The organism is Deinococcus arboris (assembly GCF_009755355.1).
Taxonomy (GTDB): Bacteria; Deinococcota; Deinococci; order Deinococcales; family Deinococcaceae; genus Deinococcus; species Deinococcus betulae.
Window position 1 is genome coordinate 1 of record NZ_WQLB01000004.1, and the last position, 114,645, is coordinate 114,645.

A 114,645-nucleotide genomic window follows, 5' to 3' on the forward strand; every position below is an offset into this window, starting at 1 on the left:
TAAGCAACAGAAAAAGGCCGGGCTACGACGCGCCCGGCCTCTCTCGTTGTCAACCTTTACCGGTCGTTGCCCGTCCCAGTCGTCAGGGGCTGGCCGCGCTCGTCCACCAGCGTCACGCGGGTGTAGGTGCCCGGCACGCGAATGATGGTGTAGGGGCTCGTAATGACCTGCGTGGTCAGGCTGCCTTCGGCGGGTGCCCCCACACGCACGGTCACGGTCAGGGTGCCAGTGTTGGCGCTGACGCCCGTCACGCGAACGCTATAGCCGCCTGTGGCCCGCTGGCCCAGGAAGATGCCCACAACGGTGTTGCCACTCAGGGCGCTGGTGACGGCGGCCGGGACGCTGCTCAGCCCAGCCTGAGCATACAGAGAGGCGACCGCAGCGGCGCCGGAAGCCACCTGAGCCCCTGCAGTTGTGACGCGGGCCTGCGTACCACTGGTCAGTTCGGTAAAGGTCAAGCGGGTGCCTCCTGGGGTGGTGGGCGTTGGGGTAGACGGGGTGCCGCCCGTCGGCAGGGCCGTGACCGCGACGTTGGGCAGAATGTAGAGCCCAGTGCGCAGGTATTCCGAGGGCGCCGGCTCGACGGTCAGGGGCGCGTCGGGAAGGCTGGTGCTGCTCAGGACGGCCACCGCCAGATTGCCCTGGCCCAGCAATTCGCTTCCCAGCGCCCGCGCCTCCTCGGGGGTGAGCGAGCCGGCACCCGTCAGCCCTTCCACGGGCGTCCCTGAAACCGTACCCTGCACGCCACTGAGTTTCAGCCAGGTCCGGCCATCGGTGTAATACACCGCGCTCAGGCTGGCGCCAGGCTGAGGCGTGACCGAAAACAGGCCGCTGGGCGCGCGGGTCACGCTCAGCTTCTGGGCGGTCACTGTGGTGGGCAGGCGGTAGGTGGCCTGGCCATTGACACTGAGGGTGCCGGGCAGGGCCAGGCCGCCACTGGCCTGGGCGCGCAGGTCAGCGGTCACGCCGCCCAGTTTGACGCTGGTCTGGGCGCCGCCCTGCGGTGCACCGTAGACCCAGACGACCCGCTCCTGGGTGCCACCGTACAGCAGCGCCTCGTGAACCCGGAGATTGCTGGGGCCGGACATGGTGCAGGCGCTCAGGCCAGCGGTGAGCAGGAGGAAAGGCACAACCTTTGTCTTCATGGTGCCCAGCTTAAGAACTGCGCCTGATGAGGGCCTGAACCGCACCTTGACGAAATGCAGAGGCTAGGGCAAAAGAGGGATGGGAGACCTGTTTCGCCTAACTCTCACCGCGAATCCTAGAGCGACTGAGGGAAAGGCCGTCAATCACCTTGAGGCGAATGCAGTGAGTCTCTGCACCAGAGAGCAGCGGCAGTGGAACCCTCGGGCGCCTTTAGAGTGGAACTGGCCGCCACTTCAGAAAGAAATAGGCCTGGGAGCGGCACGACGATCAAGACGCCACTGCCTTTATTGATTCTTCCCCGCCGCTCTTACAGAGTCTCGACCTGTTGCGCGCCCAGAAACGTCCGGTAGCGTTCGAGTTCGCGGGTCAGGCCCCGGACAAACGTGGCGGTGCGGCGCACACCGGGGACCAGCCCCACCTCGGCCTGCAGGGTCTCGCCCTTGACCTGAAGATTGGCCCAGCCCACCGCCCGCTCGGCTTGAAAGACGGGCAAGGCGTAGTACCCCATGACCCGCTTGGGCGCGGGCGTGTATGCCTCGAAACGGTAGGTCCAGCCCTGCAGATGGGTAAAGCGCCGCCGGTCCCACACCAACGGGTCAAACGGGCCCACAATCCGCACGCCGCTGGGCGCCGGACCGTCCAGTGACAGGCCCGCAGGCCAGACATACCGCACGCCGTCTATCTGCCCGCGGCCCAGGTCTTCTTTCACAGCCTGACGAAAGGCCCCCTTAAGCGCACCGTGCAAGTGCGGGAAGCCGAAATGCGACAGGTTGACCAGATAGCTCAGGCTGGCTTCGGGCAGGGGACCATACAGGGCAGCCAGCAGCTGCACGGCCCCGTGCAGGCGCTCGGATTCTGGGAGGGGTGAATGCCGCAGAGCCGCCAGATGAGGCGCGGGACCGTACACCCGGACCCCACCGTCACGGCGCACCACCCGGACCTCACCCTGACGGTGCAGGGTCTCCAGGGCGCGGGTGGTCGCACTGGACTGGCCGCCCCAGGCATTCACCGTGGCCCCCTGGCCCAGGCGCGCGGCGACCTCGCGCGGGTGCCATTCGGTCTGTTCCTCACCAGCCAGCACCAGGGCCCGGACCTCTTCAACCAGCCCTGGGTGCGCCTGCATGACGCGGGTCACGACTTCACGCGGGTGCAACAGCGCCTGCAACCGCCGGGGCATGAACCCGTAGTTGGGCAGCATATCTTCTTCGATATCCAGGGTGGGATACAGCCGTTCCAGGTCACCCGCACGGTAGCCCGGCACACGCGCCATCAGCGTCAGGTCCTGGGCACGCGCGGGCGCCCGGATAGGGTCGGCCTGCACGAAGCCCATGTGGTTTAGCGCGGTCTGCACGTCCGGCTGCGGCGCCAGCGTGGCCAGCGCAGCGGCCCGCAGCGTGGCCAGGGTGGGGGTCATGCGGGGCAGCGTAGCAAACATAGAGGCGGTGGGCAGGACGTAGAAAAAAGAAGAGGCCGGGCACTTGGCCCAGCCTCCTTGTGTGGAGCGGTTTGCCCAGCAGGGGCGCCCGCCCACAGTGTGGGGGAGGTGTCACGCCTGGCCCTCCCCCAGCCCTTCTTACTTGATGGTCCCGTTCAGGCCATTGGGGTAGAAGCCGCCCTTGCTGGCGCCGGGGGCCAGGTAGACGATATTCAGGACCTCGCGGGTGGTACGGGGGTAAGCCACGCCGTTGCGGTCCGCCGGGGCGAACACAGCCATGCCAGCGGCGTCCGTCAGACCAGCGTCTTTCATGCCGCCCACCTTGCCGCGCAGGCTGCTGATGGCCTGCACGACCTGACCCACGTACAGCCCGGCCGCCGCCGTCACCTGACGCTGCTGATACAGCATGGTGCGGATGGCGCCGCCGTGGTAAGCCTCCACCGCCAGAATGCCGGCCGCCGCTTGCAGGTACGCCGGATTGGTGATCAGGGTGGCCGCGCCGTTGTAGGCCGTGACCCCCACATCCTCAAAAATAAAGGCGCCGTGCAGGAAGAACAGGTCGTTCAGGTAAGGGTTGAAGCCGGTGATCTTGCCGCCCGACGCTGCGTTTCCGGCGGCCCGGAAAGCCCCGTTGAGGTCCAGCACCGGGCGGGGGGCGGCTGCCTTGCCCAGCGCGCCGTGCAGGAACTTCACATGCTGCAACTCGTCCTCGGCAATGTCGCGGGCCAGCGCCTGCACATTGGCGTCCTTAAACTGCATGCCGCGGTCCTGATCCAGCCCTGTCGGGAGCAGGATGTTGGCGCCGCCGCCGATGGCGCGCAGTTCCTTGATCCGGCCCACAGCCGCCAGGTAGAAGGCCGCTTCCAGATATTCGAGGTTCAGGGCGAAGTTCAGCACGTCGGCGTCAATATTCTTGGCGGGCGCGGCGACGGCGGCCCCACCCAGCCCCAGCGCGGCGGTCCCCAGGCCCACTTTGCCCAGCAGGCCCAGCGCAGCGCGGCGGTTCAGAGCAGAATCGGGGACAGGCAGCATTTGGTCAGACATGAGAACTCCTTGAGACAGAGGCACCCCTGAACGCTGCCGGCGTGGCAGGTCCACTGTGGGGCCAAGAGGTCGGGAAACAGGGCCTCACCACGCCGGAGCGGGGTGGGCGGCTTGACATCAGGCTGTATGCAGCCGGGTGCCAAGTGGATTGCCGGTGATGCAATTCTAAAGTTCAGGTGAAGAGAAGCGGCCCACCCTTACCAGCCTGGGTAGAGTGAAGGGCATGACAGCCCCGACCCTCTTTGAGCGCATCATTGCCCGCGACTTGCCCAGCGAGATTGTCTACGAGGACGAGCGGTACATCGCCATCTGCGACATTGCCCCCAAGGCGCCCATTCATCTGCTGGTCATCCCGAAAAAGGTCACAGCCCGCCTGGACGACATCACCGACACGGCCGAACTGGGCGACCTGTGGCAAACCGCTATCAAGGTGGCGCGGCAACACGCGCAGGATTACCGCCTGGTCGTGAATTGCGGCGAGGGCGGCGGCCAGGTGGTCTTCCATACCCATATTCATGTGCTGGCCGGCTGGGACGGCGCCCCGGAGAGCGACACCTGATGACTCTGCCTTTTGACGCTGTGCTGTTTGACCTGGACGGTGTGCTGGTGGACACCGAGGCGCTGATTGGTACCCTGTGGGCCGATATTTTTGCTGGACAGGGCCTGAATCTCAGCGCCCCGGACATCACGCGCCTGACTTCTGGACAGCGCTTCGAGGGCGTTTTGAAAGCCCTGGAAGAGGGGCGGGGCTGGAAGGCCCCCGAAGATTTTCTGCCGCTGCTGAACAGCCGCTTTGACGCCGCCTTTGACCATGTGCCGCCGCTTGAGGGCGCCGCTGACACCTTGCAGGCACTGGAGGCGGCTGGCGTGCCCTTTGCCGTTGCCAGCAACAGCGAGCGCCACCGCCTGCAGCTGAAACTACGCGGCGCAGGACTGGACGAGGTGCTGGCCGGGCGGGCCTACGACCCCGCACATGTGGGCGGGCGGGGTAAACCGCAGCCAGAACTGTACCTGTACGCCGCCGGGCAACTGGGCGCCCACCCCAGCCGCTGCCTGGTCATTGAGGACAGCGTGCCAGGCGCGGCTGCGGGCCTGGCAGCGGGCATGACCGTCTGGGGTCTGCTGGCCGGCGGCCATATTCTGCCGGAGGACGAGGCGCGGCTGCGCGAGCTGGGCGTGGCACGCCTGCTGCATTCGCACCAGGACCTGCGTGCAGCATTGGGCCTGAGCCCGGTAGAAGCACAGAGGTAACCTGGCCGGCGGCCTCCCCTCTGGCCTGCCACTTGACTTCAAAGTCTACATATGTTGTTTATAGGACATGCCTCCTCGTCCTTACAGCAGTCCGCCCACGCGCGCCGTCCTGGCCGCCCTGCAAGCCCAGTATCCCGCCCACACCTACGGCTACGACCTGAGCAAGGCCACAGGGCTGAAAAGTGGCACCCTCTACCCCCTCCTCCAGCGCCTGCACGAGCAAGGTTATCTGGACGCCGAGTGGCAGGACTCGCCCCATCCGGGCAAGCCGCCGCGCCACATCTACCGCCTGACGGCGAGGGGGCTGGACCTGGCCCGCGAACGCCAGAACGAAGTCGCCCGACCGACCCGCGTTACTAAAGCCAAAGGAGCGCTGACATGACCCCTGAGGACTGGAAAGCTGGGATGACCAATGAGGCGGACAGTGTGAATGACGCCGCGTGGTCGCAGGACACCGTGCGGGCGGCGCGGCACCTGCGGCCCCGAACCCTGTGGCGGGATTTTGTGGCCACCAGCGGCGCCGTGATTGGCCTGGCTCTGCCACTGGCGGCGGGTCTGTGGTTCCTGCCGGGCCACCCCAGCAGTGAGCAAGTGGCCTGGTTCAACCTGAACGCCGTGGTGTTCACCCTGGTGGCCGGGGCCATTGTGGGGGCAGGCCAGGTCCGTTGGCGCATGGCTCTGGCTGCGTTCGCGCTGTTTCCGCTGTGGTTCTGGCTGCTGCTGGCCTGTGCCCAGACCTTCCTTAGCTGGACGGGCGCCGCCCTGAGCCTCAGCAGCACCCTGCTGCTTGGCCCTGGGGTGCCGCTGCTCGCCTGGCTGGGCGGCGCTTCCTGGCGCCTGGCCCGCCCTGCGCACCGGAGGCTTACATGACCCCCGACGAATGGACAGCCGGCATGGAGAACGAGGCGGCAAGTGTTGGGGACCCCAGGTGGTCGCAGGAAACACGGCAGGCCGCGCGGCTACGGCCACGACCACTGGTTCAGCAGGTGCTGGTCTACGGCAGCTTCCTTGTTGCCCTGGGCTTTCTCAACACGCTCCTGATGGACAGCGCCCTGCGGTTTTCCGTACTTCAGCAGCACAACACCCTGGGCAGATGGGCCATAAACACCCTGCATTACCCTGGCCTCATTGACCTGACGCATCTGCTGCTGCCAGCACTCTTCGTAGCGGCGCTGGCCACATTACGGTTTAGCCCCTTGACCCTGCTGACCATGAGCGCTTTGTCCTTCTTGCCCATGGAGGGCGGAGCCTGGCTGTATGCCCAGACACATGATCCTCTCTCCTACCAGACGCAAAGTGGAATAGAGCGGATCAATCTGGTGAGCTACACCGGGATAACAGCCCCCGCTTTCATCCTCTGGAACACGGCACTCATTGGCCTGGCCGCGTACTTGGGCCGGGGCTTTCGCCTGATGCTCACCCGGAGAGCACCGTGACTCACTACGACTGGAAGGCCGACATGAAGAACGAGGCCGCGAACGCAGTAAACCACGAACCACACGCCTGAATGCGCCTTTCGTGCACCACCGATCTCTTCTGCAAGCAGCGCCGGCCTTCGCCTTCCTGAGCAGTGGCCTGGCACAAGGACGGCAGTTAGTCTGGGCCACCCACGCGCCCGACCAGCTGTAGAGAGGAATGCTGAGCGGAGGACTGACTTTCGGAGGCGTCAACAGGGATATGGGTGAGGACACCTCTGCTTCAGACCCAGCAAGCTGTCACCTGGCTGGGGACCGACGACCTGAGGGCAATCACGATTCTGCCTGTGCTGGCAGTGTGACCACATCTTTGCGTTTTCTGCTGCGTGCGCCTTGACCGCACAAAATCCAAGGGCCGCCTGATGTTCCCAGGCGGCCCGCACTGCTGTCTTCAGCTTTACGCCAGCGGTAACTCAATCATGCCGCCGGGGCCTTCCTTGTCCTTGCCTTCCATACGGGCGGTCACGGCCAGGCCGGTAGGCGTCTGGGCCAGGCCACCGTCGGCCGTCTCACGCAGGGCGACAGGCATCATGCGGCCCACCGAGGCCATCGCGCCAATGACTTCATCAGGGGGAATAAAGGATTCCAGCTGCGCCAGAGCCAGTTGCGCGGCACTGACAGCATGCACAGCAAAAAAGGCGTTGCGGCTCACGCAGGGCACCTCCACGTACCCCCCCACGGGGTCGCACACCAGGCCAATGGTGTTCATCAGGGCCAGGCTGGCCGCGTGCACAGCCGCGCGGGGCGTGCCGCCCAGCAGCTCCACGACAGCGGCGGCGGCCATCGCAGCGCTGGAGCCGATTTCAGCCTGGCAGCCGCCCGCCGCGCCCGAAATAAACATGCGCTTGCTGATGGCCTTGCCAATTCCCGCCGCCAGAATCATGGGGTCTACCAGACGCTCATCGGGCAGCCCCAGATGGTCGGCCACGCCAATCAGGGCGCCGGGAATAGTGCCCGCGCTGCCCGCCGTGGGCGCGGCCACGATACGCCCCATGCGGGCGTTTTCTTCGTTCACGGCCATGGCATACGCCTGCACGCGCTTGAGTAGAGGCGCATTTAGGGCGTCAGGGGCGTCCCACAGGCCCTTGGCGTTCCAGCCTACCATGCCGGTGATGCTCTTGGCGTCGCTCTCAAGGCCGCGCTCGATGCTGGCGCGCATCTCGCGGATACGGCGCAGCATCTCGGCGCGGATGTCGTCGGGGTTCAGGCCGGTTTCTTGACAGTCCTGGGCCAGCACCCACGCAGAGGCGGGAGCGGGGGCGTTCATCAGGTCATTCAGGGTCGTCATGGAGGGGTCCTCGGGATAGAAAGGGCGTGAACAACGGGCCTTTCATGGTACGCGCCGCCCTCTGTGGCCGAATCAGGAACAGATGAAAACGTCCATACGCTTTGGACACTAGAGGCTGAAGGTCACCCGTCCTGGGCGGCCCGCAGCAACTCGCCGCCCCGCACCATCTCGACCAGTTTCAGGAGGTCGGGGCGGTAATAGCGGTCACTGGTCATGTTGGGAATCTGCGCGCGGATGTGTTCCCAGGCGGCCTGGACCCCACGCCCGGCACGCAACTGCTGGAAGTCCAGCGCCTGCGCCGCACACATCAGCTCGATGGCCACCACGTTCTGCACGTTTTCCAGAATCTGCCGCAGTTGCCGCGCGCCGTGGGCGCCCATCGACACGTGGTCTTCCTGGTTGGCACTGGTGGGAATGGTGTCCACGCTGGCGGGGTGGGCCAGCACCTTGTTCTCGCTGACCAGGGCGGCGGCCGTGTACTGGGCGATCATGAAGCCGCTGTTCAGCCCGCCCTGGGGCGTCAGGAAGCCCGGCAGCCCCGACAGCGCCGGATTGAGCAGCTGCTCGCAGCGCCGCTCGGAGATGCTGCCCAGTTCGGCCACCGCCACCTTCAGGGCGTCGGCGGTCACCGCCAGCGGCTGCCCATGGAAGTTGCCCCCTGAGACCACCTCGCCCGTGTCTGGGAAGATCAGCGGGTTGTCGGTGACTGACGCCAGTTCGGTGTCCAGCACGCGCCCAGCCTGCTCCAGAGCGTCCAGACTGGCCCCATGAACCTGCGGCGCGGCGCGCAGCGAGTAGGCGTCCTGCACCTTGCCGTCCCCCACCAGATGCGACGGCGCAATCTGCGAGTCGCGCAGGAAAGCACGCAGCTCAGCGGCCACCGCCACCGCGCCGGGGTGCGGGCGCAGGCCCACCACATCGGCCTGAAAGGGGCGGTGAGAACCGTACATGGCTTCCACCGTCATGGCGGCGGCCAGGTTGGCGGTGCCCAGCAGGGTGCGGGCATCCGCCAGGGCCAGCGCCAGCAGGCTGCCCATAAGTTGCGTGCCGTTAATCAGGGCCAGACCCTCTTTGGCCTGAAGCTGGAGGGGGCTCAGGTTCAGTTCGGCCAGCACCTCGCCACTCGGGCGCATCTGCCCCCTCAACTCCACCTCGCCCATCCCAATGAGCGCCAGCGCCAGGTGGGCCAGCGGCGCCAGGTCGCCCGACGCGCCCACGCTGCCCTGCGCGGGGATGACCGGGTGCGCCCCAGCATTCAAGAGGGCCAGCAGTAATTCGACGACCTCGGGCCGCACACCAGAGTGGCCCAGCGCCAGCGACTGCGCCCGCAGCAGGATCATGCCGCGCACGACCTCGGTGGGCAGCGAGTCACCCACGCCAATGGCGTGCGACATGATGAGGTTGTGCTGGAGCTGTTCGAGCCCCTCGCGCGGCACCTGCACGCTGGCAAACTTGCCAAAGCCGGTGTTGACACCATAGACCGGCTGGTCGCCGTCCACGATGCGCTCGATGACCGCGCGGGCACGCTGAATGCGCTCGCGAGCGGCGGGAGCGAGCTGCACCTGTTCGCCGCCACGGACGACAGCAAGAAAATGGTCGAGGGTCAGGTGTTGATCGAGAATCATGGGGAACCTCATCCTTCAGAGCGCCAACGAAACGTCTTTTGCAAGCGCTAGAGAGTTCTTCAGGAAATGAGCGGCTTCTCTACGCCAGTCATCAGGGAGTTCGGAGAGAGCCGCAGCGCCAGATAGCTTTTCCAAAGCCAGCTTCATTTCCGATTCGGTTAAATCGTGCTCAAAAGTCTGGAGAGCAGCCTGAGCGTTCAGATATTGGCGGCCATATCCCGCGCATCATCAGGTCGTTGATTGCCGCAGGGAGACAACCATTGCGTTCGTCATAACCATTGAAAGCCTCTACGTTCGAAGAAAGCTCACTCCAGTACAGAAGGCCGCCCTGTTCCATCAACTGACTTCCTCAGCGCCTTTGAGACCACTCTCAGACACGGCGCCCGCTCACCCACACATCCCGCACGGGATTCCCGCCCAGCACGTATGGCAGCTCGCGCCAGTCGGCGCTGTGCAGGGCCAGGAAGTTGGCGTCGTGTCCAGGGGCCAGGGCGCCCACGTCGTTCAAGCCCAGGGCGGCGGCGGCGTTGACGGTGCAGGCGGTCAGGGACTCAGCAGGGGTCAGGCGGCACAGGCGCACCGCCAGGGCCAGCGCAAATTGTGTGCTGAACAGGGGCGAAGACCCCGGATTCAGGTCAGTGCCGACTGCCACGGCGGCGCCTGCATCTATCAGGGCGCGGCCCGGCGCAGCGGGGAGGCCCAGGTGCAGCGTCACGCCGGGCAGGATGGTCGCCACGGTGGTTGACCCCGCCAGCGCCGCAATCTGCGCCGGGCCACTGGCCTCCAGGTGGTCCACGCTGAGCGCGCCCAGCTCGCAGGCCAGCTCGGTGCCGCCGATGGCGTGGAACTGGTCGGCGTGGAGTTTAATGTCCAGGCCGTGCGCTTTGGCGGCCATCAGGATGGCGCGCGTTTCCTGAATCGTAAAGGCTTCGCGCTCGCAAAAGACATCCACGGCGGAAGCGACTCCCTTTTTCGCAACCGCAGGAATGAGGTCGTGGCAAACGGCCTCAACGTATTCGGAACGGCCCTCGGTGGGCGGGACGTGGATAAGGAGGGTTGGTATCAGCCCAAATTCCGCCTGAAGCTGGTGAACAGCTTCCAGCATCCGAATCTCAGCGGCGAAATCCAGCCCATACCCGCTTTTGACCTCAATGGTCGTCGCGCCCGAAGCACGGAGCGCCTGAAGACGGGGGCGGGCCAGCCGCACCAGCTCCTCCACCGTGGCCGCCCCTGTGGCCCGCATGGAGCTGCGAATGCCGCCGCCCCTCGCCAGAATTTCCTCGTAGGGCACCCCTTGCACGCGCGCTTCAAAGTCGGCCAGGCGGTCACCGGCCCAGACCGCGTGGGTGTGGGGGTCCACTAGACCCGGCACGACGGCTACACCCCCCAGATCGTGTTCAGCCCCAGTGGCAGGCGCTTCAGAACGTGGCCCCACCCAGCGAATCACCCCACCCGAAACCAGCAGCGCGGCGTCAGGAATGACCGTCAGCTCGCGCATGGCCGCACCGCGCTGCACGCCAGGCAGGGGCGTCACCAGCTGCGAGATGTTGGTGAACAGCGTCCCCGTCACGCGAACACCTCGCACAGCGTTTCCATGAGCAGGCGGGCAGACAGCAGTTCGCTGCGGCCACTGGGGTCAAGGTTCGGGGCTAGTTCGACAAGGTCTAGCCCCACCACTGTGTTTTGCCGTGCGGTGGCCGCCAGCAGGCCCATCGCCTGCGTATAAGTGAGGCCGTCCGGCTCAGGGCTAGAGGTGCCGGGCAAGACAGCTGGGTCAAAGGCGTCGGCGTCCACGCTGATATACACGTTCTGCCCGGTCGGCAGGCGGTCCAGCACGCCCTGAAGATTCGCCTGAACCTCTGTCATGGGGATCAGGGTGTGGCCGCGTGCGCGCGCCGCCGCCACCGCCTCGGGGTCAAAGCGCAGGCCGCGCAGGCCGATGGTCGTGATGTGAACGAGGTTCGGCAGCACTTCGCACGCCCGGCGAAAAGGGCTGGAATTGCTAAAGCGGGTGTCGTTGCGGGTATCCGTGAAGTCCAGATGGGCGTCTAGTTGAACGACATGCAGGGCTTCCATGTCCTCAAAGGCCCGCAGCAGCGGAAAAGACACGCTGTGGTCGCCACCCAGAAAGACAGGCAGGCGGCAGCGGGCCCGCACCAGCCGCGCCGCTTCGGTGATGCGGTCGCGCGCCAGTTCGGGTTCCAGACTGGGCAGAATCACGTCGCCCGCATCGGCGAAGGTGACCCCGGCCAGACGGGTCACGCCGTCCAGGCCGGTCAACGGCGGCACCGACCTCAGGCTGGCTTCCCGCAGCGCACGCGGCGCAAAGCGCGCGCCGGGCCGGAACCCCAGGGCAATGTCAAAAGGAATCCCCAGGGCGGCCACGTCGGCGTGCCAGTCGCCCTGCGGCTCAACGAGGGGCGCCCGAGCAAAGGTGGGAATGCCGCCGTAAGGCAGGTGGGCAGGGGCGGTCATCGGCAAAACCTCTCGCCGTCTGTGGGCCGGTAATCCAGGACAAACGTGCCCGCTGGGCTGAGGGTGGGCAGCCGAAGCCGCGTGACCCGCACGCCATCTTCTTCAAAAAGAAACTCCGCGACGCAGGCGTACCGGGCGGTGGCGTCCAGCACGTCGCCGCGCGCGCCAGTCCATAGGCGAACCCCGCCCGCCGTGTTCCAGAGCCGCAGAGTTGTCGGGCCGGCCCCCAGCAGATAGCGGCTGTCCGGTGTCCACTTCAGGATGTTGACGTCACTTTTGGGAAGGTCCAGCACTGAGCCGTCTGGACGAACCAGTTGCGCCGCCGCCGTATGGTCCTTGGCAAAGACGGCGTCGCGGAGGAACAGCAGCGCGACAAAGCGGCCGTTGGGCGCGGCGCGCTTGAGGTCCAGCGACCAGGTAATCCACCCGGCATCGGGGTGAGGGGCAGCGGGCGGGGCCGCCACTTGAACGCGCACGCCAGTCGAGAGCACCACCGGATAGACCGGTGGCTGGGGCGCCGGCAGGTCGGTTTCGGTCTGCGCTTTCCCGCCGCTCAGCGTGAGCAGCAGGGCTGTGAGCAGAACCGGCCGAAACAGGCCTTTCATTCCGGGTTCCCAATCCCCAGGCTGGGCAGGTCCAGGCCGCGCTCGCGCGCCACATCCAGCGCCAAGTCATAACCCGCGTCGGCGTGGCGCAGCACCCCCATGCCGGGGTCATTGGTCAGGCAGCGCGAGAGGCGGCGCGCGGCGTCGTCGGTGCCGTCAGCCACCGCGACCAGACCGCTGTGCTGCGAGAAGCCCAGGCCCACGCCGCCGCCGTGGTGAAAGCTCATCCAGGCGGCGCCGGACGCAATGCCCACCCCGAAGTTCAGCAGCGGCCAGTCAGAAATCGCGTCGCTGCCGTCTTTCATGGCCTCGGTCTCGCGGTAGGGGCTGGCCACACTGCCGGCGTCCAGGTGGTCGCGGCCAATCACGACAGGGGCCTTGAGGCGGCCATCGGCCACCATCTCGTTGAACAGCAGCGCCGCCCGGTCACGCTCCTTGTATCCCAGCCAGCAGATGCGGGCCGGCAGGCCCTGGAAAGCAATCTGGTCGGCGGCGTAGGTCAGCCAGGCCTGCAGGCGCTCGTCTTTGGGGAACAGCTCCAGCAGGGCCCTATCCGTCGCGCGAATATCCTCGGGGTCGCCAGACAGCGCCACCCAGCGGAACGGCCCACGCCCCTCGCAGAACGAATCGCGGATAAAGGCAGGCACAAAGCCGGGATAGTCGAAGGCGTCCTCTACACCGGCTTCCAGCGCCCGCTGGCGCAGGTTGTTGCCGTAATCGAACGCCACCGCGCCCCGTCGCTGCAACTCCAGAATGGCGCGCACATGCGTGGCCATCGCCTCGTAGGCCCGGCGGCGGTACGCCTCAGGCTGCTCGGCGCGCAGGTGGCCCGCATCCTCGTCGGCGGCCACGGGCGGGAGGTAGCCCCACATGGGGTCGTGGGCGCTGGTCTGGTCGGTTACCAGATCGGGCGTCCAGTTCAGGGCCACAAGCTGCGGCACCAGTTCAGCGGCGTTGCCGAGCAGCCCAATCGAGCGGGCCACCCCCTCGGCCTTGTAGCGCCCGGCCTTCTCAATGGCGTCTTCCAGGCTGTCAGCCACCTCATCCAGATACCGGGTGTCCAGCCGCTTCTGGATGCGGGTGGGGTCCACTTCAATGGTGATGCTCACGCCGCCGGCCAGCTTGACCGCCAGCGGCTGCGCGCCGCCCATGCCGCCCAGGCCAGCCGTGAGGGTCACCGTGCCTTTCAGGCTGCCGCCGAAGTGCTTCCTGGCCGCCGACGCAAAGGTCTCGTAGGTGCCCTGCAAGATGCCCTGGGTGCCGATGTAAATCCAGCTGCCGGCCGTCATCTGGCCGTACATAGTCAGGCCCGCCTGGTCCAGCCGGTCAAACGTCTCCCAGTTGGCCCAGTGCGGCACAAGGTTGGAATTGGCCAGCAGCACGCGCGGCGCCCATTCATGGGTTTTCAGGACCGCCACCGGCTTGCCCGACTGAATCAGCAGGGTCTCGTCATTCTCCAGCCGGTCAAGGGTCTCGACAATCTTGTGAAACGCGGGCCAGTTGCGCGCCGCCTTGCCCCGGCCGCCGTACACCACCAGGGCGTCAGGGTGTTCGGCCACCTCGGGGTCAAGGTTGTTCATCAGCATGCGCTTGGCGGCTTCTTGCAGCCAGCCTTTGGCCGTTTTGTGTGAACCGCGCGGCGCGCGGATGACGGGGGCAGGGTCGGCGGTCTGGGTCATGGCAACTCCTGGGCACAGCAAGCTTGAGGTGGCTGCATCTTCTGCCTTTGGGGGGCGTGGAGCAAGCTCGTTTTCCGGATAAGGCGGAAATCCTAACGTCATTCAATCTGCTATCCTGAATGAGTGAGTGCTCATTCAGACAAAGAAAAGGGGAAACCTCGTGCTGCCCCTCGCCCACCAGCCGACCCAGAACGGCGCGCCGCCATCCTGACAGCGGCGCAGAACTCCTTTGCGCAGAAAGGCTTTCACCGCACCACCATGCGGGAGGTCGCGCGGCAGGCTGGGCTGGCCGAGGGCACCCTCTACAACCACTTTGAAAACAAGGACGCCCTGCTGCTGGGGCTGTTTCAGGCACTGGGCGAACAGACCCGCGCGGACCTGACCCTCCCCACAGACGCGCCGCCACGACAGGCCCTGAAAGCAGTGCTGGCCGCGCCACTGCGGGCGCTGGCCCAGGACAACTTTGCGCTGTTCCGGGTGGTGGTTTCAGAAGCGCTGGTGAGGCCTGAACTGGGCCAGCGGTTCGCGGCGCTGCTGTTCGAACAGGCACCGCCAGAATTGGGAGGCACCCCTCCCCTCCCGGCACTGCCGACCCTGCAAGCCTTGATGACTGGCCTGGCGCTGCACCAGGCCCTGCGGCACGCCGACCCCACACCTGACCCGGACGCCCTAGCCGATGCCTGGAGCGAACAGGTGCTGGCCTTGCTGCTCCCCGAACCGCAAGAGGCGTCCTGATACGGATTCCGTCTGTTTCGTTTACAAATCGGAACAGAACCGATTTGCAAACTCCACGCCTGGAACCCGTTTTGCTCCTTCTCGCTCCGCTCGGATTGAATCGTTTTTGCAAACGATTCAATCGGAGTCCGTATGAGATGTACCACCGAACCCTGACGCCGGGCGCCCCGAGTCCTGCCCTCACGCTGGCCGCCGCCCTGCCCGATTGGAGGAACAGCAGATGAAACTGACCATTTTTGCCCTGGGGTCTCAAGGGGACGTGCAGCCGTACCTGGCGCTGGGCGCGGGGCTTCAGCGGGCTGGTCACACCGTGCGCGTGGCCCTGCCCGAGAATTTTCAGGCTCAGGCCACCGCAGTCGGCCTGGACACCCTGCCCATGCACGGCAACGTGCAGGCCCTGATGGACCAGCCCGAATTGCGCGCCCTGCTGGCCAGGGGGGACATGCTGGCCATCAACCGCTACACCTCTGCGGCGGCGCGCGCCGCTGCGCCTCTGTGGGCCGAGCAGGGGCTTCAGGCAGCCCAGGGCGCTGACTTGCTGGTCACCGGCCTGGGCACCCTGGCCCACAGCGTGGGTGAGAAACTAGGCGTGCCTGTGCTAGAGGCGCCGGTGGTCCCGCTGACCCCCACCCGCGACTTTCCAGCAGTGCTGTTGCCGCCGGGAACACCCTGGCTGGGCCCCTGGGCCAACCGGCTCACGCACCGCCTGGTGCGCCAGATGATGACGCGGCAGGGCAGCCCCGCCCTGACCCGGCGCATCCTAGGACTGCCGCGCACGCCGCGCCGTTCAGGGCATTTTCTGGCGGCGCCCACCCTGTATGGCATTAGCCCGTCGGTCCTGCCGCGCCCGAGCGACTGGCCCCAGCGGGTTCAGCTGACCGGCTACTGGTTTCTGCCCGAGGGTGCCTGGGCGCCGCCGCCGGGGCTGGAGGCCTTTGTGCAGGCTGGCCCGCCACCCGTGTCTATCGGCTTTGGCAGCATGGGCCTGCGCGACCCCCATCAGACCACGCAGCTTGTGCTGGAGGCCCTGGACTGCAGCCAGCAGCGCGCGGTCCTGCTGAGCGGCTGGGGCGGCCTGGGGGACCAGACGCTCCCCGATCACGTGTTTGCCGCGCCGCCCCTGCCCCACAGCTGGCTGTTCCCGCGCGTGGCCGCCGCTGTACACCACGGGGGTGCGGGCACCACCGCCGCCAGCTTACGCGCAGGCGTGCCGACCCTGGTGGCGCCGTTTTTTGGCGACCAGCCGTTCTGGGGCCAGCGGGTGCAGGCCCTCGGCGCTGGCCCCGCCCCACTGCCCCAGCGCACCCTCAGCGCCGCAGGACTGGCGGCGGCCCTACGCGAGCTTGCGGGCAACCCTGGCTTCACAGCCCGCGCCGCCCAGCTAGGGCAGCAGATACGCCACGAAGATGGTGTGGGCGAAGCAACCCGCCAGATAGAGGCTTACGGCACCGAATTGGGCCGTGGCTAAGGATTGCCGGAGACTTCTGGCCAGGGGCAAGCGGCATAGACGGCTTCAATGCCTGACCCATGCTGCGACGAGCTTCCTGGGTAGAACGACCTCCGCTGCCCACCGCTCTGCTCTTGTATTGGCCGTGGAACAGCCTCACCAGGCTGCTTGAAGGCAACCGCACATCTCCACAAGCCGCTGGCATCAGCGCCGTCGGAGATCAAACCCAGAGGATCGCCGGAGCCTGGATGGGGTGCTTTGATGATGCCCTGACCGTCGGCCCACAGCGCTGCTCTGTTTGAGGCCAGCACCTAGCGCAATTTTCAATTCCCAGGACGCCGACACAGCTCCCCAGATCTTCAGAACCCACCACTAGCGCCTTAACCCAGTCTAAAGTTGCGCCTCAACTTATTTTTAGGTTAACCTAAAAATATGAAGCCTCCAGCCCATTTCCGTTCTCATTCTTGGCGGCTGGCGTGGCTGCCGCTGGCACTGGCGGCCTGCACCGCGCCGGCCCCTGAAACCCACGCGACCCTGGTGCGCGACCTGCAACCCGCTGCCCTGAACGGCCGCCCCCTGAAGGTCACGACCACCGCCAACATCGTGGGCGACCTGGCGCGCGTGATAGGCGCAGAGCGCGTGCAGGTGACCGACCTGATGGGCCCAGGCGTGGACCCTCACCTGTTTAAAGCCAGCGCCCGCGATGTCCGGACCTTGCAAGGCGCCGACCTCGTGCTGTACGGCGGCCTTCACCTAGAAGGCAAGATGGTCGAGCTGCTGGAAAAAAACCGCAAGGCCACAGCCGTGACCCAGAACGTCCCCAAAGAACGCCTGCTTTATCCGCAGGGCGGGTTTGGCGGGGTGGAGGGGCTGGCCGACCCGCATGTGTGGTTTGACGTGGACCTCTGGAAGACGGCTGCCGAGACGACCCGCGACGCCCTGAGCGCCGCCGACCCGGCGGGTCAGGAACGCTACGCCCAGAACGCCGCTGCCTACCTGACACAACTGGACGCCCTGGACCGCGAGGTGGCCGCCCTGATGAACCGGGTGCCCAAAGAGCAGCGGGTGCTGGTGACGGCCCACGACGCCTTCGGCTATTTCGGGAAGCGCTACGGCGTTGAAGTGCGGGGCGTGCAGGGGGTCTCGACGGCGTCCGAAGCTGGCACCCGCAACGTGCAGGAACTGGCGCAGTTTGTGGCCAGCCGCCGTATTCCCGCGCTGTTCGTGGAGAGCAGCGTGCCGCAGCGCACCGTGCAGGCCGTCATTTCGGCGGTTCGGGCCCAGGGCCAGACGGTGCAGATAGGCGGCCAGCTGTTCAGTGACGCCCTGGGCAGCGCAGGCACCCCCGAGGCCACCTATCTGGGCATGGTGCGCCACAACGTTCAGACCATCAGCAGCGCGCTGGCGCCACGCGCGCAGGAGCAAACCCCATGACGACCCCCGCAGAGCCTCTGTCCATCCGTGACCTGACCGTCGCCTATCACGAAAAACCCGTCCTGTGGGACGTCGACGTGACTTTTCCTGCCGCGCGGCTGTGCGCCATCGTGGGACCCAACGGAGCGGGCAAAAGCACCCTGCTCAAGTCGGCGCTGGGGCTGCTGCCCGCCGCATCTGGCACCGTGCGCTTTTTCGGGCAGCCGCTGGGAGCCGTGCGGCGGCGCGTGGCGTATGTGCCGCAGCGCACCAGCGTGGACTGGGACTTTCCCACTGACGCGCTGGACGTCGTGCAGATGGGCCTCTACGGCCGCCTGGGCTGGTTTCGCCGCCCCGGACGCCCGGAGCGCGAAGCGGCGCTGGCGGCCCTTGACCGCGTCGGTATGGCCGAGATGGCCGGGCGGCAGATTGCCCAGCTCTCGGGCGGGCAGCAGCAGCGGGTGTTTCTGGCGCGCGCCCTGGCCCAGGACGCCGACGTGTACCTGATGGACGAGCCGTTTGCCGGCGTGGACGCCACCACCGAGCGGGCCATTCTGGACGTGATGCAGTCTTTGCAAGACGCCGGGCGCACCGTGATCGTGGTTCACCACGACCTTGACACCGTGCGCGACTACTTTAACCACCTGACCCTGCTGAACGTGGAACTGGTGGCCAGCGGGCCCATGAGCGAGGTCTTTACCCCAGGCAACCTGCGGCGCACCTACGGCGCCAAGACCCAGTTTCTGCGGGAGGTCGGATGAATCTCCCGGACCTGCTGACCGACTACACCCTGCGCAACGTCGCGCTGGGCAGCGCCCTGCTGGGGGTGACGGGCGGCGTGATCGGCGCCTTTACCATGCTGCGCCGCCAGAGCCTCCTGGGGGATGCCCTGGCGCACGCCGCGCTGCCGGGGGTGTGCCTGGCCTTCCTGCTGACCGGCAGCAAGGCGCCGCTGTGGCTGCTGCTGGGCGGCGGCCTGAGCGGCTGGCTGGGCGCGCTGGCGGTGCTGGGCGTCCTGAAATACACCCGGCTGAGCGAGGACGCGGCGCTGGGCACGGTGCTGTCGGGCTTTTTCGGCTTTGGTATCACGCTGCTGACCCTGATTGCGGGCAGCGGCGACGCCAACCAGGCGGGCCTGGACAAGTTTCTGTTCGGGCAGGCGGCGACCATTGTGGCCGGGGACGTGGCGGTCATGGCGGTGATGGCGGCGCTGGGGCTGGGGCTGGTGGCGCTGCTGTTCAAGGAATTCAAGCTGCTGACCTTTGATCCCACCTACGCCCACACGCTGGGCTTTCCCACCGGGCGCCTGGGCACGCTGCTGACCTCGCTGGCGGTGGTGGCCGTCATGATTGGCCTGCAGACGGTGGGCGTGGTGCTGATGGCCGCCATGCTGATTGCCCCGGCGGCGGCGGCGCGGCAGTGGACCGACGACTTGCGGCGCCTGCTGCTCCTCAGCGGCGGGTTTGGCGCGCTCTCGGGCGTGCTGGGCGCCCTGATCTCGGCCACCCAGGCCAACCTCCCCACAGGGCCAGTCATCATTCTGGTCGCCAGTGGGGTGCTGCTGGTCTCAGTGTTCTTTGCGCCCCGGCGCGGGCTGCTGTGGGCCAAGTTCGCCTCGCGGCGGCGCGGCCGCGTGCTGCGTGAAGCAATGGTGCGTGGGGTGCGCCCATGATCGCCGCCGACCTGATTATTGTCCTGACTGCCGCACTGGTCGCCGTGGCCGGCAGTCTGCTGGGGGTCTTTCTGGTGCTGCGGCGCCAGAGCATGCTCAGTGACGCCATCAGCCACGCGGTGCTGCCCGGCATCGTGGGTGCGTTCTGGTTGTCGGGCGGCACGGCCACGGTGCCGGCCCTGCTGGGCGCCGCCGCGATGGGTCTGCTGACCGTGTTCAGCGTGGAACTGCTGGAACGCAGCGGCCGGGTCAAGGTGGACGCCGCCATCGGCGTGGTGTTTCCGCTGCTGTTCTCGGTGGGGGTCATCCTGGTTTCCCTGTTCTTCCGGGATGTGCACCTGGATATGGACGCCGTGCTGTACGGCGAGATTGCCTACGCGCCCCTGAACACGGTGCTGCTCGCCGGCCGCGAGGTGCCCGAGTCCCTGCTCCTCATGGGCACCCTGGCACTGCTGAATCTGGCGTTCGTGGCCCTGTTTTATAAGGAACTCAAGCTGAGTACCTTTGACGCCGGGCTGGCCGGCACCCTGGGCTTTCTGCCCGCCGCGCTGCACTACGGCCTGATGACCCTGCTGTCCTTTACCACGGTCGGCGCCTTTCAGTCGGTGGGCGCGGTGCTGATTGTGGCGTTCGTGATTATTCCGCCCGCCAGCGCGTACCTGTTGACCCGCCGCCTGAGCGTCATGCTGGGCCTGAGTCTGCTGCTGGGCGTTGGTGCCAGCGCCGCCGGCTACGGCCTGGCGCTATGGCTGGACACCTCGATTGCCGGGATGATTGCCACGGTGCTAGGGGCCGCCTTCGCCCTGTGCGTGGTGTTCTCGCCGATGGGCGGCGTGGTGCCCACCCTGACCCGCCGCGTTCGCCAGCGTCAGGCGTTTACCGCACGCCTGCTGCTGACCGCCCTGCACGGCTTTGACCAGGCCCCCACCCCCGGCGACCTGGCCACGCGCCTGGACTGGGACGCCGCGCGGGTGGATACGGCGCTGGCTTATGCCCAGGGTCAAGGCTGGGTGCAGGGACAGGGCAGCGGCTATGCCCTAACCCCCACCGGGCAGACCCTGACAGGCCGACCGGGGTAACAACGAACGCCATCACCCGCTGCCTGAAGGACTGACCCTCAGGCGGCGGGCTGCGTTTGGATGGCCAGGTAACCGTTCACCTTGGCCCTCATCACTGAGGCACCATCCTAGGCAATCTGGGAGAGGCCACTCCTGCCCCGGACCCTTCAAAAGCCAGATCGCAACTGGGACAACGCCGTCCCGTTGGCTGGCGACTCTTTTCCTGTTGAGAGGAGGCCGTTGGGGGTGTTGACCGAAGTTGTGGCGCCGAATGGTGGCGCCTGTTCGGCCCGGTGGCCAGGTGAGGTGGCACCGCCACGACGGCCCGAGACGCAACCAGATGCCAGCGGCCCAGACGCGGCCAATCACGGTGGCCGGGAGAGCCTGGGCGTCGCGCTACATCAGTCGGCACAAGGCACAACCAACAGACCGGAGTAGCACGCTCAGAGGGCAAAACATCCCATCATGCGCCCATCATCCCCGGCTCTTTACGCTCTGCCTATCAACGGACGCGCCGCCTTGCAGGTGACGCCGCCGAAGATGCCACCGCTGCCGCTGGCTTTGAACGGGGCCACGAGAAAGTCTGTCCAGCAAGAGGAACCAAGCTCGGGCCGGTGGCGAGCCAGAGCGGCTCAAAGCCCTGCGCCCTCACACCCCAGCCACACATCTCCAAGGAGACCCCACATGCCTACCCTGACCCGCTTGACCCTCGCCCTGTTGCTGCTTTCGCCCGTCATCCCCGCGTTGTCCACACATGCCACCGCCCAGAGCCAGGCCCGCTCGGCACCGGCCAAGGCGCGTCCTTTCCACATGACTGGCGTGGTCAAAAACTCGATGGGCGTGCCGCTCAAGGGCGTGCGGGTCGGCGCCGACAACACGGTCATTGGAGGCTCGGAGGTCTGGACCACCACCGACGCCCAGGGCCGCTACGACCTCGACCTGTCGAAAATGCCCATTCTGAACTCGTGGACGGCCGCCGCGCACCTTGTGGTGAACTACGGCGGCGGGCAACACACGCTCTATCCCGAGCCGGACAATTCGGCTGCTTTTCTGGGCCGGGACGGCGCCATTCGTAATTTCACGCTCAAGATTACGGGGCAGTCACCAGGCGGCGGCTATTACGGCGCGCGCTTCTACGCGCAACTTGGCCTGTCGGAGGCCGGAGAGATGCCCGAGTACGGCGACGTCGAGCTGACCTTGACGCCTGCAGGGCCGATGATTGACGGCTCCAAAGGCCAGACCATCAAGCTCCGTCAAAACCAGCTCCCCTTTGAAGTGCCGCAGGGCCGCTACCGGGTAACGGCGCGCTCCATCTCCGGCAAGGGCCCCATCTGGCTCAAGGCGCGGGGCGGCTCTTACGGACCCGAGGCGGTCGTCAACATGGAATACACGGCCGGCACGGGGATGACGCTCTCGGTTGATATGGTCCACCCCCGCCGTTAAGGTTGGGCCTCTAGTGAAAGGGGCTCCTCACGGGTTGCACCCTTGTAGAGTCCCACTCCAACGCCTTGGCTAAAAGAGAACTGTGCCAACGTGGCGTTCTGGGCACTGCTGATCTGTAACGTCCAGAAACTGGAAAAGCGCCTGCTTATTCTGGACCCAGACCGCCGTTCTCTTCAGACCTCACCGTTGTGGCTAACAGTTCCATCAGCGGCGGCTTCTGTTGTCTCCCGACCGAAACCGGACCCTGTCGGCCCCCCGCTGATCTGAAGACCAGTCAGCACTCTGCATCCGAGCAGGTCACGTCCTCCACAACATTGCGAGGAAACAGGCGAGACCCACATGAGGCTACGCATTACGCCCGAAGTCTCTACAGTTTCATCATGGCTCTGACGGTGCGTTCAGCTCGACCCACTGAGGCGTTGTCGTTACTTGCGCGTTTGTACGGCCTCAGCGACGAGGAAGTCCAGCCTGTCGTTGAGAGCCTGCTCTACCTCTGTGTCGCAGAAGACCACGGGGAAAGTCTGGGTGTCCTCGGCCTACGGCACCCGACAAATTGTGGCGCTGAAGTCATGGGGGGCAGTCTCCCAGGATCAGACCGGCACAGCGTCTCTCTGGCCTTGCTTCAGCATGCCCTGGAACGACAACCTCAGCTCGTGGCCTACGGTGAAGAGGACTTTTTCTCGGCCGATACGTTACACGCTGCTGGGTTCAGGGTTATCAGCGCCTATACAAAAGCGAGCGGTCCTCTGCCCACCAAGCAAGTGGCGGTTCCAGATGGCTACCGTCTCGTCCCTCTGTCTGAGGTCCACGACGGCCATGATCGTTACCGTGCCCAACAGGCATATATGGACCAGCCTGGGCACACGGTCACCACGACGGCCGATGTCGTTCCCAACGTTCATGGCTCTGATGACCGCCTTGGCTTTCTTGCTTACGACGCGGCGGGCCAACCGGCCGGTGTGGTGCGGGCCTGGTTGGACAAAGGCGAACTCTCGGTCGGGAACCCTGGGGTTCATCTCGCGCACCGAATGACAGGGCTGCGCCAGAGTCTCTTACTGGCCGCCTGCGGCGCAGCACGTCAACGAGGCGCGACACGACTGGTCATGGAGTCTTGGGGCGAGACAGCGGAAGACCGCACGGCCGATGAGCAGCTTGGCCTGCAGCTCGAAACCTCTACCCCCATCTATGGCTCTTTGCATGTGGACCGCATGGCCATGGCCCAACAGGAAGGTGGCCCGATCCTCAGTGACCACACGGCCTGACAGCGGCTACCAGTTCCATTGAGGGGCCAACAACGCCACTCAACTTGTGGCTTACGGACACCCACTGTGTTCGCCTCAGCGTGGTTGAGGCTCATCACTCTCAACTACGTTGAGTTCCGCTGTGAGGTAGTGCAGCAGTCACCAGGATGAGACCGACGGATGAAGCAACAGATCTTGAAGATCATCCAGTCACACTTGGAACACGGACACTTTTTCTTCCACTGTGCGGCGAGCACGTGGCCCGAAACGCAGGCCCGGATGACTACGGTGGGCACACCACACATGCCACCGCTGAGTATGGGCCAGGCCCATCTCTTCAAAGTTGAAGCCTGAGTTTTTAAGGTTGAGTGCAGGTGTTCAGGCGCTGTCCACCCTGACCCTCTAGAGTGAGGGCTGTGCCGCGAACCCTCCGCACCGTGGACAGCGCCGTGGCGCTGCTGGAGCTGTTTGACGCCGACCACACCGAATGGCGTCTGAGCGACCTGGCCCGGCATCTGGGCCAGCCTACCTCTACCGTTCACGAAGCGCTGGGCACCCTGGCCGCCAGCGGTCTGCTGACCCGCGTGGGGCGGGGGCGCTACCAGCTGGGGTGGCGGCTGCTCAAGCTGTCCAGCGCCCTGTACGGCAGCCTGCCCTGGTATGCACCGGCCCACGCCGCCATGGAGCGGGTGGCGCGGGCGACGCATCTGCTGGCCTTTTTATGCGTGCAAGACGGCAGCCGCGTGCTGTGCATCGCGCGCAGTGTGCAGGGCCGTGACGGCCCCCCCGTGGCCGGTGAACTGGACTTTGAACTCCCAGGCCACGCCACGGCCAGCGGCAAGCTCCTGCTGGCCCTCAGCCGCCAGCCTTTGCCGTCACCCGCCCTGCCTTTCACCCCTCAGACGGTCCAGACCCCGGCCACCTGGGCCGCGCAGGCCGCCGTCATCCGGGCGGCCGGGTACGCCCAGACCGCCGATGAGTGGGCGCCGGGCACCGCCAGTCTGGCCGTGCCCGTGCGCGGCGCAGACGGCGCGGTGCTGTGTGCGCTGGGCGTCAGCCTGCCCACCAGTCGGCTTCAGGGACGTGAAACCCTGCTGCGGACCCTGTGCGCCGCCGCCGAAGAAGTCAGCTGGGCACTGGGCTTTCGGCCCCGGCTGGCAGCAGGCTCTGGGCCTGGGCCGGGGGCAGCGGCCGGGCCAGCAGAAACCCCTGAACGTGGTCACACCCCAGACCCGTAAGCAGGCGGCGCTGGGTCTCGTCCTCGACTCCCTCAACGGTCACGGTCATCTCCAGACTGTGGGCCAGCTGAATCATGGCGGTCAGTAGGGCCGTGACGCGCTGGCTGGCCGAGGTGGTCAGGTGACTGGTAAACGAGCGGTCAATCTTGAGCTGGTCAAAGGGGAGCGCCTGCAACACGCTGAGGCTGGAATACCCGGTGCCAAAGTCGTCAATGGCAATCTGCACGCCCAGCGCCTTGAGGTCCTGAATATGGTTCTGGGCCAGCGTCAGGTCACGCATCACCAGGCTTTCGGTGAGTTCCAGCACCAGCGCCTCGGGCTGCAGGCCCGCCGCTTCCAGCGCGGCCTGCACGTCCTGCACAAAGGAAGGCTGCTCGAACTGCATGGGCGACACATTGACCGACATCGCCAGGCCCCGCTCGGCAAACTGCCAGCGGACCGCCTGGGTGCATGCCTCGCGCAGCACCCACGCCCCGATAGGCAGGATGGCGCGCGAGTCCTCGGCCATCGGAATAAAGACCACGGGGGGCACCAGGCCGCGCTCGGGGTGTTCCCAGCGGATCAGGGCCTCAAAGCCCACCAGGCCGGGGCCGCTGGGGGTCACGCCGTGCAGGGCAAAGCGGCCCTGGTAGTGCAGGCGCAGTTCGCCGCGCTCGTGGGCGCCGCGCAGGTCGCGCTCCAGCTGGCGGCGCTCGGCGGGTTCACCCATCTCGGCTTCAAAGTGCAGCACCTGATTGCCGCCCGTGTGCTTGACCCGGTACATGGCCAGGTCGGCGTGCTGCTGAAGGGCCTCAGCGTCCTGACCATCGGTGGGGGCCACCGCGCAGCCCACCGAGGCGGTGATTTGCACCATCTGGCCAGCAATCCGGAAGGGCTCGGCCAGCACCCCCAGCAGCTTGGCCGCCACCGCGCGGGCGTCGGGCACCGCCGAGACCCGGCGCAGCAGCACCGTGAACTCGTCGCCGCCGATACGCCCCACGAGGTCGGTGGCGCGCACCACGCTTCTTAAGCGCCGGGCCACCTCCTGCAGCAGCTGGTCGCCCGCGTGGTGGCCCAGCGTGTCGTTGACCTGCTTGAACTTATCCAGGTCAATAAAAATCAGGCCCAGATGTTCGCCGCCCTGCAGCGAATCGAGCGCCTGCTGGGTGCTGTGTCCAAAGTGGGCGCGGTTGGCCACGCCAGTCAGGGGGTCGTGGGTGGCGCGGTGCAGCAGCACCTGCTGGGTTTCTTGCAGGGCCGTATTGGCCTGGGCCAGTTCCACGTTGCGCAGCCGCTCGATTTCGGCTTCCCGCTGCAGCAGTTCCAGGCGAATCTGGGCGGTGAGCAGCTGAGAGCGGCTCTCGACCTCGCGCGCATGAATCTGACGTTCCAGGTCGAAGTGGGCCCGCGTGTACCCCAGGGCCACCTCATGGTCGCCCAGACGCTCGTGAAGTTCGGCCAGCAGGCGCAGGGCCTCGGTTTCCAGCGGGCGGCTGCCCTTGGCCCGGCTGAGGGTCAGGCCGCGTTCCAGCAGCGGCCGGGCCTCGGCCAGTTGCCCCAGGTGCAAGAAGGCGTTCCCCACCGCCAGCTTCATCTCGCAGATGTTCTCGTGATCCTGCTGGCGCCGGGCCTCTTCCAGGCCCACCTGCGCGGCCGCCAGCGCCTCATGGGGCCGGCCCAGGGCCAGCAGCGCCCGCACGACGTTGCGCTGAATCGTGCCCTGCCAGCGCGGCGGACAGTGGGCGCGAATGAGGGGCATATGTTCTTCGGCCAGCGCCAGTACCGTCTCGTATTCACCCAGCTGGGTGCGCACATCAATCATGTATGTCATGGCGGCCCCCAGAAAGGGCGGCGTCAGCTGCTGGGCAATGCCCAGGGCCTCTTCCAGAGATTCCAGCGCCTGCTGCAAGTTGCCGGTATCGGTGTACAGGCTGGCTAGGTTGTTCAGCGCCCGGAAACGGTTGGCGTCGTCGCCCATCTGCTGGGCCAGGCGCAGGGTCTGAAGAAAATAGTCAAACGCGCGGTCGTACTCGCCCAGCCGGTGATGCGCCAGCGCCAGGCCATTCATCAGGCGGCATTCGACCTCGGGGGCCTGGGCACTGCGCGCCCACATCAGGCCTTCTGAGGCCAGGCGGATGGTCTCGCGCGGTTCGCCCAGATAAAAGGCGCAGCCGCTGAGCAGCACCAGCGCAAACGCCTGCGCCCAGGGGTCACTGGCCTGCTGCGCCTCACCCAGCAGCCTGACCAGTTCGGCGCGGGCGGCTTCTGGCCGGCGGTACATGCCGTCTTCCATGGCCCGCAGCTGGTCGCGCAGGCTTGGGGCAGGCAGGACGTGGGCAGTTGAAGTCGGCATGGGGTCAGGGACGCGCCGCACACGACCACTGCTGTGTACAGAGCGTTGCCCGGCAGAATAGACAGCCCCCTACCACAGAAACGTCACACGCTGAAGGAGAAGCGGACCTGAAGAAACCTTGACCTTCGAACGTGAAAAAGAACTGCCTGAGCGGCAACAACGCCCGGGCAATAGAAAGAAAATGAAGTTACTTTTGTGCTTCAAGGAGAGTGGCCTTGCCGCTCTCCTCAGCGCAGTGGCCTGGCGAGAGGGATAAGGCCGAATCTCAAAAGCTCCTCAGGTGCCTCCCAACTCTGTCAGGCCGCCAGCTAAGGTGCCAGCACCTTCCAGCCTCAACAGACAGGCGGCCAGCCGAAAAGGCCAACCGCCTGAAACTGACAGAGGCCGCGTCCCCAACCTAGCCGTCCATCAGCTTGGGCAGCATCCGCACCCAGTTGACATCGGGCCAGCGGCCCAGAAAAGCCAGCGCCTCGGGACTTAGACCCTGATCCAGTTCAATGGCCAGCAGGGCCTGGCCGCCGCGGGTCTGGCGGGTGCAGGTCAGCGTGGCGATGTTCACGCCGTCAGCGGCGACTGTGCTGGCAATGCGGGCAATCATGCCCACCGCGTCGGTGTAGCGCAGGAGCACGGTGGGACTGGCGCCACTAAAATTGACACCCAGCCCCTGCACCTGCGTCACCTGAATCACGCCGCCGCCCGTCGAGCTGCCCTGCACGGTGACTTCCTGCGTATCGCCGCGCACGTCCAGCCGGGCCGTGTTGGGGTGAACGTCGCCCAGGTCGGTGTCCTGAAACTCGAAGGCGAAGCCCGCCGCCTGGGCGTCTTCAAAGGCGTGGGGCAGACGCTCGTCATCGGGCCGCTCACCTAGCAGCCCGGCAATCAGGGCCAGATGGGTGCCGTGACCGCGCCCGGTCTTGGCGAAGGAGGCATGCAGGCCAATCTGCGCCTGGCGGGGCGCCTCACCCAGCAGGTGGTGCGCGACCAGGCCCAGGCGGCAGGCGCCCGCCGTGTGGCTGCTGCTCGGCCCAATCATGACGGGGCCAATCATGTCAAGAAGGGACATGGCGCCATCATACGAAGTGGCGCGGGGTGGCCGCCGCCTCAGATTCGGCGGGCCAGGACAGCCCATGCGAAAGGACCTAGTCAAAGCGCAGAGCCGCCCAGCAAGTCTGCCCTGGCGGCTCTACACAGGCACCCGAACCTGCGGTCAATCTGAAGTGTTGGCGCCGCTAATGGGTGTCAGGTTCTCCCGCAGCTCCTCGAGTTTCTCGTCCAGATTGGCGTTGGGGTCCAGGCCGTTGGCGTCCGCGTTGCCAGTGGCGCCCTGCATGCCGTCCTCAATGACGTCCTGCTGGTCGGTGTCCTCGTGGGCGCGGATATCGTTGTCCGTCTTGTCGGTCATGCGCCCAGGGTGGCGCGGCGCCGGGGCTGCCGGATGGGACGGGTTGAAAGAGACCTTTATCGGGGATGGTCTGACGACACCTGATACGTACTTCTGTTTGGCACGCCACCACATCGAGATGACTACCCTGCAAAATGTAGTCAGAGTGCGCCAGGACCCATCAGATGAGTGGAGAAGTAGGTCCTAGAGGCTGCCAAGAACAGGTTTGAAGTTGGCGGTCGTGACTTCGCAACGAGCAGAATGGGTCGGTGACGCGCCGAGGGTACCCCAGTGACGTCGATGACGACACGTATTTCTTTCTGCTCCCGTATCTGCTGCTGAGTCCCGAGGACGCGAGGCGACGGAAATATCCCATTCGAGACGTGCTGAACGCCCTGCTCTGGGTCGCGCGCACTGGCGCGCAGTGGGCGTATTTGCCCCATGACTTCCCACCGGCGGAGACGGTGCGCCAACAGGCGCACCGCTGGTTTGAGGCCGCGTGCTTTCAGAGCGCGGCGCATGATCTGCGGATTCTGTCCCGCGTGGAGAAGGGACGGAACGGGGCGCCAAGCGCGATCATCATTGACAGTCGCACCTTGCACAGCACACCAGAGAGCGGCCACCGTGCCGGGTTTGATGGTGCGAAGAAACGCAAAGGCACCACAGTCCATCTGGCCGTCGACACCCTGGGGCATGTCCTCGCGGTGCTCACCACACCAGCCAATGAGCAAGACCGGGCACAGGTCTTTGACCTGTGCCTAGACGTGCAGGAAGCCACAGGTGTGACGGTCCAAATCGCCTTCGCCGATCAGGGCTACACCGGCACCCAGACCGCTTTGGACGCCACACAAGCGGGTGTTGAGTTGGTCGTGGTCAAACGACCCGAAGCGACCAAGGGGTTCATTCTGCTGCCGAAACGCTGGGTCGTTGAGCGCTCACTGGCCTGGTTGGCGCGCTTCAGACGCCTCGGACGTGACCTGGAACGCTTGCCCACCACCCTGGTCGGCTTCCACGTCCTCGCCGCCTGCATTCTGCTCTGCAACAACTTGAAGCCCCTTGTTGCATAACGTTCTTGGCACCCTCTAGAGAGGTTCTGGCAATTTAATGACTCGTGTTACTCTATTTTATACCCCTGTGACACAATAAAGTATATTTTCCAGTGGCATAATAAATCTGATAGTTAGGTAGTATCAAGCTTATAAATCTTTTTGCTTGCAAGGTTATAAGACTCTTATTTCAGATAACGCTGGATTAGATAATCAGAATTGTCTTAGGAGCGACAGACAGGGGGTGCTGCATTCCTTATGATGTCAATGAATGAAAGGAAGTCACCGATTCCTGCAGAGACCTGTAAGGCGCTCCCGCCAATAATTTCACAGTTCTGATAGCGATAAATCCGTTTAATCATAACCCACTTTCCTCAGATCTAAATTTCTTAGATGCTGTAAGCAATGCAAAAGGTATTCCCAAGATAGCTATACTTACACCAATATCTCCGAAAAAATAATACATAATATATGAAATTCCAATATAGGAAATAGTGAAAATTACTGTAAATATAGCTTTATTCATTAAATTTCCTTACTGTGCCTCACAGGCATCAACTGATAGTTGCCTGATCAACGGTTGTGGCAAGTGGTTCGGGTAGCGTGACACGATATTGAGCGGCCGGAAGCTTCCTGGTTATCGGTTCCCTGGCTACTCTTCAAAACGGGTAATAAGCAACAGAAAGTCGTCTCCTGTACGGTGTTTCCGCGATGAAACGTTCCGGAAGTCGACCTCCCCACAATACCTTGCAGACCGCGTTGCGGTTTACCTTTCTCTTAGATGCCCACCGCCTCGTCGTTTTTACGGCGCTGCTTCTGGCCGTCATTCAAGCTCGTATAGTCGTCTTGTACATCCTCAAAACGCATTTCGCCCTGCCAGGCACATTGACGACCCGTTACCAACGGCTCTGCCCTTTCGTGCAGTTTCCTGTTCCTGAGTGGACCGCCCTGGGGTCAGGCTGGGGTCACGCTGGGTTCTGCTTTCAGGGCGGCCGCCAGCGACTCTAGGCTGGTGGCCGGGTGGGCCAGCGCCGCGCGGGCCAGCGGCAGGCGCACAAGGTTGGGAAACTGGGCAAAGAGGCGCAGCATGGTGCGCGCCAGCGGCCCGGCTGGCGTGTGCGGGTCCAGAAAAGCCTGCCACTGCGCAGGCGGCAGAGCAAAAAAGGTCCCGAAAAAGGTGGGCAGCGCGCCGGGCGGCAGGTTCAGCAGCGCCTGCACCCCCAGCAGATGCGTGCTCCGCGCCGCGCGGCGTTCGGGGGGCCACAGGGCCGCCCAGCCGGCCGCCGCCGGGTCGGTGCCGGCCCGCAGCGCGCCCGCCACCGCCGCCGCGACCCCTGGCGCGTCCTGCAGCGCCCCGGCCACCTGAAAGCCGCTGATGGGATGTACCATGCCGGCCGCCGCGCCGTAGGCCAGCGGCCCCGCAGGCGGAGGCACGGCCGCATTCATGGGAAAGGCCACCCATTCCTCGGCCAGCACCTCGCGCGCGGGGGTGCCCTGCGCCGCCAGGCGGGCATGCAGCCGGCTGCGCAGCCAGGCGCGGGTGGGCGCCGGGCGGGCCACCAGACTGGTTTCCTCTACAAAGTAGCGGTCGCCCCCCAGGTGCATGGCGTACAGAAAGGTCGGCTCGGGGTGCTGGCCGTGGGGCGTGCGGTAGTCCATCCAGACCACCGCGCCGGGCGCACTGGGGGGACGGTCAAACCGGGCCGTGACCCCGTAGGCCGTTTGCAGCGCCGCCCCGCCGGGGTGCTGGGCGGGCCGCAGCGCCGGCTGGTGGCCACTGGCGTCAATCACCACCCGCGCCGTCCACGTCTCGCCGCCCTGGCCGGCCACCTGCCAGCCGGCTGGGGTCTGTTCGGCGGCGCGCACCTGGCCGGCCGTCCAGAGGAGCGCCCCGCCGCGCGCCTGCATGGCCCGCAGCAGCGCCGCATTGTCCAGCAGAGCGTAGGGCCGCAGCAGCGGCGTGGGCTGCGGGCCGGTGTACACGCGCACGTCGCTCCAGACCTGGGCAGCGCAGGCCTGTGCCCAGGGCGGCAGGTCAGCCCACCACGCGCCGTAGGTCGCCGGAAAGGCGCGCGGCGGGTGCGGGGCGACCACGCGCACCGTCAGGTCCTGCCGGCCCAGTTCGGCACCCAGGGCGAGGGCCGCCGGGCCACCGCCAATCACCAAGGCGTCGGTATGGGGGGAGGTGGGCACGGCTGGCAGGGTAGCGCGCCCGGCAGCGCGCAGAGTGTACCGGGTCATGCGGAGAGGCCGTCCGCCCGAACGTGGAGAAACCCTGAATGCCAAGTGTGCCGCCCGACCTGCACGGCGCCCTGGGCGCGCACTAGGCTGCCCTCCATGAGTCGCCCTTTGCTCCTTCGCATGTGGCCCGCCGCCCTGGTTGTGGCGGCCGGTCTGACCCTGGCCGCCTGTTCACCCCAGAACCTGCAAGGCACCCTGAACCGCTCGGTGTCGGTCGTGGGCCTGACCGTCACCCAGAATGTGCGCTACAGCGCCGATACACGCGGCGTCTTTGATGTTTATGCGCCCCAAGACGCTCAGAATGCGCCCGTCGTGCTGTTTATCCACGGCGGGTCGTGGGAAGGCGGCGACAAGGAAGGGCACAAGTTCGTGGGCGAGTCGCTGGCGCGCGCCGGCTATGTCACGGCCGTCATGAATTACCGCCTGGCGCCGAACAACCGCTATCCCACCTACATTCAGGACGCCGCCCAGGCACTGAAGGTGCTGCGTGACCAGGCCAAGACCTACGGCGGACACCCGGACAACCTGTTCGTGATGGGTCACTCGGCCGGGGGCTTTAATGCGGTGGAGGCCGTGGACAATGAACGCTGGCTGCGAGAGGTGGGCGTGCCGGTGTCGGCGGTGCGCGGCGTGATTGGCGTGGCGGGGCCGTACAGTTACGACTTCCGCCAGTTTGCCAGCGCCCGCGCCTTTCCTGAAGGCGCCCTGCCCGACGACGTGATGCCTGACCGCCATGTCCGCCCGGACGCCCCGCCTCACCTGCTGCTGGTGGCCGAAAACGATACGACCGTCTACCCACAAAACGCCGTGAACATGGAAGCGGCCCTCAAACGTGCGGGCGCCCAGGTCACGCGCACGGTGCTGCCGCGCGTCAACCACATCACGGTCATCGCGGCGATGGCCCGGCCCCTGACGTTTCTGGGCGGCACCCGCCAGGCCGTGCTGGACTTTATCGAGGCGCGGCGCCTGAAATAAACAGCGGCACCTGTCGAAAGTGCCGGCGCGAATCTCTCAGGAACGCCACTGAGCTTCAGACCAGCTTTTCCTCCCCGACACCCGGACAGCCGAGGGCTGGCTGTCCGGGTTTTGCGCTTCATCTCCGGGCGCTACAGTGCGGCCATGCGTGTTCCCGCCCTGTGTTTGCTGCTGCTGGCGCCTGCCCTGAGCGGGTGCCGGTACAACTTCGTGCCGCTGATTCCGGCGCAGATTGAAACAGAATTGCCTGCGCGGGTCACGGGCGCGGTGCTGGAACGGGACGGCGAGACCCTGCGCCTAACCGCACAGGTGGACGGCCGGTTTCAGCCGGGCTACCTGAGCGTGGCCTGGTTTAATAGCTCTGAGGCCCTGGGCACCGACAGCGTGTATCTGGACAGTACCCAGCACCGGGCCACCTTTAGCCTGCGCGCCCCGGACAAAGGTGCCTACCGCGCGGTGCTCTCGTTTGGCGGCACCGTGCTGCGGCAGGTCGAGCTGTACGAGGTGCAGCCGTGAAGGTGTGGCGCGGCGTGGTGGAGTGGACAGCGGGCACCCGCGAGCGCCTGGTCTGGCGCGGGGCCGGGCTGGAGCCGCTGCGCACCGAGGCGCGCCCTGCGCCAGTGAATTACGGCTGCCTACCCGGCACCTTCAACCCGGCTGATGGGGCCGAGGTGGACGCCGTGTGGCTGGGCGCGCCCCGGCCAGCCGGGCAGGAGGTCGTGGCGGCGCCTACAGGCCTCCTGCACCTGACCGACGGTGACCACAAGGTCATTTTTGGGGAGAGAGGCAGCGCCGCAGACCTTCAAACGCTGCTGGCCTGGTTCCCGCCAGACCGCGGCGCGCAGGTGCTGGATGCCGGCGAGGCGCAGACGTGGCTGGCGCAGGTGGCTGACCCGGCCGCCCTCACGGCGCGGTAGTCCAGCCCCGCGCCACTTCGGCCAGGCGGCCCGTCACCCACGTCAGGGCTTGACTGCCAGGCCGGGTCACGGCGCTGTGGTCCTCGCGGCTGGAGACAAACCGCTCCAGGCCCGTGCGGGTGCCGTCCAGGCGCACGTTGGGAGCCAGTTCAAACAGGTAATTCACGGGCAGCCCAGCGGTCCGGCTCAGGGTCGGCAGGCGCTTACTTTGCACCTCCAGATTCACGCGCACGTTGGGCCACACCACATCCTTACTGCTGGTGGGGCGCCCCACCACACGCAGGGTGTCGCAGGCTTCCAGGGGCGACACCTCCCCTGCGGCCAAGGTGCGACTCAGGGCGCCAAAGTCACCCGGCCATGCCAGGCAGATGCCGTCCAGGTCAATCTGCACGTCAAAGGGCACAGAGGGATTCACCCGCGTCAGGTGGTGCAGCCAGGCCGACCCCTGCGAGTGGCCCAGCAGCACCACGTGCGGGCGCCCCTCTCCCTTGAGCCAGGTGTTCGAGAGGCGCGTGACATCTGCCTGAAGGGCCGCAAAGCCGCGCTGGGGGGTTCCCACCAGCGATGACGTGAAGCTGGCCAGCGGGTGGCTGGCGTATCCGGCCACCTGCACCCGCAGCCCCTGGTCAGTCAGCGCCTGGGCCACGCGGTCCACTGTGCCGCGCGAGGTCAGGTAATCCCAGTTGTCGCGCGGTGCGGCGCACGGCACGCCGCAGCGCCCCGACACACTCAGCAGCACCACGTCGGGCGCGGAGCCGTCCAGATTGAGGGCCGGGGTCTGGGCCGGGCGCACCGTGAGGCTGGGCGCGCAGCCGGGCAGGACCAGCAAGGCGGCCAGCACCAGGGCAGGAAGACGCAAGGACCACATCTGCCCCAGAGTGTAGAGAACGGTGGTCAGGTGTATTAAGCACCAATTCGGCATTGCTGGCCATCCGACATGACTGCTGGGGTGAGTTTGGAGGCGGCGCAATGGCTCTTCAGACGGGCGCCGACCTACCGCGTGCAGCGACACTGTAAGCCGGGCGCATATAGAGAGCGGCGCCGTCTAGGTGCCGAGCACGGCGTGGGCCAACCGTTGAACTTCCGGCGTATCAACGAAACAAACGGCCTCCGTCTCACTCTGACTGGTGGGCCTCACCCGGTCCTGCCACGCGGTAGAGCTTCACCGGCCGTCCAGCGTGGCCGTACTGGTGTTCCAGCACCGCCTGCCCGCTGCGCACCAGATGTTCCAGGTAGCGCCAGGCGGTGACGCGACTGAGGCCCACCAGTTCGCCCACCTCTTCGGCCGTGACCGGGACAGGTGTGGCGTGAAGGGCGCCCGCGACGCGTTCCAGGGTATGGGGGTCAATGCCGCGCGGCAACGGCACCGGCGCGGGGTGGCCCACGCCCAGCAGGCGGTCCAGGCGCCCTTGATCCAGCCGGGCCCGGCCTGCCGCCGCTCCCAGACGGCGGGCGCGGTGCCGCGCCAGGAGGTCATTCAGGCGCGCGCCCGTAAACGGCTTGATCAGGTAATCAAACGCTCCGTGTGCCAGGGCCAGGCGCACGCTGGCTTCGTCGTCGGCGGCGGTGATCAGGGCCACATCGGTGGTGCGTCCCTGGGTGCGCCAGTGGCGCAGCAGCCCCAGCCCACTGCCGTCCGGCAGGTGCACGTCCAGCAGGATCAGGTCGGGTTGGAGGGCCTGGGCCAGCGCGTCGCCCTGGGCACAGGTGGCGGCGCTGCCCACCACATGCACGTCGGGGTCGCGTTCCAGCAGGTCGCGGTTGACGCGGGCCACGCGCAGGTCGTCCTCAACCAGCAGCACCCGCACTCGGCTCTGGGCCGGCGGATTCATGCGGGCCCCCGCAGCCGCCCGGCCGGAAACGGCAGGCTGAGTTGAAAGACGGTGCGCCCGCCCCGCCGCGTATGCCGCACCACGCCGCCCAGCGCCGCCACCCGCGTCATGACGCCGTGGAGGCCATAGCCGCGGCCCTCGCCCTTGCTGCTCACGCCCTGAGCGTACAGCGTGCCCATCAGGGCCGGGGCCACCCCAGGGCCACTGTCTTCCACCTCCAGCTGCATGCCGTCCGGGTCCTCACCAATCAGGACCGTGACCTGGCCCGGCTGCCCCCCCAAGGCCTCAAAGGCATTTTCGGTGAAGTTGCCCACCGCGCTGACCAGGGTGTCGGCGTGGCGCTCCCACACCGCGCTCAGGGCGCTGCCCTCGGCCACGGCGAAGTCAATGCCCAGTTCCTGCGCCCGCTCCCGCTTGCCCGCCAGCAGGGCCACCAGGCGCGGCACCTGCACGTCGCGCAGCAGCTGACGAAACTGGGCGTCGGCGTGAATTTCAGCGTTCAGGACGCGCAGGGCTTCCTCACCCCGGCCCAGTTGCAACAATCCTGAGAGCACATGCAGGCGGTTCTGGTACTCGTGAGTCTGGGCGCGCAGCACATCCACGAACCCGCGTGCGTGGGTCAGTTCTTCGGCCAGGGCCAGGGCCTCGGCGCGGTCCCGGAAGCCGGCCACAAAGCCGCCGCCCTCCAGCGGTTCCAGATTGACCAACACCGGCTGGCCGCGCAGAGTCAGCTCCAGGTTCTGGGCGCGTTCGGTGGGGCGCCCGGCCGTCACCTGCGCCAGTTCGGGCCACAGCGCCGCCAGCGGGGCGGGGGCGGCCTGACCGCCCAGCAGCACCGCCGCCCGCTCGCTGGTCAGCGTGACCTGGCCGCGCCCATCGGCCGCCAGCACGCCTTCGCGCAGCGCCGCCAGCACCGCGCGCTGCTGCTGGGCCAGCGCCGCGATCTGCTCGGGCTCCAGATTTAAAATCTCGGTGCGCAGCCGCCGCGCCGCCCACACCGCCCCCACCGTGCCTAGGGCCAGCGCCAGCACGAACCACGGCAGCAAGCTGACCAGCGCGTGGCCCACCAGATACCACACCTGCGGCAGTAGGTAGCCGGTGCTGACCACCCCGACTACCTCGCTCCTCGGCACGCCGCCGCGCCATACCGGCACCTTGCCGCGCACACTCAGGCCTAGACTGCCGCGCGCCACACTGACCACCTCGCGTCCGGCAAAGGGTTCGGCGTTGTCCCCGCCTTCCATCGGCTGACCCAATCGCTCGGGCAAAGGGTGGGCTAAGCGCAGACCCGCGCGGTTGCCCACCACGATAAAGTCGGCCCCGGCTTCGTCGCGCAGCACATTGATCTGGTTATTCAGAGCGGCGTTGGGCGTGCCCGCCGCCGCGCCCTGCACCACCAGCGGGAGCCGGGCCACCAAGCGGCTGGCCGTCAGGGCACGCTCGCCCAACCGCTCGCGGGCGGCGCTGTAGAGTTGCGCCGTCTGGATGACCACCAGCAGCGCCGTGAGCCCGCACAGCACCAGCAGGTGCAGCCGCACCAGGCGCCCTTGCAAGGTGGACCGGCGGGCCAGCGTGGACCAGAGGGAACGCGGCATATGTGTGCTCCCGATTGTAGGGCGGGCCCCGCAGCCTCCCCAGCTTTTGTGCATTGCGTTCAGGGGCGTGCATTGCGTGCCCAGCAGGCCGCGCAGCACGCGCAAAAAACCCCTTGAGGCCAGGCCAGAGGCGGCGTAGCGTAAACGTCAACCACAACCCTACGCTCCCCCGCCGCTCAGCAGTGAGCGGCCCTAGCCCCGGAGGCTTTTCATGTCTATCCACCGCACTGTCCTTGCCCTGTCGGCCCTGCTGACTGCCGCCGCTCCCGTGACCGCCCAGGGGGTCAGTAACCTCCGCATCATGGCCCCGGCCAGCCCCGGCGGCGGCTGGGACCAGACCAGCCGCGCCCTGCAAACCGTGATGCAAAACGAGGGCATCGCCAAGCCCGTGCAGGTGTTCAACGTGCCCGGCGCCGGCGGCACCATCGGCCTGGCGCAGCTGTACAACAGCAAGGGGGACGGCGGGCTCCTGATGACCATGGGCCTGGTGATGGTGGGCGCCATTCAGACCAACAGCTCGAAAGTGGACCTGAGCCGCGTGACCCCCATCGCCCGCCTGACCGGCGAATACGAGGTCATCGTGGTGCCGGCCAGCAGCCCCTACAAGACGCTGGGCGACCTGGCCAACGCCTGGAAAGCCACCCCCACCCTGGCCTTTGCGGGCGGCAGCGCGGGCGGCACCGACCACATGCTGGTGGGCCTGTTTGCCAAGGCAGCGGGCGTAGACACCAAGAAGATGAATTACGTGCCGTTTAGCGGCGGCGGCGAAACTCTGGCGGCGGTGCTGGGCAATCAGGTGGCGGCGGGCGTGGCCGGCTACGGCGAGTTCGAGGCGCAGATCAAGGCGGGCCGCCTGCGCGCCCTGGGCATCAGTGCCCCCAAGGCCCAGGCCGGCATTCCGGTGCCCACCATGAAGTCGCAGGGCTTCAACATTGACCTGGCCAACTGGCGCGGCATCGTGGCCCCCCCCGGCCTGACAGGCAGCGAGAAGGCGGCGCTGGTGTCGGCAATGGACAAGCTGCACGCCAGCAAGGAATGGAAAGACACCCTGAAAAGCCGCAACTGGACGGACCTGTACATGAGCGGCAGCAAGTTCGACGTGTTCCTGAAGCTGGAAGCCAGCCGCACCCGCGAGCTGCTCAAAGACATCGGCCTGGTCAAGTAATCCCCCACAGGCCAGCAGTGCCCAGGGCGGAGGCGCGAACGGTCGCCTTCGCCCTTCGCTTGGCTGGTGACCCGGCGACCGCGCCCACACAGCTTTCTTCTCCCCTCCCCGAGGTGCCCCGTATGACCGATCTGCCTCCGCCTTCTCCGGCCCGCGCGGCCCCCAGTGTGCCTGACCTGTTGGTGGCACTGGGCGTGCTGCTGCTCGGCGGGCTGCTCCTGTGGGGCACCCTCCAGATTCCGTTTGGCATCAATGCCGTCATTGGGCCGCGCGCCTTTCCTTTCATCGTCAGCGTGGGCCTGCTGGGCCTGGGCGCCGCCCTGCTGGCTGCCGTGCTGCGCGGCCACCGCGCCGAACCCGCCGCCGAGGAAGACACCGACCCGGACGCTCCGGTGGACCTGCGCCAGCCCGCCCTGATTCTGGGCGGCTTCGTGCTGGGGGCGCTGGTGCTGCAGCCCCTGGGCTTCGTACTGGGCACGGCGCTGATGTACGTCAGCGTGGGGGCCGCGTTCGGCGAGCGCCGCTGGCCGCTGCTGGTCGGCGTGGGGCTGGCCGTGGCGCTGGTGACCTACGTGGTCTTTACCCGGGGCCTGGGCCTGACCCTGCCGCCTGGGGTCCTGCGGGGGGTGCTGTAAATGGACGCCATTCAGTCGCTGCTGGCCGGCTTCGACACCGCCCTGACCCCCATGAATCTGCTGTGGGCGCTGATCGGCGTAACGCTGGGCACGCTGGTGGGGGTGCTGCCCGGCATCGGGCCCGCGCTGACCGTGGCGCTGCTGCTGCCGGTAACGGCCAAACTGCCGCCGGTCAGCGCTTTCATCATGTTTGCGGGCATCTACTACGGCGGCATGTTTGGGGGCAGCACCACCTCGATTTTGCTGAATACCCCTGGCGAAAGCAGTTCCATCATTACGGCGCTGGAAGGCAACAAAATGGCCCGCAAGGGCCGCGCCGCCGCCGCGCTGGCCACCGCCGCCATCGGCTCGTTTATTGCAGGCACGATTGGCACGGTGCTACTGACCTTCGCCGCGCCGGCTATTGCCGACATCGCAGTACAGATTCCGCCGGGCGCTAAATTTGCCCTGATTCTGCTGGCCTTCGTGACCATCAGTGCCACTTTTGGCGGCTCGCCCCTGCGAGGCCTGATCAGCCTGCTGTTCGGCCTGACCATTGGCCTTGTCGGCACCGACCTGCAAAGCGGTCAGGCCCGCTTCACCCTGGGCTTTCCCGAATTGCTGGACGGCATCGAATTCGTGACGGTGGTCATCGGCCTGTTCGCCGTGGGCGAAACGCTTTATGTGGCCAGCCGCCTGCGCAAAGGCGGGGCCAATGTCATCAAGCTGGCCGGCAACGCCCGCATGAACCGCGAGGACTGGCGCCGCTCCTGGAAACCCTGGCTGCGCGGCACGGCGCTGGGCTTTCCTTTCGGCGCGGTGCCCGCTGGCGGCGCCGAGATTCCCACCTTCCTGTCCTATACCTTGGAGAAGAAGCTCAGCAAACACCCCGAGGAATTTGGACAGGGCGCCATTGAGGGCGTGGCCGGTCCCGAAGCCGCCAACAACGCCGCCGCCGCCGGTGTGCTGGTGCCGCTGCTGACCCTGGGGCTGCCGACCAGCGCCACCGCCGCCATTCTGCTGGCCGCCTTTCAACAGTACGGGCTGCAGCCTGGGCCGCTGCTGTTCATCACGAACACCGACCTGGTCTGGGGCCTGATCGCCAGCCTGTATATCGGCAACGTGATGCTGCTGGCGCTGAACCTGCCGCTGGCGCCAGTCTGGGCGCGGCTGCTGCTCATTCCACGCCCGTTCCTGTACGCCGCCATTCTGGTGTTCTCGACGGTGGGCGTCTATTCGCTGAATAACTCGGTGTTTGACCTGTACCTGCTGGCCCTGTTCGGGGTCATCGGCTACGGCATGCGCCGCTTTGACTTTCCGGTCACGCCCGCCATCATCGGCGTCGTGTTGGGGCCAGCCGCCGAGAGCCTGTTCCGCACCGCCATGCAGCAGAGCAGCGGCGACGTGGGCGCGCTGCTACGCCAACCGCTGACGGCTTTCCTCCTGCTGGTGGTGCTGGCTGCGCTGGTGGTGCCGCAGGTCCTGAAGGTGCGCGCCCGTCGCCGAAGCGCCCAGCCCTGAGCCTCAACAGCACAGCGCCCCCGGCCTCTTCGCCGGGGGCGCGTCTTATTGAGGATTTACTGCTTAGCTTCCGTGTAGCGGCGGGCCACTTCGTCCCAGTTCACGACGCTCCAGAAGGCTTTCAGGTAGTCGGGGCGCTTGTTCTGGTAGTTGAGGTAGTAGGCGTGTTCCCACACATCCACGCCCAGGATCGGGGTGCCGCCTACACCGGCAACGGCCTCGCCCATCAAGGGATTGTCCTGGTTGGCAGTGGAGACAACAGCCAGCGAGCCGTTCTGCACGACCAGCCACGCCCAGCCTGAGCCGAAGCGGGTCTTGGCGGCGTCCTCAAACTTTTCCTTGAAGGCGTCGTAGGAGCCGAAAGCCGCGTTGATGGCTTCGAGCAGTTCGCCGCTCGGCTGGCCTGTGCCCTGCGGGCCCATGACCGTCCAGAACAGGCTGTGGTTGGCGTGGCCGCCCGCGTTGTTGCGCAGGACGGTCTTCTTGTCGGCGGGCACCTGATCCAGCTTCTGAATCAGGTCTTCGACGGGCAGGTCAGCCAAGTCGCTGCCTTCCAGCGCCTTGTTGGCGTTATCCACGTAGGTCTGGTGGTGCTTGGTGTGGTGAATCTCCATCGTGCGGGTGTCGATGTGAGGCTCCAGGGCGTCGTAGGCGTAGGGCAGCTTGGGCAGTTCGTAAGCCATGATGATGCTCCTTTCAGGCCAGGGGCACAGGCGCGGCAGGGTGCAGCGCGCCTTACCTTCAGGCGACCGGCCAGTATCTTACGCGCCTCAGCCCAGGGGCATACCGCTCCGCCCACTTAAGCTGAGCTTCATCTGGGCCTGGGCTGCCGGGGGAAATGCCGCTGGAAATCCACCGGTAGGCAACGCATGATCCCTGCTGCCAAGCGGCAAATGCTCTAGCATGGTGGCTGATGCGTTCTCCGCTGCCCCGCGCCGTTCTTAACCGCCTGGAAACCGGGCGGCTCGTGGTGCTGAGTGTGCTGCTGGGCGCACTGGTGGGCGGCCTGAGTATCGTGCTGCGCCTGCTGCTGGATTTTCTGGTGGGGTTGGGCACCCGCGTGACCGACTACGCGCCGCCGGGCACCACTGGCGAGGGCGGCCTGATGATGGCGTTTGGCACCGGCCACCCCTGGGGCCTGCTGGCCCTGCCGGTCCTGGGTGCGCTGTGTGCGTGGCTGATCCCTGCTCGCCACGGTGACCCCCTGACCCAGCTGGTGGGCGGTTACCACGCGCGCGGCCAGTGGCCCCCGCTGGGCATGCAGCTGCGCACCCTGGCCGGCACACTGCTGGGCTACGGCGGCGGGCTGATGGTGGGCCGCGACGCCGCCTACACCATGACCGGGCAGCTGGGCGCAGGGCTGATGGCGCGCGTAACCCGCCTGGACGCCGTGGAACTGCGGACCCTGACCCTGGCCGGCGGCGCGGCGGCGCTGGGCGCCGTGCTGCACGCGCCTCTGGCCGCAGCGGTGCTGGTCGCCGAGGTGCTGTACCGCCGCTTCGAATTCGAGTTTGAAGTGGTGATGCCCTGCGTGCTGGCGGCCGTGGCGGGCACAGCGGTGTATGGCCTGGCCTTTGGTTTTACCCCGCTGCTGAGCCTGCCCGACGTGCAGGTGCCCGCTGCGCCGCAGTTGCCGGCCTTCTTGTTGGTCGCGCTGGCGGCCACGGCGCTGGGGTGGGGGTCTCTGCTGGCCTGCCGCGTGCTGCCCGAGCGCTGGACCGACGGCCCCCTGCGCCCGGTGATAGGCGCCGCGTTTGGGGGCCTGACCGCCGCCATCGCCCTGTACAGCACGCCCGCCGTGCTGGGCGACGGCAGCGGCTGGATGCAGCTGGGCGCCGCTGGCTTTCTGGGCAGCGAGGCCGCCGGACACGGCGCCTGGCGCTGGCTGCTGCTCGCCCTGGGCGCGCGCATTGCGCTGGGGGGCGGTGTGCTGCCGTCAGTGGCGGTGGGCGGCCTGGTGGGCACGGGGTTGGGCAGCCTGCTGGGCATCGACACGGCCGTGGCCTGCCTGGTGGGCGCGGTGGCCTTCCTGACGGTCACGCTCAATGTGCCGCTGGCGGCCGGTCTGCTGGCCGTCACCTGGGGCGGCGAAACGCTCTTGCCGCTGGCCCTGGTCGCCAGTGGGCTGGCCCATACCCTCAGCGGCACCAGCGGACTGGTGCCCAGCCAGCTGAACGCCCGGCGCGACAGCCCGGTCCACTCGTCGGGCCCGGCCTGGCTGCCCGACACGGTGCGCTTCCGGGCGCGGCGGGCACCCGCTGCTGCCAGCCCCGCCGCCGTGCCCTACGACGCCCCCGAGGCCGCGCTGGAGGGGGCCGACGTGCTGCCCGCCCCCTCCAGCGAGCGAGAGCTGTACCGCCGCGCTGTGCCGGCCAGCTGGGGCGGCGCGCGGCTTCAGGTGGTCAGCCTGCCGCCCGGCGTCGAGATCGTGGGGGTGGTACGTGACGGCACCGTGCGCCTGCCCCGCCCCGCCCTGCGCCTGACCCCCACCGACGAACTGGTGTTCCTGGCCCGGCCCGACGCTTACGCTGCGCTGGAAGGCATCTTGCGGCTGCCGGGGGCGTAAGGGGAGTGGGTTGTGGGGAGGAGAGAGTGGGAAAAGCGGGAGGCTGGGTCAAGACAGGGCGCCCCAAGCACCAGACCAGAGGGCAAAGGGCGGCCTTCTATTCAGAGAACTCGGCAGCGGCGCTGGTGGCCCTCATGGGGTCTCATCTGTCTGCATGGTGCAGCCCCAGTGCGCCCTCCACTTACCACTGCCCACTCTCTTTTCCTACCGCTGGCGCAGTCCGCGCAGCAGAGTAAAACCCAGAACATCCAGCACCACCAGCATCAGCACCGACCCCAGGGCGTTCAGCCATTCACCGCGCCCCAGCTGCAAAATGGCGCTGCTCAGGCCGCCCAGGTTGACGCTGAGCAGCACCAGCACCACGAGGCCAATCAGCATGGCGGCAATTGAGAGATGGGCGGCTTCACAGCCTTTACTGTAAGCGCACAATAGGCAGCGTGCCGCGTTCCCTGCTGCTCCTCCTCGGCTGCGCCGCTCTGCTGACGGGATGCATGCCGGCCGTTCTTGGCCCCGACATGAACGCCTTGACCCTGCAGCCAGCCGGCGCCGCCTGGACTGCCCAGGATGTGCTGACCGACTCGGCGCTGCCGGCGGCGCAGGTGCTGCCGCTGCTAGAGGCCGCCCAGCGTGCCCCCGTGGGCAGCCTGATCGTGGCCTGTCAACGCAAGGGCAACGTGTACGGGCAGTGCACCCACATCACCCGCAAACTGAGCGAGCACGACTTGACCGAGGAAACCGGGCTGCTGGGGCTAGGGGCGACCCTGCGCCCGCTGGAGAGCCTGAGCCGGCGCGACCTGATTTTTGTGCTGGACAGCGGTGTGCGGGCCGCTCACCTGCCAGCCCTGCAGGCCGAAGTCCAGCGCCTGCGCGGCGCCCCCTACCAGTTGAACGGTCAGCTGGACGCCTTTGACTGCGCCACCTATCAGAACGCCTTGCAACGTGCCGCCGGCCTGCCTGACGCGGTGCCCCTGGACCCCCGCTGGCAGGCCCACCTGCCGCTGGGGGCGCTGACTGTTTCGACCAACACCCTGCTGTGGGTGGGCGTGCGGGAGGGCCTGCTGCCCCTGCCCTGACGCCGGGGGCCTTACTGGACACCGCGCCCCGCCCCCAAACAGGCGCGTGTTAGCCTCGGACCCGTGATTGACCGTTACCTGACCCCAGAAATGAAGGCGCTGTGGAGCGAAGCCAGCAAGTACCGCGCCTGGCTTCGCGTAGAACTGGCCGCCATGCAGGCGCAGGCCCGTCACGGCGAGGTGCCCCAGAGCGCCTATGACGCCCTCTCAGCCCAGAGTGAGGCCGACCCGCTGGACGAGGCCTTCGCGCAGAAGGTGGCCGAGATTGAGGCGGTGACCCGCCACGACATCGTGGCGTTCACCCGCGCCCTGACCGAGCGCTACGGCGAAGATGCACGTTTTATCCACCACGGCCTGACCAGCACCGATGTGGTGGACACCGCCCAGAACCTGCTGCTGGATGAGGCTCTGGGCCTGATCATCACAGACACCGAGGCGCTGCGCGAGGTCTGCCGGACCCAGGCTGTCGCCCACAAGCACACCCCCACCGTGGGCCGTACCCACGGCATTCACGCCGAGCCCATGACGTTTGGCCTGAAGTTCCTGAACTGGATGGCCACCCTGGACCGCGACCTGGAGCGGCTGCAGGCGGCGCGGGGACGCGTGCAGGTGGTCATGCTGTCGGGATCGGTGGGCACCTACGCCCACGTCTCGCCGCGCATTGAGGAAGAGGTGGCGCAGGGCTGGGGCTGGCAGGCCGCGCCCGTCACCAACCAGACCCTGGCCCGTGACCGCCACGCCGAGGTCCTGAGCGCCCTGGCGATTCTGGGCACCACGCTGGAACGGATTGCGGTGGAGGTGCGCCACCTGCAGCGCAGTGAAGTGCGCGAGGCGATGGAGCCGTTCGGCAAGGGCCAGACCGGCAGTTCCTCCATGCCGCACAAGAAAAACCCCATCCTGACCGAGAACGTCACCGGCTTTGCCCGCCTGCTGCGCGGCTTCCTGGCCACCGGGCTGGAAAACGTGGCCCTGTGGCACGAACGCGACATCAGCCACTCCAGCGCCGAGCGCGTCATTCTGCCCGACGCCACAGCGGCCGCCAGCTACGCCACACGCCGCCTGACGGGCGTGCTGCGTGACCTCGTGGTGTTCCCCGAGCGGATGCTGCGCAACCTGAATGACCTGGGCGGCCTGGTGTTCAGCCAGCGCGTGCTACACGCTCTGATTGACGACCAGGGCATGTCGCGTGAGGCGGCCTACAGCCTGGTGCAGCGGAATGCCCTGCACAGCTGGGAAACCGGCGAGGGTCTGCGCGACCTGCTGAAGGCCGACCCAGAAAATCCCCTGAGCGACGCTGACCTGGACGCTGCCTTTGACCTGCAGTGGTACTTGCGGCACGTGGACGACATTTACGCCCGTTTCGGGCTGTAAGCCAGACGCCACCTTCATCGCCAGCACCAATCATATAGGACCATTAACCGAGTGCCGGGCATAAAATGGGTCTCTTTTGGCTGGTGGGCGTGACAGCTGGCAGGTCATCACAGGGAGCCGTCAGACAGGGGCCGGAAGCATACGTCCGGCCCCTGCGGCTTTGGGCACCCCGAGCAAGAACCGGCGAACTGATACAGATTCTTCTGGGCTTCACCCCAGATGGACACCCCACCGCCAGATTTTGCACAACACCTGACGCAGACCCTCTCCTCTCATTGCCTGCTTGTGAGGCAACTCTCGGCCCAACGCCTTGACGCCAACAGGGTAGGCCAGGGCCGTGCCCTCACAGCACCCCCGTCCCTTATGCTGCCCGTATGGGATTCGTGGTTCGGCTGCTCGTCAATGCCCTCGCGCTGTACCTGCTGACACGGGTGTATAGCGGCGTCAGCTTTGCGCCCGGTGCAGACGCGGTCAGCGTGCTGATTGCCGCTGCCGTGATGGGCATTGTGAACGCGCTGGTGCGCCCGGTCCTGCTGCTGCTGTCGCTGCCCGTAAATGTCCTGACGCTGGGCCTGTTCACGCTGGTGGTCAACGGGATTGTGCTGTGGCTGGTGGCCGCCGCTACCGCCCTGAATGTGGCGGGGTTTGGCGCCGCAGTCGTGGGCGCCCTGATTCTCACGGTGATTGCCTGGGTACTGGACGCCATTCTGGGGGCCCTGGGCCTGGACGGCGGCCATGAGTAACGCGGTCAGCCCCTCGCCGCAGGTGGTGGCCACGGCCGCCGACCTGCGGGCTGCTCTGGGCGGCGGCCCGGTGGCCCTGGTGCCCACGATGGGCTACTTGCATGACGGCCACGCGGCCCTGATCCGTGAGGCCCGGCGCCTGGTCCCCGGCGGCCGGGTGGCTGTCAGCATCTTCGTCAACCCCATGCAGTTTGGGCCGGCCGAGGACCTGAGCCGGTATCCGCGTGATCTGGAGCGCGACCTGCGGGTGGCCGCAGAAGCTGGGGCTGACGTGATCTTTCACCCCACCCCCGAGACCATCTATCCAGCGGGCTTTGCCACGCAGGTCAGTGTGTCGGGGGTCAGTGGCGGCCTGGACGGCGCCGCGCGGCCGGGACACTTTACCGGGGTGGCCACGGTCGTCCTCAAGCTCCTGAATCTTGTGCGGCCAGAGCACGCCCTCTTCGGAGAAAAAGACTGGCAACAGCTGGCGGTCATCCGGCGCATGGTGACAGACCTGAACGTGCCCGTGCAGATTCATGGCGTCCCCACCGTCCGCGCCGAATCGGGCCTGGCCCTGAGCAGCCGCAACAGCTACCTCAGCGCCGAGCAGCAGGAACGGGCCGTCCTTCTGTCGCGGGCGCTGCGGGCGGTGCAGGCGGCCTATGACGGCGGCGAGCGGCGCACCGCCGCCCTGGAAGCCGCCGGACACGCCGTGCTGGCCCAGGATTCAGAGGCCGTGCCCGACTACCTGAGTGTCGTGGACGGTGACATGGCCGTCAGGGAAATCGTGGACAATAGTCCCATGAACCGCGTCCTCGTAGCGGCCCGGATGTTCGGGGTGCGCCTCATTGACAACATGCCCCTGAGCGCCCAGCCGCCGCTGGCACAGGCAGGGCGCGCGTGACCCTGGACGAACTCCTCCGCGAGATGGTGACGCGCCGGGCCTCGGACGTGCATTTGCAGGCGGGCAGTCCGCCGATGGGCCGGATTGACGGCCAGCTGGTGCCGTTTGGCACCCAGCCGCTGATGCCCCCCGACACGCAGCTGCTGGCCCAGGCCCTGATGACCCCCGACCAGTGGGACGACTTTACCTACCGCAACGAACTAGACCTGGCCTACAGCGTCTCGGGGCTGGGCCGCTTCCGCTGCAACGTGTTCCGGCAGCGCGGCGCGGTGGGCATGGTCATGCGCATTGTGTCCGACGCCATTCCGGGCTTCGAGGCGCTGGGCCTCCCCGCCGACGTGCTGCGCCGACTGGCCGACCACTCGCGCGGGCTGATTCTGGTTACTGGCCCCACCGGCAGCGGCAAGACCACCACCCTCTCCAGTCTGGTGGACCACGTCAACCGCACCTACGCCTACAACATCATTACCGTCGAAGACCCCATCGAGATTCTGCACAAGAACAAGAAAAGCATCGTGGTTCAGCGCGAGGTCGGCAGCGATACCCGCGACTTCCGCACCGCCCTGAAGTACGCCATGCGCCAGGACCCCGACGTGATCATGATCGGCGAGATGCGTGACAAGGAAACCGTGGAAGCAGCGCTCTCGGCGTCGCAGACTGGTCACTTGGTTCTGAGCACTCTGCACACTCAGGACGCCGTGCGCAGCGTCAACCGCATCATTGATTTCTTCCCGCCCTACGAGCGCGACCAGGTGCGCCTGCAACTGGCCGAGTCGTTGGTGGGCATCATCAGCCAGCGCCTCCTGCGCCGCGCCGACGGCGTGGGGCGCGTGCTGGGGCTGGAGATCATGCTCAATACCCCCCTGATTCAGGACTACATCAAGGACGAGGACAAGACGCCCCTGATCAAGGACGCCCTGATTGAAGACAACATCCGGGGCATGCACACCTTCGACCAGCATCTGGTGCAGCTCTACCGCAACACCCTGATCACGATGGACGAAGCGCTGGCCGCCGCGACCAGCCCGCACGAGGTCAAACTGATGGTCACGCGGGCGGGCACAGCGTACTGAGTGCCAGCTGACCTGAACTACACCTATAGCGGTCTGACAGAAGAGGAGAAACGCGCTTGCCGCGTATGTGGCCTGCTGGACCCCCCGCCCTACTTCCCCTATGGAGAGGACGGCTTCAGCTGGGATTTCGATATCTGTGACTGCTGCGGCGTCATGCATGGCTACGAGGACATCACGGTGGAAGGGGCCAGGGCCTACCGTCAGCAGTGGCTGGCAGCCGGCGGGGTGTGGCAACATCCCAGTTCTCAGCCCCCTCCTGAACAGTGGGACTTACAGCAGCAGCTGAGCCATATTCCAACGCCTTTCAAATAAAGATGCCGGGCGGGCCAGAGAACAGTCCAACTTGGCCTATGCTGGCCCGCCTCATTTCTACCTGCTGAAAGCGCGCCCGCATTCCCCTGCCTGTCTGTTTTCCCTCCATGATTGCGCTTTCAAGGCGTGGTAAGCTGCCGGTGTCAGCGCGGCGTCAGTGGAAGCAATTGGATTCTCGTTACCGTACCCCGGTTACCCGAAGTCCGTCCTCTCCTTCTTATTTAGGAGCAGGCCGCGTCCCCATTCACGGGTAAGAGCAGGGGCGTAGAAAGGTAGGCACCCACATGGCAGATGTTGTTCTGGAGCACATCAACAAGCGCTACGGCACCAAGCACCACGCGGTCAAGGACTTTAACCTGCATATTCAGGACCGCGAATTTATGGTGTTCGTGGGGCCGTCCGGCTGCGGCAAGTCCACCACCCTGCGCATGATCGCGGGCCTGGAGGACATCAGCGAGGGCGTGCTGAAAATCGGCGACCGCGTGGTCAACGACGTGCCGCCCAAGGACCGCGACATCGCCATGGTCTTTCAGAACTACGCGCTGTATCCGCACATGAACGTGTACGAGAACATGGCCTTTGGCCTGAAGCTGCGCAAGACCCCCAAAGCCGAAATTGACAAGCGTGTGCGCGAGGCCGCCCGCATTCTGCAAATTGAGCACCTGCTGGGCCGCAAGCCCAAGGAGCTGTCGGGTGGTCAGCGCCAGCGCGTGGCCATGGGCCGCGCCATCGTGCGTGAGCCGAAAGTGTTCCTGATGGACGAGCCGCTGTCCAACCTGGACGCCAAACTGCGCGTCGAGATGCGCTCGCAGATTTCGCAGCTGCACCGCCGCCTGGGCGCCACGATTGTGTACGTGACCCACGATCAGGTGGAGGCCATGACGCTGGGCAACCGCATTGTGGTCATGCGCGACGGCGTGATTATGCAGGTGGACACGCCCATGAACCTCTACGACTTCCCGCAGAACAAGTTCGTGGCCGGCTTTATCGGCAGCCCCTCCATGAACTTCCTGTCGGGCAAGGTGCAGAACGGCGAATTTGTGATTGGCGACAGCCGCGTGGCCTCCATGGGCCGCCTGGCCCAGAGCCTCAAGCCCTACGAGGGCAAAGACGTGATGATGGGCATTCGCCCGGAACACCTGGGCATGGTCGGCATGACCGACTTGCCGCGCGGCACCAACGTCCTGCGCGGTCAGGTGGTCGTGGTGGAGCCGCTGGGCGCCCAGACGGACCTGATTATCGAGGTGGCGGGCCAGAACATCACCGCGAAGGTCGAGGGGCAGGCCAACGTGCTGCCTGGCGACATGATTGAGCTGGTGGTAGACCAGACCCGCCTGCACGCCTTTGACCCCAGCACCGAAATGGCCATTGACCGGGGCACCCCGGCGGGCACGCGCGGTCAGGCCGACACCCCCGGCCTGGGCTACGAGTACGCGCCCCAGATGACCGCCAGCACTGCCTGAACATTTTCTGTATGCCAGCGCGCCGCCCTGACCATCAGGGCGGCGCGCTCCTGACTGGGTCTCCTCCACCCGCTTCAGGAATGCTTTAGAATCGGCGCACCCACGACCAGACGCCGCTGCGCCCCCACGCGGGCCGGGGCGGCGCCGACTCAGAAGGAGTTTTCATGAAAAAGACCTTGCTGTCTCTCGCGGCCCTGACCCTCCTCGCTTCTGGTGCCCAGGCCCGCACCTGGGACGCCATCCGGCAGTCCGGCACCATTAAAATTGCCACCGAAGGCGCCTTCCCGCCCTTCAATGTCCTGAAGGGCAAGGAGCTGACTGGTTTTGAAGTCGAACTGGCCAACGAACTCGCCAAGCAGATGGGCCTGAAGGTCCAGTGGGTGACCCAGCCGTTTGACAACCTGCTGATCGGCCTGCAGCAGGACCGCTACGACTTCGTGATTGCCAGCCACGGCATCACGCCGCAACGCGCTAAGGCTGTGGACTTTACCAATCCGCACTACTGCACGGGCGGCGCCATCGTGGCCAAGCCCGGCGGGCCCAAGACCGCCGCCGACCTGGTGGGCAAGACAGTGGCCGTGCAGGTGGGCACCACCTACCTGGACAACGTGCGCAAGGTTCAGGGCGTGAAAGAAGTCAAGACCTTCCCCAAGGACACGGACGCCCAGGCCGCATTGATGGCGGGCCGCGTGGACGCCTGGGTGGGCGACAAGTTCACGGGGCTGGACCTCGTGAAAGCCCAGAAGGGCAAGGTCGTGGCGGGCGAGCTGCTGTTTAACGAGCGCATCGGGATGGCGGTCAAGAAAGGCAATGCCAGCCTGCTCAAAGAGCTGAACGCCGCGCTGGCCAAATCGCTGAGCAGCGGCAGCTACGCCAAGATTAGCGGCAAATACTTCAACACCGACGTGCGCTGTAAGAACTGAGCGCAGGGAGGAACGTGCGGCCTTTCCAGTTTGGAGGGGCCGCGCCTTTTTGGCGCCCTGGCCCTGTATCATCTTCGCAAATGCAAGTGAATGTACTGTTGCTGGCCCTGTGGCCTGAAAGCGGGGCGCGGTGACGGCCAGCCGCCCCAAACCGCTAGGCGGCGCGGCGCTGGTGGGCTGGAGTGTGCTGGCCGCCGCCGCTTTCCTGCTGCTGTTTTTCGTGATTACGCTGGTGCTGCGCCAGATGCCCGACCCCATTGGGCCGCGCGCCGACCTGTTTGTGGAAGGCGCGCGCATGACCCTGCAACTGACCCTGGTCAGCGGCCTGATTGGTCTGGGCGTGGGCCTGATTGCTGGGATTCAGAAAACCAGCAGCCTGTGGTGGGTGCGCGCGCCGGCCAACCTGTTCGTGTGGCTGGTGCGCGGCACGCCGCTGCTGGTGCAGATTCTCTTTGTCTACAACGCGCTGCCACCGCTGCTTCAGGGCATCGGCATCAACGTGCAGCTCAATGAGTTCTGGTCGGCGGTCATCGCGCTGGCCCTGAATGTGGGCGCCTACAACGCCGAGGTCATTCGCGCAGGCATTCTGGCTATTCCACGCGGCCAGAGCGAGGCGGCGCGGAGCCTCGGGCTCAGCAGCGGCCAGACCATGACCACGGTGGTGCTGCCCCAGGCGCTGCGGGTTGTGGTGCCGCCGCTGGTCAATAACCTCGTGGCCCTGCTCAAGGATTCCTCGCTGGCTTCCACGATTGCCCTGCTGGAACTGACCCTGGCCGGCTCCCGCGTCAGCAGCGAGAGTTTCCAGCCTATTCCGGTACTGACCACCGTAGCCGCCGTTTACCTGGCCCTGACCACCGTCATGACCCTCTTCACCGACCAACTGGAAAAGCGCGTCAAGATCGCTTCGAGATAAGGAAGACAGAGGAGCAGCGCACCCGAGGAAGGTGCGCTGCTTCTATCTTTGACGGACTCCGATTGAATCCAGCGTTTTGCCCGATGAAATTCGGGGGGACTTGGAAGACTCGACGAGCTTTGCAGCAGAGCGAGAACAGACGAATGCTGCGTTGTGAAGGCGCAAACGGTGCCCTTCTTCGCTCTGCCGTTTTGAAGCGGAAGCTGGCTCACTGGAGAGCATCGGATCTCCGGCCCAGGGAGGCGCAGTTCGCTCTCTCTCCTCCATCCCAATAAGCCCGGTTAGCCCTCGTCGGCTGGCGCGGGCAAGCCGCTACTGCCCCTATAGAGCGCGCTGCGCAGCCAGTACCGCTCCAGCCAGCGCTTAAACAGGCTGGCCAGCGGAATCGCCAGCAGCGCCCCCACCACACCGCCCAGTGCCAGACCCACCAGCAGGGCAATCAGAATGGTGGCCGGGCTCAGGTGGGCGCTGCGGCCCATGACGATTGGCCCCACCACGTTGCCCAGCAGCTGATTGAGCAGGAAATACAGCACCACCACAGCGCCCACCTTGCCGCCGCCCTGCGGAATAGCCTCCAGCATGGGCAGCGCCGCCGCCGCCACAATGCCCAGGTACGGCACCAGATTCAGCAGCCCGCTCAGCAGGCCCAGGGCCAGGGCGTTGGGAATGCCCAGCGCCAGCAGGCCCGCCGTGGCCAGCACCGCGCAGATCAGGGTGGTCAGCAGCGAACCGCGCAGAAACAGGCCAAAGCTCTCGCTGACATCTTCGCTCAGGTCGTACAGGGTCGGCTGCCAGCGGCGCGGAAACAGGCGCATGATGCCCATGCCAAACCGCTGGTACTCGAACATGAAGTACAGCGCCAGCGTGATGATGAATCCCACCTGCCCCAGCCACCCCACGAGGCTGGCCAGGGTGCCCAGCACATCCGGCCCGGAGGTCATCAGGCGTTCGAGGACCGGGCTCAGGTCGCCGCCCAGCCGGGTGGTCTGCTCATCAATGGCGCGGGTCAGGCTCTCGCGCAGCCCCTCTGTTCCTGGGACGCGGGCCAGCCAGTTCAGGACTGTATTCAGGATGTTTTTCAGGTTCAGGCTCAGGTACGGCAGGCTTTCGACCAGGCCACGCAGCTGGGAGGTCAGGGTCGCCACCAGCAGAGTCAGCAGGCCTGCCACCACGATCAGCAGCCCAAAGACCCCCACCCCCCGGCCAATGCGGCGGCGCTCCAGCCACACCAGCGCCGGATTGACCAGAAAGGCGATGGCATACGCCACCAGCACCGTCACCAGGACGCTGGCCAGCGTGCCCGTCACCCACAACGCGGCGCGCAGGGCCAGCAGGATCAGCACCACATACGCCAGCAGCCGCGCCGGGGGCCAGGCCCACAGGCGGCGCAGCAGGTCGGGGACGTTCTGGGCGTCTCTCAGGGCGGGCGTAGTGGGGCGGTGGCCCGGTTCCGGGTTGGTCACCCCCCTATCGTGACAGCCCAGCCGCCCAGATGCGAAAAGGCCCCGGCGGATAGGCCAGGGCACAGGGCAAAAAGGACTAGCTCATACGGATTCCATCTGTTCCGTTGACAGACCAGAACAGCGCTGGTTGGCAAATTCTACGCTCGGAAACCGCCCTAATCCTGCTCTGCTCCGCAGCTTGACAAGTCACGCTGCTCGGACTAAACCGTTGTTGCAAACGATTGAATCGGAGTCCGTATCAGGCGGCCAGCGGCGCCGTCTTGGGCGGTTCCTGGCGGCCCGCCTTCTGCCAGAAATACACCAGGGCAATCAGCGCCAGCGCAGCCAGATTCCAGACGAGGCTCGTGGGAATAATCAGAATGAACGACGCCACCAGCAGCATCAGCATTTGCAGCGGATTGGTGCGGCGGTGCAGAAAGCGCAGGGTGGCCGCGCTGAAGGCCACCAGGCCGATAAACGCGAAGATGACCATGGGAACGGCATCTACCCAGCTGATCCCGTTCAGGCGGCTGCCGGCAATCAGCAGCAGCTGCGGGTTAAAAAACATCATGTAGGCCAGCAGGGCGGTGCGCAGTTCGTACTGGAACGCCTGCACCCCTGTCGCCACCGGATTCCCGCCGCTGATGGCCGCCGCCGCGAAGGCCGCCAGCGCCACCGGCGGCGTGGAATCCGCCATGATGCCGAAGTAAAACACGAACATGTGCACGGGCAGCATCTGGGCCGGATTGGTCAGGTCCAGGCCCGCCACCTTGGCGATAATCGGAACCACCAGCGCGCTCATCAGGATGTAGTTGGCGGTGGTGGGCAGGCCCATGCCCAGAATCAGGGTAATCAGCTGCGCCATGATCAGGACGACCACGATGGCGCCAAAGGTCGCCACCTGGGCGCCAAACAGGCCGTCGAGTAGTCCCCGGAAGCCTTCACTGACCAGCTGCACGATGTCGGTCAGGCCATACCCCAGCCCCGTGATGGTCACGATCCCCACGATGATGCCTGCCGCCGCCGTGGCGATGGCGATGCCCACCATGCTGCGCGCGCCGGACTCGAAGGCCTCAATGATCTTGCGGCCACCGTCCAGCAGGCCGCGCCCCACGCCGCGCCCATCGCGCGCTGCCAACACGCCCTCCTGAATGAACATCAAGGCGAGCATGCCGAAAATCGTGTTCAGGGCCACGCGCTCCGGGGTGGCCTCGGGATTGACCGTCAGGGTGCCAATCAGGTAGCCCAGCGGGAGCAGGTAGTGCCAGCCCGACAGCAGCGCCGAGCGTACACGCGGCAGTTCGTCACGGGGAATGCCCTTCAGACCCAGCTTCAGGGCCTCAATATGTGAGACCACCAGCAGAGCGGCGTAGCACAGGAAGGCTGGAATAGCCGCCGCCAGAATCAGCGTGCGGTATTCGATGTTCAGGTTCTGGGCCATGATGAACGCCGCCGCGCCCATGACGGGCGGCATCAGCTGGCCGTTGGAGGAACTGGCAACCTCAATCGCCCCCGCTTTCTCGCGGCTGTAGCCGGTGCGGATCATGGTGCCAATCGTGATGTTGCCGCCCGTAACCACGTTGGACACCGAACTGCCCGAGATAATGCCGTTCAGGGCGCTGCTGACGATGCTGGCCTTGGCCGCCCCACCCCGGAAGCCGCCGAGCAGGCCCTGGGCCACCCGCATAAACCAGTCGCCGGCCCCCAGCTTGTCGAAGATGGCCCCGAACAGCACGAAGAGGAAGACAATCTGCGCGCTGACGCCCAGCGCGGTGCCGAAAATGCCCTCGGTGTTGGCGGCCAGTTGATTCACGACCTGCGGCCACGTCTGCCCGGCATGCAACTGCAATTGTGGTCCCAGATCGCCGCGAATCAGGCCGCGCGGCCCCGTCAGGGCGTACAGCATGAACACACTTGCCACGATAGGCATGGCAATACCGATGGTGCGCCAGGCGGCCAGCAGCAGCAGCGCGACCATGCCGCTGCCGACCAGCACATCTGTACTGGTCAGGATGCCGCCCTGCTCACCGGCAATCTTGGGGTACTGGGCAATCAGGTAGGCGGCGGTGCCGGTGGCCCCTACGCCCAGAATCCAGTCGTACCAGGGCACGCGGGTCTGCGGGGCGCCCGGCGTCTTGCGGAACGGAAACACCAGATATGCCAGCGCAAACGCAAAGCCCAGGTGGGTGGCGCGCAGGGTCAGGGTGTCAATATTGCCCACCTGCGCGGCGTACATCTGGTACAGGCACCAGCCCACGGCCAGCAAGGTGACCAGGCCAGCCTGCCACCCGCCCAGCTTGCGCCCACCGGTTTCGGCGGCCTCGACGATTTCCAGGGCGCGGCGCTCGCCCTCGGTCATCTCGGTGCCAGGCGGTTCGAGCGACGGATTGCTGCTGATGGGTCTTGTGGGGTCACTCATGCGTTCCTCACTGTTCAGAAAAGGCGAAGGGGCCAGCCGACTGTTGCTCGGACTGGCCCCACACTCAGGCCGACTGCCGCGTTAGCGAACGGTGACGCCTTTCTCGCGGAAGAACTTCACAGCGCCAGGATGCAGCGGCGCAGGCAGGCCCTTGACGGCCTTCTCGTAGCTGAAGTTAGTGGCCAGGCTGGGGTGCAGGCCCTTGACCTCGGCCTCGGTGCCGAAGATGGCCTTCATGGTCTTGTAGACGGCGTCGTCACTGACAGCCGTGCTGGCGACCAGGGTGGCCTGCACCGCCACGCTGGGCACGGTAGCGCCCACGCCCTTGTAGCTCTTGGCGGGGATGTTGTAGCGCACGTAGAAGGGGTACTTCTTGATGAGGCTGGCGGCCTGGTTGCCGCCCACCGGCACCATCGCCACGTCTACCGTCTGGGCAATCTGGCTGATGGCGCTGGCCCCCACGCCCACGGTGTAGAACAGCGCGTCGGCGCGCTTGTCCTGCATCAGGGTGATGCCCTGGGCTGGTGACACGCGCAGGGCCTGGCCGAGGTCGTCAAAGCCCAGGCCGTAGCTTTCCAGCACCTGCCGGGCAGTCAACTCAGTGCCCGAGCCGAGGTCGCCAATGACCACGCGCTTGCCTTTCAGGTCAGCAATCGACTTGATGCCGCTGTCTTTGCGGGCCACCACATGCAGCACCTCGGGGTACAGCACGGCCAGGGTGCGCAGCTTGGCATTGGCCTTGCCCTGGAAGGCTTGCAGGCCGGTGCCCTTGTAGGCGTAATACACCACGTCGTTCTGGGCAATGGCGGCGTCCAATTCGCCAGTGGCAATGGCCTGCACGTTAAACACGCTGCCGCCCGTGGAGCGGGCGTTGGCGCGCAGGCCGTCGCCCGCGTCGTTGACCATCTTGGCCATGCCGGTGGCCACGGGGAAGTAAACGCCCGTGGTGGCGCCCGACCCGATGGTCAGAAACGTGGTGCCCTGGGCCAACGCGACGGCGGTGGTGCCCAGCAGCAGGGCGGCGGCAATCTTGGTGCGGGTGTTCATGGGGTCTCCTCCAGGGAAAGGGCCAGGGCATGACCCTGACACGCGAAGAATGAATGCGCGGATGGTAGCACAGCGGCCAGGCAGACAAAACGCCGCTCCTGGCGGGGGCCAAGCGGATTGGAAGCGGTTCTGTTCAGTTCGGTGTGGGCCGGTCCTGTGGAGTAAGCACCGCGTCCACTTCCAGAACGTGCCGGACAGGCCCTAGCATCTTCCTTCAGCTCGCGCAGCACGTCTTGTCTGCTTCTTGCTGCGCCTCACTTGAAGAGAACAGAGATCACCGCAGCCGCTCTGAAGCCTCTGACCTTTGCCCCGCACTACACTGGGCACATGACGCAAGGCCCGCTCTCCCCTGCCCCCAGTGTCCCGGCCGCCAGCCCACGGGCGCGGCGAGAGGGCCCGCCCATCATTCAGGCGCAGGGCGTGCAGAAGCATTTCGGCTCGTTCCACGCGCTGCGCGGCGTGAATCTGGAGGTGCTGCCGGGCGAGGTCGTGGTGATTATCGGCCCGTCGGGCAGCGGCAAAAGCACCTTTATCCGCACCCTGAACGCCCTGGACCCCCACGACGGCGGGCAGATCACGGTGGACGGCATTCCGCTGAACGGCAAGGGCAACCTGGACGCCATTCGCCGGGAAGTGGGCATGGTGTTCCAGAGCTTTAACCTCTTTCCGCACCTGACCGTGCTGGAAAACATCACCCTGGCCCCCACCCGCGTGCGCAGAGCGAGCAAGGCCGACGCCGAAAAACGCGGCCTGGACCTGCTGCGCCGCGTCGGCATTGAAGAGCAAGCGCACAAGTACCCGGCGCAGCTCTCCGGCGGTCAGCAGCAGCGCGTGGCCATTGCCCGCGCCCTGGCGATGGACCCCAAGGTGATGCTGTTTGACGAACCCACCAGCGCCCTGGACCCCGAGATGATCAAAGAGGTGCTGGACGTCATGAAAGAGCTGGCCCGCAGCGGCATGACCATGCTGGTGGTGACACACGAGATGGGCTTTGCACGCGAGGTCGCCGACCGCATCCTGTTTTTTGACCAGGGCAATGTCGTGGAAGACACCACGCCTGAGGCCTTTTACCAGAACCCGCAGCATGACCGGGCCAAGGCGTTCCTCAGCAAGATTCTGGGTCACTAAGGACAAAAGAGCAGGGACCCCTCTCCAACGGAAACGAAGGGAGGCGACTTGCAGAGCAGAAGCATCTCTCCTGCAATGACCAGAACTCCGCCGAGCCAGATCAGGCGATTGAGGCGCATGGTAGGGCAGCAAAAGGTTACCCGCATCTACCGAACAGCTGGAGCACCTCAAGCAGTCAACCAGCCACAGATCTAAAGCTGGGCGTCTTACTCGTCCAATTGTGGGTCAGCCAACTACGGCTGAACCCTACTCAATAAGCGTTCAATAAAGGAAATCCCGTCAGCAGCCTCACATCCTGCACAGGAATGCTGATGAGGCCGTAGGGTAGTCCCCTTTGGCCCAGGAGACCTTATGTCAGACCAGCTTTTCTCGCAGCCTGGCCCAATTTGGCCTGAACTGCGGGTCACTCTCGTTTCCTTTCTGAACAGCCGACCTGACCCTGTGCAGCTGTTGGCTCTGGGTGAACCCACCCACAGCGCCGACCTGTTTCCAGCCTGGCGTAACCGCCTGTTTGAGCTGCTGGTCGAAGACCACGGCTTCCGGTCTGTCGCCCTGGAAAGCGACATCCTCGCGGGTCAGCAGGTCAACGCTTACGTGACCTCGGGTGAGGGTCATGTGGACGACGTGATGCGCACCGGCTTTAGCCACGGCTTTGGGGCCACCCCGGCCAACCGGGAACTGGTGGCGTGGATGCACGCCTTCAATACGGGGCGAAGCAGGGACGAGACGCTGCAGTTCTACGGCTTTGACCCACCGCTGGAGTGGTGGGCACCCAGTCCAGCGGCCAGCCTGCTTGCCCTTCACGCTTTTCTGGAGGCCCACCTCCCCACGGTGCCGGTCAACTGCGCTGAGCTTGAACAGTTGCTGGGTCCCGAAGCCCCCTGGAAGAACCCGGCAGCGGTCAGAGACCCAGGCCAGTCCATCGGTGACACGGGCGAGGCCAGGCGGCTCAGGCTTCTGGCCGACGACCTGGAGACCCTGCTGCAGACAGAGACGCCTCACCTGGCCACGCAATCTGGATTCTGGGACGCCCAGCTGTCGGCCCGCACCGCCACCGGGCTTCTGCGCTACCACGCCCTGATGGCCACCCCCACGCCAGACCGGATGGCGCGCCTCTCGGGGCTGCGCGACCTGATGATGGCCGAGAACCTCTGCGCCATCCGAGAGCGTGAGGAACCACGTGGGCCGACGCTGGTCTTTGCCCACCAGTCGCACCTGCAACGCCCGAACAGTGCCATGCAACTGGGCGACCTGACTGTGACGTGGTGGAGTGCCGGCGCACACCTTAGCCGCCACCTGGGCACGCACTACGCCTTCATCCCAAGCCTGACCGACGCCGCGCTGCCGCAGATCAGTGGGCCGGCCATTCCCCAGACGGGCCCCTCTGGCTCGGCCACCCTCCTGACACCTTCAGAGTTGGCCGCTGTGCGCGCTGGCCAGGATGGTCAGCTCATTGACGGCGCCCTGTTCATCCAGACTGCGCCGAATTGAGGGCAAAGGACTTTAAGCGTCTCGCCGTAGCCGTCCGCACCCCCACCACGCCGCCGCGCACAGCAGGGCACTCAGCAGGAAGACAGGCGCATACCCCGCCGTATCCGCCAGCACCCCGGCCAGCACTGGGGTAAACAGCGCCGCCCCCACCAGCGTGTTCAGCGTGCCGATATAGCGGCTCCGGGCGTGGTCAGGGGCGATATTGAGCAGGTGATTGGTGTGGCCCAGGTTAAAACCCTGATTAGCCGTACTGGACAGGATAAACACGCCCAGATAAGCCCAGGGGCTGAGGTCCAGCGCCCCCACCAGCAGGGCGCACAGCGGCGCCAAACCCGCAAACACGGCTGCATACCGAATCAGGCGGCGCGAGCCTTTGCGTTCGGCCACCCGCTGCCAGACCACGTTGGACAGCGGCGCCGCGCCGGTCAGCGCCATGACAAAGGTGCCCAGCACCGCCGGGGCGTAGTCCAGTTCCCGCAGGGCGTACACGGCGTAAAACGGTTCACTCATGCTGGCCGCCGCCAGCAGCAGGCGGACCGTCAGGAAAGCGCGGAAGGACGGGTCACGCAGGGTTTCGGGAATGGCCCGCACTTCGGCTCGGGTGCCCAGGGGCGGCTGGGGCGGGTCAGGCGGCTCGCTGACCAGGCCAAAGACCCAGTACCCGAAGGTAAAGGCCACCGTCCCCAGCGCAAAAATCAGGGCGTAGTTGAGGGGAAAGGCCAGGTCAGACGCCAGAATGGCGCGCACCAGCAGGCCGGCCCCAAAGGCCAGCAGACCGCCGTACAGGTTGCGGGTGGCAAAAAAGCGTGGGCGCCGGTCAGGCGACACCGTTTTACTCACGACCTCCAGAAACGGCAGGCCAGAGACGCCCGAGGCCAGGGCGTTGGCACTCATGGCAAGGATAAAGAGCGTCAGGCACAGCGCCGGCTGGTGGCTGAGCAGGGCGGCCGTCAGCACCATAAAGACGTAGGTGCTCGTGCGAATCAGCGCGGCCGAGCGGTACACCGGCAGCTTGTACGGCAGGGCGCGCACACGGGCCGCCACGAGCAGTTGCGGCAGCATCCACCCCCCAGCGGCGATGGCGGGCAGCAGGCCAATGACCCAGTTGGGCGCCCCCAGCTTGGCGGCAAAGGCCGTGACCACCACCGCCACACTGAGAAAACCGTCGCCCAGAAAGACGGCCCAGCCGTTGGCAATGCCCAGGCGCTCGTTGCGGTTCCAGGGAGCGCGGGCAGTCATGCGGGGCATTATCCGCCTGGCCTTTCAACATTGACCGGATACGAGGGACAGAGCAGCGTCAAAAGCCAAATGCAGAACCAGAGAAGTCAAAGCTGTTGGCGTTTACGCCTGAGCCTGCTGGTTTAGCAGTCTGGAGTATCCAGACCACTGCCACGCTAATAGGCCGCCGGGAACGGCCTCTTCCCTGACCCTGTGGGATCAGGACACCCCACCACTCAAGAGGCCATCCAAAGTAAGGATGCGCTGCACCTCCCAGGCGTGGATGGATAGAGGCATGAACAGTGAACCGCTCAGAGCGACCCTCCACCAGCTTCTTCATGCGGAGGCCGCCCCGAATCAGGCGCTGGCCGTGCTGCTGGGTGACTACGCGACCTATCACGCCGCGCTGGCGCTGCTGGCCGGTGGCCTGAGTGCCGCCTGCCTGCTGCTGACCTTTTCTTTCTGGCGCCGCTTGCGCACGGCGGCGGGGCACGGTTGGCGTTTCGAGACAAAGCTGTCGGCCACTTTCGGAGTGCTGAGCGTCATCCTCGGGAGCCTGCTGGGCCTGCTCACCCTGGCCAACGCGGGCAATGCCCTTCACCCAAAAGCCGGTTTTGAACCCCTGCTCTCGCTGCTGGGCAGGGGCAGCGGAGCCGCCGCTCAGCGCGAGGCCGCTTTCAATGCCTGGTTGCAGTCCGGTCAGGCGGCCCTGCCGGACGCGCTGCGAACCGAAGTCCTTGAGCGGCTGGCCTGGCAGCAGCCCAAGGCCCTGCTCTGCGGCCTGCTGTGTGTGGTTCTTGTCGCCCTGAGCGCCCGCATCTGGGGCCACCTGATTCGCCGGTTCAGGCAGGACCCTTCGGCCTGGACCCTGGGGGAACGGGGCCTGATCGTGTCCGGTGGCGTGACTGTCTTTGCCTCCCTGCCACTGCTGGTGATGTTCCTGGCGAACACGCAGGCGTCCCTGGCGCCCATCACACTGACCCTGCTGTACGGCTGACCCTCAGGGCTGCGCCGCATCACCGAAGCCCTCACGGGTCTTCAGGCCACCTAGCCCAGCACCTCCAGGCCGTCCAGCACCACACTGGCGTGGGCCTGCACGGTCAGGGCGTGGTCGCGGTTGTAACCGCCCGCCATCATGGTGACCACCGGAATACCGGCGGCCTTTGCCCAGGCCAACACCGCGCGGTTGCGCTCCCGAACGCCGTCCAGCGTCAGGGCAAAGCGGCCAAAGCGGTCGCCGGCCAGCACGTCCACCCCCGCCAGATACAGCAGCAGATCCGGACGGAAGGTCTCCAGCGCCGGCAGGGCCTGGCGCCGCAGCACTGTCAGGTACTCGCTGTCTGTCACGCCGTCGCCCAGGCCCAGGTCCAGCGAGGACTGCTCCTTGCGAAAGGGGTAATTGCGCTCGCCGTGAAGAGACAGTGTGAAGGCCCGCCCCTCGGCTGCCAGCAGCGCCGCCGTGCCGTTGCCCTGATGCACGTCCAGGTCAATGACGGCCACCCGGCTGGCCAGGCCTTCGTCCAGCGCCAGGCGGGTCAGCAGCGCGGCGTCGTTGATGAGGCAAAAGCCCTCGGCGCGTTCACGGAAGGCGTGGTGGGTGCCGCCGGCCAGGCAAGCACCCCAGCCCACCCGCAGGGCGTCGTGCAGGGCGGCCAGCGACCCACCGGCGGCGCGGCGGGCACGTTCCACAACCTCGGCGCTCCAGGGCAGCCCGAAGGCGCGTTCCTCGGCGGGCGTGACCTCGCCCCGGCGCCAGCGGCGAAGCCAGATGGGGTCGTGGACGCGGGCGGCGTCGGCCCAGCTCAGGGGTGGTGTGTCCAGCACCGGCAGGTGCGGCGCGAGCAGGTCCCGCACCCCCGCATACTTGTAGGCCGGAAAGCGGTGGCCTTCGGGCAGCGGAAACGTGAACGCGGCGGGACTCCAGGCTCGGTAGGGATGGGCGCTCACCCGCCCAGTTTGGCGCCGGGGCCTCCTTTCCGCTCTACTCCATAATTTGGTTGACTTTTCACACTGTGTTGGGTGAACGTTTCAGAAATCAGTCAGGGTCATACACTTCCGGCAGTTCACGCCCCCCGCGCCGTCCCCTCATCCCCCTGGAGCGCCCCATGACCTACGTTGCCCCCCTCAGCCAGCCGCAGCCGACACCCGCAGAGCTGCACCGCACCGTGCGGCGCGGCCAGACGCTGTATTACGCGGGCGACAGCGCGCCCAGTCTCTACCGCCTCGACAGCGGCCTGATGCGCGCGGTGCGCCTGACCCCGCAGGGCCGCAACCTGACGGTGCGCCACATTCGCCCCGGCGATATTTTCGGAGAGGAATGCCTGCATGGCCAGACGCGCGGGCATCAGGTCGTGGCCCTGACCGACGCGGTGCTGACACCCATTCACCCGCAGCATCTGGGGACGGGGGAACTCTGGGACCTGACCCGCAGCCTCAGCGCGCAGCTCCAGCGCATGATGACCGACGGCGTTCATATTCAGGACGGCGACCTGCGCGAGCGGATTGCCCGTTACCTCCTGAATCTGGCCGACAGCACCCTGGGGGGCCACCACGCCGACGGCACCCGCTTCGTGCGCGCCACCCACGAACTGATCGCCGAAGGCACGGGCGCCACCCGTGAAAGTGTCAGCAAGCTGATTGGCGAGATGCGTGACGACGGCCTCCTGAGTCCCGCCTACCGCTGCCTGACCCTGACCGATGAAGAAGGGCTGCGGCTGCTGAGCGGCTACCACGGCTAAACGAGAATCCTGCTTGACCGCCCCTCGCCTGGGGCGGTTTCTTCTGTGGCCTGCCCACATCCTCAGCTTTACGTCCTGCGCGTAGAATGCCCGCCATGCGGATTCGCCTTGACCCCTGGCCTGTCGATACATTTGAGGGCCAGTTGACACTGAAGCCCTTTGCGGGCCTGGTGTTCGATGTAGAAACAGATGTGTGGCAGGCCGTCCCTACCCAAGGTATTCCGGTGGCGCTGCGCGAAGTGGTTGTCGTTGACGGCAAACCACGCATGGAAGCGCGGCTGCTGATAGATGATGAGGCAGGTGAGCTGCATCTGGCAGCTTTTGGGGCGTATGTCGTAGGTGCCGTAAGCCTCTGTCCCCACGGCAGCCGTCAGGCTGAGCTTCAACAGGTACGTGCGCGGCGCGTCCTGGCCTACAGCGCCGATACGCCACTGGAACCGGCACGGCTGAGTCCACGCAATCCGCAAAGTGGCGTGCTGGATTACGAGCCGCATGCCTTCAATGGGCGGCAAGTGGAAGGACCCCGCGCCAAGGTGCAGCGGCTCATGCTTGACGCTGAACAGGCGCTCAGTCAGGAACTGGCTTCTGCGATGGCGCTCGAAGAGGGCGACACCGACACCTTGCCCGAAACTCTGGTGCTGCAAGACGGCCCGGTCCGTTTGGGGCGAGGCGGGAGTGCAGTCGTGGGTTACGTGAAGACCCTGCACACTGACTATTTGGGGGCTGACCGCATCGGCCTGCTCAGTGAGCTGAAATGCGGTGAACGCACGCCTATCCTGCGCTTCCGGGTAGGCGACCGCGGCGGCCACTTCAGCGAGGCCGAGGGCCGTGAACAGCGCTTCACCTGGTACGTGCGGCTGTGCGAGCCACCATTTTACCAGCACCCGCTGGCGGGCATCATGCGGCTGGAAATGCACGCCCCAGAAGACAGCACCTTTGTGCCCCACGCCGTGCAGGCGGTGGCAAATCTGTCAGGTGCGCTGCTTCAGAAGCTAGGCAGCAAACTCCACAAAGACCCCCGCGCGCCCCAGAACCTGATTCCCACGGCGGCCCTCGAACACGCCATGACCCGCAGCATGGGCAGCGCCGAACTGGTCACGCGGCGCATCCGCTCTCATATTGCCGCCGCCTACGGAGCAGGAGTGCTGGCGTGACCCTCAGCCCGCGCATTGGCATGGTGCTGGGCACCGAGGACGTGACCCCTACCATTTTCTGGTTTGCGGTGGGGCGCGGGGCCAGCGTGCAACTTGACGACCTGGTGACCGTGCAGACCACCCGCCCCGACGGCAAGGTCGTGCGCTTTTACGGCCTGGTGGACAACGTGCGCAAGCGTCACGAGGGCGTCACCTTTGAGTCGGATGTGGAAGACGTGGTGGCGGGTGTGCTGCCCGCCAGCATTAGCTACGCGGCGCGGGTGCTGGTCACGCGCGTGGACCCCGAACACTTCATTCCGCCGCAGCCGGGTGATGAGGTCCGGCATGCCCAGGGCGACGACCTGAAGATGGCCCTCAGTGCCGACAAGATGAAAGAGGCGGCTTTCCCAGCTGGTCTGCTGGCCGATGGGCAAACGCTGCCCCTGAATTTCCGCTTCGTCAACGGCGAGCAGGGCGGCCACATCAACATTTCGGGCATCTCGGGGGTGGCCACCAAGACCAGTTACGCGCTGTTCTTGCTGCACTCCATCTTCCGCAGTGGGGTGATGGACCGGGTGGCCCAGAGCAGCGGCGGACAGATGACCGGCACGGCAGGGGGCCGGGCCATTATCTTCAACGTCAAGGGCGAGGACCTGCTGTTTCTGGACCAGCCCAACAGCAAAGTGGCTGCGCGGGAGGCCCAGGCCGCCCAGGACAAGGGCCTGGCCGCCGACCGCTACACCCTGATGGGCCTGCCCCGCACCCCTTTTACCGACACGCAATTCCTGGCGCCGCCCCGCGCCGGCTCGGTCAGCGGCGCCATCGTGCCGCACACCGACCAGCGCTCGCAGGGGGTCACGCCATTTCTCTTCACCCTGCGCGACTTCTGCGCGGGGCGGATGCTGCCCTACGTCTTCAGTGACGCCGGGAGCAGCCTGAATATCGGCTATGTCATTGGGAATATTGAGGAGAAACTAGCGCGGCTGGCCCAGGTACAGTCTGGCGCCGGAGCACATCTCCTAGTGACCGATTGGAAGCCGGAGGAAAATGCTGACATTCCCGAAGATATTGATTTCGGTGACTTAGAAGGCATCCGCATCAACTCTTTTGAGCAACTCATTGCCTATCTTGAATTCAAACTACTTGATGAGAATGACGGCCAGGGTGACCGCAAATGGGTGCTCAATCAATCTCAGGGCACCCTGCGCGCCTTTACCCGGCGCCTACGCGGCGTTCAGAAGCACCTCTCGCCCCTGATTCGCGGCGACGTAAGCGAGGCCGAGGCCAGCCGCTACCGGCCCAATCTGCTGCGCGGCGCCCAGCTGAGCGTGGTGGACATCCACAACCTCTCTGGCCCCGCCCAGATGTTTGTGGTGGGCGTGCTACTGCGGGAAGTCTTCGAACACAAAGAGCGCTTCGGCCGCCAGGACACCGTGTTTGTGGTGCTGGACGAGCTGAACAAATACGCCCCGCGCGACGAGGGGAGCCCGATTAAAGACATCCTGCTGGAAATTGCCGAACGCGGCCGGTCCTTGGGCATCATCCTGATCGGCGCGCAGCAGACCGCCAGCGAGGTCGAGCGGCGCATCGTCTCTAACGCCGCCATCCGGGTGGTGGGCCGCCTAGACCTCGCCGAAGCCGAGCGTCCCGAATACCGTTTTTTGCCGCAGAGCTTCCGGGCGCGCGCCGGGATTCTGCAACCCGGCACCATGTTGGTGTCGCAGCCGGACGTGCCCAACCCAGTGCTGGTCAATTACCCCTTTCCTGCCTGGGCCACCCGCAAGGACGAGGTGGACGATCTGGGCGGGCGCGAGGTGCAGGAGGTTGGCGAGGACTGGCTGCGGTAAAAGCCCGTGAAAAAGGGGAAGGCCCAGATGTGGCCCTCCCCTCTTTGCTTACAGCTTCTGTACCAGAATCGGCGTGGTGGTCGGCTGTTCGCTGCCGCCGGGCGGCTCAACACTGACGGCCAGGGTTTGCCCGGTCTGCGCGCCCTCCCACTCAATGCCCCGGCCGCTCAGCACCCCGACCGAGACCGGCGTTTGACCTTCAAGGCGCCACAGCTGATAGACCCGGCCTTCCGGCGGCGTCTCACTCAGATGCAGGTAGGCGCGGCCATCCGGCAGACGGACCACCTGACCCACCTGGGTGCCCTCTGACTGCAAGGTGGTGGTTAGGGCACCTGGCGTATGAGCAAAGCGGCTCAGTAGATCGCCTGGCGCCGCTGGTCGGAGCAGCAAAAACCCTACGGCCGCCGCCGCAGCCAGGGCCAGCACTCCCAACGAAACCGGCGACAGCACACGGCCACTTGGGGTGGGCGCAGGCGCTGGTAGGGCGGGCATCACCTCAGCGCGCAGGCGGCCCAGCAGACGGTCCAGGGCACCAGGAGGCAGCTCGGTTTGCGGGAGGGCACTGGGCAAACCGTGCAAAGTTTCCAGGTCTTCGCGGTAGGCCGCCAGCAGCGCGGGGTCAGCGTCCAGGGCGGCGCGCAGCTGCGCTTCTTCGTCCGGGCTCAGCAGGCCAAGCGCGAGGCTCACCAGTTCTTCTCGGTTGACAGTCACTTGAATTCACCTGCTTTGCTGAGGGAGACGAGAGGCGTGGGGGACAGAAGCACAGTTGAATACGCTGCGCCGGCCTGCTGGACGCTGGACGGGGAACTGCCGTTCACAGCCGCTGTGGTTTGGCCATACGCTCGCGCATCCGGTCAAGGGCGGCACGCAGGCGAGATTTTACTGTACCGACCGGCAATCCGGTCAGGATGGCCAGTTCACTGTGGGTGTAGCCCCGGTAATACGCCAGTTCGACCAGTTCCCGGTGATGTGGCTCCAGGCTCTGAACCACCTGCTGGGCCAGGATGCGGTCCGTGGGGTCGGCACTGGCGGTCGGGGCGTCCCAGTCTTCTATCTCCAGCGGGGTTTCGGGACGGTCCCGCAACTCCTGCAAAAAGCGGTGGTGGGCAATGCTGACCAGCCAGGTCTTGGCACTGGCCCGGCGTGGGTCAAACCGCCCTGAGTGCCGCCAAGCGTTTAGAAAAGCGTCCTGCACACAACTCTCGACATCCTCGGTCTGGTGAAGCATGCGCCGGCCCAGTGCGTACAGCAGCCGGGCGTAGCGGCGATGCAGCTCAGCCAGCGCCTCCTCTTGCCCGGTGGACATGGCGTGCAGCAAAGCCTCATCGGGCAGGTCAGGGGGAAAGGGCGTCATGAGAACTCACTCAGGCTAACAGGCCGGCCAGAGGCGCGTATACGGCTGTGGAGGGCCAATGCCTTAGCGAAGCCTCATGCAAATGCAAAAACTGGTTAGGGATGATTAAACAGAGCGCTCGTCGGCAGCCGCCACCGATGACGCAGCCAGGGCCGTCGCCGCCACAGGTGCAGGTGCAGCAGGTGCGGCGACTGGCGCCGCCGTGAAGTTCAGGTCATCTTTGAGGCCCTGGGTGCTGCGGCGAAATTCGCGCAGCCCGTGGCCCAGGCTTTTGCCCAGTTCAGGCAGTTTGCGCGGTCCAAAGACCACCAGGGCGACCAGCAAAATCACAATCAGTTCAGCGGGGCCAATATTCGGCATGGGTTCTCCAGATGGGAAGAGGCGGTGAGAAAGTATGATTTGAACTCCGAAGACGGCAATCTTGCCAATCAAACAAAATCTTAAAACTCGATCAGGTATTTAATACTTTCCAGTCTGTCCTCCAAAATGAGCGCCTCTCTGACGTTTTATATCGTCCTCCAGACATCAATTTCATTAGGCGGCGCCCTCATAGAACGGAATGGATCTACTTGATGCAAAACTCAATCTGCCGAAACTTATACCTTCGGTCGAACAGCTATATACAAAACTACTGAGATTGGATGGGCCTAGAGAGATCGTAAAGAAATCATGAAATCCGCCCCAGAAGATATGCCCACGAAGGGAATGACCGGGGCCCTGTAGACGGTTCAGAAAGAGGCATTAGACTGTCTGCCGTGATTGGTCTTGCCGCTCCACTTCAGTTCACAGCGGGACCGGGGCGGCTGGACGTTATTTTGGCAACGCTAAGCGGGTCTAGCCGCTCGCAGGTGGCTGGCTGGATCGCTGGCGGCTTTGTTCAGGTTGAAGGACAGGTGGCGACACGGTCCAGCCTGAAGCTGCGCGGTGGAGAAGTCTTACATGTGCAGATCCCGCCTGTGCCTGACGCCACTGTGGCGCCAGAACAGGTTCCACTCGACGTCTTGTTTGAGGATGATCACCTCATTGCGGTCAATAAGCCGCCTGGTATGGTGACGCACCCGGCACCTGGCCTCAATACCGGAACCCTGGTGAATGCGCTCCTGGGACGTATGAAGTTGCCAGAGCAGATTGGTTTTGACGGCCCAGATGGCTACCGGCCCGGCATCGTTCACCGACTGGACCGGGATACCAGCGGCGTGATCGTGGTGGCCAAGACGGTAGGGGCTCATGCACGCCTGGCCAATGCCTTCAAAGCGCGTGAAACGGCGAAGGTCTATCTGGCCATCGCTGCAGGCAGCTGGCGAGCAGATCAGCCTGTGACAGTCGACGCCCCGATTGGCCGCCACCCGGTCCAGCGTCAGCGCATGACAGTAGGTGGTGCTCAGCCACGTGAGGCGCAGACGCTCTTCACGCCACTGGCCACGATTTCAACTGGACATGGGCGAACAGTGACCCTGGTGCGCGCGCAACCACGCACCGGACGTACCCACCAGATTCGCGTCCATCTGGCGCACCTGGGCAGCCCTCTGCTGGGCGATCCGGTGTATGGACGCAGCAGCACCCTTATAGCCCGTCACGCTTTGCATGCTCAGTACTTGACCCTGCCTCATCCTCTAACCGATCACCCTCTGCACCTCAATGCACCTGTCCCAGAAGATCTGCTGAACGCCTGGCTCTCCCTTGGGGGTCATTGGCCCGCACAGGCGGAGACACCTCCACCGTCCTGATCCATTCTCCATCTACAACCTAGTCACGACTCTATGACTTCGCCGCGTTGCGTTTAGAGATCGAAAAACAAAAGCTCTGCTTCATATAAATGGGCGACAGGTAAAAAATAACAAAGCGACAACTATGCTTAGCTGACACGCAAGGTCGCATTAGGTTTCCCAACAGAGCCAACAGTATCTCGCTCGAAAGTCTCAGTCACGCTGCTCTTGCCGCCGATCTTGCATGCACGGCACAAACAATTAAGGTGTCCTTCATTTAATTCATGTAGCCGACTATCTGTTTCGGTGGTACATCTTGGGCACCGATTAGACGGGCTTTGAGGACCTATCTTCATTCCTTATTCATGAAAGATAGACTATGTGGTCCAATCGGGCTGAGTCAGCATATAAATCCAATGAAGGCAAACGAGAGCGTAGTGCAGCGTCTCCTCTAAGAGCGATCCAGCTGCAGGCTCACGATTGACCCTCTTGCCCAGCACCTAGTCTATGGCCATATCTCCGGAGGTTCCCACCATGAGTAGCGACAACAGTACCACCCCAGGACAGAGCACCCGCCGCAAGTTTCTTGGTGCAGCAGGATTGATGGGCGCCGGCGCCGTGTTGAGCGGTTGCACCAATGTCATGGCTAACACCCCCACCAAGCCCAATCTGGATGCCAGCATCTTCAACTTCGCGCTGAACCTGGAATATCTCGAAGCGGCCTTTTACCTCGCGGCTGTGGGCCGTCTGGACGAACTCACCGCTGCTGGTGGCGACGCCAGCAAAGTGACGCTGCCCGCGGGCTTCACTGGCCGCGGTGGCGTGGCGGTTCCTGGTCTGACCGGCGACATGCTGGCCATGGCACACGAAATTGCCGATGACGAGCTGGCACACGTGAAGGTTATTCGTGGGGTTTTGAAGGGCGGCGCAGTGTCGCAGCCCCAAATTGACCTCAGTGCTTCCTTCGTGGCAGCCGGTAAACTGGCATCGAACAACGCGATTACCAATTTCAACCCGTACGCCAATGAGCTGTTCTTCCTGCACGGCGCCTTCATTTTCGAAGACGTAGGTGTTACGGCCTACAAGGGCGCCGCGCGTCTGCTGGTCGACGATTCAGCCAACGGTAACTTGGAGAACGCGGCCGGCATTCTCGCTGTTGAGGCATACCACTCTGGTTCCATCCGCACCCAGCTCTACAACCGCCGTACCCAACAGGCTGCTGCAAACCTGACGGTCGAACAGGTGGTGCAGGCCATCAGCAACCTGCGTGACTCTGTAGACGGCGCTGATGACCGCGACCAGGGCCTCACCGCCGGAAACGGCAACCCCAGCTTCATTCCTGCTCGCAGCGCCAACATCGTCCCCACAGACGCCAATGGCATCGCCTTTAGCCGTACCCCCCGTCAGGTTGCCAACATCGTGCTGCTCGACACCACTGGCAAGGCAGCCACCGGCGGCTTCTTCCCCAGCGGCCTCAGCGGCGACTTCAGCACCATCCTCGCCCTGTAAACACAGCTTTAATTTAAAGGCGCCCCAGGATTCAACTCTTGGGGCGTTATTCGTTGTAGTAGTTCTTGAGATCAGATGGCTCGAATGCTCTCCACCAAGAGCTCTTACAACATGAGCCAGGCCGCTTACTTTAATAACGGAGAGGGCTTATGACTTTAGATATTTTCTTCGATTTAAAAGCCAGAATATTCAGAGAATAGGCAAAAATCGTCCATAGCCAATCACCTGCTGGGTGCACAGTACTCTTTGAGATCTTTCAGAAGCCCTATAACTGGACCTCCCACCGCATTCCTCGGGTAGACCTGGAGCAGCTCATCTTCCTTGACCGCTCCGGTAAATCCTTCTCTACCCTGCTGGGCTGATGTCGGTTACAGATAGGATTTTACAACTAACCTTACCCACCCCTTGCACACAGCCCGCCTTTGGTGTACTCTTTTTCTTCGTGCGCCGAGGCGGGAGATACCCGCGCGGCTGGAGAGTGACCCCACTTTCAGAGACATGCGGGATGCCGGTTAAGGGCGTTTGCTGGTCACTGGGGACACACTTTCCCGAAAGGACCACAAATGAACTTTGACCAACTGATTGCGCCCGAACTCGCGGCGCGTCTCCATGAGCGCGGCATCACCGAAGCCAGCCCCATTCAGGAAGCCAGCCTTCCCCACACCCTGGAAGGCCGCGACCTGATTGGCCGCGCCCGCACCGGCACCGGCAAGACCCTGGCGTTTGCCCTGCCCATCATCCAGAAGCTGGAACCCAGCCGCGAGCGCGCCCGCCTGCCCCGCGCCATCGTGGTGGCCCCCACCCGCGAACTGGCCAAGCAGGTCGCCGATGAGTTTTCCAAGAGCGGCGTCGGCCTGACCACCGTCACCGTGTACGGCGGCGCCAGCTACGGCCCTCAGGAAAACGCCCTGCGCCGTGGCGTGGACGTCGTGGTCGGCACCCCAGGCCGCCTGATTGATCACCTGGAGCGCGGCAACCTGGACCTCAGCGAGGTGCAGTTTGCGGTGCTGGACGAGGCCGACGAGATGCTGTCGGTGGGCTTTGCCGACGCCATCGAGACCATCCTGCAAAAGACCCCTGAAGCCCGTCAGACGCTGCTGTTCAGCGCCACGCTGAACGGTGACATCAACCGCCTGTCCCGCAAGTATCTGAATGACCCCCTGGTCGTGGACATGGTGGGCGAAGGCAAGAGCCAGGCCGCGCAGACGGTTGAGCACCTGAAGGTGAAGGTGGGCCGCAGCCGCACGCGCGTGCTGGCCGACCTGCTGACCGTGTACAACCCCGAAAAGGCCATCGTATTTACCCGCACCAAGCGCGAGGCCGATGAACTGGCCAACGAGCTGATTCACCGCGGCATCGAGAGCGAGGCGCTGCACGGCGACCTGGCCCAGAGCCAGCGCGAGCGCGCCCTGGGGGCCTTCCGCAGCGGGCGCGTGGGCGTGCTGGTGGCCACCGACGTAGCGGCGCGCGGCCTTGACATTCCTGAGGTGGACCTGGTGGTGCAGTACCACCTGCCCCAGGACCCCGAGAGCTACGTTCACCGCTCGGGCCGTACAGGCCGCGCCGGGCGCACTGGCACCGCCATCATCATGCACGGTGACCGCGAGAACCGTGAGGTGGCGGGCCTGGAACGCATCACGGGTGTGCGCTTTATCGAGCGCGCCCTGCCCACCCCCAAGGAAGTGGCGGCCGCCAGCGCCCGTTCCAGCGCCGATATGGTGCGCAAGGTGGACGCCAGCGCCGCTGCCGGCTTCCAGGCCGAGGCCGAGCGTCTGTTCAGCGAACTGGGTCTGGAAGCCCTGACCCGCGCGCTGGCCAAAATCAGCGGTGTGACTGAGCCGGTCAAGGCCGCCAGCCTGCTGAGCGGTGAAGAAGGCCTGACCACCATCCTGCTGAACGCCGATCGCATGAGCGTGGCGCGCGCGGTGGCCATGCTCGCCCGCACCGCCGACGTGGATACCCGCCGCCTGGGCAAGGTGCGCCAGTGGCGCGGCGGCGCTGTGGCCGACGTGCCCAGCGAGTACGTGGAAAAACTCCTCTCGGCCAGCCCACTGGACGGCGAAGTCACCGTGGAAATCGCCCAGGAACTGCCCGAACTGTTCGAGCAGCCCACCCGTGAGCGCCGCGACGGCGGCTACGGCGGTGGCCGTGGCTACCGCGACGAAGGCGGCTACGGCAATCGTGGCAGCTCTCAGGGCGGTGGCCGTGGTGGCTACGGCAACCGCAGTGGCGGTGGCTACCAGGGCGGTGGCCGTGGTGGTCAGGGCCAGGGTGGCCAGGGCCGCTGGAGCCGTGACCGGGATGACCGGGGCAGCCGGCCCCGCGAAGACTTTGCAGACCGTGAGTTCGTGCCCTCGGGCCGCTAAGCACTGAACAAGACCCCCTCCACAACTCGGAGGGGGCTTTTTTTATGGTTCGCGGCCGGTGGTCAGCCACTGCGCTTCATGGTCACCAGCTCCGGCCGGACCGTGCTCTCTGGCCCAGGCTGCGGCGGCCTGAACGTCGTAAGCCACGCGGCGAAACTCGGGCGTCCATCCACCGGCCCGGCGGGTCAGCAGCACCCAGCGGGCCAGTGGCAGCCCATCTTTCTGGCGCGAGACGGGGCCGGCATTGATCACCGTGACCCCGTCCACCACCGTCAGCATTTCGCGGTGGGTGTGGCCCACAATGCACAGGCGTCCGCCTGCCTCGTGGGTGAATCCGACCAGCCGCTCCCGCACTTCGGCGAAGTGAACTGGGCGGGTGTGCAAGCCTTCCGTGGTCAGCATCAGGGCTTCCCAGGGACTAAGAGGACTGCCATGGGCCAGCCGGACTTCGCCGTCTGCTATGTCCAGAAAGGTGGGCAGAGCGGCCAGGGTCTCTCCTAACTCAGCAGGCAACTGTGGGCAGAGCCAAGCACGGGTCTCGTCCTTTCCGGCTCTCATTCCGGCCACGCGCTCATCGGTGTTACCGCGTACGCTGGGCGGGGCGTACTCCTGTTGCAGAGCCCAGGCGCGGGCTGGGTCGGAAAAGCCCCACACGGTATCGCCCAGGTTGTAGGTGGCGTCCGGCGCCTCAGCGTGAATGTCGGCCAGCACCGCCTCCAGGGCAAAGGCGTTGCCATGTACGTCGCTCAGAACAGCCAGGCGCACCGTCAGGCGCCCTTGGCCGGGCGGCGAATGGCTGCGAACAGCAGCGAGAGCAGCGCCAGGGTCACCACATAGGAAATCAGGGCGGCGGCCAGATCGAAATTGGGCTTCAGGGCGTCGCTAGAGAGCTTGTAAATGGCAAACGGCACTGCCCAGCCCAGGGCGAACAGCCCGGCGCGATGCAGGAAATTGCGCGTGGTCGCCGCCTGCGGAAAGTAGTACATGGGCAGCAGCATGGCGGGCAGCAGCAGCAACTGGGCCAGATAGAACCAGACGGGAATGTTGGGCAGCCCGTGGTCCAGCGCCACGAAGACGATATTCAGCAGGCCAATCAAGGCGCCTGCGATGAGGGCCGTTCGGAGGAGCAGAGGATTCACCCCGCTATGCTGCCACGCCGAAGGAAAAAAGACCGTTGCCCACCCTTAAGTGGCTTGGTCTGGTCGCGGGGAGAGTGCGGCCAGGCGAGCAGGCACGCGGTCCAGCAACAGGGTCACCAGCTCTGAAGCCATGAACTCGTAGTCATCGGGAATCCCCAGCGTCACGATGCGGTCATCCGGCAGCGCGCCCCGGAACTGCCCGCGCACAACATCCCGGTGGCGTTTTTGCATACACACAGCGGCGTCGGCCCATTCCAACACATCACGGGTCAGCGGCGTCAGCGCGTCCCGGTTGGTTCCGGCCGACGCCACTTCCCAGCCCGCTGTGTCGCGAAACAGGACCTCGGCGGTGAGGCTTCTCAGCTTGTTCTGGGTGCAGATAAACACCACGCGCAGAGGCCGCGTCACAGAGCAACATCCACGAAATGCTCGACTGTCGGGAAGGGATCGTAGAAATGGTGCAGGAGTGTCCGCCACCGCTGATAGTCAGGACTGCCCCGAAAGCAAACCGTATGGGCCTCCAAGCTCTCCCACCACACCAGCAAGACGTAATGGTGGTCCGCCCCTAGGCACCGCTGCAACGTGTGCCGAAGGTAGCCCGGCATAGACGAGATGATCGTCTGCGCCTCGGCAAACGCCGCTTCAAATTCGGTGGTGAGGCCTGGCCGAATATCCAGCAGAGCCACCTCCAGCACGGGTCCGCACCCGGGGACAGCGTCATCCATTACGGCGTGGTCTGCGTGATGCTGCGGGCCTTGCCCATGCCGGCCACGACTTGATTGATGACGCGCAGCCAGGCCCGGGCGCTGGCTTCCACCACGTCGGTCGCCACGCCGGTGCCGTGCAAGCTGGTTTCGCCGTAGCGGGCGCCAATACTGACCTCGCCCAGCGCGTCGCCGCCGCCCGTGACCGCCTGAATGCGGTAACTCTCCAGTTCAGGTGTAATCCGGGTGATTTTGTTGATGGCCTGAAACGCGGCTTCAACGGGGCCGTCGCCATGTGCGGTGGCGTCCACAGGGCCGTCAGGCGTGTGCAGACGCACAAAGGCCACTGGGGTCATGTTCATGCCGCTGGTGATCTGAAAGCCTTCCAGGGTAAAGGTCTGCGGAATATCGCTGCGGGCTTCTACCAGCGCGCGCAGATCATCAGAGTAGATCTGGCCCTTGCGGTCGGCCAGGTCCTTGAAGCGGCCGAACAGGTGCTGCACTTTGTCGTCGGGCAGGTCGGCGTAGCCCAGGTCAGTCAGCGCCTTGCGAAACGCAGCGCGGCCCGAGTGCTTGCCCATCACCAGCACGGCGGCTTCGCGGCCCACCAGCTCGGCGTTCATGATTTCGTAGGTCTCGCGCGCCTTCAGCACCCCGTCCTGGTGAATGCCCGATTCGTGGGCAAACGCATTGTCCCCCACCACCGCCTTGTTGGGCTGCACTGGCATCCCGCTCAGGCGACTGACCAGGCGGGAGGCCCGGTACAGCTCGCGGGTACGGATAGTCGTTTCCAGACCGTAGTGGTCGCGGCGGGTATGAAACGCCATCACGATCTCTTCCAGGCTGGCGTTGCCTGCACGCTCGCCAATGCCGTTCACGGTGCATTCAATCTGGCGGGCGCCGCCCTCCGCAGCGGCAATCGAGTTGGCCACCGCCATGCCCAGGTCGTCGTGACAGTGGGCCGACAGAATGACGTGTTCTGGCAGGGCGGCGCGAACCGCACCGAACAGCGTCCTGATTTCTTCAGGGGTCGTGTACCCCACCGTGTCGGGGATGTTGATGGTCGTGGCGCCGGCTTCCACCACCGCCTGGAAGATGCGAATCAGGAAGGGCAACTCGCTGCGCGTGGCGTCTTCGGCGCTAAATTCGACGTCATCCACAAAGGTGCGGGCGTACTGGACCGACTGCACCGCGCGCTCGACCACGGCGTCGGGGGCCAGATTCAGCTTCTTGGCCATGTGAATGGGGCTGGTGGCGATAAAGGTATGGATGCGGGGCTTCTCGGCGGCCTCAACGCCCTTGGCGGCGGCTTCTATATCGGCGCGGTTGGCGCGGGCCAGGCCTGTGATTACCGGGCCTCTGACCTCGCGGGCAATCCGTGACACGCCTTCCAGGTCGCCGGGGCTGGCGATGGGAAAGCCAGCCTCAATGATGTCCACGCCCATGCGGGCCAGCTGATGAGCAATTTCCAGCTTCTGCGAGTGGTTTAGGGCGACGCCGGGGGACTGCTCGCCGTCGCGCAGGGTGGTGTCGAAAATGCGGATGTGGCCGGACGGAGACTGGGTCATGGGGGAACTCCTGTGAGGGGAAGCAAGGAAAACCCCCGGAGGGGTGTCCTCCGGGGGCTGGGGTCGGCACGTCTTGCTGGCCGCTCACTCCACCGGAGGAACGCCAAGAAGAAGGCCGAATGTGAACATGGCCTCAGCGTAAGGGGCAGGCACCGAGGCCGGGGCAGGTTGTCTAATGCAAACGCTCGTTTGGGAAACCAGACAGCACAAACCCCCGCCTTCTCCAGCGGGGGCCTGCGACGAGAAGCGACTTAAACTTCCAGCGCCTTTTTGTTGATAAAGGGCATCTTCTCCCGCAGTTCCTTGCCCACGACTTCCAGCGTGTGGTCGCGCATCTTGCCGCGCTGCTCTTCCATGTAGGGAAAGCCGCTTTCGGCGTCGGCGATGAAGCGCTCGGCAAACTTGCCCGCCTGAATATCGCCCAGTACCCGGCCCATCTCGGCCTTGGTCTCGGCAGTGATGATACGCGGCCCGGTCACGTAATCGCCGAACTCGGCCGTGTTGGAGATGGAGTGGCGCATGCCTTCAAAGCCCTTCTCGTAAATAAGGTCCACGATCAACTTGACCTCGTGCAGGGTCTCAAAGTAGGCGATTTCGGGTTGGTAGCCCGCTTCCACCAACGTTTCAAAACCCGCCTGAATCAGGTGGGTCACGCCGCCGCATAGCACGCTCTGCTCACCGAACAGGTCGGTTTCAGTTTCTTCCTTAAAGGTGGTTTCCAGCACGCCCGCACGGGTACAGCCGATGCCGCGCGCGTAGGCCAGGGCGATCTCGCGCGCTTGCCCCGTGGCGTCCTGGGCCACGGCGAAAATGCCGGGCATCCCAGCGCCGTCGGCGTAGACCCGGCGCAGCATGTGGCCAGGACCCTTGGGCGCCACCAGAAACACGTCCACCCCAGCAGGCGGCGTGATGCGCCCAAAGTGAACATTAAAGCCGTGACCAAAAGCCAGCGCTTTGCCGTCTGCGAGGTGAGGGGCGATGCTCTGGTCGTAAACGCCCGGCTGCTGCTCGTCAGGAATCAGCAGCATGACCACATCGGCTTCTGCTGTGGCGTCCTCAATGCTGGCCACGCGCAGACCTGCCTGCTCGGCCTTGGCCCGGCTGGCCGAGCCTTCCCGCAGGCCTACCACCACGTTAAAGCCGCTGTCGCGCAGGTTCTGGGCGTGGGCGTGCGCCTGGGACCCGTAGCCGATGATGGCAATTAGCTTGTGTTCGATAGGGGCGGTGGATACGTCGCGGTCGTAATACATCGTTGCAGCCATTGGGGGATTCTCCTACAAAACGTGAATTGGGTGGGATTGTGGGCTAGGCGAAAGGTCAGACTGACCGTATATGGACAGGAGCAGCGCCCTCGCAGTTCGGATGGAGGTCTTCTGGACGCCGACCAGCCCGAGCAGGGTCATGACTTTGAAGCGTGGGCAGAGGCGGCGGGGCTGGACCTGGAGGCCCTCAGCAACGAGGGCTGCGGGTGCTGCGTGGATATCTACACCTTGGAGACCACCTCGGAATTGGCATTGGCGCTGGACACTGCGCTGAGAGGGATGGGCACCGCTGCTGGGTTGTCCCCCGACCCGACCTGAGCAGGCCTTCCCTCAAAAGACATTCGGCACTTCGCGGGCCCGCTCTTCACGGGGTTCGACTTGCAGGGCCGGCTGCAGCGCCTGGGTTTCGCCGGCGTAGACATGCGTGGGAATGTCGGCGTTGCTGCCGCGTGTCAGGGCGATGCGGCCGGTGCGCATGGTTTCCAGAATGCCGAAGGGCCGCATCTGCTCGATAAAGGCCGTGATCTTGCCCTCGTCGCCCGTCACTTCAAAGGTCAGGGCGTGGCGCCCCACATCCACAATGCGGCTGCGGAAATCCTCGGCAATCTGGCGCACCTCCACACGGCTCTCGGGCGTGATGGCCACCTTGACCAGCACCAGTTCACGGTCCACGTACTTCTCAAGGCCGTGATCGATGATCTTGACCACATCGTGCAGCTTTTCGAGCTGGCGCATGGCCTGTTCCACCACGCCCCGGTCGCCACTGACCACGATGGTCATGCGCGAGACGCCGGGATGCTCGGTGGCGCCCACCGACAGGCTCTTGATGTTGTAACCCCGGCGGCCAAACAGCGCCGTGATGCGGGTCAGCACACGCGGTTCGTCGCGCACCAGCAGAGACAGCAAGTGGTCGGGGGTCATGCTTCGCTCGTCTCCTTGGTCTGCTCTGGGGCCGGCTGGGGCGCGGGCCGGGGCGGCTCGGTCTCGATCATCTCGAATAGGGCGGCGCCGGCGGGCACCATCGGGAAAACTCCATGTTCATGCGGCACCACGATTTCCAGCAGGGCACTTTTTGGGTCATTCAGCCAGGCGTCAATCGCGCTGGGCAGCTCCTCGGCGCTGCGGGCACGGTAGCCGGGCACGTCGTAAGCGTCGGCCAGCTTGACAAAATCGGGATTGCTGTCGCCCAGCCAGACCTCGGAATACCGTTTCTCGTGAAACAGCTCCTGCCACTGGCGCACCATGCCCAGGTACGAGTTGTTGATGATGCAGATTTTGACGTTGCGGATGTCGTACATCTTCAGCGTGGCGAGTTCCTGGGCCGTCATCTGAAAGCCGCCGTCGCCCGCAATGACCACCGAACGCACGCCGGGTTCGGCCATCCCGGCCCCAATCGCGGCGGGCAGGCCGAAGCCCATCGTCCCCAGGCCCCCCGAGTTGATCCAGCGCCGGGGCCGCTCGAAGCGGGCCAGCTGCGCGGCCAGCATCTGGTGCTGCCCCACATCGCTGCTCAGGATGTCGTCGGGCCGCAGACGGTCCACCACGGCTTTAACGGCTGCGCCAGCGCCCCAGTGCGTCGGGGTCTCGGTGCGGGCTTTCCACTCCGCGACTTGCGCGTGCCAGTCGGGATGCCCCTGAGGGTCGGCCGCCTCGGCCAGCTGCCGGGCCACCACCCGCGCGTCCCCGCGCACCGGAATGTGGGTGCGGATGATCTTCCCGATTTCGGCGGCGTCCAGTTCTACATGAATAATCGCGGCGTTGGGCGCAAAGCCGTTGACGCGTCCGGTCACGCGGTCATCGAAGCGCAGACCGATGCCCAGCAGCACATCGGCCTCGCTGATGGCGCGGTTGGCGGCAACGCTGCCGTGCATGCCCGGCATGCCCAGCCACAGCGGATCGCTGGACGGAAAGGCGCCCAGGCCCATCAGGGTGGTGATCACGGGGATGTCCCAGGCGCGGGCCAGCGCTGTGACCTCGGCCGCTGCGTCCAAGCTGCCGCCGCCGGCCATGATGACGGGCTTTTTCGCCGTCCTGAGCAGGTCCAGGGCCCGCTTCAGGGAGTCTGGACTGGGCGCCGGGTGCTCCGGGCGGGCATGAGGCGACGGAATCTCTCCGTCAAACGCCGCCAGCTGAATGTCCTTGGGAATGTCCACCAGCACCGGCCCCGGCCGCCCGCTGCGCGCAATGCGGATGGCCTCGGCCACAATGCGCGGCAGCTCGGCCACATCGCGCACCACGTAGTTGTGCTTGGTGATGGGCAGGGTAATGCCGGTGATGTCGGCTTCCTGAAAAGCGTCGGTGCCCATCAGGTGTGAAGCCACGTTGCCGGTAATCGCCAGCAGCGGCACGCTGTCGAGCATGGCGTCGGCCAATCCAGTCACCAGGTTGGTGGCGCCGGGTCCGCTGGTGGCCATGCACACGCCAAGTTCGCCGGTGGCCTTGGCCCAGCCCTCGGCGGCGTGGGCCGCGCCCTGCTCGTGGCGGGTCAGAACATGCCGGACCTCGGGGTAAAAGGTCAGCGCGTCGTACACCGGCATAATGGCGCCGCCAGGGTAGCCGAAGACGGTCGAAATGCCGTGGTTGGCCAGGGTGGCCCAGAGGGCCTTGGCGCCGTTCATGTGGCCCCGGTCGGGTGTGGGTGAGGTGCTGTGCGCTGTGCCCATAGTGATCTCCTCTGCTGCCGCAAACCTGAACCTGAAAACCCCCCGCCTGGTGGGGCGGGGGGTGCGAAGGGGCGGTGACGCCTAGCCTCGGATGCCCCCGATGCTAAGAATTACCACCACGATCTTCGCGCTCATGGCTTCCACCATAGGGGGCGCTGGGCGGGGGTCAAGCGGGCGCGTCTAGACCGCCTGGCGTTCCGGCGTGAGGAACAAACGGGCGTTCGTGAGGCAGACAGGCATCAACAAAGAGCGGCGAGGTCTCCCCCACCGCCCTCTCCTTGGCCCGCGTTCAGCTTCTGGGCCCCGTCTCGTACACCGCCTGCCAGGGCTTGTAGACCGTCTTGACCTGATCGGTGCGAATGGCGCCGCCCTGCTTGATGGTGCGGGTGATGTAGAGGCTGTAGCCGTCGGCCGCCCAGTCCACCTGCCGCACCGTTCCAGGCCGCAGGTTGACATTCACGACGTAACGCGGCGCCGGGTGCCCGATACGCGAGGTGATGGTCGCCGCGCTGACATTCACGGTGCGGGCCGGCTTGACGCCCCACACCTGCACCTCCAGGGTGCTGGTGGCGTTGTTGTTGATCGTCTTGACCAGAATGGGCGCCGCCGTGTCATTTTTCAGTTTCAGGTCCAGGCCAGGGTCGTACACAGCGGCCTCAAACCCCACCTGCGGCTCGTAGTAGCCCACACGGTAAGAATGCTGGTTGCGTTCAATGACCGGCAGGCCTGCCTGGTACAGAGCGCGGAAGACGGTGGTGCTGACCTGACACACGCCCCCACCCAGCCCGTCCACCGTACGCCCACCGCTGATAATCAGGCCGCCCACAAAGCCGTTTTGCGGGGTAATTCCGCCCAGCGCGTTTAGGAAGCTGAAAACCTCGCCGGCTGGCACCACAGCGCCGTTGATCTTGGCGGCGGCGTTGGCGACGTTCGTGCGCCGGGCGACACTGCTGCCGTAGTAGGTGCTCTTGCCCACAGCAATCAGTTCCAGCTGATCGGCGGCCGGCAGGTCGGCCAGGGTCAGGGTCGGCTGCTCGACTTTACTGGGAAAGACCGCTGTTTTGACCGCTGGATCCAGCACCTGCTTGCGGAACAGGGCGTAAGCAGCGGCGCGGTTGGTTACCCGGCCAGCCTTTTCCTTGGCTTTGACCAGTTTGCCGCCCTGCAACACGTAACGGGCATTCTGGGCCGGGCGGTCAATGGCGGCCGTCAGCGTGCCAAAAGCGCGCTTGAGGGTCTCTTCGTCGGGAACGATGCCGCTTTCACGCACCCAGTACAGGTTGGCAACCTGCAAGGCGGTCAGGGCGGCGGCGCGGTCAGTGCCGTCCAGCGTGACGGTAAAGGGACGGTTCAGGGCGTTGCCCCGCTCAATGTGGGCCTGTAGAGCGGCGGCGGTATAGGTGGCCGCCCACTCCTTGACCGGCACCGCCAGAGCGGTGAGGGCCGGGTTGGCGGCGTAGGTGGCCGCCGCCCCCTTCACGTCGGCCTGTCGGCCGGGGGTATCGGGCCTGACCGCGTACTTCTTGGTGGCCTTGTCGAAGAACACGGCGGCGTTTTTTGGCTGCGTGTTGAGGCCAGCAGTCAGGGTGCCCAGGGTCCGGGCGGCCTGAGTCGCGTCCACCTTCACGGCCAGGGGAATGTTCTGCCTGGGGGCCTGTCCCACCAGCGCCTGTACCTTTTGCAGCAGGCTACGCGCCGCTGTGGCCTCCTGCGCCTGCCGGAGGCTGCCCTCCAGGTCGGCACGCCAGCCCAGCCGCTCGGCGCCAACGGTCCAGACGTTCGTGCCAGCCCGCACCTGCACCTGTGGCGCGGCCGCCTGGGCTGCCAGCGCCGTGCGCGCCGCTTCAGTTGTGAGCCCGCCCACCTCAAGCCCTGCAATGCTCAAACCAGGGGCCAGCGTGACCCCCGGCTGCGCCGCCACACCCACCGCGAGCGCTCCTCCCAGGAGCGTCGCTGCCGTCAGTCCTGCCACCCAGCGCTTCATCGCCTCCCAGTGTAAGGAAGTTCACGAGTGCGCGATTGCAGAAACCGCACGTTCGGCCGAACTGTCCAGCTTCATGAAGACGTGCATCAGGTTGAGCCGGGGGCCGTGAGCCACAGGCGAGCCAACTTCCGAACATGGTTTAGAGTTGAACTGACTGGAAGGGCACGCAGAGTTGCGGCGCAAACCAGAACAGCGCCGCAGCCGAGAAAGCAAAGAAACGGATTACTGGAAATTGGCCTTGCACTGGGGAACTCTTCCCAGCTGTTCTAGAAACGGACAGTAGCCGCGTGGGACAGGTGCAGCAGCACAGCAAAAGGGGGACGGCCACCCGACCGTCCCCCTTCCCAACACGCCTGCTTACTCGGTCTGCTTGTCTTCGGCGCCCTGCGCCAGTTCGGCGCGGCGCTCGGCACGGGGGTCTACATTCGCCAGCACGCGCTCGAAAGCGGCCACCACCGTGTCAATCTGTTCCTTGCTGATGGTCACGGGCGGCAGGAAGCGCACGACCAGCGGCGTCGCCTGCAGGGTCAGCACCCCTTCCTCGTGTTCCAGGGCGTGGATGTACGGCGCACTCTTTTCTTTCAGCTCCACGCCGATCATCAGGCCCAGGCCGCGCACCTCGCGGATTTTGGAAGACGGGATGGCGCGCAGCTTCTCCATGAAGTAGGCGCCCTTTTCACGGGCCTGCTCGGCCATACCTTCGCGTTTCATGGCGCGGATGGCGGCCACGCCAGCGGCCATGCTCAGGGGATTGCCCCCAAAGGTGGTGCCGTGCCCGCCGGCGGGCATGCGGTCAGCGACCTCGGCGGTCATGGCAAAAGCGCCTATCGGCAGGCCGCCTGCCATGGCCTTGGCCAGCGTCATGGCGTCGGGGGTCACGCCGTAATGCTCGGTGGCAAACATCTTGCCGGTGCGACAAAAGCCGGTCTGAATCTCGTCGAGAATCAGCAGGGCGCCCTTTTCCTTGGTCAGGCGGCGGGCCTCCTGCATAAATTCGGCGCTGGCCGGGCGCACGCCGCCCTCGCCCTGCACAGGTTCCATGATGACGGCGGCCGTCTGGTCGGTGATCGCCGCGCGCAGTTCCTCCACGTTGCCGTAGGTCACGAAATCCACGTTCTTGTTGTCCACGGCGTCACCGAACGGCTCACGGTATTTGGGCTCCCAGGTGAAGGCCAGGGCGCCCAGGCTGCGGCCCGAGAAGCCGCGCTTCATGCTGACAAAGCGCTGGCGGCCGGTGGCGGTAATCGCAAACTTCTTGGCCGCCTCCATCGCCTCGGTGCCGGAGTTACACAGAAAGACACGCTCCAGGCCCTGCGGCAGCACACCCACCAGTTCCTGCAAGAATTCGGCGCGCTTGTCGTTGGGCAGCGTCTGGGGCATGACCACCAGGCGGTCCACCTGCTCCTTGACCGCCCGCACCACATCCGGGTGACTGTGGCCGATGTTGGCCACGCCGTAGCCGGCCACGCAGTCGATATACGAGCGGCCCGACTCGTCCCAGACGGTAGCGCCCAGGCCCTTGGTCATCACAACGTGGTGCTTGTTGTACACGCCGCTGTCGTACTTCAGTTCGGCGTCCAGCCATTTGCTCTGCGTGGTGGTCATGTATGGGTCTCCTGTGTAGGTGAATGGGGAGAGAAAGGCGGGGGCAGCCCCAGCCGGGGCCAGCCAGCGCCTTCAGTGTAGAGGGAAGAACCGGGGCCGGGCGCCGCCGTGTCCAGCCGCCGCGCTACGCGGCAGCGGCCTTAGGCGTACGCGCCGGGCGGTTAATCAGCAGCAGGCCGCCGAGCACCACCAACACCCCCAGCAGCGAGGTCAGGCCCACTGGCTCGCCCGCCAGCGCCCCCCAGAACAGGCCCCAGACTGGCAGCAGGTAGGTCACGGCTGTCAGCTGCGTGGCCGAGAGCCGCGAGAGCAGGCCGTAATACAGCAGGTAGGCCAGGCCGCTGCCCACCACGCCCAGCACGAGCAGGGCGCCCAGCGCGGTCAGGGTGATCGTGCCGGGCTGCGGCCCACTCAGCGCCACTGGTGTCAGCATCAGCGCCGAGAGCCCCAGCTGGGACAGGGCCAGGCCCACCGGATTCAGGCCCGACAGGGTGCGCTTGGCCACCGCCGTGGCGCAGGCGTAGCCCAGGCTGGCCGCCAGCAGCAGCGCCACCCCGAACAGGGTGGCGTGCCCACCGCTGACGCCGCCGCCCACCGTCAGCGCCACCCCGCCCAGACCCAGCAGCACGCCCGCCGCCACGCGCCCAGACAGCTGGGCGTCGCGCAGGCCCAGGCCAATCAGGAGGCTGAACAGCGGCGTGGTGGCGTTCAGGATGGCGGCGATGTTGGAACTGGTCGTCTGTTCGCCCCAGGCAAAGAACGACCAGGGAATGACGTTGTTCAGCAGTGCCACCAGCAGCAGCGGCTTCCAGAGGCGCAGGGGCGGCAGGACGTGACGCCCAATCAGCAGCGCCGCCAGCAGCACCAGCGCCCCGAACACCGAGCGCCCCAGCGCCACCCAGGCCGGCGGAAAGACCTCGACACTCAGGCGGATCAGCAGAAAGGAAATCCCCCAGAAGGCAGACAGGAGGCCCATTTGCAGGGCGTCGGCGCGGGTCATCGGGCGGCCTCTGCTGGACGGGGCCACGCCAGTTCGGGTGGCAGCGGAGGCCAGCCCTCTTCCTGAAGGGCCTGGTCAGCCCAGTTTTCCTTGCCGCTCCAGCGCTCGATGCTCAGGGCGTACACCGCCGTGCGCGCCAGGTCGCTGTCCAGAATGGGCCGGGTGTGCTGCCCTATCCGCAGCCCCGGAAAAACCCGTTCACTGAGGGTCGTCAGGGCGGCGCGGGCTTCTTCGGGGTCGGTCAGCACGCGCGCCTGGCCAAACACGATGACCGAGCGGTACTGGACGCTCAGTTCCAGCGGCGAGGTGCTGGGGAGCAGCGCCCCAATCTCCGAGACCTCGAAGGTGGCCGGGTGGCCCTGCGCCGTGTTGGCCCGCAGCCGACCCACGACGTTGGTGTGGTACACGAGGTCACGCGAGTCTGGGCGGTAGGCGAAAGCCAGCGGCGTGACAAAGGGCCAGACCTGCCCGGTTTCGTCCTGGTACACCGTGGCCACCCGGCCCAGCGGGGCGCGCGTCAGCAGCGCCTCTATCCAGGCGTCATCCCGGCGGTTCTGCGGCCGGCGGCTGAGGCTGGGGTCGCGCTGGGCCGGGTCGTAGATGTTGACGCCGCCGGACCGCTGGGGACCAGTCATCTCTGTTCTCCATGGCCGAGCCTCTTGCTGAAGTGGTGCGCAGTGATATTCAGGCCCGCTTTCAGGTACTGCCGGTGAGCAGTGAAGCGGTCCTCGCCTACGCCAGAATCCAGATGCAGTGCGGCGCACCCCAGGCGCCCGGCTTCTTTTTCCAGCCAGCCCAGCAAGGCGGCGGCGTGACCCTGCCCCCGCGCGGCCGGCCGGGTGCTCAGGTCGTCCACGTACAGCACCGTGCCGGCGTACAGCAGGTTCATCACCCGGTAGCCGGCCACGGCCACCGCCTCGGGCTGGCCCGGCGCGAAAGCGCCCACCAGCCGGTAGCCCTCAGCCTCGGCCTGCGTCAGAAAGGCGCGCAGGGCGTCCGGACTGGCCGTCTGCGGTGAGTGCGGGCGCAGGTCACTCAGGGCGGCCAGGGCCAGATCGGCCTGGGCCGGGGGAATGGCGCGCAGGGTTCGGGGGGTCACAGGGCTTCACCGCTCATGGGGGTACACTAACGGGCATGGTGGCCCCCCTGGCAGTTCCACTTTCTGCGGTTTCTGGGGAGCCACTGGCTCTGCGGGCCGATGAGTTGCCGTTTGCCGTGACGCTGGCGCGCGGCGGCGCCGAGGCCCTGCACGCCCAGCTGGCGCGGCAGGTACGAGGAGCTGTGCTGGCCGGCACGCTGCCGCCCGGCGCGGCGGTGCCCGGCACCCGCACGCTGGCCCGGAGCCTGGGGGTCACGCGCGGCGTCGTGGAGGCGGCCTACGCCGAACTGCTGGCCGACGGCACCCTGCAGGCCGAGGTGGGCCGGGGCACGCGGGTGCGCCTGGCCACACCGGCGCCGTCCACGCCGGCCCCCGTGGCGGCCTGGACCGGGCCCGCCTGGCTGCCCGCGCCCGGCGACCTGCCGGTGGACGGCCCGGCGCGCGGCGTGGGCACCGATTTCCGGCTGGGGGTCTCCGGCACGCACACGCTGGACATCCGGGCGTGGCGGCAGGCCTGGGCCGAAGCGGCCCGCGCCCCGGTGCCGGGCGACTACGGCGACCCTGCCGGGGAGGAGAGCCTGCGCGCCGCCCTGGCCGCGTTTGTGGGGCGGCAGCGCGGGCTGGCCGCCCAGGAAGGCGACCTGCTGATTACGGCCGGCACCCTCCACGCCCTGAACCTGATTGTGCGCGCCCTGCTGCCCCCTGGCTCGGCGGTGCTGATGGAGAACCCCGGCTACCGCGCCGCGCGGCAAGTCTTGCTGGACGCTGGGCACCGGCCCGTGCCCGTGCCCGTGGACGAGGACGGCCTGGTGGTGGGGCCGGACACGCCCCCAGCGCGGCTGGCTTACGTGACACCCAGCCACCAGTTTCCGCTGGGCGGGCGCATGTGCCTGCCCCGGCGCCTGGCCCTGCTGGAGTGGGCCGAGCGCTGTGACGCCCTGATTGTGGAAGACGACTTTGACGGCGAGTTCCGCTACGACGCCCCGCCGCTGCCCACCCTGGCCAGCCTGGCTGCGCACACCGGCACGCCGGGGCGCGTGCTGTATCTGGGCACCCTCAGCAAGGTGTTGACCCCGGCGGTGCGCACCGGCTTTCTGGTCGCGCCGCCCGCACTGCGCCCGGCCCTGGTGCGCGCCCGCACCCTGCTGGACTTTGGCCACCCGCTGCCGGTTCAGGCGGCGCTGACCTGGCTGCTGTCGGGCGGGCATCTGGACCGCCACATTCGCCGCGCCCGGCGCTGGCACGCGCAGGTGCGCGCGGCACTGACCGGAGAACTGGCCGGCCTGGCCCCACACGCCACCCTGGGCGGCATTCAGGCAGGGCTGCACCTGTGCCTGCACCTGGCCCCACTCATCTCGGCCCCTGAGGCCGCGCGGCAGCTGGCCCGGCAGCACATTCAGGTCACCACGCTGGACACCTATACCTTTGCCGGCCCGCCGGCCAACGCCCTGCTGCTGGGCTACGGCGGCCTGACAGCCGCCCAGGCCGCCAGCGGGGGCCGCGCCGTTGCTGCCCAGATTCGTCAGATGGTGGCGAATGCAACTTTTGACAGGGACACGGCGTAGTCAGGCACATGAGCAAGCGCTTTACCCTGCCCCTTCTGGCCGCGCTGCCGGCGGTGCTGGCCGCCTGCGGCGACGACCTGGACCTCGACCGCTACAGCCGCGTGCGCTACAACTCGTACGCCGATTGCCTGGCGGTGAACCGCGCCATGACCAGCCGGGGCCTGCCCAACCCCTGCCAGAAGACCAGCGGCGGCATTTACGGGCCCTACGCGCGCATTGTGGGCGGCACCACCCGCTACATCGGCTACACCAGCAGCGGCGCGCTGTCGGGGTCCGGCCTGACCTACGACAGCAAGAAGGGCACCTACGGCAGCTTCAAGGCGCCGGTCAGTCGGGGCGGGTTCACCAGTTCCAGCCGCGCGGGCAGTTCGGGCAGCTAAAGCCGCTTTCTTCCCTCTGGCCAGCGGCCTGAACGCTGGCCCCTTCAACTCACGTCCCTTAACCCCGGAGACCCACCATGAACAAGCGTTTTTCCCTGACCCTGATGTCCACCGTGCTGCCCGGCCTGCTCGCCTCGTGTGTGGACGCCCCTGCACAGACGTACACCCAGCCTGCCCAGCAGGTCATCGTTCCCGAGGACTGCGAACTGGAGCAGGACGGCGAAGTGGACTGCGACGGCGACAGTGTGAAGGTCAAAGGCCGCAAGACCAGCAAGACGGCGGCGGCCGTGGCAGGTGCAGTGGCCACCCGCGCGGCCAGCCGCTCTGCTCCGGTGAATACAGCGTCCAGCGTGTCGCGCGGCGGCCTGACGAGCAGCGCGCGCGCCAGCAGCAGCAGCGGTGGGTACGGCGGATGAGGCGCCTGACCCTCCCGCCCCGCCCCGACTGGGAAGCGCGCCTGCGCGAGGTCGGCTTTACCTGGTACGCCGCCACCCCCGAACATCCGGTGCCCTACTGGAGCGAGGACGGCTTCTATGTCTTCACGCCCCAGGACATCGAGCGGCTCAAAACTGCCACGCAGGACCTGACCGACCGGGTGCTGGAGGCCACCGGCCACGCCATTGAGGCGGGCCGCCTGGCGGAACTGGGTATCCCCACTTTTCTGCACAGCGCCGTGCGCGAGTCGTGGGAGCGCGACGACCCCACCGTCTATATGCGCCTGGACGTGGCCTACGACGGCCAGAGGGTGAAACTGCTGGAGGTCAACGCCCAGACCCCCACCAGCCTGCTGGAAGCGGCCGTCAGCCAGTGGCAGTGGCTGGAAGACCGCCAGCGCCGGGGCGAATTGCCTGCCCACGCGACCCAGTGGAACACCATCCACGAAGGGCTGGGCGAGCAGTGGGCGCACCTGAAAGCGGCGCGCGGCCTGAACGAAGTCACCTTCAGTTCGGCGCGGGTGGATGAGGACATCGCCACCGTGACCTACCTGCGCGAACTGGCCGAGGCGGCGGGCGTGCGGGGCTCGTTCCTGTTTGCCGACGAACTGGGCACCAGCCCCCAGGAGGGGTATCTGCTGGACACCTGGAGCCTCCCGATCCGGCAACTGATGTGGCTGTGGCCCTACGAATACGCCTGGGAATCGCGTGACGCGGCCTTTCTGGCCAGCACTGGCACCCGTTTTCTGGAACCGCTCTGGAAAACGGTAACCGGCAGCAAGGGTCTGCTGGCGCTGCTGCACGAGCTGTTTCCCGGTCACCCCGGCCTGCTGCCTGCCACGCTGCGGCCAGGCGCCCTGGGCGAGAATGTGGTGAAAAAACCGCTGTTCTCGCGCGAGGGGCAAAATGTGCAGCTGCCCGGTCAGGTCAGCACGCCCGGCGCTTACGGCGACCTGGCGGTGGTCGAACAGGCCTACACCGAACTGCCCACTTTTGAAGCCCAGGGCACTCCCCGTTATCCGGTGCTGGGCGTCTGGGTGGCGGGCGCCGAGGTCTGCGGCCTGGGCATCCGCGAGGGCCGGGGCCGCGTGACCGACAACCGCGCCACCTTCGCCCCGCATGTGGTGCTGCCTGAACAGGACCGCCTGGCCTAAGAGTGATACGGATTCCGCTTCATTGCCGCACAGCAAAGAAAGGCACCGTCTGCGCCTCCATATCGCGGAATCCGCATCTGTTCCTGCTCGCTCGCCTGCGCAGCTTTCCAAGTCCGCTCAGATTCCACCCGGCGTTCTGCTCGATTCAATCGGAGTCCGTATGACAGTTCATGCGGTTGAAGAGAACTCGTAGGGAAGCGAATGACTGTTACAGACAGCGGCCTACGTGGAGTTGAGTGGTGCGATTTAAGCCGCCCAATACGGCAGCAGACCGCAGTGAGCGTGGAGCTCGGCTGTCCTGTCTTCACGCCCAGCGGCGCGCCTTATTACCATGGCGTATGAACCAGTCCGGCACCCCTGACCAGCGGGTCTATCCGCCCCTGATGTATCACCTCAGCGATTTTCTGGACCCCAATGATGGGGCGGGCATCGCCGAGCGGCTGTTCAATGGGCTCCTGGTGGTGCTGATTGTGCTGGTGGTGGCCATGACCATTGCGGGCACGGTCCCCAGCGTGCAGCGGGAATACGGCGGGGCCATCCGGGCGTTTGACTACCTGTGCGCGGTTATTTTTGGCCTGGAGTACCTGGCGCGGCTGTATGTCACCCCCCTGCGCCCTGGCTACGGCTCGGCCCCCGCCGACTACTGGCGTTACGCCCGCTCGCCACTACCGGTGATTGACCTGCTGGTGCTGATGTCCTTGCTGGTGCCGGGCAGCACGGCCCTGGCGAGCCTGCGTGGCCTGCGGCTTCTGAAACTCCTGTCCCTGCTCAAGCTGGGCCGCTATTCGGACTCTTTGCAGCTGATTGGGCGGGTGGTGGCCCAGCGGGCCGGCGAGTTGCTGACCACTGTGCTGATTGTGCTAGTGCTGGTGTTTATCGCCGCCAGCCTGCTGTATCAGGTGGAAGCCAATGTAGGCACCAAGGGCTTCGAGAGCATTCCGCAGGCGCTGTGGTGGGCGGTGGTGACCCTGACCACCACCGGCTACGGCGACGTGTACCCGGCCACCACGCTGGGCAAGGCAGCCGCCGGCCTGATCATGCTGTTTGGGGTAGGGATGGTGGCGCTGCCGGCCGGCATGATCGCCAGCGGTTTTGCCGACGAGCTGAGCCGCCTGCGCCAGCAGGAGCAGTCGCAGGCGCCAGCCGCGCCGCCCTACCGCTTCTGCCCTCATTGCGGGGAACAGCTGGAAGGACAGCCGACGTCCCATTGATGGGGTGACCACGGACTCCAGCTGTAGCGCCCGCCAGTCGGGAGAGCGAGTGCCGAAGCGCCATCCTCCTCGCGTGACGAGCGGCCTGACAACGGCGCCCCTTTAAGGAACGGGCTGACGTTGGTCCAACTCCTTCTTCTGCCACTGTCTCTTCAGGTACTCTCCCGCTCTGGGCTCGCTGAATGCGGCGGCGCCACTGCGAAAGGCCGCTCGGCCTCAATCGCTGAGAACGACGATTGAGGCCGAGCGGCTGTAGGACAGAAGAAGCTGGCCAGGTCGCGGTGAGACATTCAGGTCCTCACCGCGCCCCCTTATGTCCCTTACCGGCGGCCCTTGACCAGCCAGGCGTGTTCCTCCAGGCCAGCGGCCTGATTGGCAGCGCGCGCCATCACAAACAGCAGGTCCGACAGGCGGTTCAGGTAAATCTGGACCTGCTCGTTGGCCTCTTCCTCGGCCAGCAGGCGAATGATCTCGCGCTCGGCGCGGCGGGCTACCGTGCGGGCCATATGCAGTGAGGCCGCGACGGGCGTGCCGCCCGGATGGATGAAGCCCGTAAAGGGCGGGGCCGCCTCCTGATAGCGGTCAATCATGGCCTCCAGAAAGGCCACGTCCTGCGCGTCCATGCGGGTCAGCCGGGCCTCATAGGAAGTGCCGGCGCGCGTGGCCAGATCAGCCCCCACATCGAACAGGGCGTTTTGCAGGTATTCCAGGTCGGCGTCCAGCGCGGCGTCGGGCTTGTGGCTGCGGGTGTTGTGGGCGCGGGCCAGGCCAATCACGGCGTTCAGTTCATCCACGGTGCCGTAGGCTTCCACGCGCGCGTGCGCCTTGCTGACCCGGTCGGCGCCGTAGAGCCCGGTGGTGCCGCCGTCCCCTGTTTTGGTGTAGAGCTTCATAGCGGCAGGGTAATGCAGATGGAGCCTGGACAGAGAGCGGCCAGCCCTCACACAATCCTTGGCCCTGGTCAGTCTGCTGGGGCCGCCGCGATCAGGCGGTCGAGCCATTCCGCCAGCAGCTGACGCTCTGCACCAGACAGAGCCGTCTGCTGGTCTGTCAGTCCAGCGCGCAGGGCAATCGCATGTGCGGTCACCTGATCCTGCGCAGTCTGGCGTGGTCTGGTCACCGCCTGCTCTGGGGTCAGAACCGCTGCCAGGACCGCTTCGCGCATGCTGGAGGACAGTTGAGAATCCCGCCGCTCTGGCGCGCTCCTGATCAGGGTCAGCGTGACCCCTTCACCCGCCGCCGCAATCATCTGAACGGCGCGGGGAATGCTCACCTGCAACCGGCCCGCCTGGGCCACGCGCGTCACCAACTGCGTCAGCACCACGTGGCCCGCTTCGGCAGCCGGGGACCGCGTCCCAACCACCGGATTCTCGTAGATCAGGGCGTACACGGCGGGATGGGCCAGCCCAAAGGCGATATGCGTGTCCCAGCCGCGCCGTAGCTCAGCGACGGGATCGTCGGTCTCAGGCTGGATGCTTTTTGCATGGACATACGCCGCAAAGGTAGTGCGCGCCACCTCATCCAAGAGGCCCTGAAGATCACCAAATTGACGGTACAGGGTTGGCGCCTGAATGCCGGCGGCGGCGGCCACGGCGCGTGTCGAAGCGGCTTCCCGACCACCCTGCGACAGGAGCGTGGCGGTGGCGCTGATGATGCGCTCCCGCACCGCCGTCATCTTGGGCTCCATGTTAGCCACGGTAACACGGAATTGTCAGCCCCTTGATCAATCAGGGAAAACAGAATAATGTTATCTGCGTTAACAGCACTGGGTTCTCTGGTGATATCAGAGGTGAAAGTGCCGCCAAGGAGAGGCTCTATGATTGTTGTGACAGGTGCCACCGGCCAACTGGGCCGCCTTATCGTTGAGCAACTTCTAACCAGGGTTTCCCCTAATCAGACCGGCGTGAGCGTCCGCAACCCCGAGAAAGCTGGCGATCTGGCGGCGCTGGGGGTCCGGGTGCGACCGGGCGACTTCGCCCAGCCGGACACGCTGGCCCGCGCTTTCGAGGGTGCAGAGCAGGTGCTTCTCGTGTCATCCAACGCGCGCACCTACGGCGGCGATCCCCTGGTTCAGCACCGCAACGCCATTGAGGCGGCCCGCGCCGCTGGGGTCACCCGCATCGTGTACACCAGCCAGATGGCCGCCGGCGCCGCCTCGGCCTTTCCACCCGCGCGCGACCACGCCGCCACCGAAGAGATGCTCAAGCACTCCGGGCTGCTGTGGACCGCCCTGCGCAACGGGTTCTACGCCGAAAGTCTTCCGATGTTCATGGGCAACGCGCTGGAGACCGGGCGGCTCGACACCCCCCAGGACGGCCCGGTCGCCTGGACCACACACCACGACCTGGCCGGCGGCGCAGCGGCGATCCTGGCACAGCCGGGGCAGTACGAAGGCCCGACGCCGCCTCTGACTGCCGCGCAAGCAGTGGACTTTACCGAGCTGGCCAGCATCGCCTCAGACGTGCTGGGCCGCCCCGTCCAGCACACGGTCTTCCCTGATGAAGAACTCAGCAGGCGTCTAGAGGCGCGTGGTCTGTCAGCAGCCGCCGCGCCCCTCATTCTGGGGATGTATCAGGCGGGCCGCGCGGGGGAATTTGCAGGGGCCAACCCGGCCCTTGAGCAGCTGTTGGGGCGACCCACCACAGACATCCGCACGTTCCTGCAAGACCACCTGGGCCAGGGACCCCCTCTTTGAACAGATCAGTCGGCAGAAGCGGCCTCTGAATCTCAGCGGCCTCTGAATCTCATCCGCTCAAAGCGCCGCCGGTTTACCCAGCGGCGCTTCACAGATGACCCCTGATCAATGACCTCACACTTCTTGTGACTCTCAGCATGCATTTGGGTGCCCTCAAGGCAAGAGGGCACCCAAACACTCTTTCTCTCTCTGCTGGCCATATCGTCAAGCGCAGTGGCTAGTCGGTGCTCTTAGCGGCTCAATCGCCCCGTTTCTTCTGTCAGCGTCCGCAGGGTGGCGGCCAGGTCAGGAAGCAGGTCAGCGGCGTTATAGCGCCAGGTCCAGTTGTGGTCGCCCGTCGTGCCTGGCAGGTTCATGCGGGCCTCAGTGCCCTGGTTGAACAGGTCCTGCAGCGGCACCACCGCCAGCTTGGCGCGGCTTTCGAAGGCGATGCGCGTCAGCATGGGGGCAAACACCTCCTCAGTGGGGTCACTGCTGGTGTAGACGCGGAAATTGTGCCGTTCGAGTTCCTCGGCGGCGCGCCACCAGCCGCGCGTAGTGTCGTTGTCGTGCGTGCCGGTGTAGACCACCTGATTTTCCCGCAGGTTATGCGGCAGAAAGTCATTCACGCTGAAATCCCCGCCTCCGAAGGCAAATTGCAGCACCGCCATCCCAGGAAACTGGAAGTCGTCGCGCAGTTTTTCTACGTCGGGGGTGACCACGCCCAGGTCCTCGGCAATAATAGGTAATTCGCCCAGCGCGCCCAGCACCGCCTCGAACATCGCGTGGCCCGGCGCCGGCACCCAGCGGCCGTGCATGGCCGTTTCAGCCGGGAACGGAATCTCCCAGTAAGCCGCAAAGCCCCGGAAGTGGTCAATGCGAATCACGTCGTACAGCTTCAGGCTGCCCTGAAAGCGCTTGATCCACCACGCAAAGCCGTCTTCGGCCATGGCTTCCCAGTTGTAAAGCGGGTTGCCCCACAGCTGCCCCGTTTCGCTGAAATAGTCCGGCGGCACCCCGGCCACCACGGTCGGCTGGCCCTGCTCGTCAAAATAGAACTGGTCGCGGGCGGCCCAGGCGTCGCTGGAATCCATCGCCACAAAAATGGGAATGTCCCCGATGATCTGAATGCCCTTCTCGGCGGCGTAACGGCGCAGCACCGTCCACTGCCGGAAAAACAGGAACTGCACGAATTTGACGCGCTCGGTGACGTTCTTCAGGCGTTCTGCGGCCTGGGCCAGCACCTCCGGGTCGCGGTCGCGCGAGCCCGCTTCCCAGGCATTCCAGGGGAGCCCGCCGTGGGCGTCTTTCAGGGCCATGAACAGCGCGTAATCGTCCAGCCACTCGGCCTCGGAGGTCTTGAACGCCTCGAAGTCGGGCTTCAGGTGCTGGGCGTCCCCAAAGGCGTAGCGGGCGTAAGCGCGTTCCAGCATCTGGTTGCGCCACACGTATTGCAGGCCGAAGTCCACCTTGCTGGCGCTGAAGGGCGGCACCGCGTTGAAGTCCTTGTCATCCAGCAGACCATGTTCACGCAGGGCAGTCAGGTCAATCAGGTAGGGGTTGCCTGCAAAGGCCGAAAACGCCTGGTAAGGACTATCGCCGTAGCCGGTGGGGCCCAGAGGCATGACCTGCCAGTACCGCTGACCTGCCGCCGCCAGCCAGTCAATAAAAGTACGCGCCTGCTGCCCGAGTTCACCGATGCCGTAGGGGCCAGGCAGGCTGGTGGGATGCAGCAAAACACCACTGGAGCGTGAAATTGTCATAGAAGGGACCTCCGGGATGCAGGGGAATGAACGTTACAGGACAGGCTGGAAGTGATTCCAGCACATGCCCCCGATAGTAACGCGACGCCGCCGGCGCCTGATACGTTGCCTAAGATTTTCTCCTGATTGGGCTGAGTTCAGAAGGAAGCAGAGGCGAGAGGGTTAGGCTGTCTTCTGAGTGACAGAGACGAGCAGCCACGTCCGTACTGAAACGAGTGCGGTAAATCGGCAGATTGTCCGGCGCCCTATGCGCCCAGCCTCTCTCAATAGGCCTGTGAGCAGCGCCGACCCTCTGCCCCAACGACCACGACTTCCAGATGGAGCGCTCACCTGGAGTCTTGCAACCTTCCCCTATTTGGTATTCAGGAAATCTAGAATCGCCCGCGCGAGCGCCTGGGCTATGCGTTCACGGTAGGCCGGCTGGGCCAGGCGGGGGCCTTCGCTGGGGCTGCTGGCAAATCCCAGTTCCACCAGAATGGCGGGCGTCGTGGGGTTGCGAATGACGTAGAAGGTGTCGGTCTTGACACCACGGTTGACGGCCCCGGTGGCGGCGATGAGACGCGACTGCACCCGCTGGGCCAGCTGCCGGCTGAACGCCACCTTGGCCTGCGCCAGAATGTCGCCCAGCAGGTTCTGCGCCAGATTGGACGCCTGACGGGTCAGTTCCTCGCCCACGCTGCCGCCCCCGTTTTCCTGCACGGCCAGGCTACGGTTGCTGCCTGCCAGCGACTGCCCGAAGTAATAGGTCTCGATGCCCTGGGCGCTTGGACCGGCCGAATTGATGTGGATACTGACAAAGGCGCTGACCTGCCCAGTGTTGGCCAGCCGCGAGCGGGCTTCCAGGTCAGCACGTTTGTTGGCACTCAGGTGCTGGTCGGCCGTGCGAGACATCACCACATCAACCCCGTGTTTGAGCAGCTCGGCGCGGGTGCGCAGGGCCACGTCCAGGGTCACGGCCTCTTCGGTGACCCAGCGGCTGACAGCGCCGGGGTCGTTGCCGCCGTGCCCCGCGTCCAGCACCACGCGCGGGCGCAGGGTTGGGGTGGCGGTGCTGACTGGCCGGGTGACCGCAGCTGGGGCTACAGCCGACTGAGCCGAGGCCGGCGTGGCTGGCACCTGCGCCGCTGCCACACTGGTCGGCACGTCAATGACCAGACGCGCCGCCTGCCCGCCCGCTGGGGGCAGAACGCTGACTTTGGCCTGGGCATGACCTTTAGCCAGGGTGACCGTCACAGTGCCGCCCGCCACCGCGTAGGCGGTCACCCCCGGCGCGCTCAGCGGCCCCTGCTCGGCTTTCAGGGTCACGTCGAGTTTGACGGTCACGCTCTGGGCTGCCACCTTCACCTGACTGGCGGCCGTGCGCGGCAGGTCAAACACCAGGCGGGTATACCCGTCGTGCTGGCCCACACGGGGCGCCGCCAGGGCACTGGAACACACAAGGAGCAGCGCCAGCAGCGCCGCACGCCGCGCCAGCGAGAAAACAGCAGGGATCACGGCGCGGAGTGTAGCGTCCCGCAGGACGGGGATGGCTGGAACCGCATGAGGACAGAAGTGGCCCCCGCCCGGCGCACACCTGAACGGCACCTGACGCGGGCCCTCACGCCACCCGGACAGAGTCTGGATAGGGTAAGCGGATGCAACTTCGACCTCTCTTTGCGGCTGCTCTGGCCCTGACGCTAGGCGGTGCCCAGGCCCTGACCTTTGGCGGCCTGAGCATCACCCCACGCGGCGAGCAGCGCCTGAACCTGGAGACAGGGGCGACCGACCTGCCTCAGGGCGGCGCCGCCACCGATGCCCGCAGCGGCCTGAACCTGACGGCCGAACGCCTGAACCTGCTGCCCGGTCAGACCCTGAACGCGCAGAGGGCCACAGTGACCACTAAGCAGGGCGGCACCCTGAAAGCCCCGCAGCTGACCTACGACCTGAAAGCTGGTACGGTCACGGCTTCCGGCGGCGTGACCTACAGCGACGCGCGGCTGCGCGGGCTCAGTGCCCCGACCCTGACCCTGAACGTGAAGACAGGCTTTGTCACGGCATCTGGAGGCGTGAAAGCCCAGACCCCGGCGCTGAGTGGCGCAGCGCTGGTCTTTGACCCCAGTACCATGCAGGCGGTGTTGACTGGGCCTTACCGGGTCAATCAGGGCACCCTGAAAGCCGACGCGCCCGCTGGAGGCCGCCTGCTGCTGGTTTTCGGTGGAAACCGTGTGGTGCGCGCCACTGAGCAACCCGACGCCGACAGCCTGGCCCGCTTTACGCCGTATCTGAAATAAGGCCAAGTGCTCATCAAAAACCCCCTCCACATAGAGGGGGATCTTCGTGAATGCCTTGAGGCAAGAAGGGCTTAGATTTCGACGTGGGCGGGCGCGGCTTTCTCGCCCTTGGCGCGGCGAGGGATTTCCAGATTGGGCATCATCAGCGTGGCCAGGAACGCCAGCAGGGCCACCACAATCGAGTAGCGGTAGATGCTGGAAATGGTGTTGGCAAAGGCCACCTTGGCGGCACGGGCGCTGGCGAGGCTGATTTTCTCTCCGTCGTTCACGCCGGTCAGGGCGGCGCTCAGGGCCTGGCTGGTGGCCTGCTCGGCGGCTGTCTCCTGCCCCTGGGCCAGGCCCTGCCGGATGCCGCTCAGCAGCTGCTCGCGGGCCTGGGGGCTGGCCAGGGCCTGGGCGGGAATGCCGTTCAGGTTGTCGCGCAGGCCCTGGGGCAGTTGCGGGTTGCTCGCCACAGCGCGCACCTGGGCCGCGTCGCCGCTGTTCACAGCCGCCTCAATGGCCGCCTGGGTCTGGGCAAAGCCGGCTTTCACACTGGCCGCCACGCCACCTTCTGGAATGGAGGTGAACTGCTGGCGCGCGGCGGCGGGCAGCCCGGCAATAAACTTGTCCTGCTTGAGGGCGTTCACGGCGGCCGGGTCGCCGGTCTGAATGGCGGCCGTCAGGTTTTTGCGCAGCGTAACGAAGCGGGCCTGAATCTGCTCGGGGGTTTCGGGCGTCTGGTTGCGGTTGCCTTCTGGACCGTTGCCCGAGCGAATCTCATCGCTGATGGTCTGCAAGGTGGTCGCCACCGTGCCCTGATTGCTGGCGGCCTGCGCGGCAAACTGGGTGGCCAGGTTGCTGCTGACCCCGGCGGTCAGAATGGCGCCGAAGATGGCGGTGCCGATGGTGCTGCCCATCTGCTGAAAAAACTGCCCGGCGCTGGTGGCCACGCCAATTTCCCAGGGCTTGACCGACAGCTGAAGGGCGGTGGTGTACAGCGGCAGCGCGGGCCCCAGGCCCAGGCCCAGCAGCACCATGCGGACAATGACGCTGTTGTAGCTAGAGTCGGCGTTCAGGGTAGAGAGGGCAAAAAAGCCCAGGCCAGCGGTCATGAGCCCAATCAGCATCAGCGGCTTGTAGCGGCCCATGCGGCTGGCAATCTGGCCCGAGCCGATAGCGCCGATAATCAGGCCCACCGTCAGCGGAATGGTGGCTGTACCGGCGGCGGTGGCCGACACGCCCTGCACCTGCACCAGATACAGGCTGAGGAACAGAATGGCGCCCAGAAACCCGGCCCCGATCATGAAGCGGGCAATGGCGCCCCAGGCGAAGGTGGGGTTCTTGAACAGCGTGAGGGGCAGGATGGGGCTTTCGTGGCGGCTTTCCACGATCAGGAAGGTCACCAGCGCGGCGGCGCTCAGGCCGAAGAGGCCCAGAATCATGGGACTGGTCCAGGCATAGTTGCCGTCGGCGCCCCAGGTCAGGGCCAGCAGCAGCGGCACGGCGAACACCAGAATCAGGAAAGCGCCCAGCCAGTCCACCTTCGCCTGCAGGCCGCTGGCCAGCCGAGGCATCTTGCTGGCAATGAACGCCAGGGCGATCAGGCCAATCGGGAGGTTGACGTAAAAGACCCAGCGCCACGACACCTGGTCGGTCAGGAAACCGCCCAGCAGCGGGCCAATCACGCTGCTCAGGCCAAAGACGGCGCCGAACAGGCCCTGGTAACGGGGGCGGTCCACGGGTTCAAACAGGTCGGCAATGATGGCAAAGGCCACGGACCCCAGCGCGGCGGCCCCCACGCCTTGCAGGCCACGGAACACCACCAGCTGCATCATGCCGCCGCCAAACAGGTTGCCCAGGAACGGCTCGCCGCTCAGGCCACACAGCGCCGAACCCAGCAGGAAAATCACGATGCCGATCATCAGAATCGGCTTGCGGCCATACAGGTCCGAGAGTTTGCCGTAAATGGGCACCAGCGCCGTGTTGGTCAGCAGGTAGGCGGTGGTGACCCAGGAATACAGGCTCAGGCCATTGAGCTCCTGGGTGATGCGCGGCATGGCGGTGGACACGATGGTCTGGTCCAGCGCACTGAGAAACAGGCCCAGCAGCACGCCAAACAGAATCAGGCGCTTGGTGGACAGGTCCAGCGTCTTGGCGTAATCAATGCGCCCGGCTGGCTCGGGGGTGGCGGGGGTGGTCATGCTTGCTCCTGGCAATGGGGGGAAAGGGGTTCGAGCTCATCCAGCAGCGCTTGCAGGTGCTGCTCGGCGGCCAGAATGGTCTGAAGATTGAGGCCGGTAAACGTGGTGATGTAGGCGCCGACAAATTCGGTGTCCATCCGGTTCACCACGCTGCGCCCGGCGCCCGTGAGGTCCACCAACTTTTCACGGCGGTTTTCCGGGTTCTCCTGGCGGGCGGCCAGGCCGCGTTTGACCAGGCGCTCGACCAGGTGGCTGGCGGCCGGCAGGCTGAGGCGGGTGCGCTCACTGAGCTGGGTCACGGTCAGGGGCGCGTAGGCGCGCAGCTGGTGCAGCGCCGTGACCTGCGAAAAGCTGAGGTCGTGGCCCTGCAACTCGTCCTGCATACCCCGCATAACCCGGCTGCTGATGTGGCGGTGTAGCCGCTTCATGGTCAGCCCCAGGCGCTGCGCCGCTTCAACGTGCTCCGGGCTGGGCGGCGGCAGGGGGGGGCGTTCAGGTGGAGTCATACTTCCAAGCTTGCAACAGTCTCATGGGTAAGACGGTACAACACATCACAGGGTTTGAGGATAGGTCAGAGGGCTTACGGGGCAGAAGGGGCGGATGCAGGTGCCGAGAATTTGCAGGTTGGAGCTTCTAAGCCAGGGCAAAGGTCACAGAGAAGCCTCTCCGAACAGAGCTGCTCGTCTCCTCTCAAGGGGCCATCACACCCAAATCCATCACATCCAAATAAAGACGCGGCGGAGTCTCCTCCACCGCGTGCCGGGATGAACTGAAATCAGTCGGCCAGCGCCTGCCAGGCGGCCTGCACAGCTGCGCCCCGGTCAAAGGATGCGCCCAGCGCCGCAAAGCAGTCTTCCAGAATCCCGGCGATCCCCAGGGCGTCGTAACGGTCGGCGTAGCCCATCGTGCTCACCCGGAACACGGTGTCTTCGTGGGGCGCCTGGCCCGGCAGGGCGCGCTGACCCATGCGGGCCAGTTGCCCCGCGACCTGCCGCCCAGTCAGCGGCGCGGGTGGGGTCAGCACCGCCACAGCCGGGCTGGTGCGCGCGGCCCAGGCCGGGGCGCCCAGGGCGGTGCCCGCCGCAATCAGGGCGTCAGTCTTACGGCGCTGCTCGGCCCACAGCACCTCCAGTGGCACGCGCAGCAGGCGGTCCAGGGCCGCCGACAGCGCGTAGATCAGGTTGATGGCCGGGGTCTGCGGCGTGTTGCCGGCCTTCTGGCCCGCCAGTTCACGGGTCATGTCCAGGTAAAACCCGCGCTCTGGGTTCTGAATCATGCGGGTCTGCACCTCGGGACTGAAGAGCACGAAGCCCAGGCCCGGCGGGGTGGCCGTGCCCTTCTGACTGCCCGAGACGACCACGTCCACGCCCCACGCGGCCGGGCGCAACTCGGCCACCCCGTAGGACGTGATGCAGTCGGCAATGATGATGAGGTCTGGATTCTGGGCCTTGGCCGCGCGGGCGATGGCTTCCAGGTCGTGCAGGGCGCCTGTGCTGGTCTCGCTGTGGGTCACAAGTAGGGTGTGGGCGTCCTGCGCGGCGCTGGCGACCTCATCCGGGTCCAGCACGTCTCCCCAGGGCCGCGCCACCAGTTCGGTGCGGTAGCCAAAGCGGCTGGCCATCTCGCCCCAGCGCTCGCTGAATTTGCCGGCTTGGGCATTGACCACCCGGGCGCCGGGGGGCGTGGTGCTGACCAGGGCGCCCTCAAAGGCCCCGGTGCCGCTGCTGGTGGTGATTACGGCGTCGTAGGGGTCGCCCAGCAGCTGCGACAATCCGGCGCGGGCCTCCATCAGCTTGTCAATGCCGGCCTGGGCGCGGTGGTGCATCTGCGGCTGGGCCAGCTGCGCCAGCACTTCGGGCGCGACCTCCACCGGGCCGGGGGCAATCAGGCGCTCTCGGTTCAAAGGTGTGTGGGCCGCGTCGGGGGGTGTCATGCCCCGCATGGTAGAGGCTGGGCTGGGGCGCACCGTCAACCTTGTGCAAGTGAGGCCGGCACAGAAGGAATCGCAGCAGACTCCGAACCCGTTTGCAGCGTGACGCAGCCAAGCGAGAAGCACCAGCAAGGGAGGTTGCGATGGCAGGGCATCAGGCTGCCCCTCTCCGGCGTTCCTCAGAATCAGGGCCGCCGTTCAACTGACGGAAACCGCACATCAATCCTCCAGTTTGTGAGTGAAGTGTGGCCAGAAGTTGATGAACTGTTCATATGACACTCCCCTCTGCCTGGTGCCGCTGGCTGGCGGCCCTGCCCCTGCTGCTGGGGGGCGTAGGCGCGCAAACCGCCCTGCTGGCCTCGGACCAACCGGTGACCGAGGCGGGCCAGTTTGCCGGGCTGGTTGAGGCCGATTTTCTGGGCTGTAATCAGGCGACGCAGCGCGACGGCACGCTGGACCGGGTAGCGGGCCAGGTGCTGCGCGGCTTTGTCCTGAAGACTGAATTGCAGCAGGCGGGCTACCCCGCCAAGCGCTTTAGCTCCTTCGTCCTGCCCAAACTGGGCAAGGCAGGGGCCGTGGCCGGGGCGCTGTCTGGGCAGTGTGCCCACCGGGCCGGCTTTACCCGCTACGGGGTCTCGGTGCAGGGGGGGCGCGCGGCGCTGGTGTATGTGCAGCCCGCGCAGCTGGACAGCGCGCAGGCGGGAACGTGGCTGACCCCCTTTCTGGCCCTGACCAATGAGGCGCGGCGCCAGGGCCAGCGCTGCGGCGACACGCTGTTTGCCCCGGCGCAGCCCCTGGTCTGGAACAGCGCCCTGGCGCAGGCGGCGCAGACCCAGGTGAACGATATGATTCGCCTGAACTTTCGCGGGCACATCAATCCCGTCACCGGCAGCGAGCCGCCAGAGCGCGCTTTGGCCAGCGGCTATCAGGGCACCCAGGTGGGCGAAAACGCCGCCTACAACGCGCTGACCCCCGAAGAAGCGCTGCGCACCCTGCTCGACAGCCCCGGCCACTGCCGGGTGCTGATGAACCCCGAATGGGTCAGCTTTGGGGCCGGGCTGGGCAACGGCACGCCGGGCACCACCTTCAGCACCTACTGAGTGCAGACGTTTGGGCGGTAGCCCGGCGCCGTGAGGCCCGTCTTCACCGTTTCCTGCGCTGGGCGGGCACCGGCACACCGGCCCCTTAGGCTGCCCCTATGCGAATCGTGATTGTGGGGGGCGTGGCCGCCGGCATGAGCGCCGCCAGCCGGGCCCGCCGCTTTGACCCACAGGCCGAGGTGGTGGTCTTTGACCGGGGCCGCGAGGTCAGCTACGGCGCCTGCGGCCTGCCCTACGTGATTGGCGGCCAGGTGGATCACTTTGACAAGCTGATCGCCCGCACCCCCGAGCAGCTGCGGGGCCGGGGCATTGCGGTGCGCACGGGGCACGAGGTGACAGGGATAGACGCCAGCGCCGCCACGGTGACCGTGGCCGACCGCGCCTCGGGGCGCAGTGTCACCGAACCCTACGACCGCCTGCTGATTGCCACCGGGGTCTCCCCCATTCGCCCGGACTGGGCCAGCACACCCCTGGGCGGCGTGCATGTGCTGCGGGACATTCCTGACGGGCAAGCGCTGGAGGCCAGCCTGAAAGGCGCCAAACGGGCCTGCGTGGTGGGCGGCGGCTACATCGGCCTGGAACTGGCTGAGGCCCTGCGCTGCCGTGGGCTCAGCGTGGTGCTGCTGGAGCGCGACCCAGAGGTGGCCGGGCGCATGCTGGACACCGGGCTGCAGCGGCAGGTGCGCGCCGAACTGGAACGGAATGGCGTGGACGTGCGCTGCGGCGTGACCGTCCAGGGTCTGACAGGCCAGGGGCGCGTGAGCGGCGTGCAAACCGACCGCGGCCTGGTGCGCGCCGACGTGGTGGTGGTGGCGGTGGGGGTCAAACCCAATGTAGCCCTGGCCAAAGCCGCCGGGGCGCGGCTGGGCAAGACCGGCGCCGTGGCAGTCAATCTGAAGCAGGAAACCGGCGTGCCTGGTGTCTACGCGGCGGGCGACAACGCCGAGGCGCTGCACCGGGTCACGCGGCGGCGGGTGCATATTCCGCTGGGCCTGACCGCCAACCGCATGGGGCGCGTGGCCGGGGTCAACATGGCGGGCGGCGACGCCCGGTTTCCGGGGGTGGTGGGCACCGGGATCTTCAAAACCTTTGGGCTGGGCGTGGCCCGCACCGGCCTGACTCAGGCACAGGCCGAGGACCTGGGCCTGAAGGCGACCAGCGTGGACGTGACCAGCACCGACTACGCGGGCTACTACTCGGGGGCCAAACCCATTCATGTGCGCCTGACGGGGGAACAGAGAACGGGCCGCCTGCTGGGCGCCCAGTTGATCGGCCAGAACCACGAGAGCGTGAAGCGGGTGGATGTGGTCTCGACCCTGCTGCATTCACGCGGCACCGCGCAGCAGCTCTTTGACGCCGACCTGGCGTATGCCCCGCCGTTTAGCAGCGTCTGGGACGTGCTGCTGGTGGCGGCTGACCGGCTACATAGGGTGTTGTAGGCCCAGAGCCGATGTGCGGACGGCCCGCACGCCCCCGCGTGCAACACTACCGGGCGTGTTGCGCTGCCTTGTCCTTGCCGGTCTGCTGACCAGTTCCGCCCTGGCTGGGCTCTCCCAGCCCGCAGACCGCCTGGCCGCCAGCCTGGGGCTGCCTGCGGGCAGCTATGAGGCGGCGCTGCGGGTCGAGTCACTGGGCCTGAACCTCTGGCCGGGCAGCCTGCGCCTGAAAGACCCCGCGCTGCTGGGCAGCAAGCAGCAGGCGCTGACCTTTGAAGAAGGGCCCGCCTTTTATGGCCTGCACTGCCTGGACGCCGAGGTGTACCACGCGCCCGCCGTGTTTTCTGATTTCACGGCCCTGCGCGCCGCCCTCTTTGATCTTCCGGGCGTGGTGGGCCTGGGAGATGACGGCCGGGGCTTTCTTTTTCGCCGCGCCGCCACCTTTGGCTGGTTGCAGTGGGGCGCCGGGGCGCTGCGCCTGAATGTCTGTCAGACCGAGCCAGCGGCAGACTCGGCCGCTACCTTTGCCCCGCTGCTGAGCGTTCATCAGGGGGCAGGGGCCGCCGCGCCAGTGACCAGCGCCACTGGCCTGCTGGCCTGGTGCAGCGCCGAGCAGGGCGCCTGGCAGCGGCAGCTGGCTCTCGGGTCGCTGGGCGAGCCCGCCGTCAGCCCGGACGGCCGCCTGCTGGCCGTCAGCGGCTTTGATCCCCGGCCAGTCATTTTTGTGCTGAGCACCAGCAGTGGCGAGACCCTGCACCGCCTGTCCCGGCCCAACGGCACCTCATCGCTCAGCTTTGCCGGCGACAGCCAGAGCCTGCTGGCCCAGGACTTCGCCGGCACCTACACCCTGCTGGACACTGCCTCGGGGCAGGTACGGCGCGAATGGAGTCAGCCGGGCTGGGGCGGCTTCGCGCTGATCGGCGGCGGGGCCAGCCGCTTTATCCAGACCGGCTCGCGCCACCAGCCGCTGCGGGTGATTGACGCGGCCACCGGCAAGATCACGCGCACCCTCAACAGCATGGCGGTCAGCGCCGACACCCTGACCCCCGACGGCCTCTGGGCCGTCACCCTGGAAGAGTCCGGGAAGCTCAGCGCTTACCGCGCGCAGGACGCCAGCGCCGCCATTGCCAGAAAGGCCGACCACACCGGGACCGTGGATCAGCCCCTGGACCTCAAGAACAGCCCGGCCGCCCTGCTGCCTGGCCGGCACCCCGACAGCGTGCTGATTCTGGTCCAGACCCCCAGGCTGCGCAGGGTTCAGGTACTGGAATGGCAGGTGGGAACAGCGGTGGCCGCCCCAGTCCTGACCCTGAACCCCGGCGAGCAGCTGACCCTGAACCGCGCCACCGGCGCCCTGACCGCGCTGCCCGCCTGTTTACCCTGAGCGCGTGCTTAGCCAGGCTGCATGATGGTCCAGCCTCTATGCCCGCACCAGATACGCGCTGTCAATCACCGCCAGCGCCCGCACCTGGGCCAGTTGTTCGGCGCTGAGGCTGTCATCCAGGGTCAGGGTAAACAGCGCCTGCCCGCCCTTCTGGGCGCGGCCCAGGGCCATCCCGGCAATGTTGACGCCCCAGCCGCCCAGCAGCGCCGAGAGCTGGGCCACCGCGCCGGGCTTGTCCTGGTTGCTGGCAATCAGAATGTAGCCTTCGGGCTCCAGTTCCACCCGGAAGTCGCGCAGGCGGGTCAGGCGGGGGCTGCGGCCAAACACGGTGCCGCCCACCGTGCGGGTGCGCTCTTTCTCCTGGCCGCCGCCACTTCTGACCTTGACGACCACCTCGGTCTGGTAGTCGGGGCTGTCTGTCTCTTCCCGGACCGCCAGATTCAGGCCGCGCTCCTTGGCCAGGGCGCGGGCGTTAATCATGTTGGGGGTCTCGTCGGTGCGCCCCGACAGGTAGCCCACCAGCACACTGGTCACCACGGGGGCGGGGTCAGCGGGGAACTCGCCCCGGAACGTCACTTCCAGGTCATGCGCGCCGGGCAGGAGCTGGGCCAGAATCCGTCCTAGCTTTTCACCCAGTTGCAGGTAACCGCCCAGGGCTTCCAGCGTCTTGGCGTCCAGGGCCGGGGCATTGACGGCACCCTTACTCACGTCTCCCTGAAGGGCGGCCAGCACCCGCGAGACAATCTCGGCGCCCACCCGCTCCTGGGCCTCGGCGGTGTTGGCCCCCAGGTGGGCGGTGATCCCCAGGTTGGGCGCGCTCAGGAAGGGGTGGTCGGGGGCCGGGGGCTCTTCCTCGAAGACGTCCACACCAGCGGCGAACAGATGACCTGACTTCAGGGCCTCGACCAGCGCCGCCTCCTCAATGATGCCGCCGCGCGCCGCGTTCACGGCAATGGCGCCGGGCCGCAGGCGCGCCAGTTCGGCGGCGCCAATCATGCCGCGCGTTTCCTCGGTCAGGGGGGTATGGACGGTCAGGGCGTCCACCTGCGCCAGCAGCTCGTCCAGAGTGGCGGCGCGCGCAATCCCCAGGCGCTCGAACTTGCTGTCGGGCACGTAGGGGTCGTAGGCCATCACGTTCATCCGCAGGCCCTGGGCGCGGTCGGCCACAATCGAGCCGATGCGCCCCAGACCCACGATGCCCAGCGTTCTGTCTTTCAGTTCCAGGCCCAGGTACTTGCGGTCCCATTCGCCAGCCCGCGTCTTGCGGTCGCTGCGGGTCAGGCCGCGCGCGGCGGCCATCAGGTGCATGACCGCCAGCTCGGCGGCCGAGACGTTGTTGCTTTCCGGCGCATTCAGAATCAGCAGGCCCCTGAGGCTGGCGTAATCCAGGTCAATGTTATCCACGCCCACCCCGCCGCGCCCAATCACGCGCAGGCGGGGCCCAGCCGCGTCAATCAGTTCGCGGTCCACGCGGGTGCGGCTGCGGGTAATCAGGGCGTCGTAACTGGGAAGGCGGCGCAGGGTCTCCTCGCGGGGCATGTTGCCGGCGTAGTCAATCTCAAAGCCCTCGTGCTGCAGCTCGCCGGGGTTCATCTCGTCGCAAATGAGGACGCGCAGGGGCGAAGCGCGGCCCTCTTGGGCCTGGACAGGAGCAGCGGCGGTCATGCCCCTCAGGGTACGGGCCGGGCGGGCGCGCGCGCAGCAATTGGCTAGGGGGAGACGGCCAGCAGCCCACGGCCGGGGACCGCCGGGGCTTCACCTTCCTCTGACCCAGGGGCTTGCAAGAACCGTGCCAGAGTTCGCGCCCTAGCATGGGCCCATGCAAAGCGTCCTTTCCCCCCGGTGGTCCCTGTGGCCCGCCTGAGCCGCGCGCAGGCCAGCACAGGCCACACGGTGCTGGTGGTTGACGACGACGCCGAGCTGCGCGCCACCGTCGAGCGCCTGCTGCGCAGCTGCGGCCACGAGGTCCTGAGCGCCGAGAGCGGCGAAGAGGCCCTGCGGCTGGTCGCGCAGCACGACATTCACCTGATGCTGCTGGACTACTTTATGGCCGGCATGACGGGCGAGGACGTGGTGCGCGAGTTGCGGGCGCGCGGGTACGGCCTTCAGGTGGTGCTGCAAACCGGCTACGCTTCAGAGCGCCCTCCCCGCGATATGCTGCGCGACCTCGACATTCAGGGCTACCACGACAAGTCCGAAGGCCCGGACAAGCTGCTGGTGTGGGTGGACGCCGCCCTGAAAGCGCACCGCCACATGCGGGCCATCACGGCGTCGCGCGACGGCCTGAACCACATCCTCCAGGCGGCGCCGCAGCTGCACCGCCTGCAGTCTCTGGACGACCTGCTGCGCGGGATTCTGCTGCAGTTGCAGGGCATTCTGGGCTTCTCTGGGGCCTGCGTGGCGGTGCTGCCGGATGGCCGCGACCCCGCCCTGAGCGCGGCCCCGGCCCAGACTTTCGAGGTGCGAGTGGCCACCGGCCGCTTCGAGGGCCGCCAGTGGCCCGACCTGACCGACTTTGAGCGCGCCGCCGTGGCCGAGGCCGCGCGCCGGGGCAAACCCAGCCGCACGCCGCTGACGGCCCTGCCGCTGCAAGCGGGCGACCGCAACGTGGGCGTGGTGCTGGTGGACCTGGAACCGCCAGCGGCGGCGGCGGCCGACCTGACCCTGTTAGAAGTCTTCGCCGCGCAGGCGGCGGTGGCCATTCAGAACGTGCAGCTGTTTGAACTGGCGACCACCGACGACCTGACCGGCCTGATGAACCGCCGCGCCTGGGCCGGGCGCCTGGACGAGGCGCTGCGCCTGGGCGCGCGCCACGCGCACCCGACCAGCATCCTGCTGATCGACGTGGACCATTTCAAGCGTGTGAACGACACCTACGGCCACCTGGCGGGCGACGCGCTGCTGCGGCTGCTGGGCGCGGCGCTGCGCGAGCAGGTGCGCGCCACCGACCTGGCCGGACGGTACGGCGGCGAGGAACTGGCGGTGCTGCTGCCGCACACCGGCCCCGAGGGCGCGCGGATTCTGGCCGAGCGCCTGCGTGAACACATCGCGGCGCTGCGCCTGCCCTGGGACGGCCAGGAGGTGCGGGTCACGGCCAGCATTGGCGTGGCGACCGACCCCGGCGGCCCAGGTTCATTGAGCGCGCCCCGGCTGCTCAGCCAGACCGATGAGGCGCTGTACGCCGCCAAGGGCGCGGGCCGTAACCGGGTGCAGGTCGCGCCCGCACACGCCCTGGCCGCCCAGGGGTAGGCCGAAGATGCCCCTAGAGGAGCAGCGGACTCTGACGCGCCTGGCCGGGCTGGTGCAGGGGGTCGTGTGGCAGGCTGACCCCCAGACCCGCAACGCCACCTTTGTCTCAGAGCGGCTGACGGCCATGACGGGCTTCACGCCGCAGCAGTGGCTGACCACGCCGGGCTTCTGGGAGGCCCACCTGCATCCCGAGGACCGGGCGCAGGTCATGCAGGCCCACGCACAGAGCATGCACAGTGGCGAGGCCCTGTCGCTGGAATACCGCTTCTTTGCCGCCGACGGCCGCGTGCTGTGGCTGCGCGACCTGATGACGCCCGTGATGGAAGGTGGGCAACTGGTCGCGCTGGGCGGCGTCATGCTGGACGTGACGGCCGAGCGCGAGCAGCAGGGCGCCCTGCGCGCCGCCCGTGACCGCTTTGAGCAGGTCTTCCAGACCAGCCCGGTGGGCCTGGCGCTGATTGACACGGCGTCGGGGCAGGTGCAGCAGGCCAACCCGGCCTTCTGGGCGGTGGTGGGCGGGCCGCTGGCCGACCTCTACGGCGCCGGGCCGCACGGCCAGCCGCTGTGGACCGAGCCACAGGATCAGGAAGCCCTGCGCGCCGCGCTGACAGGTGGCCAGGCCGCCCACGACCTGCCCGCGCGCTGGCAGCGCCAGGCTGGCCCAGAGTCACCCGCCGAGGTGCGCGACGTGCGCCTGTCGGCCGAACCGCTGGACGCCCAGGCCGGCACCAGCCTGCTGACGGTGGAAGACGTGACCGAGCGCCTGAAAGCCGAGACGCAGCTGAAAGCCAGTGAGCGGCGGTTCCGGGCCCTCGTTCAGCACAGTCACGACCTGCTGACAGTGGTGCGTCCGGATGGAGAGCTGATCTACGCCAGCCCAGCCATGAGCGAGGTGCTGGGCCACGACGGCGAGGCGGTGCGCGGCGAGCAGGTGCTGGACCATATGCACCCCGACGAACACGACGCCATTCGCGCCGAGTTTGCCAAGGCGGTCTTCGGCGGCCCCGGCGCGACTGCCCGCCTGACCAGCCGCTTTCGGCGCCGGGACGGGCAGTACCGTTACCTGGAATGGGTGGCGACCAACCAGCTGGACGACCCGCACATTCGCGGCATGGTCATGAACTCGCGCGACGTGACCGAGCGGGTCGAGTCGGAGCAGGCGCTGCAAGACAGCCAGAAGACCTTTGCGGCGCTGTTCGAGGCCTCACCCGACGCCATCTTGCTGGTGGACTTTGCCGGGGACATGCCGATTGTGCAGTGCAATGAGGTTGCGGCCCGGATGCGGGGTTACACGCGCGAAGAACTGACGGGCCAGAGCACCTACCTCTCCTTGCCCGGCGGCGCGGCGCTGCTGGCCGACCACGCCGCCAACGAAAGCTTCCGGCAACGCGTCCGTGAAACCGGGCGGCTGTACTTTGACGCCGAACATCTGCGCAAGGACGGCAGCATTTACCCTGTCGAGATCAATCTGGCGCTGGTGACCCTGGGTGGGCGCGAGATGCTCCTGAGCGTGGAGCGCGACATTTCGGCGCGGCGGGACGCCGAAGCGGCGCTGCAATCCAGTCAGACGCGGCTGCTGGCCAGCGAGAAGCTGGCGGGCCTGGGCCGCCTGACCGCCGGGCTGGCCCATGAAATCAACACGCCGCTGGCCGCCACCATGAACGAACTGCACGAGGCCACGCGCCTGACCCAGGAATACCAGGACTCCGCAGGCCACCCCGAGGTCACGCCAGACGACCACCGCGAGATCGCCCGCGAACTGGGCGCAGCGCTGGACGCGGCGGGGCGCAACCTCACCCGCATCGGGGACTTTATCCGAAAAATCCGCTCTCATACCCGCGACGCCGCCACCGGGCGCCACAGCTTCGACGCGGTACGCGCCGTGGACGACACCCTGGCCATGCTGGCCCACGAGGCGCGCGCCGCCCAGATTCAGCTGCATTTCGAGCGCCCCAAAGAAGCCGTCACCCTGCACGGCGAACCCGGCCGCCTGACCCAGATTGTAACCAACCTGGTCGTGAACGGCATTCACGCCACGCCCCCCGGCGGCACCGTGACCGTGCGCTTTGGCGAGCAGGAGGGTGCGCGCACCTTGCAGGTTGAGGACACGGGCAGCGGCATTCCCACAGCCGTGCTGCCGCGCATTTTCGAGCCGATGTTCACCACCAAAGAGGTCGGCAAGGGCACGGGCCTGGGCCTGTCTATCATTCACGACATCGTGACCGGCCACTTTGGCGGCGAGATCGGTGTGCAGACCCACACCGGGCAGGGCACGACCTTTACCGTTAGCTTTCCCAACAAAGGACCAGAAGCGCCCGCCGACATTAGCCGCCCAGCCGAAGCCACGCCCTGACAGCGGGAGGGCTGAGAGGAAGACCTGAACCGCTCTCGGGCGAACGGTGTAGCAGACAGGAGCAAAATAGAAGTGCAGGTCGCTGTGGACTGCTGAATAAAACTACCCGCCACTCTGACAGCGGTTGTCCATTCCGCCGACAGAAGCACAGCCTCCCATCACCTTCACCTCAAACCGCTGCCCCCGACGGACTCTCGCTCTGTTCGGGCAGAATACCCCCAAGCCTCTTGATCAGCAATCACGCAACGCAGAGCGCGGAAAAGACACAGCCGTCTTTTCCGCGCTCTGCGCTCAGTGTCACCACGCCTCTTGGGGGCTCTATTTCAGCTGGCAGGGGGGAAAGCCAGGAACGCCGCACTGAGCGGGACCACGCGGAGGAAAGGGGTACACAGAAGCGCTCACGGTGCTGCCCAGAATCAGGGCTGCCACAGCGGTCATCACGGCTTTCTTGAACATAGAAACCTCCCAGAAGGGACGCGCACGGCGCCGCTTCAGCCTCGGTTGGATGTGGGTGGCGAGGTAAGCCAGACTCTAGGCGGCCCGCCGTGCAGAAACCCGCCTTGCTTTTGATGACCGGATGTGTTTAAGACCGGCTGGCCCAGAGTCTGGTTCGGCGTGTACAGCCCCAGGCGCTAGCCTTCCAGGCCCACGTTCAGCGCCAGCGCCGCTTTCAACTGGGCGCGGTAGACCGGCCCAGTCACCTCCTGCACGCCCAGCGTGGCCAGGTGCGGATTCTGAATCTGGGCGTCCAGCAGCGCAAAACCGCGCGCGTGTAAATGCTCCGCCAGCCCAATCAGGGCGGCCTTACTCCCGTTGGTGACACGGTGAAACTTGCTTTCGGCAAAAAAGACGCCGCCCAGCGCCAGCCCCAGCACCCCCCCGGCCAGCTCAGGGCCGCGCCACGCCTCAAAGGAGTGGGCCAGCCCCGTCTCGCGCAGTTGCAGGTAGATGGCCGCCAGTTCGTCACTGATCCACTGGCCGTCGCGCGGTGGGCTGCCCGGCAACTCACCCCGGCAGCCGGCCAGCACCTCGGGAAAGGCCGTATTCAGCCGCAGCTCAAAGTGTTTCAGGTCGCGGCGCAGGCGGCGGGGAACGTGCAGGCCCTCCGCTTCGGTCAGCGGCACCAGAGCGCGCTCCGGCACGGTGTAAAACTGAAGGCCGTCACCGTTGTCCATCAGAAAAGCGCCGCCCGCATAGGCGCGCGCCACCTCGCGGGTCAGGGGGTCGGGATGACGCAGGAAAAAGGAGGCGGCAGGCACGACCTAGCGCGGGTACAGCACGGCCTGGGTGCAGCGGAACAGCGCCATCAGCTTGCCGCCAGGGCCGGTCACTTCGGCGTCCCAGACCTGGGTGGTGCGCCCGGTGTGAACGGAGCGGGCCTCACAGGTCACCAGGCCCTCGCGGGCGGTGCCCAGGTGGTTACTCTTCAGTTCAATGGTGGTAAAACCGTTGGCGCCTTCGGGCAGCAGCAACCGGGTGCCATAGCCGCAGGTGGTATCGGCCAGCGCGACCACGGTGGCTGCGTGCAAAAAGCCGTTGGGCGCCAGCAGATTGGGGCGCACGGTCAGTTCGCTGCGCAGCAGTCCACGCTCGACATGGGTAAAACGAATGCCCATCAGGCCTGGCAGGAAATCGGCCCCCAGAGCGTTCAGCATTTCTGGGCTGGGCAGCAGCGTCAGGTCGGACATGCCGCCCAGCGTACCCCGAGATGAGGCTTCTGGAAGGGCACCACCCAAGCTGCAGCGCCCTACCTCAAGGACTGACGCGATCTCGCCTGACCTCCAAAATGTTCAAATCCGCTGGCGGCGGCCCAGTCAGTGACCACCTTCACGGTCAAGCACGACGAGGGCACCACCCGCGTCAAGGCCAATCCTCAGCGCCTGGTCGTGCTGGATGAAGAAATGCTGGGCTGGGTCTACGCCCTGGGGCTGGGTAGCCGCGTGGTGGGCCTGGGCGGTCCGCGCGTGCAGCCAGCCGACCTGACCGCCACTGGCACCCTCAAACCGGACCGCGCCAAGGTGGGCTTTCTGGGCCGCGGCACCCTGAACCCGGCGGCCAAATTCGTGGGCACCTGGACGGCCCCCAACCTGGAAACCATTGCGGCCCTCAAGCCCGACCTCATCCTGCGCTCGACCTGGGCGGGCAACCAGAATTACGACAACCTGAGTAAGATTGCCCCGACCATCGGCTACGCCGAGGCCCAGCCGGGCTACTGGCGCGACTCCTTCCGCGCGGTGGCGAGGGTCTTTGGCCGTCAGGAACAGGCCGAGCAGGTCATCAAGCAGGTGGCCGAAACCAACCGGGTCAATGGCCGCAAGCTGCTGGCGGCGGGCGTCTTTGCCAAATACCCCAAGGTGGTGGTGGTGTCCCCGTTTCCCGGCGGCACCAACTATGTCAACTCGGCCAAGCGCCTGATTGACGACCTCAAGGTCCTGGGCTTCAAAGACGCGCTGACGGGCCGGGCCAAGACCACCCTGGGCGTGGGCTCGGTCATCAGCGACGAGGTGCTGCTGGGCCTCGATAAACAGACCCTGGTGGTGCTGCTGCCCCCCGGCCAGGACGAGGCCACCATGAAGGCCTTCCTCTCCTCGGCAGTAGGCCAGCGCCTGAAAGACCAGATTCTGGCGTATGAAATGGAACCCTACTCGCCCTGGACTGGCCCGCTGGTCTCCATGAAAACCAGTCATGACCTGACCAGCCTGATTCTGAACAAAGCCAAGTAAGGGCTCCTGCCCTGCGCGAGCGGCCTGTCACCTTCAATGACAGGCCGCTCGCGTCATCCGGTTGCAGCCGCCTTTCTTCACCAATGGCAGCGGGGCCGCTGTGGCTTTGCCGGACGCGCCTAGAATGGGAGGGTGCGTCTGGACTCGCTCTCCACCCTGAATTACCGGAACCTCGCCCCCTGTACGCTGCGCTTTCCAGCCGGCGTGACGGGCGTGTTCGGAGAGAACGGCGCCGGCAAGACCAATCTGCTCGAAGCGGCCTTTCTGGCCCTGACCGGGCAGACGGACGTAACGCGCCTGGAACAGCTGGTGCAAAGCGGCGAAACCGAGGCCTACGTGCGCGCCGACCTGGAATCTGGCGGCAGCCTGAGCGTGCAGGAGGTGGGCCTGGGGCGCGGGCGGCGCCAGCTGAAACAGGACGGGGTCAGGGTCCGCACCGGCGACCTGCCGCGCGGCAGCGCCGTGTGGATTCGCCCGGAGGACAGCGAACTGGTTTTCGGGCCGCCGGCCGGCCGCCGGGGCTACCTGGATTCCCTGCTGTCACGGCTCAGTGCCCGCTACGCCGAGCATCTGGCGCGCTACGACCGCACGGTATCGCAGCGCAACGCGGCCCTGCGGGGCGGCGAGGAATGGGCCATGCACGTCTGGGACGACGCCCTGGTGCGCCTGGGCACCGAAATCATGACGGTGCGCCGCCGCGCCCTGGTGCGCCTGAATGAGCTGGCCGCCGAGGCCAACACAGCGCTGGGCAGCCACAAGCCTCTGACCCTAACCCTGCAGGAGTCCACGACCCCCGAGACCTACGCCGCCGACCTGGCCGCGCGCCGGGGAGAAGAATTGAGCCGAGGCTCCACGGTCACTGGTCCCCACCGCGACGACCTCGCGCTGACTCTGGGCGGGCTGGCGGCGGGCGAATACGCCAGCCGGGGCGAGGGCCGCACGGTGGCCCTGGCGCTGCGCCGCGCCGAACTGGAACTGCTCGCCGAGCGCTACGGCGAGCGGCCGGTCCTGCTGATTGACGACTTTTCCGCCGAACTGGACCCTGGACGCCGGGCCTTTTTGCTGGACCTGGCTGCCAGCGTGCCCCAGGCCATCGTGACGGGCACCGAGCGGGCCCCAGGCGCGGCGCTGACCATGCGGGCCCACGCGGGGCGCTTTACCCCGGAACAGGCCACCCCCGAACACGCCCCCGTCCCCGAGCG

At 66.2% G+C, this 114,645-nt stretch carries 104 protein-coding genes and 1 pseudogene (1 of these 105 only partly in view); 56 read left to right on the forward strand and 49 right to left on the reverse strand.

Features of this window, described 5'->3' with window-relative positions:
- Positions 1-56: 56 nt before the first annotated feature.
- From GO986_RS04150 to GO986_RS04160, 3 genes are all read right to left on the reverse strand, one after another.
- Entirely contained in the window at positions 57-1,145 is a 1,089-nt protein-coding gene (locus tag GO986_RS04150; RefSeq protein ID WP_157458024.1) for a protease complex subunit PrcB family protein, read from the reverse strand.
- Between the two features lie 308 nt (positions 1,146-1,453).
- Positions 1,454-2,560, reverse strand: a complete 1,107-nt coding sequence (locus GO986_RS04155) for a DNA glycosylase AlkZ-like family protein (protein WP_157458025.1) — start codon at positions 2,558-2,560, stop codon at positions 1,454-1,456.
- A gap of 159 nt (positions 2,561-2,719) precedes the next feature.
- On the reverse strand, positions 2,720-3,625 hold the full coding sequence (locus GO986_RS04160) for a ferritin-like domain-containing protein (protein ID WP_157458026.1): 906 nt from the start codon (positions 3,623-3,625) through the stop codon (positions 2,720-2,722).
- A 223-nt stretch (positions 3,626-3,848) separates the two neighbouring features.
- Between GO986_RS04160 and GO986_RS04165 the strand changes: the two genes are divergently transcribed.
- From GO986_RS04165 to GO986_RS04185, 5 genes are all read left to right on the forward strand, one after another.
- Positions 3,849-4,184 (forward strand): histidine triad nucleotide-binding protein, encoded by a 336-nt coding sequence (locus tag GO986_RS04165; RefSeq protein ID WP_157458027.1) that lies wholly within the window; start codon positions 3,849-3,851, stop codon positions 4,182-4,184.
- Entirely contained in the window at positions 4,184-4,876 is a 693-nt protein-coding gene (locus tag GO986_RS04170) for an HAD family hydrolase (protein WP_157458028.1), read from the forward strand. Before GO986_RS04165 ends, GO986_RS04170 begins: the two co-directional genes overlap by 1 nt.
- A gap of 67 nt (positions 4,877-4,943) precedes the next feature.
- A complete protein-coding gene (locus GO986_RS04175; RefSeq protein WP_157458029.1) occupies positions 4,944-5,258 on the forward strand; it encodes a PadR family transcriptional regulator in 315 nt (104 codons plus the stop codon).
- A complete protein-coding gene (locus tag GO986_RS04180) occupies positions 5,255-5,746 on the forward strand; it encodes a hypothetical protein (protein WP_157458030.1) in 492 nt (163 codons plus the stop codon). Before GO986_RS04175 ends, GO986_RS04180 begins: the two co-directional genes overlap by 4 nt.
- Positions 5,743-6,312, forward strand: coding sequence for a hypothetical protein (locus tag GO986_RS04185; protein WP_157458031.1), 570 nt, complete (start codon positions 5,743-5,745; stop codon positions 6,310-6,312). Before GO986_RS04180 ends, GO986_RS04185 begins: the two co-directional genes overlap by 4 nt.
- Positions 6,313-6,748: 436 nt before the next feature.
- Here GO986_RS04185 and sdaAA read toward each other — a convergent pair whose 3' ends face one another.
- The 6 genes from sdaAA to hutU form a co-directional block, all read right to left on the reverse strand.
- Positions 6,749-7,639 (reverse strand): L-serine ammonia-lyase, iron-sulfur-dependent, subunit alpha, encoded by an 891-nt coding sequence (sdaAA, locus tag GO986_RS04190; protein WP_157458032.1) that lies wholly within the window; start codon positions 7,637-7,639, stop codon positions 6,749-6,751.
- 122 nt (positions 7,640-7,761) lie between these two features.
- Positions 7,762-9,264 (reverse strand): histidine ammonia-lyase, encoded by a 1,503-nt coding sequence (gene hutH, locus GO986_RS04195; protein ID WP_157458033.1) that lies wholly within the window; start codon positions 9,262-9,264, stop codon positions 7,762-7,764.
- 370 nt (positions 9,265-9,634) lie between these two features.
- Positions 9,635-10,834: an imidazolonepropionase gene (gene hutI, locus GO986_RS04200; RefSeq protein ID WP_369409133.1), complete on the reverse strand. Its 1,200-nt coding sequence runs from the start codon at positions 10,832-10,834 to the stop codon at positions 9,635-9,637.
- Positions 10,831-11,739 (reverse strand): agmatinase, encoded by a 909-nt coding sequence (locus GO986_RS04205; RefSeq protein ID WP_157458034.1) that lies wholly within the window; start codon positions 11,737-11,739, stop codon positions 10,831-10,833. Before GO986_RS04205 ends, hutI begins: the two co-directional genes overlap by 4 nt.
- A complete protein-coding gene (locus tag GO986_RS04210) occupies positions 11,736-12,344 on the reverse strand; it encodes a hypothetical protein (RefSeq protein ID WP_157458035.1) in 609 nt (202 codons plus the stop codon). The genes GO986_RS04205 and GO986_RS04210 overlap by 4 nt, the downstream gene beginning before the upstream one ends.
- Positions 12,341-14,023 (reverse strand): urocanate hydratase, encoded by a 1,683-nt coding sequence (gene hutU / locus GO986_RS04215; RefSeq protein WP_157458036.1) that lies wholly within the window; start codon positions 14,021-14,023, stop codon positions 12,341-12,343. The genes GO986_RS04210 and hutU overlap by 4 nt, the downstream gene beginning before the upstream one ends.
- 123 nt (positions 14,024-14,146) lie before the next feature.
- On the opposite strand from hutU, the gene GO986_RS04220 reads away from it, so the two are divergent.
- From GO986_RS04220 to GO986_RS04260, 9 genes are all read left to right on the forward strand, one after another.
- A complete protein-coding gene (locus GO986_RS04220; protein WP_157458037.1) occupies positions 14,147-14,758 on the forward strand; it encodes a TetR/AcrR family transcriptional regulator in 612 nt (203 codons plus the stop codon).
- A 220-nt stretch (positions 14,759-14,978) separates the two neighbouring features.
- Complete coding sequence (locus tag GO986_RS04225; protein WP_157458038.1) at positions 14,979-16,226, forward strand: glycosyltransferase; 1,248 nt, start codon at positions 14,979-14,981, stop codon at positions 16,224-16,226.
- Between the two features lie 411 nt (positions 16,227-16,637).
- Positions 16,638-17,639 carry a metal ABC transporter solute-binding protein, Zn/Mn family gene (locus GO986_RS04230; RefSeq protein WP_157458039.1) on the forward strand — a complete coding sequence of 334 codons (1,002 nt, stop codon included), beginning with the start codon at positions 16,638-16,640 and terminating at the stop codon, positions 17,637-17,639.
- Complete coding sequence (locus GO986_RS04235) at positions 17,636-18,379, forward strand: metal ABC transporter ATP-binding protein (protein WP_157458040.1); 744 nt, start codon at positions 17,636-17,638, stop codon at positions 18,377-18,379. Before GO986_RS04230 ends, GO986_RS04235 begins: the two co-directional genes overlap by 4 nt.
- Positions 18,376-19,290, forward strand: a complete 915-nt coding sequence (locus tag GO986_RS04240) for a metal ABC transporter permease (protein ID WP_157458041.1) — start codon at positions 18,376-18,378, stop codon at positions 19,288-19,290. The genes GO986_RS04235 and GO986_RS04240 overlap by 4 nt, the downstream gene beginning before the upstream one ends.
- On the forward strand, positions 19,287-20,369 hold the full coding sequence (locus tag GO986_RS04245; RefSeq protein WP_157458042.1) for a metal ABC transporter permease: 1,083 nt from the start codon (positions 19,287-19,289) through the stop codon (positions 20,367-20,369). The genes GO986_RS04240 and GO986_RS04245 overlap by 4 nt, the downstream gene beginning before the upstream one ends.
- 663 nt (positions 20,370-21,032) lie before the next feature.
- Positions 21,033-21,791, forward strand: a complete 759-nt coding sequence (locus GO986_RS04250) for a carboxypeptidase regulatory-like domain-containing protein (RefSeq protein ID WP_157458043.1) — start codon at positions 21,033-21,035, stop codon at positions 21,789-21,791.
- 380 nt (positions 21,792-22,171) lie between these two features.
- The gene (locus tag GO986_RS04255) at positions 22,172-23,053 is read left to right on the forward strand and encodes a hypothetical protein (protein WP_198170394.1); all 882 of its coding nucleotides are present in this window, start codon (positions 22,172-22,174) and stop codon (positions 23,051-23,053) included.
- A 395-nt stretch (positions 23,054-23,448) separates the two neighbouring features.
- Positions 23,449-24,270, forward strand: a complete 822-nt coding sequence (locus tag GO986_RS04260; RefSeq protein WP_369409134.1) for an IclR family transcriptional regulator — start codon at positions 23,449-23,451, stop codon at positions 24,268-24,270.
- On the opposite strand, the gene GO986_RS04265 is transcribed toward GO986_RS04260, so the two are convergent.
- The 3 genes from GO986_RS04265 to GO986_RS04275 all read right to left on the reverse strand — a co-directional run bounded on the left by GO986_RS04265 (position 24,158) and on the right by GO986_RS04275 (position 28,004).
- Positions 24,158-26,623 (reverse strand): EAL domain-containing protein, encoded by a 2,466-nt coding sequence (locus GO986_RS04265; RefSeq protein ID WP_157458044.1) that lies wholly within the window; start codon positions 26,621-26,623, stop codon positions 24,158-24,160. The two genes, GO986_RS04260 and GO986_RS04265, sit on opposite strands and share 113 nt — an antisense overlap.
- A 376-nt stretch (positions 26,624-26,999) precedes the next feature.
- Entirely contained in the window at positions 27,000-27,665 is a 666-nt protein-coding gene (sdaAB, locus tag GO986_RS04270) for an L-serine ammonia-lyase, iron-sulfur-dependent subunit beta (protein ID WP_157458045.1), read from the reverse strand.
- Positions 27,666-27,809: 144 nt separating this feature from the next.
- Positions 27,810-28,004: a hypothetical protein gene (locus GO986_RS04275; protein ID WP_157458046.1), complete on the reverse strand. Its 195-nt coding sequence runs from the start codon at positions 28,002-28,004 to the stop codon at positions 27,810-27,812.
- A gap of 248 nt (positions 28,005-28,252) precedes the next feature.
- Here GO986_RS04275 and GO986_RS04280 point away from each other — a divergent pair, with 248 nt between their 5' ends.
- Positions 28,253-29,050, forward strand: coding sequence for an IS5 family transposase (locus GO986_RS04280; RefSeq protein WP_369409135.1), 798 nt, complete (start codon positions 28,253-28,255; stop codon positions 29,048-29,050).
- A gap of 690 nt (positions 29,051-29,740) precedes the next feature.
- Positions 29,741-29,968: pseudogene (locus tag GO986_RS22810) on the forward strand (IS4 family transposase); the annotation flags it as partial.
- Positions 29,969-29,983: 15 nt separating this feature from the next.
- Here GO986_RS22810 and GO986_RS04285 read toward each other — a convergent pair.
- Positions 29,984-31,270 (reverse strand): lycopene cyclase family protein, encoded by a 1,287-nt coding sequence (locus GO986_RS04285; protein WP_157458047.1) that lies wholly within the window; start codon positions 31,268-31,270, stop codon positions 29,984-29,986.
- A gap of 96 nt (positions 31,271-31,366) precedes the next feature.
- On the opposite strand from GO986_RS04285, the gene GO986_RS04290 reads away from it, so the two are divergent.
- From GO986_RS04290 to GO986_RS04300, 3 genes are all read left to right on the forward strand, one after another.
- Positions 31,367-32,245 (forward strand): alpha/beta hydrolase, encoded by an 879-nt coding sequence (locus GO986_RS04290; RefSeq protein WP_157458048.1) that lies wholly within the window; start codon positions 31,367-31,369, stop codon positions 32,243-32,245.
- A 144-nt stretch (positions 32,246-32,389) separates the two neighbouring features.
- A complete protein-coding gene (locus tag GO986_RS04295) occupies positions 32,390-32,761 on the forward strand; it encodes an immunoglobulin domain-containing protein (RefSeq protein ID WP_157458049.1) in 372 nt (123 codons plus the stop codon).
- Positions 32,758-33,162: an inorganic pyrophosphatase gene (locus tag GO986_RS04300; protein ID WP_369409136.1), complete on the forward strand. Its 405-nt coding sequence runs from the start codon at positions 32,758-32,760 to the stop codon at positions 33,160-33,162. The genes GO986_RS04295 and GO986_RS04300 overlap by 4 nt, the downstream gene beginning before the upstream one ends.
- Here the strand turns inward: GO986_RS04300 and GO986_RS04305 are convergent.
- The 3 genes from GO986_RS04305 to GO986_RS04315 all read right to left on the reverse strand — a co-directional run bounded on the left by GO986_RS04305 (position 33,149) and on the right by GO986_RS04315 (position 36,589).
- Entirely contained in the window at positions 33,149-34,021 is an 873-nt protein-coding gene (locus tag GO986_RS04305; protein ID WP_232337408.1) for a hypothetical protein, read from the reverse strand. The genes GO986_RS04300 and GO986_RS04305 overlap by 14 nt on opposite strands.
- 256 nt (positions 34,022-34,277) lie before the next feature.
- Positions 34,278-34,994: a response regulator gene (locus tag GO986_RS04310; protein ID WP_157458051.1), complete on the reverse strand. Its 717-nt coding sequence runs from the start codon at positions 34,992-34,994 to the stop codon at positions 34,278-34,280.
- Positions 34,991-36,589 (reverse strand): ATP-binding protein, encoded by a 1,599-nt coding sequence (locus GO986_RS04315; protein ID WP_157458052.1) that lies wholly within the window; start codon positions 36,587-36,589, stop codon positions 34,991-34,993. Before GO986_RS04315 ends, GO986_RS04310 begins: the two co-directional genes overlap by 4 nt.
- Positions 36,590-36,800: 211 nt before the next feature.
- On the opposite strand from GO986_RS04315, the gene GO986_RS04320 reads away from it, so the two are divergent.
- The 3 genes from GO986_RS04320 to GO986_RS04330 all read left to right on the forward strand — a co-directional run bounded on the left by GO986_RS04320 (position 36,801) and on the right by GO986_RS04330 (position 39,889).
- On the forward strand, positions 36,801-37,754 hold the full coding sequence (locus GO986_RS04320; RefSeq protein ID WP_157458053.1) for a Bug family tripartite tricarboxylate transporter substrate binding protein: 954 nt from the start codon (positions 36,801-36,803) through the stop codon (positions 37,752-37,754).
- A 122-nt stretch (positions 37,755-37,876) separates the two neighbouring features.
- Positions 37,877-38,389, forward strand: a complete 513-nt coding sequence (locus tag GO986_RS04325; RefSeq protein WP_157458054.1) for a tripartite tricarboxylate transporter TctB family protein — start codon at positions 37,877-37,879, stop codon at positions 38,387-38,389.
- Positions 38,390-39,889 carry a tripartite tricarboxylate transporter permease gene (locus tag GO986_RS04330; RefSeq protein ID WP_157458055.1) on the forward strand — a complete coding sequence of 500 codons (1,500 nt, stop codon included), beginning with the start codon at positions 38,390-38,392 and terminating at the stop codon, positions 39,887-39,889.
- Positions 39,890-39,945: 56 nt separating this feature from the next.
- On the opposite strand, the gene sodA is transcribed toward GO986_RS04330, so the two are convergent.
- Complete coding sequence (sodA, locus tag GO986_RS04335; protein ID WP_157458056.1) at positions 39,946-40,572, reverse strand: superoxide dismutase [Mn]; 627 nt, start codon at positions 40,570-40,572, stop codon at positions 39,946-39,948.
- 230 nt (positions 40,573-40,802) lie between these two features.
- Between sodA and GO986_RS04340 the strand changes: the two genes are divergently transcribed.
- On the forward strand, positions 40,803-42,455 hold the full coding sequence (locus GO986_RS04340; protein WP_157458057.1) for a chloride channel protein: 1,653 nt from the start codon (positions 40,803-40,805) through the stop codon (positions 42,453-42,455).
- 204 nt (positions 42,456-42,659) lie between these two features.
- Here GO986_RS04340 and GO986_RS22525 read toward each other — a convergent pair whose 3' ends face one another.
- On the reverse strand, positions 42,660-42,833 hold the full coding sequence (locus tag GO986_RS22525) for a hypothetical protein (RefSeq protein WP_198170395.1): 174 nt from the start codon (positions 42,831-42,833) through the stop codon (positions 42,660-42,662).
- A 59-nt stretch (positions 42,834-42,892) separates the two neighbouring features.
- Between GO986_RS22525 and GO986_RS04345 the strand changes: the two genes are divergently transcribed.
- The 9 genes from GO986_RS04345 to GO986_RS04385 all read left to right on the forward strand — a co-directional run bounded on the left by GO986_RS04345 (position 42,893) and on the right by GO986_RS04385 (position 51,212).
- The gene (locus GO986_RS04345; RefSeq protein ID WP_157458058.1) at positions 42,893-43,528 is read left to right on the forward strand and encodes a hypothetical protein; all 636 of its coding nucleotides are present in this window, start codon (positions 42,893-42,895) and stop codon (positions 43,526-43,528) included.
- Between the two features lie 63 nt (positions 43,529-43,591).
- A complete protein-coding gene (gene purB / locus GO986_RS04350) occupies positions 43,592-44,899 on the forward strand; it encodes an adenylosuccinate lyase (RefSeq protein ID WP_369409137.1) in 1,308 nt (435 codons plus the stop codon).
- Positions 44,900-45,273: 374 nt separating this feature from the next.
- On the forward strand, positions 45,274-45,642 hold the full coding sequence (locus GO986_RS04355; RefSeq protein WP_157458059.1) for a phage holin family protein: 369 nt from the start codon (positions 45,274-45,276) through the stop codon (positions 45,640-45,642).
- Positions 45,635-46,528 (forward strand): pantoate--beta-alanine ligase, encoded by an 894-nt coding sequence (gene panC, locus GO986_RS04360; RefSeq protein WP_157458060.1) that lies wholly within the window; start codon positions 45,635-45,637, stop codon positions 46,526-46,528. Before GO986_RS04355 ends, panC begins: the two co-directional genes overlap by 8 nt.
- The gene (locus GO986_RS04365) at positions 46,525-47,601 is read left to right on the forward strand and encodes a type IV pilus twitching motility protein PilT (protein WP_224571591.1); all 1,077 of its coding nucleotides are present in this window, start codon (positions 46,525-46,527) and stop codon (positions 47,599-47,601) included. The genes panC and GO986_RS04365 overlap by 4 nt, the downstream gene beginning before the upstream one ends.
- Entirely contained in the window at positions 47,602-47,913 is a 312-nt protein-coding gene (locus GO986_RS04370; RefSeq protein WP_198170396.1) for a hypothetical protein, read from the forward strand. It abuts the gene before it with no gap.
- 284 nt (positions 47,914-48,197) lie between these two features.
- A complete protein-coding gene (locus tag GO986_RS04375) occupies positions 48,198-49,376 on the forward strand; it encodes an ABC transporter ATP-binding protein (protein WP_157458061.1) in 1,179 nt (392 codons plus the stop codon).
- Between the two features lie 164 nt (positions 49,377-49,540).
- Entirely contained in the window at positions 49,541-50,299 is a 759-nt protein-coding gene (locus tag GO986_RS04380) for an ABC transporter substrate-binding protein (RefSeq protein ID WP_157458062.1), read from the forward strand.
- 130 nt (positions 50,300-50,429) lie between these two features.
- A complete protein-coding gene (locus GO986_RS04385; RefSeq protein WP_369409138.1) occupies positions 50,430-51,212 on the forward strand; it encodes an amino acid ABC transporter permease in 783 nt (260 codons plus the stop codon).
- A 281-nt stretch (positions 51,213-51,493) separates the two neighbouring features.
- Here the strand turns inward: GO986_RS04385 and GO986_RS04390 are convergent, their stop codons facing one another.
- The 3 genes from GO986_RS04390 to GO986_RS04400 all read right to left on the reverse strand — a co-directional run bounded on the left by GO986_RS04390 (position 51,494) and on the right by GO986_RS04400 (position 56,120).
- Positions 51,494-52,675, reverse strand: coding sequence for an AI-2E family transporter (locus GO986_RS04390; protein ID WP_198170397.1), 1,182 nt, complete (start codon positions 52,673-52,675; stop codon positions 51,494-51,496).
- A 238-nt stretch (positions 52,676-52,913) separates the two neighbouring features.
- Positions 52,914-55,073 carry a TRAP transporter permease gene (locus GO986_RS04395; protein ID WP_198170398.1) on the reverse strand — a complete coding sequence of 720 codons (2,160 nt, stop codon included), beginning with the start codon at positions 55,071-55,073 and terminating at the stop codon, positions 52,914-52,916.
- 81 nt (positions 55,074-55,154) lie between these two features.
- The gene (locus GO986_RS04400; RefSeq protein ID WP_157458064.1) at positions 55,155-56,120 is read right to left on the reverse strand and encodes a TAXI family TRAP transporter solute-binding subunit; all 966 of its coding nucleotides are present in this window, start codon (positions 56,118-56,120) and stop codon (positions 55,155-55,157) included.
- A 327-nt stretch (positions 56,121-56,447) separates the two neighbouring features.
- On the opposite strand from GO986_RS04400, the gene GO986_RS04405 reads away from it, so the two are divergent.
- Both GO986_RS04405 and GO986_RS04410 read left to right on the forward strand, forming a co-directional pair.
- Entirely contained in the window at positions 56,448-57,248 is an 801-nt protein-coding gene (locus GO986_RS04405) for an amino acid ABC transporter ATP-binding protein (protein ID WP_157458065.1), read from the forward strand.
- A 351-nt stretch (positions 57,249-57,599) separates the two neighbouring features.
- Entirely contained in the window at positions 57,600-58,739 is a 1,140-nt protein-coding gene (locus GO986_RS04410) for an erythromycin esterase family protein (RefSeq protein ID WP_157458066.1), read from the forward strand.
- Positions 58,740-58,751: 12 nt separating this feature from the next.
- On the opposite strand, the gene GO986_RS04415 is transcribed toward GO986_RS04410, so the two are convergent.
- Positions 58,752-59,978, reverse strand: a complete 1,227-nt coding sequence (locus tag GO986_RS04415; RefSeq protein WP_157458067.1) for an MFS transporter — start codon at positions 59,976-59,978, stop codon at positions 58,752-58,754.
- Between the two features lie 274 nt (positions 59,979-60,252).
- Between GO986_RS04415 and GO986_RS04420 the strand changes: the two genes are divergently transcribed.
- Entirely contained in the window at positions 60,253-60,954 is a 702-nt protein-coding gene (locus GO986_RS04420; RefSeq protein ID WP_157458068.1) for a hypothetical protein, read from the forward strand.
- A 50-nt stretch (positions 60,955-61,004) separates the two neighbouring features.
- Here GO986_RS04420 and GO986_RS04425 read toward each other — a convergent pair whose 3' ends face one another.
- Complete coding sequence (locus GO986_RS04425) at positions 61,005-61,904, reverse strand: histone deacetylase family protein (protein ID WP_369409139.1); 900 nt, start codon at positions 61,902-61,904, stop codon at positions 61,005-61,007.
- Positions 61,905-62,062: 158 nt separating this feature from the next.
- Between GO986_RS04425 and GO986_RS04430 the strand changes: the two genes are divergently transcribed.
- From GO986_RS04430 to GO986_RS04440, 3 genes are all read left to right on the forward strand, one after another.
- Entirely contained in the window at positions 62,063-62,695 is a 633-nt protein-coding gene (locus GO986_RS04430) for a Crp/Fnr family transcriptional regulator (protein ID WP_157458069.1), read from the forward strand.
- 95 nt (positions 62,696-62,790) lie between these two features.
- Complete coding sequence (locus tag GO986_RS04435; protein WP_157458070.1) at positions 62,791-63,849, forward strand: DNA double-strand break repair nuclease NurA; 1,059 nt, start codon at positions 62,791-62,793, stop codon at positions 63,847-63,849.
- A 20-nt stretch (positions 63,850-63,869) separates the two neighbouring features.
- Positions 63,870-65,675 carry an ATP-binding protein gene (locus GO986_RS04440; RefSeq protein WP_157458192.1) on the forward strand — a complete coding sequence of 602 codons (1,806 nt, stop codon included), beginning with the start codon at positions 63,870-63,872 and terminating at the stop codon, positions 65,673-65,675.
- Positions 65,676-65,723: 48 nt separating this feature from the next.
- Here the strand turns inward: GO986_RS04440 and GO986_RS04445 are convergent, their stop codons facing one another.
- From GO986_RS04445 to GO986_RS04455, 3 genes are all read right to left on the reverse strand, one after another.
- Positions 65,724-66,386, reverse strand: coding sequence for an anti-sigma factor (locus tag GO986_RS04445; RefSeq protein WP_369409140.1), 663 nt, complete (start codon positions 66,384-66,386; stop codon positions 65,724-65,726).
- 103 nt (positions 66,387-66,489) lie between these two features.
- The gene (locus GO986_RS04450; RefSeq protein ID WP_232337409.1) at positions 66,490-67,029 is read right to left on the reverse strand and encodes a sigma-70 family RNA polymerase sigma factor; all 540 of its coding nucleotides are present in this window, start codon (positions 67,027-67,029) and stop codon (positions 66,490-66,492) included.
- A gap of 105 nt (positions 67,030-67,134) precedes the next feature.
- Positions 67,135-67,389: a twin-arginine translocase TatA/TatE family subunit gene (locus GO986_RS04455; RefSeq protein ID WP_157458071.1), complete on the reverse strand. Its 255-nt coding sequence runs from the start codon at positions 67,387-67,389 to the stop codon at positions 67,135-67,137.
- A 395-nt stretch (positions 67,390-67,784) separates the two neighbouring features.
- Between GO986_RS04455 and GO986_RS04460 the strand changes: the two genes are divergently transcribed.
- The 3 genes from GO986_RS04460 (at position 67,785) to GO986_RS04470 (ending at position 72,610) form a co-directional block, all read left to right on the forward strand.
- Positions 67,785-68,756, forward strand: coding sequence for an RluA family pseudouridine synthase (locus GO986_RS04460; protein ID WP_369409141.1), 972 nt, complete (start codon positions 67,785-67,787; stop codon positions 68,754-68,756).
- Between the two features lie 513 nt (positions 68,757-69,269).
- Complete coding sequence (locus tag GO986_RS04465; protein WP_198170400.1) at positions 69,270-70,244, forward strand: ferritin-like domain-containing protein; 975 nt, start codon at positions 69,270-69,272, stop codon at positions 70,242-70,244.
- 563 nt (positions 70,245-70,807) lie between these two features.
- Entirely contained in the window at positions 70,808-72,610 is a 1,803-nt protein-coding gene (locus GO986_RS04470; RefSeq protein WP_157458074.1) for a DEAD/DEAH box helicase, read from the forward strand.
- Positions 72,611-72,652: 42 nt separating this feature from the next.
- Here the strand turns inward: GO986_RS04470 and GO986_RS04475 are convergent, their stop codons facing one another.
- The 6 genes from GO986_RS04475 to ilvC all read right to left on the reverse strand — a co-directional run bounded on the left by GO986_RS04475 (position 72,653) and on the right by ilvC (position 77,283).
- Complete coding sequence (locus GO986_RS04475) at positions 72,653-73,375, reverse strand: metallophosphoesterase family protein (protein WP_369409142.1); 723 nt, start codon at positions 73,373-73,375, stop codon at positions 72,653-72,655.
- A gap of 2 nt (positions 73,376-73,377) precedes the next feature.
- A complete protein-coding gene (locus GO986_RS04480; RefSeq protein ID WP_224571608.1) occupies positions 73,378-73,749 on the reverse strand; it encodes a hypothetical protein in 372 nt (123 codons plus the stop codon).
- A 45-nt stretch (positions 73,750-73,794) separates the two neighbouring features.
- Complete coding sequence (locus GO986_RS04485; protein ID WP_369409143.1) at positions 73,795-74,157, reverse strand: arsenate reductase/protein-tyrosine-phosphatase family protein; 363 nt, start codon at positions 74,155-74,157, stop codon at positions 73,795-73,797.
- Positions 74,154-74,444: an antibiotic biosynthesis monooxygenase family protein gene (locus tag GO986_RS04490; protein WP_369409144.1), complete on the reverse strand. Its 291-nt coding sequence runs from the start codon at positions 74,442-74,444 to the stop codon at positions 74,154-74,156. The genes GO986_RS04485 and GO986_RS04490 overlap by 4 nt, the downstream gene beginning before the upstream one ends.
- Positions 74,445-74,473: 29 nt before the next feature.
- Positions 74,474-76,021, reverse strand: coding sequence for a 2-isopropylmalate synthase (locus GO986_RS04495; protein WP_157458077.1), 1,548 nt, complete (start codon positions 76,019-76,021; stop codon positions 74,474-74,476).
- A 251-nt stretch (positions 76,022-76,272) separates the two neighbouring features.
- On the reverse strand, positions 76,273-77,283 hold the full coding sequence (ilvC, locus tag GO986_RS04500) for a ketol-acid reductoisomerase (RefSeq protein ID WP_157458078.1): 1,011 nt from the start codon (positions 77,281-77,283) through the stop codon (positions 76,273-76,275).
- A 21-nt stretch (positions 77,284-77,304) separates the two neighbouring features.
- Between ilvC and GO986_RS22530 the strand changes: the two genes are divergently transcribed.
- The gene (locus GO986_RS22530) at positions 77,305-77,601 is read left to right on the forward strand and encodes a hypothetical protein (RefSeq protein ID WP_198170401.1); all 297 of its coding nucleotides are present in this window, start codon (positions 77,305-77,307) and stop codon (positions 77,599-77,601) included.
- Positions 77,602-77,613: 12 nt separating this feature from the next.
- Here the strand turns inward: GO986_RS22530 and ilvN are convergent, their stop codons facing one another.
- From ilvN to GO986_RS04535, 7 genes are all read right to left on the reverse strand, one after another.
- Positions 77,614-78,204 carry an acetolactate synthase small subunit gene (gene ilvN, locus GO986_RS04505; RefSeq protein ID WP_198170402.1) on the reverse strand — a complete coding sequence of 197 codons (591 nt, stop codon included), beginning with the start codon at positions 78,202-78,204 and terminating at the stop codon, positions 77,614-77,616.
- On the reverse strand, positions 78,201-79,946 hold the full coding sequence (ilvB, locus tag GO986_RS04510) for a biosynthetic-type acetolactate synthase large subunit (protein ID WP_157458079.1): 1,746 nt from the start codon (positions 79,944-79,946) through the stop codon (positions 78,201-78,203). The genes ilvN and ilvB overlap by 4 nt, the downstream gene beginning before the upstream one ends.
- A 289-nt stretch (positions 79,947-80,235) precedes the next feature.
- Entirely contained in the window at positions 80,236-81,930 is a 1,695-nt protein-coding gene (locus GO986_RS04515; RefSeq protein WP_157458080.1) for a VanW family protein, read from the reverse strand.
- A 357-nt stretch (positions 81,931-82,287) separates the two neighbouring features.
- Complete coding sequence (locus GO986_RS04520) at positions 82,288-83,535, reverse strand: aspartate aminotransferase family protein (protein WP_157458081.1); 1,248 nt, start codon at positions 83,533-83,535, stop codon at positions 82,288-82,290.
- A gap of 124 nt (positions 83,536-83,659) precedes the next feature.
- On the reverse strand, positions 83,660-84,535 hold the full coding sequence (locus GO986_RS04525; protein ID WP_157458082.1) for a DMT family transporter: 876 nt from the start codon (positions 84,533-84,535) through the stop codon (positions 83,660-83,662).
- On the reverse strand, positions 84,532-85,170 hold the full coding sequence (locus GO986_RS04530) for a pyridoxamine 5'-phosphate oxidase family protein (RefSeq protein WP_157458083.1): 639 nt from the start codon (positions 85,168-85,170) through the stop codon (positions 84,532-84,534). Before GO986_RS04530 ends, GO986_RS04525 begins: the two co-directional genes overlap by 4 nt.
- Complete coding sequence (locus GO986_RS04535; RefSeq protein ID WP_369409145.1) at positions 85,167-85,634, reverse strand: GNAT family N-acetyltransferase; 468 nt, start codon at positions 85,632-85,634, stop codon at positions 85,167-85,169. Before GO986_RS04535 ends, GO986_RS04530 begins: the two co-directional genes overlap by 4 nt.
- A 35-nt stretch (positions 85,635-85,669) precedes the next feature.
- On the opposite strand from GO986_RS04535, the gene pdxR reads away from it, so the two are divergent.
- The 5 genes from pdxR to GO986_RS04560 all read left to right on the forward strand — a co-directional run bounded on the left by pdxR (position 85,670) and on the right by GO986_RS04560 (position 90,378).
- A complete protein-coding gene (gene pdxR / locus GO986_RS04540) occupies positions 85,670-87,199 on the forward strand; it encodes a MocR-like pyridoxine biosynthesis transcription factor PdxR (protein ID WP_157458084.1) in 1,530 nt (509 codons plus the stop codon).
- Between the two features lie 8 nt (positions 87,200-87,207).
- Complete coding sequence (locus tag GO986_RS04545) at positions 87,208-87,579, forward strand: hypothetical protein (RefSeq protein ID WP_157458085.1); 372 nt, start codon at positions 87,208-87,210, stop codon at positions 87,577-87,579.
- 77 nt (positions 87,580-87,656) lie between these two features.
- Positions 87,657-87,995: a hypothetical protein gene (locus GO986_RS04550; RefSeq protein ID WP_157458086.1), complete on the forward strand. Its 339-nt coding sequence runs from the start codon at positions 87,657-87,659 to the stop codon at positions 87,993-87,995.
- Positions 87,992-89,167: a glutathionylspermidine synthase family protein gene (locus GO986_RS04555; RefSeq protein ID WP_157458087.1), complete on the forward strand. Its 1,176-nt coding sequence runs from the start codon at positions 87,992-87,994 to the stop codon at positions 89,165-89,167. Before GO986_RS04550 ends, GO986_RS04555 begins: the two co-directional genes overlap by 4 nt.
- Before the next feature lie 338 nt (positions 89,168-89,505).
- Entirely contained in the window at positions 89,506-90,378 is an 873-nt protein-coding gene (locus tag GO986_RS04560; protein WP_232337410.1) for an ion transporter, read from the forward strand.
- A 320-nt stretch (positions 90,379-90,698) separates the two neighbouring features.
- Here GO986_RS04560 and GO986_RS04565 read toward each other — a convergent pair whose 3' ends face one another.
- Positions 90,699-91,271: a cob(I)yrinic acid a,c-diamide adenosyltransferase gene (locus tag GO986_RS04565; protein ID WP_157458088.1), complete on the reverse strand. Its 573-nt coding sequence runs from the start codon at positions 91,269-91,271 to the stop codon at positions 90,699-90,701.
- A 68-nt stretch (positions 91,272-91,339) separates the two neighbouring features.
- Positions 91,340-92,065 carry a TetR/AcrR family transcriptional regulator gene (locus GO986_RS04570; RefSeq protein ID WP_157458089.1) on the reverse strand — a complete coding sequence of 242 codons (726 nt, stop codon included), beginning with the start codon at positions 92,063-92,065 and terminating at the stop codon, positions 91,340-91,342.
- 129 nt (positions 92,066-92,194) lie between these two features.
- On the opposite strand from GO986_RS04570, the gene GO986_RS04575 reads away from it, so the two are divergent.
- On the forward strand, positions 92,195-93,073 hold the full coding sequence (locus GO986_RS04575) for an SDR family oxidoreductase (protein ID WP_157458090.1): 879 nt from the start codon (positions 92,195-92,197) through the stop codon (positions 93,071-93,073).
- Between the two features lie 230 nt (positions 93,074-93,303).
- On the opposite strand, the gene malQ is transcribed toward GO986_RS04575, so the two are convergent.
- Both malQ and GO986_RS04585 read right to left on the reverse strand, forming a co-directional pair.
- Complete coding sequence (gene malQ, locus GO986_RS04580) at positions 93,304-94,815, reverse strand: 4-alpha-glucanotransferase (protein ID WP_157458091.1); 1,512 nt, start codon at positions 94,813-94,815, stop codon at positions 93,304-93,306.
- A gap of 351 nt (positions 94,816-95,166) precedes the next feature.
- Positions 95,167-96,309, reverse strand: coding sequence for an N-acetylmuramoyl-L-alanine amidase family protein (locus GO986_RS04585; protein WP_369409146.1), 1,143 nt, complete (start codon positions 96,307-96,309; stop codon positions 95,167-95,169).
- 140 nt (positions 96,310-96,449) lie between these two features.
- Here GO986_RS04585 and GO986_RS04590 point away from each other — a divergent pair, with 140 nt between their 5' ends.
- The gene (locus GO986_RS04590) at positions 96,450-97,085 is read left to right on the forward strand and encodes a hypothetical protein (protein WP_157458092.1); all 636 of its coding nucleotides are present in this window, start codon (positions 96,450-96,452) and stop codon (positions 97,083-97,085) included.
- A gap of 71 nt (positions 97,086-97,156) precedes the next feature.
- On the opposite strand, the gene GO986_RS04595 is transcribed toward GO986_RS04590, so the two are convergent.
- The 3 genes from GO986_RS04595 to GO986_RS04605 form a co-directional block, all read right to left on the reverse strand.
- Entirely contained in the window at positions 97,157-99,268 is a 2,112-nt protein-coding gene (locus GO986_RS04595; RefSeq protein WP_157458093.1) for an MDR family MFS transporter, read from the reverse strand.
- Positions 99,265-99,774, reverse strand: a complete 510-nt coding sequence (locus tag GO986_RS04600) for a MarR family winged helix-turn-helix transcriptional regulator (RefSeq protein ID WP_157458094.1) — start codon at positions 99,772-99,774, stop codon at positions 99,265-99,267. Before GO986_RS04600 ends, GO986_RS04595 begins: the two co-directional genes overlap by 4 nt.
- Before the next feature lie 269 nt (positions 99,775-100,043).
- Entirely contained in the window at positions 100,044-101,201 is a 1,158-nt protein-coding gene (locus GO986_RS04605) for an aminotransferase class V-fold PLP-dependent enzyme (protein WP_198170403.1), read from the reverse strand.
- Between the two features lie 269 nt (positions 101,202-101,470).
- Between GO986_RS04605 and GO986_RS04610 the strand changes: the two genes are divergently transcribed.
- The 3 genes from GO986_RS04610 (at position 101,471) to GO986_RS04620 (ending at position 105,118) form a co-directional block, all read left to right on the forward strand.
- Entirely contained in the window at positions 101,471-102,298 is an 828-nt protein-coding gene (locus tag GO986_RS04610; protein WP_157458096.1) for a CAP domain-containing protein, read from the forward strand.
- A gap of 98 nt (positions 102,299-102,396) precedes the next feature.
- Positions 102,397-103,737 carry an FAD-dependent oxidoreductase gene (locus GO986_RS04615; RefSeq protein WP_157458097.1) on the forward strand — a complete coding sequence of 447 codons (1,341 nt, stop codon included), beginning with the start codon at positions 102,397-102,399 and terminating at the stop codon, positions 103,735-103,737.
- Between the two features lie 55 nt (positions 103,738-103,792).
- On the forward strand, positions 103,793-105,118 hold the full coding sequence (locus GO986_RS04620; RefSeq protein WP_157458098.1) for a WD40 repeat domain-containing protein: 1,326 nt from the start codon (positions 103,793-103,795) through the stop codon (positions 105,116-105,118).
- A 36-nt stretch (positions 105,119-105,154) separates the two neighbouring features.
- Here GO986_RS04620 and serA read toward each other — a convergent pair whose 3' ends face one another.
- Positions 105,155-106,783 (reverse strand): phosphoglycerate dehydrogenase, encoded by a 1,629-nt coding sequence (gene serA, locus GO986_RS04625; RefSeq protein WP_157458099.1) that lies wholly within the window; start codon positions 106,781-106,783, stop codon positions 105,155-105,157.
- A 186-nt stretch (positions 106,784-106,969) separates the two neighbouring features.
- Between serA and GO986_RS04630 the strand changes: the two genes are divergently transcribed.
- Entirely contained in the window at positions 106,970-108,367 is a 1,398-nt protein-coding gene (locus GO986_RS04630; RefSeq protein WP_157458100.1) for a GGDEF domain-containing response regulator, read from the forward strand.
- 7 nt (positions 108,368-108,374) lie between these two features.
- Positions 108,375-110,720, forward strand: coding sequence for a PAS domain-containing sensor histidine kinase (locus tag GO986_RS04635; RefSeq protein WP_198170404.1), 2,346 nt, complete (start codon positions 108,375-108,377; stop codon positions 110,718-110,720).
- A gap of 632 nt (positions 110,721-111,352) precedes the next feature.
- Here the strand turns inward: GO986_RS04635 and aat are convergent.
- Both aat and GO986_RS04645 read right to left on the reverse strand, forming a co-directional pair.
- Positions 111,353-111,979, reverse strand: a complete 627-nt coding sequence (gene aat, locus GO986_RS04640) for a leucyl/phenylalanyl-tRNA--protein transferase (RefSeq protein WP_369409147.1) — start codon at positions 111,977-111,979, stop codon at positions 111,353-111,355.
- A 3-nt stretch (positions 111,980-111,982) separates the two neighbouring features.
- Entirely contained in the window at positions 111,983-112,408 is a 426-nt protein-coding gene (locus tag GO986_RS04645; RefSeq protein WP_198170405.1) for a PaaI family thioesterase, read from the reverse strand.
- A 129-nt stretch (positions 112,409-112,537) separates the two neighbouring features.
- On the opposite strand from GO986_RS04645, the gene GO986_RS04650 reads away from it, so the two are divergent.
- On the forward strand, positions 112,538-113,443 hold the full coding sequence (locus GO986_RS04650; protein ID WP_369409148.1) for an ABC transporter substrate-binding protein: 906 nt from the start codon (positions 112,538-112,540) through the stop codon (positions 113,441-113,443).
- A gap of 132 nt (positions 113,444-113,575) precedes the next feature.
- A protein-coding gene (recF, locus tag GO986_RS04655) for a DNA replication/repair protein RecF (protein WP_369409149.1) crosses the window boundary here: on the forward strand, positions 113,576-114,645 show its 5' portion. 19 nt of this gene lie beyond the right edge of the window; only the first 1,070 of its 1,089 coding nucleotides appear in the window; it begins with the start codon at positions 113,576-113,578; the stop codon falls past the right edge of the window.

Bases quoted from the DNA above. Each gene is read 5' to 3' on its own strand.
- GO986_RS04455 (WP_157458071.1), bottom strand. From the start codon at position 67,389: ATGCCGAATATTGGCCCCGCTGAACTGATTGTGATTTTGCTGGTCGCC.
- GO986_RS04310 (WP_157458051.1), bottom strand. From the start codon at position 34,994: ATGAATCCGCCGGCCCAGAGCCGAGTGCGGGTGCTGCTGGTTGAGGAC.
- GO986_RS04610 (WP_157458096.1), top strand. From the start codon at position 101,471: ATGACACTCCCCTCTGCCTGGTGCCGCTGGCTGGCGGCCCTGCCCCTG.
- GO986_RS04465 (WP_198170400.1), top strand. From the start codon at position 69,270: ATGAGTAGCGACAACAGTACCACCCCAGGACAGAGCACCCGCCGCAAG.
- GO986_RS04255 (WP_198170394.1), top strand. From the start codon at position 22,172: ATGGCTCTGACGGTGCGTTCAGCTCGACCCACTGAGGCGTTGTCGTTA.
- GO986_RS04400 (WP_157458064.1), bottom strand. From the start codon at position 56,120: ATGAACACCCGCACCAAGATTGCCGCCGCCCTGCTGCTGGGCACCACC.
- GO986_RS04325 (WP_157458054.1), top strand. From the start codon at position 37,877: ATGACCGATCTGCCTCCGCCTTCTCCGGCCCGCGCGGCCCCCAGTGTG.
- GO986_RS04420 (WP_157458068.1), top strand. From the start codon at position 60,253: ATGAACAGTGAACCGCTCAGAGCGACCCTCCACCAGCTTCTTCATGCG.
- serA (WP_157458099.1), bottom strand. From the start codon at position 106,783: ATGACCGCCGCTGCTCCTGTCCAGGCCCAAGAGGGCCGCGCTTCGCCC.
- GO986_RS04450 (WP_232337409.1), bottom strand. From the start codon at position 67,029: ATGACGCCCTTTCCCCCTGACCTGCCCGATGAGGCTTTGCTGCACGCC.
- ilvB (WP_157458079.1), bottom strand. From the start codon at position 79,946: ATGGGCACAGCGCACAGCACCTCACCCACACCCGACCGGGGCCACATG.
- GO986_RS04330 (WP_157458055.1), top strand. From the start codon at position 38,390: ATGGACGCCATTCAGTCGCTGCTGGCCGGCTTCGACACCGCCCTGACC.
- GO986_RS04175 (WP_157458029.1), top strand. From the start codon at position 4,944: ATGCCTCCTCGTCCTTACAGCAGTCCGCCCACGCGCGCCGTCCTGGCC.
- GO986_RS04405 (WP_157458065.1), top strand. From the start codon at position 56,448: ATGACGCAAGGCCCGCTCTCCCCTGCCCCCAGTGTCCCGGCCGCCAGC.
- GO986_RS04635 (WP_198170404.1), top strand. From the start codon at position 108,375: ATGCCCCTAGAGGAGCAGCGGACTCTGACGCGCCTGGCCGGGCTGGTG.
- GO986_RS04290 (WP_157458048.1), top strand. From the start codon at position 31,367: ATGAGTCGCCCTTTGCTCCTTCGCATGTGGCCCGCCGCCCTGGTTGTG.
- hutH (WP_157458033.1), bottom strand. From the start codon at position 9,264: ATGATTCTCGATCAACACCTGACCCTCGACCATTTTCTTGCTGTCGTC.
- pdxR (WP_157458084.1), top strand. From the start codon at position 85,670: ATGGTGGCCCCCCTGGCAGTTCCACTTTCTGCGGTTTCTGGGGAGCCA.
- GO986_RS04545 (WP_157458085.1), top strand. From the start codon at position 87,208: ATGAGCAAGCGCTTTACCCTGCCCCTTCTGGCCGCGCTGCCGGCGGTG.
- GO986_RS04570 (WP_157458089.1), bottom strand. From the start codon at position 92,065: ATGGAGCCCAAGATGACGGCGGTGCGGGAGCGCATCATCAGCGCCACC.
- sdaAB (WP_157458045.1), bottom strand. From the start codon at position 27,665: ATGTCCCTTCTTGACATGATTGGCCCCGTCATGATTGGGCCGAGCAGC.
- GO986_RS04165 (WP_157458027.1), top strand. From the start codon at position 3,849: ATGACAGCCCCGACCCTCTTTGAGCGCATCATTGCCCGCGACTTGCCC.
- ilvN (WP_198170402.1), bottom strand. From the start codon at position 78,204: ATGACCCCCGACCACTTGCTGTCTCTGCTGGTGCGCGACGAACCGCGT.
- GO986_RS04590 (WP_157458092.1), top strand. From the start codon at position 96,450: ATGCAACTTCGACCTCTCTTTGCGGCTGCTCTGGCCCTGACGCTAGGC.
- GO986_RS04495 (WP_157458077.1), bottom strand. From the start codon at position 76,021: ATGACCCAGTCTCCGTCCGGCCACATCCGCATTTTCGACACCACCCTG.
- GO986_RS04250 (WP_157458043.1), top strand. From the start codon at position 21,033: ATGCCTACCCTGACCCGCTTGACCCTCGCCCTGTTGCTGCTTTCGCCC.
- GO986_RS04550 (WP_157458086.1), top strand. From the start codon at position 87,657: ATGAACAAGCGTTTTTCCCTGACCCTGATGTCCACCGTGCTGCCCGGC.
- GO986_RS04440 (WP_157458192.1), top strand. From the start codon at position 63,870: ATGGTGCTGGGCACCGAGGACGTGACCCCTACCATTTTCTGGTTTGCG.
- GO986_RS04555 (WP_157458087.1), top strand. From the start codon at position 87,992: ATGAGGCGCCTGACCCTCCCGCCCCGCCCCGACTGGGAAGCGCGCCTG.
- GO986_RS04430 (WP_157458069.1), top strand. From the start codon at position 62,063: ATGACCTACGTTGCCCCCCTCAGCCAGCCGCAGCCGACACCCGCAGAG.
- GO986_RS04380 (WP_157458062.1), top strand. From the start codon at position 49,541: ATGAAAAAGACCTTGCTGTCTCTCGCGGCCCTGACCCTCCTCGCTTCT.
- GO986_RS04565 (WP_157458088.1), bottom strand. From the start codon at position 91,271: ATGAAGCTCTACACCAAAACAGGGGACGGCGGCACCACCGGGCTCTAC.
- GO986_RS04295 (WP_157458049.1), top strand. From the start codon at position 32,390: ATGCGTGTTCCCGCCCTGTGTTTGCTGCTGCTGGCGCCTGCCCTGAGC.
- GO986_RS04245 (WP_157458042.1), top strand. From the start codon at position 19,287: ATGATCGCCGCCGACCTGATTATTGTCCTGACTGCCGCACTGGTCGCC.
- ilvC (WP_157458078.1), bottom strand. From the start codon at position 77,283: ATGGCTGCAACGATGTATTACGACCGCGACGTATCCACCGCCCCTATC.
- GO986_RS04410 (WP_157458066.1), top strand. From the start codon at position 57,600: ATGTCAGACCAGCTTTTCTCGCAGCCTGGCCCAATTTGGCCTGAACTG.
- GO986_RS04615 (WP_157458097.1), top strand. From the start codon at position 102,397: ATGCGAATCGTGATTGTGGGGGGCGTGGCCGCCGGCATGAGCGCCGCC.
- GO986_RS04210 (WP_157458035.1), bottom strand. From the start codon at position 12,344: ATGAAAGGCCTGTTTCGGCCGGTTCTGCTCACAGCCCTGCTGCTCACG.
- GO986_RS04520 (WP_157458081.1), bottom strand. From the start codon at position 83,535: ATGACCACCACGCAGAGCAAATGGCTGGACGCCGAACTGAAGTACGAC.
- sdaAA (WP_157458032.1), bottom strand. From the start codon at position 7,639: ATGACGACCCTGAATGACCTGATGAACGCCCCCGCTCCCGCCTCTGCG.
- GO986_RS04320 (WP_157458053.1), top strand. From the start codon at position 36,801: ATGTCTATCCACCGCACTGTCCTTGCCCTGTCGGCCCTGCTGACTGCC.
- GO986_RS04160 (WP_157458026.1), bottom strand. From the start codon at position 3,625: ATGTCTGACCAAATGCTGCCTGTCCCCGATTCTGCTCTGAACCGCCGC.
- GO986_RS04470 (WP_157458074.1), top strand. From the start codon at position 70,808: ATGAACTTTGACCAACTGATTGCGCCCGAACTCGCGGCGCGTCTCCAT.
- GO986_RS04355 (WP_157458059.1), top strand. From the start codon at position 45,274: ATGGGATTCGTGGTTCGGCTGCTCGTCAATGCCCTCGCGCTGTACCTG.
- hutU (WP_157458036.1), bottom strand. From the start codon at position 14,023: ATGACCCAGACCGCCGACCCTGCCCCCGTCATCCGCGCGCCGCGCGGT.
- GO986_RS04230 (WP_157458039.1), top strand. From the start codon at position 16,638: ATGAAGCCTCCAGCCCATTTCCGTTCTCATTCTTGGCGGCTGGCGTGG.
- panC (WP_157458060.1), top strand. From the start codon at position 45,635: ATGAGTAACGCGGTCAGCCCCTCGCCGCAGGTGGTGGCCACGGCCGCC.
- GO986_RS04375 (WP_157458061.1), top strand. From the start codon at position 48,198: ATGGCAGATGTTGTTCTGGAGCACATCAACAAGCGCTACGGCACCAAG.
- GO986_RS04595 (WP_157458093.1), bottom strand. From the start codon at position 99,268: ATGACCACCCCCGCCACCCCCGAGCCAGCCGGGCGCATTGATTACGCC.
- GO986_RS04235 (WP_157458040.1), top strand. From the start codon at position 17,636: ATGACGACCCCCGCAGAGCCTCTGTCCATCCGTGACCTGACCGTCGCC.
- GO986_RS04575 (WP_157458090.1), top strand. From the start codon at position 92,195: ATGATTGTTGTGACAGGTGCCACCGGCCAACTGGGCCGCCTTATCGTT.
- GO986_RS04275 (WP_157458046.1), bottom strand. From the start codon at position 28,004: ATGACCGACAAGACGGACAACGATATCCGCGCCCACGAGGACACCGAC.
- GO986_RS04185 (WP_157458031.1), top strand. From the start codon at position 5,743: ATGACCCCCGACGAATGGACAGCCGGCATGGAGAACGAGGCGGCAAGT.
- GO986_RS04225 (WP_157458038.1), top strand. From the start codon at position 14,979: ATGAAACTGACCATTTTTGCCCTGGGGTCTCAAGGGGACGTGCAGCCG.
- GO986_RS04530 (WP_157458083.1), bottom strand. From the start codon at position 85,170: ATGACTGGTCCCCAGCGGTCCGGCGGCGTCAACATCTACGACCCGGCC.
- GO986_RS04600 (WP_157458094.1), bottom strand. From the start codon at position 99,774: ATGACTCCACCTGAACGCCCCCCCCTGCCGCCGCCCAGCCCGGAGCAC.
- GO986_RS04605 (WP_198170403.1), bottom strand. From the start codon at position 101,201: ATGACACCCCCCGACGCGGCCCACACACCTTTGAACCGAGAGCGCCTG.
- GO986_RS04435 (WP_157458070.1), top strand. From the start codon at position 62,791: ATGCGGATTCGCCTTGACCCCTGGCCTGTCGATACATTTGAGGGCCAG.
- GO986_RS04285 (WP_157458047.1), bottom strand. From the start codon at position 31,270: ATGACCCGGTACACTCTGCGCGCTGCCGGGCGCGCTACCCTGCCAGCC.
- GO986_RS04525 (WP_157458082.1), bottom strand. From the start codon at position 84,535: ATGACCCGCGCCGACGCCCTGCAAATGGGCCTCCTGTCTGCCTTCTGG.
- sodA (WP_157458056.1), bottom strand. From the start codon at position 40,572: ATGGCTTACGAACTGCCCAAGCTGCCCTACGCCTACGACGCCCTGGAG.
- GO986_RS04340 (WP_157458057.1), top strand. From the start codon at position 40,803: ATGCGTTCTCCGCTGCCCCGCGCCGTTCTTAACCGCCTGGAAACCGGG.
- GO986_RS04205 (WP_157458034.1), bottom strand. From the start codon at position 11,739: ATGACCGCCCCTGCCCACCTGCCTTACGGCGGCATTCCCACCTTTGCT.
- GO986_RS04415 (WP_157458067.1), bottom strand. From the start codon at position 59,978: ATGACTGCCCGCGCTCCCTGGAACCGCAACGAGCGCCTGGGCATTGCC.
- GO986_RS04155 (WP_157458025.1), bottom strand. From the start codon at position 2,560: ATGACCCCCACCCTGGCCACGCTGCGGGCCGCTGCGCTGGCCACGCTG.
- GO986_RS04240 (WP_157458041.1), top strand. From the start codon at position 18,376: ATGAATCTCCCGGACCTGCTGACCGACTACACCCTGCGCAACGTCGCG.
- GO986_RS22525 (WP_198170395.1), bottom strand. From the start codon at position 42,833: ATGCTGATTGGCCTCGTGGTGCTGGTGCTGCTCAGCGTCAACCTGGGC.
- GO986_RS04560 (WP_232337410.1), top strand. From the start codon at position 89,506: ATGAACCAGTCCGGCACCCCTGACCAGCGGGTCTATCCGCCCCTGATG.
- GO986_RS04645 (WP_198170405.1), bottom strand. From the start codon at position 112,408: ATGTCCGACCTGACGCTGCTGCCCAGCCCAGAAATGCTGAACGCTCTG.
- GO986_RS04170 (WP_157458028.1), top strand. From the start codon at position 4,184: ATGACTCTGCCTTTTGACGCTGTGCTGTTTGACCTGGACGGTGTGCTG.
- malQ (WP_157458091.1), bottom strand. From the start codon at position 94,815: ATGACAATTTCACGCTCCAGTGGTGTTTTGCTGCATCCCACCAGCCTG.
- GO986_RS04150 (WP_157458024.1), bottom strand. From the start codon at position 1,145: ATGAAGACAAAGGTTGTGCCTTTCCTCCTGCTCACCGCTGGCCTGAGC.
- GO986_RS04180 (WP_157458030.1), top strand. From the start codon at position 5,255: ATGACCCCTGAGGACTGGAAAGCTGGGATGACCAATGAGGCGGACAGT.
- GO986_RS04395 (WP_198170398.1), bottom strand. From the start codon at position 55,073: ATGAGTGACCCCACAAGACCCATCAGCAGCAATCCGTCGCTCGAACCG.
- GO986_RS04315 (WP_157458052.1), bottom strand. From the start codon at position 36,589: ATGCCGCGTTCCCTCTGGTCCACGCTGGCCCGCCGGTCCACCTTGCAA.
- GO986_RS04515 (WP_157458080.1), bottom strand. From the start codon at position 81,930: ATGAAGCGCTGGGTGGCAGGACTGACGGCAGCGACGCTCCTGGGAGGA.